Annotated in this window: 95 protein-coding genes, 1 pseudogene and 2 riboswitches (2 of these 98 cut by a window edge); of the genes and pseudogenes, 40 read left to right on the top strand and 56 right to left on the bottom strand. The window is 61.4% G+C overall.

Annotation, left to right across the window (positions count from 1 at the left end; genetic code table 11):
• A protein-coding gene (locus NDJ82_RS11730) for a hypothetical protein (protein ID WP_099582787.1) crosses the window boundary here: on the bottom strand, positions 1–215 show its 5' portion. Its footprint begins 22 nt before the window's first position; only the first 215 of its 237 coding nucleotides appear in the window; its start codon is at positions 213–215; its stop codon lies beyond the left edge, outside the window.
• 228 nt (positions 216–443) lie between these two features.
• Here NDJ82_RS11730 and NDJ82_RS11725 point away from each other — a divergent pair, with 228 nt between their 5' ends.
• Positions 444–1,001: an NADPH-dependent FMN reductase gene (locus NDJ82_RS11725; protein WP_250925503.1), complete on the top strand. Its 558-nt coding sequence runs from the start codon at positions 444–446 to the stop codon at positions 999–1,001.
• Between the two features lie 241 nt (positions 1,002–1,242).
• On the opposite strand, the gene poxB is transcribed toward NDJ82_RS11725, so the two are convergent.
• Together poxB and NDJ82_RS11715 are read right to left on the bottom strand one after the other, a co-directional pair.
• Positions 1,243–2,967 carry a ubiquinone-dependent pyruvate dehydrogenase gene (poxB, locus tag NDJ82_RS11720; protein WP_099582789.1) on the bottom strand — a complete coding sequence of 575 codons (1,725 nt, stop codon included), beginning with the start codon at positions 2,965–2,967 and terminating at the stop codon, positions 1,243–1,245.
• Positions 2,968–3,044: 77 nt separating this feature from the next.
• Positions 3,045–4,277, bottom strand: a complete 1,233-nt coding sequence (locus tag NDJ82_RS11715; protein ID WP_250925502.1) for an NADH:flavin oxidoreductase/NADH oxidase family protein — start codon at positions 4,275–4,277, stop codon at positions 3,045–3,047.
• Between the two features lie 71 nt (positions 4,278–4,348).
• On the opposite strand from NDJ82_RS11715, the gene NDJ82_RS11710 reads away from it, so the two are divergent.
• Positions 4,349–4,753 carry a MerR family transcriptional regulator gene (locus NDJ82_RS11710; RefSeq protein WP_099582791.1) on the top strand — a complete coding sequence of 135 codons (405 nt, stop codon included), beginning with the start codon at positions 4,349–4,351 and terminating at the stop codon, positions 4,751–4,753.
• A gap of 40 nt (positions 4,754–4,793) precedes the next feature.
• Here NDJ82_RS11710 and NDJ82_RS11705 read toward each other — a convergent pair whose 3' ends face one another.
• Both NDJ82_RS11705 and NDJ82_RS11700 read right to left on the bottom strand, forming a co-directional pair.
• Positions 4,794–5,288, bottom strand: coding sequence for a DUF934 domain-containing protein (locus NDJ82_RS11705; RefSeq protein ID WP_003235539.1), 495 nt, complete (start codon positions 5,286–5,288; stop codon positions 4,794–4,796).
• The gene (locus tag NDJ82_RS11700; protein ID WP_099582792.1) at positions 5,272–6,930 is read right to left on the bottom strand and encodes a nitrite/sulfite reductase; all 1,659 of its coding nucleotides are present in this window, start codon (positions 6,928–6,930) and stop codon (positions 5,272–5,274) included. The genes NDJ82_RS11705 and NDJ82_RS11700 overlap by 17 nt, the downstream gene beginning before the upstream one ends.
• A 422-nt stretch (positions 6,931–7,352) precedes the next feature.
• Here NDJ82_RS11700 and NDJ82_RS11695 point away from each other — a divergent pair, with 422 nt between their 5' ends.
• A complete protein-coding gene (locus NDJ82_RS11695) occupies positions 7,353–8,420 on the top strand; it encodes an ABC transporter substrate-binding protein (protein WP_158876171.1) in 1,068 nt (355 codons plus the stop codon).
• Here NDJ82_RS11695 and NDJ82_RS11690 read toward each other — a convergent pair.
• On the bottom strand, positions 8,417–8,632 hold the full coding sequence (locus tag NDJ82_RS11690) for a DUF2970 domain-containing protein (protein ID WP_158876169.1): 216 nt from the start codon (positions 8,630–8,632) through the stop codon (positions 8,417–8,419). The two genes, NDJ82_RS11695 and NDJ82_RS11690, sit on opposite strands and share 4 nt — an antisense overlap.
• A gap of 132 nt (positions 8,633–8,764) precedes the next feature.
• Here NDJ82_RS11690 and NDJ82_RS11685 point away from each other — a divergent pair, with 132 nt between their 5' ends.
• Positions 8,765–15,919, top strand: coding sequence for an NEL-type E3 ubiquitin ligase domain-containing protein (locus NDJ82_RS11685; protein ID WP_250925501.1), 7,155 nt, complete (start codon positions 8,765–8,767; stop codon positions 15,917–15,919).
• A gap of 49 nt (positions 15,920–15,968) precedes the next feature.
• Here the strand turns inward: NDJ82_RS11685 and metH are convergent, their stop codons facing one another.
• On the bottom strand, positions 15,969–19,679 hold the full coding sequence (gene metH / locus NDJ82_RS11680; RefSeq protein ID WP_099582796.1) for a methionine synthase: 3,711 nt from the start codon (positions 19,677–19,679) through the stop codon (positions 15,969–15,971).
• 165 nt (positions 19,680–19,844) lie between these two features.
• Between metH and NDJ82_RS11675 the strand changes: the two genes are divergently transcribed.
• Together NDJ82_RS11675 and nfuA are read left to right on the top strand one after the other, a co-directional pair.
• Positions 19,845–22,136, top strand: a complete 2,292-nt coding sequence (locus NDJ82_RS11675) for a fatty acid cis/trans isomerase (protein WP_250925500.1) — start codon at positions 19,845–19,847, stop codon at positions 22,134–22,136.
• Between the two features lie 222 nt (positions 22,137–22,358).
• The gene (gene nfuA / locus NDJ82_RS11670; RefSeq protein WP_032887092.1) at positions 22,359–22,943 is read left to right on the top strand and encodes a Fe-S biogenesis protein NfuA; all 585 of its coding nucleotides are present in this window, start codon (positions 22,359–22,361) and stop codon (positions 22,941–22,943) included.
• A gap of 186 nt (positions 22,944–23,129) precedes the next feature.
• Here nfuA and cobM read toward each other — a convergent pair whose 3' ends face one another.
• From cobM to NDJ82_RS11650, 4 genes are all read right to left on the bottom strand, one after another.
• Positions 23,130–23,876: a precorrin-4 C(11)-methyltransferase gene (gene cobM, locus NDJ82_RS11665; protein WP_191947867.1), complete on the bottom strand. Its 747-nt coding sequence runs from the start codon at positions 23,874–23,876 to the stop codon at positions 23,130–23,132.
• Between the two features lie 69 nt (positions 23,877–23,945).
• Positions 23,946–24,338: a cobalamin biosynthesis protein gene (locus NDJ82_RS11660; RefSeq protein ID WP_099585259.1), complete on the bottom strand. Its 393-nt coding sequence runs from the start codon at positions 24,336–24,338 to the stop codon at positions 23,946–23,948.
• Positions 24,335–25,039 (bottom strand): CbtA family protein, encoded by a 705-nt coding sequence (locus NDJ82_RS11655; protein WP_191947868.1) that lies wholly within the window; start codon positions 25,037–25,039, stop codon positions 24,335–24,337. The genes NDJ82_RS11660 and NDJ82_RS11655 overlap by 4 nt, the downstream gene beginning before the upstream one ends.
• 11 nt (positions 25,040–25,050) lie before the next feature.
• Positions 25,051–25,239 carry a CbtB domain-containing protein gene (locus NDJ82_RS11650; RefSeq protein ID WP_099585257.1) on the bottom strand — a complete coding sequence of 63 codons (189 nt, stop codon included), beginning with the start codon at positions 25,237–25,239 and terminating at the stop codon, positions 25,051–25,053.
• Between the two features lie 96 nt (positions 25,240–25,335).
• Positions 25,336–25,541, bottom strand: a riboswitch (cobalamin riboswitch).
• 42 nt (positions 25,542–25,583) lie between these two features.
• A riboswitch (cobalamin riboswitch) is annotated at positions 25,584–25,784 on the top strand.
• A gap of 93 nt (positions 25,785–25,877) precedes the next feature.
• Between NDJ82_RS11650 and cobW the strand changes: the two genes are divergently transcribed.
• From cobW to NDJ82_RS11630, 4 genes are read left to right on the top strand one after another with little or no spacing between them, the layout of a single operon-like run.
• Entirely contained in the window at positions 25,878–26,939 is a 1,062-nt protein-coding gene (gene cobW / locus NDJ82_RS11645; RefSeq protein WP_112194997.1) for a cobalamin biosynthesis protein CobW, read from the top strand.
• 3 nt (positions 26,940–26,942) lie between these two features.
• Positions 26,943–30,704 carry a cobaltochelatase subunit CobN gene (cobN, locus tag NDJ82_RS11640; protein WP_250925499.1) on the top strand — a complete coding sequence of 1,254 codons (3,762 nt, stop codon included), beginning with the start codon at positions 26,943–26,945 and terminating at the stop codon, positions 30,702–30,704.
• Positions 30,704–31,702, top strand: coding sequence for a magnesium chelatase ATPase subunit I (locus tag NDJ82_RS11635; protein ID WP_250925498.1), 999 nt, complete (start codon positions 30,704–30,706; stop codon positions 31,700–31,702). The genes cobN and NDJ82_RS11635 overlap by 1 nt, the downstream gene beginning before the upstream one ends.
• A 53-nt stretch (positions 31,703–31,755) precedes the next feature.
• Positions 31,756–32,358 (top strand): vWA domain-containing protein, encoded by a 603-nt coding sequence (locus NDJ82_RS11630; RefSeq protein WP_250925541.1) that lies wholly within the window; start codon positions 31,756–31,758, stop codon positions 32,356–32,358.
• Between the two features lie 107 nt (positions 32,359–32,465).
• Here the strand turns inward: NDJ82_RS11630 and NDJ82_RS11625 are convergent, their stop codons facing one another.
• Positions 32,466–33,416: a DUF1853 family protein gene (locus NDJ82_RS11625; RefSeq protein ID WP_191959452.1), complete on the bottom strand. Its 951-nt coding sequence runs from the start codon at positions 33,414–33,416 to the stop codon at positions 32,466–32,468.
• Between the two features lie 146 nt (positions 33,417–33,562).
• Between NDJ82_RS11625 and NDJ82_RS11620 the strand changes: the two genes are divergently transcribed.
• The 12 genes from NDJ82_RS11620 (at position 33,563) to NDJ82_RS11565 (ending at position 45,086) form a co-directional block, all read left to right on the top strand.
• Positions 33,563–34,453 carry an NAD(+) kinase gene (locus tag NDJ82_RS11620; protein WP_032887076.1) on the top strand — a complete coding sequence of 297 codons (891 nt, stop codon included), beginning with the start codon at positions 33,563–33,565 and terminating at the stop codon, positions 34,451–34,453.
• Positions 34,450–35,424, top strand: a complete 975-nt coding sequence (locus tag NDJ82_RS11615) for a metallophosphoesterase (RefSeq protein WP_371926525.1) — start codon at positions 34,450–34,452, stop codon at positions 35,422–35,424. The genes NDJ82_RS11620 and NDJ82_RS11615 overlap by 4 nt, the downstream gene beginning before the upstream one ends.
• A 38-nt stretch (positions 35,425–35,462) precedes the next feature.
• A complete protein-coding gene (locus NDJ82_RS11610) occupies positions 35,463–36,812 on the top strand; it encodes an ATP-binding protein (RefSeq protein WP_099585250.1) in 1,350 nt (449 codons plus the stop codon).
• Positions 36,812–37,297 (top strand): hypothetical protein, encoded by a 486-nt coding sequence (locus NDJ82_RS11605; protein ID WP_112195007.1) that lies wholly within the window; start codon positions 36,812–36,814, stop codon positions 37,295–37,297. The genes NDJ82_RS11610 and NDJ82_RS11605 overlap by 1 nt, the downstream gene beginning before the upstream one ends.
• Entirely contained in the window at positions 37,297–38,220 is a 924-nt protein-coding gene (locus tag NDJ82_RS11600; protein WP_250925497.1) for a tetratricopeptide repeat protein, read from the top strand. Before NDJ82_RS11605 ends, NDJ82_RS11600 begins: the two co-directional genes overlap by 1 nt.
• Before the next feature lie 62 nt (positions 38,221–38,282).
• Positions 38,283–38,543, top strand: a complete 261-nt coding sequence (locus NDJ82_RS11595) for a YeaC family protein (RefSeq protein ID WP_099585265.1) — start codon at positions 38,283–38,285, stop codon at positions 38,541–38,543.
• The gene (locus tag NDJ82_RS11590; RefSeq protein ID WP_099585247.1) at positions 38,540–39,370 is read left to right on the top strand and encodes a DUF2797 domain-containing protein; all 831 of its coding nucleotides are present in this window, start codon (positions 38,540–38,542) and stop codon (positions 39,368–39,370) included. Before NDJ82_RS11595 ends, NDJ82_RS11590 begins: the two co-directional genes overlap by 4 nt.
• 13 nt (positions 39,371–39,383) lie before the next feature.
• Positions 39,384–42,041, top strand: a complete 2,658-nt coding sequence (gene pepN, locus NDJ82_RS11585; RefSeq protein WP_250925496.1) for an aminopeptidase N — start codon at positions 39,384–39,386, stop codon at positions 42,039–42,041.
• Between the two features lie 159 nt (positions 42,042–42,200).
• On the top strand, positions 42,201–42,917 hold the full coding sequence (locus tag NDJ82_RS11580) for a helix-turn-helix transcriptional regulator (RefSeq protein ID WP_099585245.1): 717 nt from the start codon (positions 42,201–42,203) through the stop codon (positions 42,915–42,917).
• A 52-nt stretch (positions 42,918–42,969) separates the two neighbouring features.
• A complete protein-coding gene (locus NDJ82_RS11575) occupies positions 42,970–43,305 on the top strand; it encodes a nuclear transport factor 2 family protein (RefSeq protein ID WP_099585244.1) in 336 nt (111 codons plus the stop codon).
• A 15-nt stretch (positions 43,306–43,320) separates the two neighbouring features.
• Positions 43,321–44,433, top strand: a complete 1,113-nt coding sequence (gene zapE / locus NDJ82_RS11570; protein ID WP_250925495.1) for a cell division protein ZapE — start codon at positions 43,321–43,323, stop codon at positions 44,431–44,433.
• 158 nt (positions 44,434–44,591) lie between these two features.
• Complete coding sequence (locus NDJ82_RS11565) at positions 44,592–45,086, top strand: GNAT family N-acetyltransferase (protein ID WP_250925494.1); 495 nt, start codon at positions 44,592–44,594, stop codon at positions 45,084–45,086.
• A gap of 98 nt (positions 45,087–45,184) precedes the next feature.
• On the opposite strand, the gene NDJ82_RS11560 is transcribed toward NDJ82_RS11565, so the two are convergent.
• The 4 genes from NDJ82_RS11560 to NDJ82_RS11545 all read right to left on the bottom strand — a co-directional run bounded on the left by NDJ82_RS11560 (position 45,185) and on the right by NDJ82_RS11545 (position 49,979).
• On the bottom strand, positions 45,185–45,394 hold the full coding sequence (locus NDJ82_RS11560) for a hypothetical protein (protein WP_250925493.1): 210 nt from the start codon (positions 45,392–45,394) through the stop codon (positions 45,185–45,187).
• A gap of 145 nt (positions 45,395–45,539) precedes the next feature.
• Positions 45,540–47,768 carry a TonB-dependent siderophore receptor gene (locus tag NDJ82_RS11555; protein ID WP_250925492.1) on the bottom strand — a complete coding sequence of 743 codons (2,229 nt, stop codon included), beginning with the start codon at positions 47,766–47,768 and terminating at the stop codon, positions 45,540–45,542.
• A 113-nt stretch (positions 47,769–47,881) separates the two neighbouring features.
• Positions 47,882–49,639, bottom strand: coding sequence for a phosphoethanolamine transferase CptA (locus tag NDJ82_RS11550; RefSeq protein WP_250925491.1), 1,758 nt, complete (start codon positions 49,637–49,639; stop codon positions 47,882–47,884).
• A gap of 160 nt (positions 49,640–49,799) precedes the next feature.
• Positions 49,800–49,979: a DUF6026 family protein gene (locus tag NDJ82_RS11545; protein WP_256592840.1), complete on the bottom strand. Its 180-nt coding sequence runs from the start codon at positions 49,977–49,979 to the stop codon at positions 49,800–49,802.
• 271 nt (positions 49,980–50,250) lie between these two features.
• Here NDJ82_RS11545 and gnd point away from each other — a divergent pair, with 271 nt between their 5' ends.
• Genes gnd through NDJ82_RS11530 form a run of 3 tightly spaced genes read left to right on the top strand, consistent with a single transcriptional unit; the run spans position 50,251 to position 53,575 of the window.
• Positions 50,251–51,234 (top strand): phosphogluconate dehydrogenase (NAD(+)-dependent, decarboxylating), encoded by a 984-nt coding sequence (gene gnd, locus NDJ82_RS11540; RefSeq protein WP_191959445.1) that lies wholly within the window; start codon positions 50,251–50,253, stop codon positions 51,232–51,234.
• Positions 51,231–52,754 (top strand): glucose-6-phosphate dehydrogenase, encoded by a 1,524-nt coding sequence (zwf, locus tag NDJ82_RS11535; protein WP_099585237.1) that lies wholly within the window; start codon positions 51,231–51,233, stop codon positions 52,752–52,754. The genes gnd and zwf overlap by 4 nt, the downstream gene beginning before the upstream one ends.
• Positions 52,751–53,575, top strand: a complete 825-nt coding sequence (locus tag NDJ82_RS11530; protein WP_250925490.1) for an HAD family hydrolase — start codon at positions 52,751–52,753, stop codon at positions 53,573–53,575. Before zwf ends, NDJ82_RS11530 begins: the two co-directional genes overlap by 4 nt.
• 69 nt (positions 53,576–53,644) lie before the next feature.
• Here NDJ82_RS11530 and NDJ82_RS11525 read toward each other — a convergent pair whose 3' ends face one another.
• On the bottom strand, positions 53,645–53,905 hold the full coding sequence (locus tag NDJ82_RS11525; RefSeq protein WP_250925489.1) for a hypothetical protein: 261 nt from the start codon (positions 53,903–53,905) through the stop codon (positions 53,645–53,647).
• A gap of 356 nt (positions 53,906–54,261) precedes the next feature.
• On the opposite strand from NDJ82_RS11525, the gene NDJ82_RS11520 reads away from it, so the two are divergent.
• Positions 54,262–55,584, top strand: coding sequence for a sigma-54 dependent transcriptional regulator (locus NDJ82_RS11520; protein ID WP_099585234.1), 1,323 nt, complete (start codon positions 54,262–54,264; stop codon positions 55,582–55,584).
• A gap of 757 nt (positions 55,585–56,341) precedes the next feature.
• Here NDJ82_RS11520 and fapF read toward each other — a convergent pair.
• The 8 genes from fapF to NDJ82_RS11480 form a co-directional block, all read right to left on the bottom strand.
• Positions 56,342–57,646 carry a fibril amyloid transporter FapF gene (fapF, locus tag NDJ82_RS11515; protein WP_158878708.1) on the bottom strand — a complete coding sequence of 435 codons (1,305 nt, stop codon included), beginning with the start codon at positions 57,644–57,646 and terminating at the stop codon, positions 56,342–56,344.
• Between the two features lie 49 nt (positions 57,647–57,695).
• Entirely contained in the window at positions 57,696–58,439 is a 744-nt protein-coding gene (fapE, locus tag NDJ82_RS11510; RefSeq protein WP_099585232.1) for a fibril amyloid subunit FapE, read from the bottom strand.
• 38 nt (positions 58,440–58,477) lie between these two features.
• Entirely contained in the window at positions 58,478–59,158 is a 681-nt protein-coding gene (gene fapD / locus NDJ82_RS11505; protein ID WP_099585231.1) for a fibril amyloid maturation endopeptidase FapD, read from the bottom strand.
• 63 nt (positions 59,159–59,221) lie between these two features.
• Positions 59,222–59,968, bottom strand: a complete 747-nt coding sequence (fapC, locus tag NDJ82_RS11500; RefSeq protein ID WP_099585230.1) for an amyloid-like fimbrin subunit FapC — start codon at positions 59,966–59,968, stop codon at positions 59,222–59,224.
• 67 nt (positions 59,969–60,035) lie between these two features.
• Entirely contained in the window at positions 60,036–60,584 is a 549-nt protein-coding gene (gene fapB, locus NDJ82_RS11495) for a fibril amyloid subunit FapB (protein ID WP_191947883.1), read from the bottom strand.
• Positions 60,584–61,033 (bottom strand): fibril amyloid chaperone protein FapA, encoded by a 450-nt coding sequence (gene fapA, locus NDJ82_RS11490; protein ID WP_099585228.1) that lies wholly within the window; start codon positions 61,031–61,033, stop codon positions 60,584–60,586. The genes fapB and fapA overlap by 1 nt, the downstream gene beginning before the upstream one ends.
• 325 nt (positions 61,034–61,358) lie before the next feature.
• A complete protein-coding gene (locus tag NDJ82_RS11485) occupies positions 61,359–62,354 on the bottom strand; it encodes a FecR family protein (RefSeq protein ID WP_250925488.1) in 996 nt (331 codons plus the stop codon).
• Between the two features lie 133 nt (positions 62,355–62,487).
• Positions 62,488–67,626: a dermonecrotic toxin domain-containing protein gene (locus NDJ82_RS11480; protein WP_250925487.1), complete on the bottom strand. Its 5,139-nt coding sequence runs from the start codon at positions 67,624–67,626 to the stop codon at positions 62,488–62,490.
• Positions 67,627–67,805: 179 nt separating this feature from the next.
• Between NDJ82_RS11480 and NDJ82_RS11475 the strand changes: the two genes are divergently transcribed.
• Positions 67,806–68,843, top strand: coding sequence for an Ldh family oxidoreductase (locus tag NDJ82_RS11475; RefSeq protein ID WP_191947886.1), 1,038 nt, complete (start codon positions 67,806–67,808; stop codon positions 68,841–68,843).
• 118 nt (positions 68,844–68,961) lie between these two features.
• Here NDJ82_RS11475 and NDJ82_RS11470 read toward each other — a convergent pair whose 3' ends face one another.
• On the bottom strand, positions 68,962–69,282 hold the full coding sequence (locus NDJ82_RS11470; RefSeq protein ID WP_099585224.1) for an ElaB/YgaM/YqjD family protein: 321 nt from the start codon (positions 69,280–69,282) through the stop codon (positions 68,962–68,964).
• A gap of 163 nt (positions 69,283–69,445) precedes the next feature.
• Here NDJ82_RS11470 and NDJ82_RS11465 point away from each other — a divergent pair, with 163 nt between their 5' ends.
• A complete protein-coding gene (locus NDJ82_RS11465; protein ID WP_099585223.1) occupies positions 69,446–69,700 on the top strand; it encodes a hypothetical protein in 255 nt (84 codons plus the stop codon).
• Here the strand turns inward: NDJ82_RS11465 and NDJ82_RS11460 are convergent.
• Positions 69,672–70,592, bottom strand: a complete 921-nt coding sequence (locus NDJ82_RS11460) for a LysR family transcriptional regulator (protein WP_158878704.1) — start codon at positions 70,590–70,592, stop codon at positions 69,672–69,674. The genes NDJ82_RS11465 and NDJ82_RS11460 overlap by 29 nt on opposite strands.
• 91 nt (positions 70,593–70,683) lie before the next feature.
• On the opposite strand from NDJ82_RS11460, the gene NDJ82_RS11455 reads away from it, so the two are divergent.
• Positions 70,684–71,610 carry a carbon-nitrogen hydrolase family protein gene (locus NDJ82_RS11455; protein ID WP_099585221.1) on the top strand — a complete coding sequence of 309 codons (927 nt, stop codon included), beginning with the start codon at positions 70,684–70,686 and terminating at the stop codon, positions 71,608–71,610.
• Positions 71,611–71,890: 280 nt separating this feature from the next.
• Here NDJ82_RS11455 and NDJ82_RS11450 read toward each other — a convergent pair whose 3' ends face one another.
• Together NDJ82_RS11450 and NDJ82_RS11445 are read right to left on the bottom strand one after the other, a co-directional pair.
• Positions 71,891–72,352, bottom strand: a complete 462-nt coding sequence (locus tag NDJ82_RS11450) for an LEA/WHy family protein (protein WP_112195039.1) — start codon at positions 72,350–72,352, stop codon at positions 71,891–71,893.
• Between the two features lie 12 nt (positions 72,353–72,364).
• Positions 72,365–73,792: a nucleobase:cation symporter-2 family protein gene (locus NDJ82_RS11445; protein WP_112195041.1), complete on the bottom strand. Its 1,428-nt coding sequence runs from the start codon at positions 73,790–73,792 to the stop codon at positions 72,365–72,367.
• A 232-nt stretch (positions 73,793–74,024) separates the two neighbouring features.
• Between NDJ82_RS11445 and NDJ82_RS11440 the strand changes: the two genes are divergently transcribed.
• The gene (locus NDJ82_RS11440) at positions 74,025–75,650 is read left to right on the top strand and encodes a methyl-accepting chemotaxis protein (protein WP_250925486.1); all 1,626 of its coding nucleotides are present in this window, start codon (positions 74,025–74,027) and stop codon (positions 75,648–75,650) included.
• 90 nt (positions 75,651–75,740) lie between these two features.
• Here the strand turns inward: NDJ82_RS11440 and NDJ82_RS11435 are convergent, their stop codons facing one another.
• The 10 genes from NDJ82_RS11435 to NDJ82_RS11390 form a co-directional block, all read right to left on the bottom strand.
• Positions 75,741–76,718: an NAD(P)-dependent oxidoreductase gene (locus NDJ82_RS11435; RefSeq protein ID WP_191959436.1), complete on the bottom strand. Its 978-nt coding sequence runs from the start codon at positions 76,716–76,718 to the stop codon at positions 75,741–75,743.
• Positions 76,715–78,007 (bottom strand): MFS transporter, encoded by a 1,293-nt coding sequence (locus NDJ82_RS11430; RefSeq protein ID WP_250925485.1) that lies wholly within the window; start codon positions 78,005–78,007, stop codon positions 76,715–76,717. Before NDJ82_RS11430 ends, NDJ82_RS11435 begins: the two co-directional genes overlap by 4 nt.
• 45 nt (positions 78,008–78,052) lie before the next feature.
• Positions 78,053–78,994, bottom strand: a complete 942-nt coding sequence (locus NDJ82_RS11425; RefSeq protein WP_112195047.1) for a sugar kinase — start codon at positions 78,992–78,994, stop codon at positions 78,053–78,055.
• Complete coding sequence (locus tag NDJ82_RS11420) at positions 78,987–79,769, bottom strand: sugar phosphate isomerase/epimerase family protein (RefSeq protein WP_250925484.1); 783 nt, start codon at positions 79,767–79,769, stop codon at positions 78,987–78,989. The genes NDJ82_RS11425 and NDJ82_RS11420 overlap by 8 nt, the downstream gene beginning before the upstream one ends.
• A 182-nt stretch (positions 79,770–79,951) precedes the next feature.
• Positions 79,952–80,971, bottom strand: coding sequence for a LacI family DNA-binding transcriptional regulator (locus NDJ82_RS11415; protein ID WP_352230437.1), 1,020 nt, complete (start codon positions 80,969–80,971; stop codon positions 79,952–79,954).
• Positions 80,972–81,078: 107 nt separating this feature from the next.
• The gene (locus NDJ82_RS11410) at positions 81,079–81,654 is read right to left on the bottom strand and encodes a LysE family translocator (RefSeq protein ID WP_158878977.1); all 576 of its coding nucleotides are present in this window, start codon (positions 81,652–81,654) and stop codon (positions 81,079–81,081) included.
• Between the two features lie 40 nt (positions 81,655–81,694).
• Positions 81,695–82,549 carry an AraC family transcriptional regulator gene (locus NDJ82_RS11405; protein WP_158878978.1) on the bottom strand — a complete coding sequence of 285 codons (855 nt, stop codon included), beginning with the start codon at positions 82,547–82,549 and terminating at the stop codon, positions 81,695–81,697.
• Positions 82,550–82,620: 71 nt separating this feature from the next.
• Complete coding sequence (locus NDJ82_RS11400; RefSeq protein ID WP_250925482.1) at positions 82,621–83,262, bottom strand: DUF1345 domain-containing protein; 642 nt, start codon at positions 83,260–83,262, stop codon at positions 82,621–82,623.
• A gap of 136 nt (positions 83,263–83,398) precedes the next feature.
• Complete coding sequence (locus NDJ82_RS11395) at positions 83,399–86,500, bottom strand: multidrug efflux RND transporter permease subunit (RefSeq protein WP_250925481.1); 3,102 nt, start codon at positions 86,498–86,500, stop codon at positions 83,399–83,401.
• A gap of 13 nt (positions 86,501–86,513) precedes the next feature.
• On the bottom strand, positions 86,514–87,671 hold the full coding sequence (locus tag NDJ82_RS11390) for an efflux RND transporter periplasmic adaptor subunit (protein ID WP_099585206.1): 1,158 nt from the start codon (positions 87,669–87,671) through the stop codon (positions 86,514–86,516).
• 177 nt (positions 87,672–87,848) lie between these two features.
• Between NDJ82_RS11390 and NDJ82_RS11385 the strand changes: the two genes are divergently transcribed.
• Both NDJ82_RS11385 and NDJ82_RS11380 read left to right on the top strand, forming a co-directional pair.
• Positions 87,849–88,550: a response regulator gene (locus NDJ82_RS11385; protein WP_099585205.1), complete on the top strand. Its 702-nt coding sequence runs from the start codon at positions 87,849–87,851 to the stop codon at positions 88,548–88,550.
• A 3-nt stretch (positions 88,551–88,553) separates the two neighbouring features.
• Positions 88,554–89,855, top strand: coding sequence for an ATP-binding protein (locus NDJ82_RS11380; RefSeq protein ID WP_099585204.1), 1,302 nt, complete (start codon positions 88,554–88,556; stop codon positions 89,853–89,855).
• On the opposite strand, the gene NDJ82_RS11375 is transcribed toward NDJ82_RS11380, so the two are convergent.
• The 3 genes from NDJ82_RS11375 to NDJ82_RS11365 all read right to left on the bottom strand — a co-directional run bounded on the left by NDJ82_RS11375 (position 89,856) and on the right by NDJ82_RS11365 (position 91,635).
• Positions 89,856–90,530 (bottom strand): anti-sigma factor, encoded by a 675-nt coding sequence (locus NDJ82_RS11375; RefSeq protein WP_250925480.1) that lies wholly within the window; start codon positions 90,528–90,530, stop codon positions 89,856–89,858.
• A complete protein-coding gene (locus NDJ82_RS11370) occupies positions 90,527–91,051 on the bottom strand; it encodes a sigma-70 family RNA polymerase sigma factor (RefSeq protein ID WP_099585202.1) in 525 nt (174 codons plus the stop codon). Before NDJ82_RS11370 ends, NDJ82_RS11375 begins: the two co-directional genes overlap by 4 nt.
• A 62-nt stretch (positions 91,052–91,113) precedes the next feature.
• Positions 91,114–91,635, bottom strand: coding sequence for a DUF3455 domain-containing protein (locus tag NDJ82_RS11365; RefSeq protein ID WP_158878983.1), 522 nt, complete (start codon positions 91,633–91,635; stop codon positions 91,114–91,116).
• A 194-nt stretch (positions 91,636–91,829) separates the two neighbouring features.
• On the opposite strand from NDJ82_RS11365, the gene NDJ82_RS11360 reads away from it, so the two are divergent.
• Positions 91,830–92,615: a sulfite exporter TauE/SafE family protein gene (locus tag NDJ82_RS11360; RefSeq protein ID WP_099585200.1), complete on the top strand. Its 786-nt coding sequence runs from the start codon at positions 91,830–91,832 to the stop codon at positions 92,613–92,615.
• Positions 92,616–92,643: 28 nt separating this feature from the next.
• On the opposite strand, the gene NDJ82_RS11355 is transcribed toward NDJ82_RS11360, so the two are convergent.
• Positions 92,644–93,882, bottom strand: a complete 1,239-nt coding sequence (locus tag NDJ82_RS11355; RefSeq protein ID WP_191947902.1) for an acyl-CoA dehydrogenase family protein — start codon at positions 93,880–93,882, stop codon at positions 92,644–92,646.
• 266 nt (positions 93,883–94,148) lie between these two features.
• On the opposite strand from NDJ82_RS11355, the gene sfnG reads away from it, so the two are divergent.
• Positions 94,149–95,234: a dimethylsulfone monooxygenase SfnG gene (sfnG, locus tag NDJ82_RS11350; protein WP_112195068.1), complete on the top strand. Its 1,086-nt coding sequence runs from the start codon at positions 94,149–94,151 to the stop codon at positions 95,232–95,234.
• 13 nt (positions 95,235–95,247) lie between these two features.
• Here the strand turns inward: sfnG and map are convergent, their stop codons facing one another.
• Together map and NDJ82_RS11340 are read right to left on the bottom strand one after the other, a co-directional pair.
• Positions 95,248–96,003, bottom strand: coding sequence for a type I methionyl aminopeptidase (gene map / locus NDJ82_RS11345; RefSeq protein WP_112195070.1), 756 nt, complete (start codon positions 96,001–96,003; stop codon positions 95,248–95,250).
• Positions 96,003–96,203, bottom strand: coding sequence for a ParD-like family protein (locus NDJ82_RS11340; protein WP_099585196.1), 201 nt, complete (start codon positions 96,201–96,203; stop codon positions 96,003–96,005). Before NDJ82_RS11340 ends, map begins: the two co-directional genes overlap by 1 nt.
• A gap of 272 nt (positions 96,204–96,475) precedes the next feature.
• On the opposite strand from NDJ82_RS11340, the gene ilvA reads away from it, so the two are divergent.
• Both ilvA and NDJ82_RS11330 read left to right on the top strand, forming a co-directional pair.
• Positions 96,476–97,507: a threonine ammonia-lyase, biosynthetic gene (ilvA, locus tag NDJ82_RS11335; protein WP_250925479.1), complete on the top strand. Its 1,032-nt coding sequence runs from the start codon at positions 96,476–96,478 to the stop codon at positions 97,505–97,507.
• Between the two features lie 218 nt (positions 97,508–97,725).
• On the top strand, positions 97,726–97,995 hold the full coding sequence (locus tag NDJ82_RS11330; protein ID WP_112195074.1) for a DUF1652 domain-containing protein: 270 nt from the start codon (positions 97,726–97,728) through the stop codon (positions 97,993–97,995).
• Here the strand turns inward: NDJ82_RS11330 and NDJ82_RS11325 are convergent.
• From NDJ82_RS11325 to NDJ82_RS11275, 11 genes and pseudogenes are all read right to left on the bottom strand, one after another.
• Positions 97,992–98,390 carry a hypothetical protein gene (locus NDJ82_RS11325; protein WP_112195076.1) on the bottom strand — a complete coding sequence of 133 codons (399 nt, stop codon included), beginning with the start codon at positions 98,388–98,390 and terminating at the stop codon, positions 97,992–97,994. The genes NDJ82_RS11330 and NDJ82_RS11325 overlap by 4 nt on opposite strands.
• A gap of 78 nt (positions 98,391–98,468) precedes the next feature.
• Positions 98,469–98,549 (bottom strand): annotated as a pseudogene (locus NDJ82_RS11320) (DUF2790 domain-containing protein); the annotation flags it as partial.
• A gap of 15 nt (positions 98,550–98,564) precedes the next feature.
• A complete protein-coding gene (locus NDJ82_RS11315; RefSeq protein ID WP_250925478.1) occupies positions 98,565–99,503 on the bottom strand; it encodes a carbohydrate kinase family protein in 939 nt (312 codons plus the stop codon).
• A 12-nt stretch (positions 99,504–99,515) separates the two neighbouring features.
• The gene (gene xylB / locus NDJ82_RS11310; protein WP_250925477.1) at positions 99,516–100,997 is read right to left on the bottom strand and encodes a xylulokinase; all 1,482 of its coding nucleotides are present in this window, start codon (positions 100,995–100,997) and stop codon (positions 99,516–99,518) included.
• Positions 100,998–101,062: 65 nt separating this feature from the next.
• The gene (locus tag NDJ82_RS11305) at positions 101,063–102,544 is read right to left on the bottom strand and encodes a mannitol dehydrogenase family protein (RefSeq protein ID WP_250925476.1); all 1,482 of its coding nucleotides are present in this window, start codon (positions 102,542–102,544) and stop codon (positions 101,063–101,065) included.
• Between the two features lie 18 nt (positions 102,545–102,562).
• A complete protein-coding gene (locus tag NDJ82_RS11300) occupies positions 102,563–103,666 on the bottom strand; it encodes an ABC transporter ATP-binding protein (RefSeq protein ID WP_158878991.1) in 1,104 nt (367 codons plus the stop codon).
• A gap of 23 nt (positions 103,667–103,689) precedes the next feature.
• Positions 103,690–104,520 carry a carbohydrate ABC transporter permease gene (locus tag NDJ82_RS11295; RefSeq protein ID WP_017848429.1) on the bottom strand — a complete coding sequence of 277 codons (831 nt, stop codon included), beginning with the start codon at positions 104,518–104,520 and terminating at the stop codon, positions 103,690–103,692.
• A 10-nt stretch (positions 104,521–104,530) separates the two neighbouring features.
• Entirely contained in the window at positions 104,531–105,421 is an 891-nt protein-coding gene (locus NDJ82_RS11290; protein ID WP_099585188.1) for a carbohydrate ABC transporter permease, read from the bottom strand.
• A gap of 88 nt (positions 105,422–105,509) precedes the next feature.
• Positions 105,510–106,793, bottom strand: coding sequence for an ABC transporter substrate-binding protein (locus NDJ82_RS11285; RefSeq protein WP_502941235.1), 1,284 nt, complete (start codon positions 106,791–106,793; stop codon positions 105,510–105,512).
• Between the two features lie 218 nt (positions 106,794–107,011).
• Complete coding sequence (locus tag NDJ82_RS11280; RefSeq protein WP_250925474.1) at positions 107,012–107,917, bottom strand: AraC family transcriptional regulator; 906 nt, start codon at positions 107,915–107,917, stop codon at positions 107,012–107,014.
• Positions 107,918–107,989: 72 nt separating this feature from the next.
• Positions 107,990–109,279 (bottom strand): glycosyltransferase, encoded by a 1,290-nt coding sequence (locus NDJ82_RS11275; protein ID WP_250925473.1) that lies wholly within the window; start codon positions 109,277–109,279, stop codon positions 107,990–107,992.
• A 158-nt stretch (positions 109,280–109,437) separates the two neighbouring features.
• On the opposite strand from NDJ82_RS11275, the gene tpx reads away from it, so the two are divergent.
• The 4 genes from tpx to NDJ82_RS11255 all read left to right on the top strand — a co-directional run.
• Positions 109,438–109,938 (top strand): thiol peroxidase, encoded by a 501-nt coding sequence (tpx, locus tag NDJ82_RS11270; protein ID WP_250925472.1) that lies wholly within the window; start codon positions 109,438–109,440, stop codon positions 109,936–109,938.
• A gap of 231 nt (positions 109,939–110,169) precedes the next feature.
• The gene (locus NDJ82_RS11265) at positions 110,170–111,468 is read left to right on the top strand and encodes an MdtA/MuxA family multidrug efflux RND transporter periplasmic adaptor subunit (protein WP_158878994.1); all 1,299 of its coding nucleotides are present in this window, start codon (positions 110,170–110,172) and stop codon (positions 111,466–111,468) included.
• Positions 111,465–114,566, top strand: coding sequence for an MdtB/MuxB family multidrug efflux RND transporter permease subunit (locus NDJ82_RS11260; RefSeq protein WP_250925471.1), 3,102 nt, complete (start codon positions 111,465–111,467; stop codon positions 114,564–114,566). Before NDJ82_RS11265 ends, NDJ82_RS11260 begins: the two co-directional genes overlap by 4 nt.
• Positions 114,563–115,085 carry the 5' portion of an efflux RND transporter permease subunit gene (locus NDJ82_RS11255; protein WP_191959425.1) on the top strand. The gene runs 2,585 nt beyond the window's last position, so the window shows 523 of its 3,108 coding nt (coding positions 1–523); it begins with the start codon at positions 114,563–114,565; its stop codon lies beyond the right edge, outside the window. The genes NDJ82_RS11260 and NDJ82_RS11255 overlap by 4 nt, the downstream gene beginning before the upstream one ends.

The raw sequence follows: 115,085 nt of genomic DNA, 5'->3' as shown, positions 1-115,085 counted from the left end.
GATTCGCGGACAATAATGATGCCCGACTGGATCAGTTTGAACTCATCGCCTTCCAGTTTTTCTACACGGTCGCCAATGGCCAGCTTGTAGGTCGTGGTGGGCGTCGAGCCAGCCAAGTCGGCTTGCGCCGGGTTGGATTCCTGGAACTCATGCACGGAATACACGCGGCCTTCCGCGTCTCTGGCATGGAACTGTCCGACAAGTACTGCTGCCATCTGTTTAGAACCTCTGGAGATAAACACTCGATTTACGGTTCTGTAGACCGCCATAAAGAGAGGTAGTTTGCCTACACAAAAAAAATACTATTCATTGAGGTTTTCAGACACTTCCTACGCAGCAGCGTGCGACGCAAACGCCTGGAGGAATCTCAAAACATTCTGGTGAACCCGTCGTGAAGTCTCTATAACTACAAGCTCCATTAGTCAGACATCGGGAAAACCTCCATGAGCAAGGTCTACACGATTGCCGTCCTGGTTGGCAGCTTGAGAAAACAGTCGATCAACCGCAAGGTCGCGTTGGCATTGGCCGAACTGGCTCCGGCCAATCTGAAGTTGAGCATTGTCGAAATCGGCGATCTGCCGCTCTACAACGAAGACATCGACACTGATTCACCGCCGGCAGCCTACAGTACTTTCCGCAAACAGGTGAGTTCATCCGACGCGGTGCTGTTCGTGACACCGGAATACAACCGCTCGGTGCCGGCCCCATTAAAGAATGCGATTGACGTGGGTTCCCGCCCTTATGGAAAAAGCGCCTGGAGCGGCAAACCGGGAGCGATCATCAGCGTGTCGCCGGGCGCCATTGGCGGCTTTGGCGCCAACCACCATCTGCGCCAGTCCCTGGTGTTCCTGGATGTGTGGTGCATGCAGCAGCCGGAAGCCTACCTGGGTGGGGCGGGCAGTGTGTTTGATGAGTCGGGCAAGGTGTCAGAAAAGACCAAGCCGTTTTTGCAGACCTTCATTGATGCCTACGCACAATGGGTAGAAAAACAGGCTGCATAGGCATCTACGCAAGTTGCACAGGATAATGCGTAGCAACAGCCGAGTACCCCCGCCGTTCTGTAGCAGCTGCCGAGCGCAAGCGAGGCTGCGTTGGGCGCCCCGCAGATCGCGGGGTGTCAACGCGTCCGTCACGCAGCCTCGCCAAGGCTCGACAGCTGCTACGGGGGGGGGGGCGCAACGGGCGCTTGCCCGGTGAGGGTGAAGACGGTCTCTACGAACCAAAACGTGCGCTCTGTTCAGATCAGCGCAGCCAGTTAGTCCGCGCCAATTCGATCACCTCATCGCCACGCCCACTCATCACCGCCTTGAGCATATACAGGCTGAACCCCTTGGCCTGTTCCAGCTTGATGCTCGGCGGCATCACCAGTTCCTGAGTGGCGGTTACCACATCCACCAGCACCGGGCCATCGTGGGCCAGGGCGCGGCGCAGGGCGGGTTCCAGATCTGCGGATTGCTCCACGCGAATGCCGAGAATTCCCATGGCGTTGGACATCGCCGCGAAATCCGGATTCTTCAGCTCGGTGCCCGTGTCCAGATAACCCGCGGCCTTCATCTCCATGGCGACAAATCCCAGTGACGAGTTATCAAATACGATGACTTTGACCGGCAACTTCAGCTGCGCCAGCGAGATGAAATCCCCCATCAGCATGGCGAAACCGCCGTCGCCGGACATGGAAATCACTTGCCGACCCGCAAATGCGGCCTGCGCGCCAATCGCCTGGGGCATCGCGTTGGCCATGGAGCCATGGTTGAACGAGCCGATCAGGCGGCGCTTGCCGTTCATCTTCAGGTAGCGCGCCGCCCAGACCGTGGGTGAGCCGACATCGGCGGTAAAGATCGCGTCATCGTCTGCCAGCTCACTGAGCAGTCGCGCAACGTATTGCGGATGGATCGGTCGATTGGCCTTGGACGGTTGCGCAAGGTCGTCCAGCCCCTGGCGGGCTTTTACGTAATGCTTCAACGAGGTCTCAAGGAAGCTGCGATCCGTCTTGCGGGTCAAGCGCGGCAGCAGGGCATCGATGGTTTCGCTGACATCCGCGGCGATACCCAGGTCCAAGGTAGCGCGACGGCCCAGTGCCTGCGGATTGCGGTCGACCTGGATGATTTTTGCATCGGTGGGGTAGAACTGGCGATACGGGAAGTCGGTGCCGAGCATGATCAGCGTGTCGCAGTCGAGCATGGCGTGGTAACCGGAGCTGAAACCGATCAGGCCGGTCATGCCCACATCAAACGGGTTATCCCATTCCACATGTTCCTTGCCGCGCAGGGCGTGCACCACCGGCGCCCCCAGCATGTCCGCCAGGGCCACCACTTGCGCATGGGCGCCTGCACAGCCGCTGCCACACAGCAGCGTGACTTTTTCACTGCGCGAGAGGATCTCGCTCAATTGCAGCAGATCGGCCTCTGCCGGCAAGGTGCGTGGCGCGTGCAGGGCCGGCCACGGCTTGAGGGTGTCTTCGACTTCCAGCAGCGACACATCCCCCGGAATCACCACCACCGCCACGCCGCGATTGAGGATCGCCGAGCGCATGGCGCGATGCAGCACCTGGGGCATCTGCGCGGGGTTGGTGACCAGCTCTATAAAGTGGCTGCACTCCTTGAACAGTTCCTGGGGATGGGTCTCCTGGAAGTAGTTCAGGCCGATTTCCGAGGACGGAATCTGTGCGGCAATCGCCAGCACCGGTACATGGTTGCGATGGCAGTCGAACAGACCATTGATCAAGTGCAGATTTCCCGGCCCGCAACTGCCGGCGCACACCGACAACTCGCCGGTGGCGGCGGCCTCTGCGCCGGCGGCAAAGGCGGCGACTTCTTCGTGGCGCACGTGCATCCACTCGATACTGTCCATGGTGCGCAGCGCATCGGTGAGACCGTTGAGGCTGTCGCCGGTCAGGCCCCAGATGCGCTTGATGCCCGCCTGTTCAAGGGTGGTCGCCAGTTGCTGGGCCAGGTTGATTTTCGCCATGAAGCACTCCAATCGTCAGTGAGGTTAAAAGCTGCTGATCAATAGGGGACAGTTCGATCACGACGAATGCTCCTTCTTTAATGTGAAGATTGCGTCATGGCAGCGCGGTATTGCCGTGTGCGGCGGGCGATAAACCATTGGTCACACGCCAGTGCCAACCAGGGCATCACCTTGGGGTTGGGCCGCCGACCACGGCTGAGGCGGCGCATCTGGTTGCGCACCACGGCGAGCGTGGCGAGCGAGGCCAGGGGCTTGCGCTTCCAGTCGATCGGCTTGAGTTGCGGGTTGAGGTCGCGACCTTCGCGCCAGTGTTTGATCAGTTGCGGTTCCAGCGTCAGGGCGGTGGCGATACCGGCCATGGCGATGCCGCTGTCCAGCACTTGCTGCACGATAGGCAGGCGGCGAATGCCCCCGGTGACCATCACGGGCATGCTGGCGACGCTGGCCATTTGGGCGGCAAATTCAAGGAAGTACGCTTCACGGGCGAGCGTGCGACCGTCCCGTGCTTCGCCTTGCATGGCGGGCGCTTCATAGCTGCCGCCGGACAGTTCCAGCAGGTCGATGGGTAATGGGTTGAGCATTTCCACCACTGCCCGCGCATCGGTTTCGTCAAAGCCGCCGCGCTGGAAATCCGCAGAATTGAGTTTGACCGCCACGCAAAACGACGGGCTGACGCTGGCGCGCACGGCGTGAATCACTTCCAGCAGCAGGCGCGCACGGTTTTCCAGCGAGCCGCCCCAGCGGTCAGTGCGGTGGTTGCTCAAGGGCGAGAGAAACTGACTCAGCAGATAGCCGTGGGCGCCGTGGATCTGCACGCCGGTAAAGCCGGCTTTCTCGGCCAGGCGTGCGCTGGTGGCGAAGCGCTGGATCACGTCCTGGATATCGTCTTCGCTCATGGCTTTGGGCTTGGCGAACATCTTGGAAAAACTGCCCAGGTCGAGGGCAATGGCGGACGGCGCCAACGCTTGCTGGCCGAGATTGGCCATGGTCTGGCGCCCTGGATGGCTGAGCTGCACCCAGAAGTGCACGCCCTTGTTGCGCGCCACATCGGCCCATTCGCGAAAGCTGTCCAGGTGTTGCTCGTTTTCCAGGGCCACGCCGCCGGGGCCGGTCATGGCGTGGCGGTCGATCATCACATTGCCGGTCAACAGCAGGCCGGGTTCGCCGTCTGCCCAGGCCTTGTACAACTGCTTCAATTCGCGGGACGGCGCCTGGTTGATATCGGCCATGTTTTCTTCCATCGCCGCCTTGGCGATGCGGTTGGCGATGACTTGGCCGTTGGGCAGTTGCAAGGCTTCAAAAGGTGACATGCGTTGACTCCTGAGTAGGGGAGGCCTCAGGCTAAGCTTAAAGTTAACTTTAATGTCAAGCAGGCGTTGTGATGAATATTGGTGAGCTGGCAAAACAGAGCGGCCTGGCGGCTTCGCGCATCCGCTTTTACGAGAGTGAAGGCTTGATCAGTCAGGTGGGACGCCAAGCCAATGGCTATCGGCGCTATTCAGAAGACGCGTTGCAAACCTTGCAGTTGATCCAGAGCGCGCAACAGGCCGGGTTTACCTTGCAGGAACTCAAGGCGTTGATGCCCGCGCCGGGGGAGCACAAGCGCGACGAGCTCATCCTGGCCTTGGAGAGCAAGGTGGCGCAGATCGAAGTGATGCAGGCGCAACTGGTCCACAGCAAAGCCCAGTTGCTGGGAGTGATTGAGGCCGTACGTGCGCAGCCGGAAGGCGTCCCATGCTCCATGGGACAGAAACAGGTGCTGGCGTCGATCAAACTTCAGCCATGAAAAAGCCCTGGCATGCCAGGGCTTTTTCATGTCCGCAAACTTACCGGCGACGAAACAGCGGCAGCGGCTCATCCGTTGCAGCCTGGTACGTCACCGAGAAGTCCTTGAGGCTTTCCAGCGCTTCGTACGGGTCTTTGTCTGCGCGCAGGGCGAAGGCATCGAACCCGCAGCGGCGCAGGTAGAACAACTGGTCGCGCAGCACGTCGCCAATCGCCCGCAGCTCGCCCTTGTAACCGTAGCGGTCACGCAGCAGGCGGGCGTTGGAGTAGTTGCGACCGTCGGTGAAGGCCGGGAAATTCAGCGCGATGACCTGGAAGTGTTCCACGTCGGCGCCGATCTCTTCGGCTTCTTCATCGGCGTCCAGCCACACACCCAGGCCGCCGTCGCGGGCCTTGAGGGCGTGGCCGTGTTCGCGCCACAGCGCCAACGGCACGATCAGGTCGTCGCAGTTGGAGATGCCGTCGAAGCTTGCGTCCTTGGGCAGCAGGTGCCAGGTTTCGTCGAGGACTTCGTTGTTCTTAATGATTCGCTGCATAGACGCGCTCCTTGAACAGGTCAATGCCGATGCGCTGGTAGGTGTCGATGAAACGCTCATCTTCGGTGCGCTGTTCGATGTACACATCGATCAGTTTGCCGATCACCTCGGGCATGGCTTCCTGGGCGAAGGACGGGCCGAGGATCTTGCCCAGGCTCGCATCGCGGCTGGCGCTGCCACCCAGGGACACTTGGTAGAATTCTTCGCCTTTCTTGTCCACGCCCAGGATGCCGATGTGGCCGACGTGGTGGTGACCACAGGCGTTCATGCAACCGGAAATGTTCAGGTCCAGCTCGCCGATGTCGAACAGGTAGTCCAGGTCGTCGAAACGGCGCTGGATCGATTCGGCAATCGGGATCGACTTGGCGTTGGCCAGGGAGCAGAAGTCGCCACCCGGGCAGCAGATGATGTCGGTCAAAAGGCCGATGTTCGGCGTGGCGAAACCGCCTTCGCGCAGCTCGCCCCACAGGGTGAACAGTTGGCTCTGCTCAACGTCCGCAAGGATGATGTTCTGCTCGTGAGAGGTACGCAGTTGGCCGAAGCTGTAGCGGTCAGCCAGGTCGGCGACGGCGTCCAGCTGCTTGTCGGTGATGTCGCCCGGTGCAACACCGGTCGGTTTCAGCGACAGGGTCACCGCCACATAGCCCGGCTTTTTGTGCGCCAGGGTGTTGCGGCCACGCCAGCGGGCAAAGCCTGGATGCTGGCGTTCCAGCTCGGCGATTTCGGCGTCCTGGTTGGCCAGGGCCTTGTACTCGGGATCGACGAAATGCTTGGCAACGCGATGCACTTCGGCTTCGGTCAGGGTGGTCTGGCCGCCGCGCAGGTGTTCCATCTCGGCGTCGACTTTCTGGGCGAACACCTCGGGGGTCAGCGCCTTGACCAGGATCTTGATCCGGGCCTTGTACTTGTTGTCACGACGGCCGTAGCGGTTGTAGACCCGCAGGATGGCGTCGAGGTAGCTCAACAGATCCTGCCATGGCAGGAACTCGTTGATGAATGCACCCACCACCGGCGTACGGCCCAGGCCGCCACCGACCAGCACACGGAAGCCCAACTCGCCAGCGGCGTTGTACACCGGCTCCAGGCCGATGTCGTGGACTTCGATGGCTGCGCGGTCCGAGGTCGAGCCGTTGACGGCGATCTTGAACTTGCGCGGCAGGTAGGCGAATTCCGGGTGGAAGGTGGTCCATTGACGGATGATTTCACACCATGGGCGAGGGTCGATCAGTTCGTCGGCAGCAACGCCGGCGAATTGGTCGGTGGTCACGTTGCGCAGGCAGTTACCGCTGGTCTGAATGGCGTGCATCTGCACGGTGGCCAGTTCAGCCAGGATGTCCGGCACATCTTCCAGGGCCGGCCAGTTGAACTGCACGTTCTGGCGGGTACTGATGTGGGCATAGCCTTTGTCGAAGTCGCGGGCAATCCTGGCCATCATGCGCATCTGGCGTGAAGTCAGTTGGCCGTAGGGCACGGCCACCCGCAGCATCGGCGCAAAGCGCTGAACATAAAGGCCATTTTGCAGGCGCAGAGGGCGGAACTCTTCTTCGCTCAGTTCACCTGCTAAGTAGCGTCGGGTCTGATCACGGAACTGCTTGACGCGGTCCTCGATGATGCGCTGATCGTATTCGTCGTATACGTACATATAGGTCCTGTTCTCGGCAAATCTGCGCGCACGGCCGCGCACTCCCAACGGAGCCGGCGCACGATACCAGTTTGCGTTTATGCGCAAAAGTGATGTTTGGGTATATGGAAATAACCAAAATGACTAATGAGAACGGTTATCGGGATATCCACATTTGTCATGCGGGCAATCGTCGACTTTACTGTGAGCGAGTCTTAGTGCAATCACCTATAAAACCGACAAGAGGCGATGCGATGAGCAATCCGACAAAAGCCCGTAAACCCGACAGTACCGTGGATGCCTGGGCCATTCTGTTCTTGATCATTCTGGTGGTGGGAACCGCCGTTTTCTGGGTCAGCCACCAATAAAGGACGTTGATTGAGCCTCGATTGGTTTAGGCATTGCCACTATCATGGCGGCCTAATTTCGAGGCTCAAGCGTCCATGTTGAAGGTGTTGATTACGTGTGTCTGGTTGCTGGGATCGACGTACGGGGCGATGGCCCATGCCACGTCGGTGGTGTTTCTCAATCCGGGCATGTCGACCGAAACCTTCTGGGTCAGCTACACGCAATTCATGCAGGCCGCCGCCAAGGACCTCGGCCTGGATTTGCGTGTGCGTTATGGCGAGCGCGATGTTGCCAACACGCTGCTTCAGGCGCGTGAGGTGCTGCAAGGCAGCCAGCGTCCGGATTACCTGGTGCTGGTCAATGAGCAGTACGTCGCCCCGCAGATCCTGCGCATGGCCGAGGGCAGTGGCGTCAAGCTGCTGATGGTGAACAGCGCACTGACCGTCGATCAAGAGCAACTGTTGGGCACCCGCAGTGGTATCCGTTTGATCGGCAGCCTGGTCGCTGACGATGAAGAGGCGGGCTACCTGATGCTGCGTGACCTGTTGCGCCAGCACGGGCCGGTTGCGCCGGGCCAATCCCTCGACCTGTTGGCCTTTTCCGGCGCCAAGACCACCCCGGGAGCGCAGTTGCGCGAGCGGGGCCTGCGTCGAGCACTGGCCGAGCATCCCGAGGCGCGCCTGCGCCAGTTGGTCTACGGCGAGTGGAACCGCGAGCGCGCCTTCGAGCAAGCGACGCAACTGTTCAAGCGCTACCCGCAGACGGCGCTGGTGTGGTCGGCCAACGATCAGATGGCCCTGGGCGCCATGCAGGCGTTGCAGGCCAGTGGGCGGTTACCGGGTAAGGACGTGCTGTTCAGTGCGGTCAACAGTTCACCCGAGATCCTGCAGGCGCGCCTGGACGGTCGCTTGTCGAGCCTGGTCGCCGGGCATTTCACCGTAGGCGGGTGGGCCATGGTGCTGATCAATGATGATGCCAAGGGCGTGGATATCAGCGCCCACGGTGGGCGCGACCGCCAGTTGGCGTTGTTCCAATTGATCGACATTCCCCAGGCGCGGCGCTTGTTGGGGCACACGGCACCGGTGAATTTTCGTGCGCTGTCCGCCCAGGGCAAGTCAGCATCCTACCGTTACCCGTTCAGCCTGCAGTTGCTGCTGCGCTAGGCAGCGGCCAGGTGCAGCACCAGCTTGACGATGCCAAACAAGGTCAGCGCAAACACGGCTGTGAACACAATCCCCAGGACCACGAAGTGGCTGGGTTTGCCGTGGGTGAAGTCGCGCGCGCGGTTCTTGCCGCTTTGCACGCCAATGGCCGCAGCCATGACGCTCTGCAGCATCTGCCATAAGGTCGGCGGTTTATTGTCCGGGGTGTCCATGAAGCCTCCGCAGGTCGGGTGGTATCGGCGCGGTGCCACCCACAGGATAGTTCAGGAAACGTCATAGCTAAGTACTTCGGATGCGCCCGCGCGCGGTGATCAACTGGTCTCTTCATTATCAGGAGAGTCAGTATGTCGGTAGTTCCCCAGACAAACGTGCCTGCACGGGCGGCAGGCGCATCCGCGAGCATTCATGCCAAGTCATTGATAGCAGCTGTCCCACCGTGGCTGATCGATGCCACACCGCAGCGTCGTGAGGCACTCAGTAAAGCCGATACAACGCTGGCGCAGGCGTATTGGCGCGCAACCCCACAGCGGCGTCAGCGAGTGCACGATTGCGTACTTGAGAGCTTCACCGAACAATCGGTGCTGGATAAGACGATGTCAGCCTTGCAGGGCATCGAGACGTTCGGCCGACCGTTACTGGTAAAGGCACTCAAGGATCAGTACGGCGTTGAGCTTGCCGGCGGGCTGTCCACCTGGATAAGTCTCAGAAAGTCGCTGCAAGTGAGCTATCTGAATATCGAAGCGCGCACCTATGATTATTTGAAGCTTGAGCTGTTTCAGGCCGCGCTCCACAACTTCGAGGCGAGCGAGTGTGAAGAGGGTTTTTTTCATTCGTCCTCCGGCTTCAGATGGCAAACAGGATCGCTTTCTGAGCCGCTGTTACCGGTGCGCCTGGGGGGGCTGAAAGTCCATCAATTTCTGACACTGTGCCGGCAGTTGAATATTGGCGGGCAGTATCAGGCCTATCTCAAGCGGTTTTTTCACCCCACCGAGGCTTCTGTCGAGGCCACCCTGAGGTTGCAATTCGCCCTCAGCCAAAAGGCCGCGATGCGGGCCGCCGCCGAATTGGCTTTGTTGCAGCAGGATATCGACGACGATGTCTACGCCATGCTGCTTCGCGTCATCGAAGGCGAGCGCTCACCCCGTATCGGGGCGCAAACCGTGCTGGTTCGCGACGTTGGCCTGATGAATCTGCGAATCACCGGCTGCGTGATGTTTCAGGTCATGGCGGGTGAGAAGGTTGATTACCCCATTCTCTACATACCCCATGACCCGTACCACCCGCTGAAGCGCTATCGCGATTACGACCACATGCTTGCGACGTTGAACGACCGGTTTATCACGCCAGGCGCCCCCACACAGCGGGTGACAGGCCCCACGGCTTACCAGCGTTTTTTCAGTCAGTTCGTGAGCCATGCCGATTGGCCGCGTTACTTCAGTGAGTTCACGCAGGATGCCGCAGACGCGACTTTTCGCGAGAAAATCGGTTCCACGTTTCCCGGCATAGGCGATATGTATGAGTTGGTCAGTCGCATGACGCCTTTTCGACTCAAAAATTTCCCACCCTTGCCTCGATCTCCCCAGGTGCCAAACCCGGCGCCCTATCTGGCACCCGCAGCCCTGGTGTTCAAGGACAGTCCGGCGGGCGCTGACGCCATTGATCTTTGGACGTATCTCTACAATCAAAACCGAGACAAGGTTGTGTCGGACGCCGCCAGTTATGCCGTCCCCACCGCGGACGTCGATGCCAGGGTGCGTCAGCGAAAACTGGCGATGTTTCTCAATGTGGGGGTGTTCGTACTGGGTTTCGTTGCCGGGTTCGTGCCTGTGTTGGGTGCAATCATGCTGGGGGTCATGGTCGCACAGCTGTTGTACGAGACGTTCGAGGCGGTGTCAGAGTGGAGTGAAGGCGATCGCAAAGCGGCCAAGGTGCACCTGATCGACCTGGCAGAAAACCTCGCCTTGATCGGGGTGACGGCCGGCGTGGGTAAGGCCCTGAGCAGACCAAGGGTCGAACCGGTCATTGAAGGCACGGTAAGGGTCAGCCTGCCTGACGGTAAGGCGCGTCTGTGGAAGCCTGACCTGGTTCCCTACAGGAGCGACGTGGTGTTTGATTCAGCAGTCCGGCCTGATGCGACGGGTCAGTACATGCGTGGAGGCAAGACTTACATCCGTATTGATGGATCATTCTACGAAACGAGCTTTGACGCCGATCTGCGCAAATGGCGAATCAGGCATCCGCAAGACGACACCGCTTACCAGCCAATCCTTGAGCATAACGGCGAAGGTGCATGGCGACATATTCATGAGTATCCGCTGTCGTGGGAGCGCCTGAAGCTGCTGCGTCGCCTGGGGCATTGCGCGGAGGGTTTTTCTGATGAAACCCTGAGCGCCGTGGGTGAAATAAGCGGTGTCAGCGACGACCAGTTGCGAAAAGTGCACATGGACGGCTTGCCTGTGCCGGCGGTGCTGGCCGATACCCTGGAGGATTTCAAGGTCGACCAGCAGGTTGATGAGCTGATCGGCCAGATTCGTCGGGGAACACCGAGGGACGCTGGCTATGAGTACGCGTTGGGTCTCGTGGTCGAAATGCCAGGCTGGCCGCAGGCAAAGGTATTGGAGGTGTTTGCAGGTTCTGAACCCGTGGGGCACCCGCGTGTCGATGTCGGCAAGACGCCCATCGAGCAACTGGTGGGTAGCACTGGCCCGCTAGGCGAGGACGCGGCTAACTGCGCGTTGGGCCAATTGGGCAGCCGTTTCGAACCGGTTACCCCGCTGATCGATGAGTGGTCTGGTGCCCCTTTGAAAGAGCCACTTCAGGTCCAGGAAACGAGGATTTTCAGCGGGCGCTCCGTGCGCCATGGTCGGCCTCTTTCACCGGGCGCTAACCAGGCCACTCTCAAAATCAGTATTGACGATGTATTCCAAGGCAAGCTCGCATCGACTGTCTTGGCTGGCCTGAGCGAAGACGAAGCCGCCCAGCTGTTGGGCAGCGAGTCAACCTGGGGTGGGGCCACCAGAACGCAGGTCTTCAATGAGAGGCTTGCAGACGTGGCGCTGCAAAGACAGCAGGCCTTGTTCAGCGCTCTGTTGCGCGCAAGAAACCCGCACCACGCCGCCACCGGTTCGCTGCACCGGCGGTTCCCCTCGTTGTCAAGACGAGCGCACGCGCAACTGCTCGACCTGGATATCGGCAACGCCGCAGAGCGCCTTGATCTCGCCGCGCGTACCGCTGCGCAACAGGGGCGCCTTGGACGGGCACTCAGCGGGCTGCATCGGGACAGGCTAGCCGGCGTCGACAGCGACTGGCTGGCCCTGCATACCCTTGCGCGCCTGCCAGGGTGGCCTGAGGGGCTGCGCCTGGAAATACGCGAAGGTCATATCAACGGACCATTGAAGGCCGGCATAGGCGAAGAAAGCGCGGCAATGCGCAGATACCTGATCAAGATCGACGAGCGTTTTCAAGCCGTTGACGCGGCCGGCAAGGCGCTGAATGAATTGCCCCCCCATGGTCGTAACTTCTATGCGTCAATCATGCATGCCTTGCCGGACGAAACCCGTCAAGCGCTGGCGCTGCCGTCGACCAGCCAGGGCGCCGATTTACAACAGGCGTTGGCCGCGTATGCCAGGTCGCACCGAGACGTTGTGGCCAATCAAGTGTTCAAGCTGCGTATCCCGAGGTCAAAGCCCACATGGCGTCTGCCGAGCGGGCGTTTGGGCTATGAGTTGTCGGGCAGGAGCAAGGCTTTTTTCCTGAGTGAACAGTTGATTCGTCAGTTACGCAGTGTCTATCCGAATATCCCTGAAGAGGAGGCTGAGGCATTTTTGTGGTCTCGAAGGCGCGACGGTGAAAGCGATGCGCAGGTTTCGCAGATGCTTTCCTCGCGTCAACGCGAACTGGCGGCATTACAGCTCAGGCTCGCGCAATGGGCCGGGCAGGATGGTTATCGCTCACGTGTTGCCAACGATGTGATCGGCTGTTGGCGCCAGGGCCTGGACCGGGATCGCGCGCCCAGTGCGGTTCTGAACATTCGCGGGGCGCAGCCGCTGCCGACGCTGGAGGCAGACTTTTCCCATGTGCGTACAGCGTCGTTATCAGGCGCCAGATTGCTTGCCGAGGGGAGCGAGGCTTTGCACCGGTTGTTACCCCGTTTACAGCGTCTTGAACTCTACGTTAACCCCATGGACCTGGACGCGGTGGCCGCTCGGTTGCCAAGCCTGCCCGGTATTACCGAACTGTTGATTCAAGGGCCTTCACTCACGTATTCCAGTGAGGCGTTGCAGGCTATCAACCGAATGGCGGGGCTGGAGCAGCTGGTTCTCGGGGGGGCTCTTCAAACGCTGGACGTCAGCGAGTTGACATCATTGCGTCGCTTGACCGTGTCGGGGGCCCTGGGGGCTTGGCCGCGTGGCGTCACTGCGCTTGAGCACCTTGAGTCCCTCGATCTCTCGGGTACCCGATTGCATTCGGTGCCGCCTGAGATGTTCAGCGGGCATGAGCGCGTGTGGCGCGGTTTGCAGATGAATTGGGCAGGGTTTGAATCCCAGGACTTCAAAGCAGTGTTTGATCACTTGCAGGGCAACCCCGCCCATCTGATGGATGAGGCCCGGCTGGTGCGGGACTATTGCGAGGGGGTGCTGAGAGGCCTCTGGAACGGTGATCCGGTTTTTGTTTCGAGTGCCATGGCCGAATTCAGCGAGCAGGGGTTGTCGCCGCCGATGCGTGTGGCGCGTGTGAACACGGTCCGTGAAGAATATCAGCGACTGGCCGCAGAGCTTGAACAATGGCGGCAGCAAGATGCGTCCCGGGATATGGCCGCCGAAAAGCTGCTGGAGTGTTGGCGTGCGGGTTTAGCGCAGCGCTTTATCACCCCTGGTCAGCCCGGCCATTTCGAGGGCGATGCGCCGGCAGGCTCGCGGCTCGATCTGTCAGGAAGTCGGCTGGGTGCTTTGCCGCCGTTGCCGACGGCCGGTTTTGCCCATGTTCGCGACCTGAACTTGAGCGGTGCAGGTGCCCCCCTCGAAGCCATCAACCCGTGGCTCGACCATTTTACCGGGCTCCAGGCCGTCAGCCTTGCAGGGAACAACCTGACGGAACTGCCGTCGACACTCACTCGATTTGAAACCCTCAGACAGTTGGACCTTTCGCGCAACAGGTTGGTCATTACTGCGTCCACACAAGCCCGGTTGAACACGTTCCCGCAGCTTTCATCCTTGCAATTGCAGTACAACCCAATCGGCAGTCTGGATGCGCGCAGTCTCGAACAACTGCGTAGCCTGGACCTGAGTCACAGTGCAATTAACGCCTGGCCGCAAGGCTGGCAACACCTGGAACGTCTGGACCTGAGCCACAGTGCGGTGACCGCTATCCCCGAGGCGGCCTTGGAGGGGCATGATCCCTTGCTGCTCGGCACCAGCCTGCGGGGCTGCCGCCTTACCACTCAAGCACGTGCGCAAGCGCGGTTGTTTGCGCGACGCTACACCCAGGATCACCCAATGGACACGTTGGAAAACCCATTGGGCATACCCCACGACCTGCTGTTTCAGGGATTGACCGGAGGCGACCCTGAGTATTTTCCGGATGACCTTCACCAGCGTCCCGAGTGGCTCACTGCGCTGCCCGGTATCTCAGACCCCGCGCGTGTCAGGCCAACCCCAGCCGAGCGGCTGCAACGTCTGAACCCTTCGCTGGACGACGCCCAGGCGCAGGCATGGAGGGATGAGTTGGGTGTCAGCGGTCACGACGCGTTTAAGGTCGAGGCCAAATTGGTCGAGTGGGAGAGGCAATACGACGAGTGGGTATCGCTGTTGAATCAGTGGATCGGTGCTGAGGATTATCAGAGTGAAAGCGGGATCAGTGCGCTGGACCGGCGCAGGGCGGCGGATCGATTGCTGCAGGGTTGGCGTTTCACGTTGCGGGCAGAACCCTCGGCGTTTGTGCCAGAGAGCGCTCAACAATTGAGCTTGTCGGGCCTGACGTTGGGGGATCTACCTGCCGTGCCGGCTTATTTCGCGCATGTAAACGAGCTTGACCTGAGCGGCGTCGCCCTGACGGCAGAGGGCTCCAGCGGGTTTCTGCGCAGTTTCGCCCATGTAAAAAACTTGACGCTCAGTCATAACGCGCTGCCCGTCTTGCCGAACGTGCTCAACGAATTTCATTGGTTAAGCCGGCTGGACTTCAGCGGTAACCGACTGCGTAACTCGATCGTATTACAGCCGCTCCTGGGCAATATGCCTGAACTGGCATGGTTGGACCTGAGCGGCAATATCCTTAGACGGGTGGATGCCACGGGCTTGAACAGGCTTGAAACACTGAACCTGCAGCACAACCTCCTGGAGGATTGGCCGAGCGCTGTGCTTGAGCTGCCACGGCTGCGTCAGATGGACCTGGGCAACAACTGGATCGAGACTATCCCTGCCGCCGCCCTGGAGCCGCGGCATCAACAATTGATGGCCGGCACCACGCTCTCGGGAAATGAGCTTGGGCTGCATGAGCTTGAAGATTTACGCACCTATCTGCTCCAGACCGGCAATGGCCTGGGGTATTCCGCCCAGGAGCTGGAAGGCCTTATCAACCCCTCTCGTTCGACCAGTGAAGCCGAGTTTTCCGGGGCGGAGCACGTCTTTCAAAATCACCCGGACATTGAGCCTGTGCACGTCCAGAAAAACCGTTGGTTTGCCACGCTGGAGGCTGACTCCCCCAGGCATGCCGCGTGGGATGTACTCGTGGCTGAAGAGGGCAGCGCGGACTTTTTCTTTGTGCTTTCCCGGTTGGCGGACACCGTAGACTTTCTTCAGTTTCCTGCCGAGTTGAGGCGGCGAGTATGGGCGGTGCTGGACGCGATGGGCGATAGTCTGCAACTGAGGCGGTACATATTCGCCAGGGCGACGGCCCTTATACCGGGTGCTACGTGCGGTGACGGTCGAATCCTGATTTTCAACGAGCTTGAAATGAGCGTCCTGGAGTTCGATGCGCTTAGAGAGTCTGAGCTGGCGCAAGACGGCGCTGCGCTGCTGGCACTGGCCAGGAGCATGATCCGTCTGGAGGCGGTGGAGGACATTGCCCGGGCCGCTATCGAGCGCAGCCCGCATATCGATCCCGCCGAAGTACGGCTGGCTTACCGTATCGGCCTTGCCGAGCGTCTACAGTTGCCCAGGCAGCCCTCGGGCATGTTGTATGCCGACCTGGCACAGGTCAGCCAGGCCGATATCGACGATGCCTACGTTGATGTCCTGGCACGTGAACGCGAACCAGGTTTCGATGAAAAACTGATCACCCGTGAATATTGGCTTAATTACTTGAAAAACAAATACGCCGACGAGTTCTCGGCGCTGGCCCACGCGCTGGATAAGCAGATTGATGCACTTGAGGAGCGTTTTCCGGAGGTAGGCCCAGCGTATTTGAAGGAGTACGCAGAACTGGGTGCCAGGCGCAGCGAGCAACAAACCGCGCTGGCTATCCGGCTGACGCGGCAGGAGCGAGAGCGACTCCAGCGTTAGTGGTCGGGCCGATGCAGGCGTTCGATAACGCCTGCATCGGCTGCGGGCCTTAGTTGTCGTAACCCAGGTTTGGCGCCAGCCAGCGTTCGGTCACGGCCAGGTCCTGGCCCTTGCGTGCGGTGTAGCTGGTCACCTGGTCCTTGTCGACCTTGCCCACGGCAAAGTACTGCGCCTGCGGGTGGGCGAAGTACCAGCCGCTGACCGCCGCCGCCGGGAACATCGCGTAGTGCTCGGTGAGGAACACGCCGCTGCGCCCGGCCTGCATCTCGCGGGCTTCAGGGTCCAGCAGTTGGAACAACTGGGCTTTCTCGGTGTGATCCGGGCACGCCGGGTAGCCTGGGGCAGGGCGGATACCGCTGTACTGCTCCTTGATCAGCGCTTCGTTATCCAGCTGTTCGTCCTTGGCGTAACCCCAGTGTTCTTTACGTACCTGCTGGTGCAGCCACTCGGCACAGGCCTCGGCCAGGCGGTCGGCCAGGGCCTTGACCATGATCGAGTTGTAGTCGTCGCCCGCGTCCTGGTAGGCCTTGGCCACCTCTTCGGCGCCGATGCCGGCGGTGGTGATAAAGCCGCCGATGTAGTCGGTCACGCCGCTGTCCTTGGGCGCGACGAAGTCGGCCAGGGAGAAGTTCGGCTTGCCGTCGGTCTTGATGATCTGCTGGCGCAGGTGGTGCAGTTTGGCAATCGGCTGGCCATCTTCGCCGTAGACTTCGAGGTCATCGTCCTGCACCTGGTTGGTCGGCCAGAAACCGAATACTGCACGGGCGCTGATGAGTTTTTCGTCGATCAGCTTCTTGAGCATTTCCTGGGCATCGGCGTACAGCGCGGTGGCGGCTTCACCCACCACTTCATCGGTAAGGATGCGTGGGAACTTGCCGGCCAGGTCCCAGGAGATAAAGAACGGGGTCCAGTCGATGTACTCGGCCAACACGTTGAGGTCGATATTGTCCAGCACCCTGGAGCCGGTGAAGGTCGGCTTGACCGGCGTGTAGCTGCTCCAGTCGAACTGCGGCTTCTTGGCGATTGCCACCGGGTAGCTCAGACGCTCGGTGCGCGCACTGCGGTTGGAGGTGCGCTCACGTACATCGATGTATTCCAGGCGAGTCTTCTCGACGAAGCCGGCCTTCAATTCCTTGGACAGCAACTGCGTAGCCACGCCCACCGCACGGGAGGCGTCGGTGACGTAGATCACCGCGTCGTTGCTGTACTTGGGCTCGATCTTCACCGCTGTGTGCGCCTTGGACGTCGTCGCACCGCCGATCATCAGCGGCAGGTGGAAGTCCTGGCGCTGCATCTCGCGGGCCACATGCACCATCTCGTCCAGGGACGGGGTGATCAGGCCGGACAGCCCGATGATGTCGCACTTCTGTTCCTTGGCCACCTGCAGGATTTTCTCGGCCGGCACCATCACGCCGAGGTCGACGATGTCATAGCCGTTGCAACCGAGCACCACGCCGACAATGTTCTTGCCGATGTCATGCACGTCGCCCTTGACCGTGGCCATCAGGATCTTGCCCTTGGCTTCGGGCTTGTCGCCTTTTTCCAGCTCGATGAACGGAATCAAGTGGGCCACGGCCTGCTTCATCACACGGGCGGACTTGACCACTTGGGGCAGGAACATTTTGCCCGCGCCGAACAGGTCGCCGACGATGTTCATGCCGGACATCAGCGGGCCTTCGATCACTTCGATCGGGCGTGCGAACGACTGTCGGGATTCTTCCGTATCTTCAACAATGTGCGTGGTGATGCCCTTGACCAGCGCATGTTCCAGGCGCTTGTTCACCGGCCAGCCGCGCCATTCCTCGGTCTCGGCTTCTTTGACGCTGCCGTCGCCCTTGTACTTGTCGGCGATGGCGAGGAGAGCGTCGGTGCCTTCCGGGGTGCGGTTGAGCACCACGTCTTCCACGGCGTCACGCAGCTCGGCCGGGATCTGGTCGTAGATCTCCAGCTGGCCGGCGTTGACGATGCCCATGGTCAGGCCGTTGCGAATTGCATACAGCAGGAACACCGAGTGGATCGCCTCGCGCACCGGGTTGTTGCCACGGAACGAGAACGACACGTTGGACACGCCGCCGGAGGTCAGCGCGTACGGCAGCTCGTCGCGGATGTAGGCGCAGGCGTTGATAAAGTCGACGGCGTAGTTGTTGTGCTCTTCGATACCGGTGGCGACCGCGAAGATGTTCGGGTCGAAGATGATGTCTTCCGGCGGGAAGCCGACTTCATTGACCAGGATGTCGTAGGAGCGCTTGCAGATTTCTTTCTTGCGCGCCTCGGTGTCGGCCTGGCCGGCTTCGTCGAACGCCATTACCACCACGGCGGCACCGTAGCGCTTGCACAGCTTGGCGTGATGAATGAACTGCTCGACGCCTTCCTTCATGCTGATGGAGTTGACGATGCCCTTGCCCTGGATGCACTTGAGACCGGCTTCGATCACTTCCCACTTGGAGGAGTCGATCATGATCGGTACGCGGGAGATGTCCGGCTCGCCGGCAATCAGATTGAGGAAGGTCACCATGGCCTTCTTCGAATCGAGCATGCCCTCGTCCATGTTGATGTCGATCACCTGGGCACCGGCTTCCACCTGTTGCAGGGCGACTTCCAGGGCTTCGGTGTAGTTGTCTTCGCGGATCAGACGGGCAAAACGCGCGGAACCGGTGATGTTGGTACGCTCGCCGACGTTGACGAACAGCGAGCTGCGATCAATCGTGAACGGCTCCAGACCCGACAGGCGACAGGCCTTGGGAATGTCCGGGATCGGGCGCGGCGCGTAACCGGCCACGGCCTTGGCGATGGCTTCGATATGGCCCGGTGTGGTGCCGCAGCAACCGCCGACGATGTTGAGAAAGCCGCTCTGAGCGAACTCTTCGATGACCTTGGCGGTTTCCGATGGCAGCTCGTCGTACTCGCCGAATTCGTTGGGCAGGCCGGCGTTGGGGTGCGCCGACACATGGGTGTTGGCCTTGTTGGACAACTCTTCCAGGTACGGGCGCAGCTCGCTGGCGCCGAGGGCGCAATTGAGGCCCACGGAAATCGGCTTGGCATGGGCGACCGAGTTCCAGAATGCTTCGGTGGTCTGGCCCGAGAGGGTACGGCCAGAAGCGTCGGTGATGGTGCCGGAGATCATGATCGGCAATTCGATATCCAGCGCTTCAAACACGCCCTGCACGGCGAAGATCGCGGCCTTGGCGTTGAGGGTGTCGAAGATGGTCTCGATCAGGATCAGGTCGGCGCCGCCTTCGATCAGGCCTTTGGTAGCCTCGGTGTAGTTTTCCACCAGTTCATCGAAGGTGACGTTGCGGTAGCCGGGGTTGTTCACATCGGGCGACAGCGAGCAGGTGCGGCTGGTCGGGCCCAGGACGCCGGCAACGAAGCGTGGCTTGTCCGGGTTCTCGGCGGTCTTGGCATCGGCGATCCTGCGCGCCAGGCGTGCACCTTCGACGTTCAGCTCGTAGGCCAGCTCTTCCATGCCGTAGTCGGCCATGGAAATGCGCGTGGCGTTGAAGGTGTTGGTTTCGAGGATATCGGCGCCGGCATCCAGGTAGGCCTTCTCGATCCCGCCGATCACGTCAGGGCGGGTAATCACCAACAGGTCATTGTTACCCTTGACGTCGCTTGGCCAGTCAGCGAAGCGTTTGCCACGGTAATCGTGCTCTTCCAGCTTATAGCTCTGGATCATCGTGCCCATGCCGCCGTCGAGGATCAGGATACGTTCCTTGAGGGCGTGGTGAAGGGCGTGCAGACGAGCGCTACGATCGGACATGGGACTACTCTGGTCAGGCATTACGGAGGGCATGGATCATAGCAAACCTGTGCGGATTTGCGGCATGTCAGGCTTTTGCATGAATATCGCTCATGTTGTGAGGGGCGATGGCCCGGTAGAATCATCGCAATTTTTCAGCGCATGCATTGAATCGGGACCGGATACATGTCACTTCGTCTTATCGTCAGCGCCGCCCTGGCCTTGATCGCCAGTACCGCGCAGGCAGCAGGTCCCGCCCCGGCGATTTCCTACACCCGCGACATTCAACCGATTTTCACCGAGAAGTGCGTGGCCTGCCATGCCTGCTACGACTCCGCCTGCCAGCTCAACCTGGGCAGCGCCGAGGGCGCGGCGCGGGGCGCGAGCAAGATGCCGGTGTATGACGGCGAACGCAGCCAGGCCGCGCCGACCACCCGTTTGTTTTACGACGCATTTGGCAAGCAGGCCTGGCAGCAGAAGGGCTTCTATTCGGTGCTGGACGCCCAAGGCAGCCAGGCCGCGCTGATGGCGCGCATGCTGGAACTGGGGCATAACGCGCCTTTGCAACCCAATGCCAAGTTGCCCGATGACATTGTGTTGGGCCTGAACCGCGAAAACATGTGCGCCACCCCCGGCGAGTTCAATGCCTATGCCGGCGCCCATCCCAGAGAAGGCATGCCCCTGGCGGTCACGGGCCTCACCGACCAGCAATACCAGACGCTGCAACGCTGGCTCGCGTCCGGCGCGCCGATTGATCAGCAGGGCCTGGCGCCGAGTGCCAACGAAGCCTTGCAGCTTCTACAGTGGGAAAACCTGCTCAACCAGCCCGGCGCCCGTGAGAGCCTGGTGGCCCGCTGGTTGTTCGAACACTTGTTCCTGGCCCATATCTATTTCGAGAACGGCGAGCCAGGGCATTACTTCCAGTGGGTGCGCTCGCGTACGCCGAGTGGGCAGCCCATCGACCTGATCAACACCCGTCGCCCCAATGACGACCCAGGCACGCGTGTCTACTACCGTCTGTGGCCGGTGCAGGGCGTGATTGTGCACAAGACTCACATCACCTATCCGTTCAGCGCTGCAAAAATGGCGCGCATCAAAGACCTGTTCTACAGCGGCAACTGGCAGGTCAACGCCTTGCCGGGTTATGGCCCGGGCCGCCGCGCCAATCCGTTCGACACCTTCGAGGCGATCCCGGCCAAGGCGCGCTATCAGTTCATGCTGGATAACGCCGAGTACTTTGTACGCACCTTTATTCGCGGGCCGGTGTGCCGTGGGCAGATCGCCACGGACGTGATCCGCGACAACTTCTGGACCCTGTTCCAGGACCCGGACCACGACCTGTACATCACCGATGCGCGGTACCGCGGCCAGGCCACGCCGCTGCTGGCCATGCCGGGGCAGAACGACGACGTGGGCAGTGTGCTGAGCCTGTGGTTGGCCTATCGCGACAAGCGCAACAGGTACGAAGCGCTGCGCCGGGACAGTTATGCCGATTTGCCGCCGCCGAGTTGGTCGAGCCTGTGGGCGGGCAATGACAACGCGTTGCTGAGCATCTTTCGCCACTTCGACAGTGCATCGGTCAACAAAGGCCTGATTGGCGAAGTGCCGCAGACGATGTGGCTGTTCGACTATCCGTTATTGGAGCGCACCTATTATCAGTTGGCGGTGAATTTCGATGTGTTCGGCAACGTCTCGCACCAGGCCCAGACTCGGTTGTACTTCGATTTGATCCGTAACGGTGCAGAGCAGAACTTCCTGCGCTTGATGCCGGCGGACGCTCGTGAAGGCTTTATGGATGATTGGTATCAGAACAGCGGCAAGATCAAGCTGTGGCTGGATTACGAAGCGATTGATGACGATAAACCTACAGGCTTGCACTTGAATGAACAGGACCCCAAGCGGGACTTCGCCAACCAGTTGATTGCCCGTTACGGTGATCTGAATGCCAGCCCGGACCCGATTAATCGGTGTTCTGGCGCGTATTGTTCGCGTGACGGGATTGACCCGGCCTTGCAGGATGCTGAGCAGGCGCTTAGCCGGTTGACGTCGCGTCCGGCGGCGGGGCTCAAGGTGATTGATCAGTTGCCTGAGGCGACGATGCTGCGGGTTGAGACTGCCAGCGGGCAGCGTGTGGTCTATAGCCTGCTGCGCAACCGTGCCCACAGTAATGTGGCGTTTTTGCTGGGCGAGGCGTATCGCTATCAGCCGGGGCTGGATACCTTGACCCTTTATCCGGGGGTGCTCAGTAGCTATCCGAATTTCATCTTCAATATTCCGGCAGGGGACGTGCCGGCGTTTGTGGCGCAGATGGAGCAGGCCAAGGACGCCCAGCAGTTTGAGAGGATCGTTGATCGTTGGGGGGTACGCCGGAGCCATCCGTTGTTTTGGCAGTATTTCCACGATTTGTCGGAGTATGTTCGGGAGACTACGCCGGTTGAGGCGGGGGTCCTGGATATGAATCGGTATGAGAATTTGTGAGTGGTGGGTTGCGGGGGGGCGCTCTCAGATCAAAAGCAAGCGCGCGGCGGCCTTAGAGCAGACCGGGTTGTTAAGTCGAGCCCCCTCCCACATGTTGATCTCCATATATCAGGTAGGTGTCACACCACCCCCACACCAACCCCTAACCCGACAAAAACACTGGGACTTTGTACCTCCGTAATAATTTGGCGTAAACTCCGGGCAAGCCTGTGAGGAGTTTCCATGACTGCCATAACCATTACCGACGCCGCCCACGATTACCTGGCTGACCTGCTGTCCAAGCAGAACACCCCAGGTATCGGCATCCGCGTCTTTATCACCCAGCCCGGCACCCAGTACGCCGAGACCTGCATTGCCTATTGCAAGCCTGGTGAAGAGAAACCTGAAGACACCGCCCTGGGGCTCAAAAGCTTCACCGCGTACATCGACCACTTCAGCGAAGCTTTCCTGGACGATGCCGTAGTCGACTATGCCACCGACCGTATGGGCGGCCAGTTGACCATCAAGGCGCCCAACGCCAAGGTGCCGAGCGTCAACGCCGACAGCCCGGTCAACGAGCGCATCAACTACTACCTGCAAACCGAGATCAACCCAGGGCTCGCCAGCCACGGCGGTCAGGTCAGCCTGATCGACGTCGTTGATGACGGTATCGCGGTGCTCAAGTTCGGCGGCGGTTGCCAAGGCTGCGGCCAGGCGGACGTGACCCTGCGTGAAGGCATCGAGCGTACCCTGCTGGAGCGCGTCCCGGAGCTCAAGGGCGTACGTGACGTGACCGACCACACGCAGAAAGAAAACGCCTACTACTGACTAAGGCGTTCACTGCGAACAAAAAAAACGGCGCCCCGTGAGCGCCGTTTTTTTTGCTTAAAATTCATTGCTTTACGCAATACATCTAACAAAGAAGATCAACTGTGGGAGGGGGCTTGCCCCCGATAGGGTCATATCAGCCGCCACCTAAGCAAGCTGGTACGCCGCCATTTGTGAGGTAAAAACTCATGGCCGATAAAGGTGCGCATGCCCCGCCCGATACAGCGACGATTCACTGAAACTGTCACTCGCCAACACCCGTCCCACCACAATCAGCGCCGTACGCCGAAAACCCTTGGCCTCGACCTTTCCGGCAATGTCACTGAGCGTGCCCACCACCCAATCCTGATCCGGCCACGTGGCCCGGTGCACCACGGCAATCGGGCAATCAGCGCCATAGTGCGGCAGCAGTTCTGCGACGATTTTCTCCAGATGGTTGACCCCCAGATGAATCGCCATGGTTGTCCCATGCCGCGCCAGACTGTCGAAGTCCTCGCCGGCCGGCATGCTGGTTTTATCGGCATAGCGGGTCAGGATCACGCTTTGGGCGATGTCCGGCAGGGTCAGTTCGGTCTCCAGCAGCGCGGCGCAGGCCGCTACGGCGGTGACGCCAGGGATGATCTGGAATGGGATGCCCAGTTCACGCAAATGACGGATTTGCTCGCCGATTGCGCCGTAGAGGCTCGGATCACCGGAGTGCACGCGCGCGACGTCCTGGCCTTTGGCGTGGGCAGTCTTGATCAGGTCGATGATTTGCTCCAGGTGCAGTTCGGCGCTGTTCACCACCTGTTCTGCCTGATGCCCCTCCAGGACCGCAGCGGGCACCAGCGAACCGGCGTAAATGATCACCGGGCAACTACGGATCAGCCGCTGGCCTTTGACGGTGATCAATTCCGGGTCGCCGGGGCCTGCGCCGATGAAGTAGACGGTCATTGGGGAGTTCCTGTCAAAAACGGGCGAGCATGAAGATTGCTCATGATCGGGGAGGGCGATTATCGGGGTTTAACCGGCGCAGGCCAACGCAAAGGTGGCTTGGGCGGTTTTTTTGCGGGTGATCAGCAACCGGGCAGGCGCGCCGCAGAGCTGTTCCGCAAGGGCCAGGGCGGCGCTTTCGGCGATGCCGTAACAGCCCGTATGGGCGAACGCGACGGCGGACTTGTGGCTGAGTCGATCTGCATAAGCGGCCAGTTGCTCGGCGCTGAAGCATTGCAAAGGCAGATTCAACTGCCGCGCCAGCGCCAGCAAGCCTGGCTCGTCCTGTTTGCGGTCGATGCTGGCCAGTGCGGTGATGCTGTGGCGATCAATCCCGCCCTCCGCGAGGGCGGTATCCAACAGCGCCAGCAGGGCGTGAGCCGCACAACCGCGCTGGCAACCCAGGCCGACCACGTAGGTCATGCCGAGTATTGATCGTCGCGGTTGCGGCGGAACAGCCACGCGCTGATCAGGCCCAGGGCCAGCCAGAACGCCACGTTGGTCAGTTGCGAGGCGATTTTGAACTGCGCTTCCAGGGCTTGCGGCGCGAGCATCGCATGCACTTCCGGTTGCGGCGCGCCGATCACGTGCGGTACCGCAAGGATGGCAGCGCCGAGCACTTTGAGCAGCCAGTTGCGGCCGAACACGATGAGCGCAATCCCGGCAGCGGTGGAGGCCGCAGTGCCGATCCACCACGTCTGGCGCAGCGCCAGATCAGCGGCTGCCGTGCCCGGCAACTCGGGCGGCAGGCCCATCGTCGGTGCAAGCACAAAGGTCGCGTAACCGGCCAAACCCCACAGCAGGCCTTGTGCCGTGCGGGTGGGCGCACGCAAGGTGTAGAGGCCGGCCAGCATCAGCGCGAAACCGACCGCTACCACCAGGTTGCCACCCGTAGTGGACAGCACGCGCTGCCAGCCGTCTTCCGGCTCCCAGGCTTCGGCATCGTGGGTGTGGGCAGCAGCGCCGGCGGCGTGTTCGTGCACCACTTCGGTGGCTGCAGGGGCTTTTTCAAAGGTTTCCGCCTGCAATATCAGCGGGGCGACCCAAAAGCTTTGCAGCAGGGTCAGCAGCAGGGCGGCCAGCAAGCCGGTGAACCCTGCGGTTTGCGCAATACGCTTGATCATGTCGGCAGGTCTCAGTGGCACGGGAACGCGGCGCTGTGGCGAGTATCGTGGGCAGCGTTGTGCACCGCCTCGATATGCGAGAAACCGGCGAAATACACCAGGCACGCGCCCAGGATCGACGCACCGATAGCGGCGGTCAGGCGTTGGCTCAGGGTAGAAGTGCTGCTGGAGGAGTGCGAAGTGCTGCTGATGATCGACATGGCGCGTCCCTTTCAGGTGTCTGGGTGAAACGAGCGCATGAAAACCCCGCGAGCCAGGCACGCAGGGTTCCGAACAGCGCCCGCCCACCGCGGGTTTGTTATCTGATTTTTCGGGCCGGTCTCCGGGCTTGCGAGGGACACTGGGTCTATAAAGCATCGCCTTCCCATGCCGTACTGGCACAGTGGATCTGACGCTTCACTCGCTTACCGTTGCGGGGGCAGCACCGGACTGGTCATGGCGTGCATGATTTACCGGTTTCCCGTTTCACCCCGTGAGGGGCACCCGAAACAAGATGTGTAGGAGAGCATGGGCGGGGGACGGTAGTCAAATGCGGCAAGCCCCTGTAGCCTTGCACCTTCGAGGTTCTTCGGCCCAGGCCGAAGCTAAGAAGGGAACGCGGTTCAAGCCGCGGCTGCCCCCGCAACTGTGAAGGGTTCATCCGACTGCCACGCCACTGCCATCAACGGCGGGAAGGCGCAGCCGGCGCCGGTCTCGCGACCCGCAAGCCCCAAGCCAGGAGACCTGCCTCGCAACCGATTTTCCAATTCAACCGGGCGGGGTGATCCGGTGACGAAATCCGCTTCTGCGCCGTGCCGCAGGGCCTATCGTCCCGTATGCCCGCCCCCAAGGGCATCCGATGAAAACACTGGCCAAACTTCCCGTCACCATCGTTACCGGCTTCCTCGGCTCGGGCAAAACCACCTTGCTGCGCCATATGCTCGACAACGCCCAGGGCCGTCGCATCGCCGTGATCGTCAATGAGTTCGGCGAGCTGGGTATTGATGGTGAAATCCTCAAGCAGTGCTCCATTGGTTGCACCGAAGAAGAAGCCAACGGCCGTGTCTACGAACTGGCCAACGGCTGCCTGTGCTGCACCGTGCAGGAAGAATTCTTCCCGGTGATGCGCGAATTGGTCGCCCGTCGCGGCGACCTTGACCATATCCTTATCGAAACCTCGGGCCTGGCCCTGCCAAAACCACTGGTACAAGCCTTCCAGTGGCCGGAAATCCGCAGCGCCTGCACGGTAGACGCGGTGATTACCGTGGTCGACAGCCCTGCCGTGGCCGCTGGCACCTTCGCTGCGTTCCCCGATCAAGTGGACGCCCAGCGCAAGCTCGACCCGAACCTGGACCACGAGTCGCCGCTGCACGAGCTGTTCGCCGACCAACTGGCCAGCGCCGACCTGGTGATCCTCAACAAGTCCGATCTGATCAGCCCGCAAGACCTGGCCCGTGTGCGCCTGGAAGTCGCCGAAGAGCTGCCGCCAGCCGTGAAGATCATCGAAGCCAGCAGCGGTCGCGTACCCCTGGACGTGCTGATTGGCCTGGGTGCTGGGTCCGAAGAGCACATCGACGGTCGTCACAGCCATCACGATCACCACCACGAAGGTGAAGACGACCACGATCACGATGCGTTCGACTCCATCTCCATCGACCTGCCTCAAGCCGACGAAGCGCTGCTGCTCGACGCCTTGACCCAACTGGTGGTGCAGCACGGCATCCTGCGCGTCAAAGGCTTCGCCGCGATCCCGAACAAACCGATGCGCCTGCTGATCCAGGGCGTGGGTACCCGTTTCGACAAACACTTCGACCGCGCCTGGACGGCCGATGAAGCCCGCATTACGCGCCTGGTGCTGATCGGCCAGGACCTCGACGCGGCCGGCCTCGAAGCGCAATTGCGCGCCGCGCTCAGCGTTTAACCCATGCACCTGCTCAGGACTCAGCCCGGTGGTTTCGTCGCGGACGACAATATTGCCGACCTTGGCCAAACGCCCGCCGAGCTGGTGATCCTGTGCAGCGGTGATTCCAGCCTGGCATTGTTGGCCGAAGCGGCCCAGCAGTTGCCTGACGACTATCCCAGCCTGCGTCTGGCCAACCCGATGCAAGTGCAGAACCATGCCTCGGTCGACCTGTATGTCGATGAGGTGCTGCGCCACGCCAAGGTCATCCTGATTTCCCTGCACGGGGGCATCGGTTATTGGCGCTATGGCATCGAACGCTTGGTGGAGTTGGCCGAGCGCGGCGTGCAGCTGATCCTGGTGCCGGGAGATGATCGCCCGGATCCGGAGCTCAGCGGCCTCAGTACCGTCGGCGTCGAGGTTCGGGATCGCCTGTGGCAGTTTCTGCGTCAGGGCGGGCTGGCCAATGCGCTGGATTTCTATCGCTGCCTGGCCAGTGGCTATCTGGACCGCGATTACCCGTGGGCCGAACCGCAAACCCTGGCGCGCACGGCGATCTATCACCCCCATAAAGCCAATGCCCGGCTCGACGACTGGCAGGCGGATTGGCACGCCGAGCAACCTGTCGCGGCCGTGCTGTTCTACCGCTCGCACTTGCAGGCGGCCAATACCGGTTTTATCGACGTGTTCTGCCAGCACTTGCAGGCGGCGGGCCTCAATCCGTTGCCGATGGCGGTGGCTAGCCTGAAAGAGCCCGGCTGCCTCGCGGCGGTCGAGGACTGGTTGGATGAAGCGCAGGCCTCGGTGATTCTGAATACCACCGGTTTTGCCCAATCCAGCCCCGAAGCCCCGCATTTGCGCCCGTTTCGCCGCAATATCCCGGTGATCCAGGCGATTTGCGCCCAGGACAACCAGCCCGGCTGGGAGGCCAGCGAACAAGGCCTTGGCCCGCGTGATCTGGCGATGCACATTGCCTTGCCGGAGCTGGACGGCCGCATTATCAGCCGGCCGATCAGCTTCAAGGACCTGGCCTGGCGCAGCGAACGCAGCCAGTCGGATGTGGTGTGCTACCGCGCAGCACCCGAGCGCATGGATTTTGTCGCTGAGTTGGCGCGGCGCTGGGTCGAACTGGCGCGAGTGCCGAATGGGGATAAACGCATCGCGCTGATCCTGGCCAACTACCCGACCCGCGACGGCCGTATCGGCAATGGCGTCGGGCTGGATACCCCTGCGGCGGCGCTGAATATCCTGCTTGCGTTGCAGGCTGAAGGTTACCCGGTGCCGACGGCCCTGCCGGAAAGCGGCACCGCCTTGATCCACGAGTTGCTGGGCGGCGTCACTAACGACCTGGACAGCCTCGACCTGCGCCCGTGCCATCAAAGCCTCGGCCTGGATGACTACGAGGCGATGTTCAAGCGCCTGCCTGCTGCCAATCAACAGGCCGTGCTGGAGCGCTGGGGCACGCCCCACAACGATCCGATGTTCCGTGACGGCCGTCTGATGGTTGCCGGTCTACGCCTGGGCCTGACGTTCGTCGGCATCCAGCCGGCACGGGGTTACCAGGTGGACGCGAGTGCGGTGTACCACGACCCGGACCTGGTGCCACCCCACGGCTACCTGGCGTTCTATTTCTGGTTGCGCCACACCTATGGCGCCCATGGCGTGATCCATGTGGGCAAGCACGGCAACCTGGAATGGCTGCCGGGCAAGGGCGTGGGCCTGTCGGAAAATTGCTGGCCTGATGCGTTGCTGGGGCCGCTGCCGAATATCTACCCATTTATCGTCAACGACCCCGGTGAAGGCGCACAAGCCAAGCGCCGTACCCAGGCGGTGATCATCGATCACCTGATGCCACCGCTGACCCGCGCCGAAACCTACGGCCCGCTACGTAACCTGGAGTTGTTGGCGGACGAATATTACGAAGCCCAACTGCTCGATCCACGCCGTGCCCGCGAGCTGCAAAAAGACATTCTCAAGCTGGTGCGTGAAGCCTGCATCGACCAGGAACTTGAACTGGATGGCGACGCCGATGCGGCGGTCTGGTTGCCACGCCTGGACACCTACCTGTGTGACTTGAAGGAATCGCAGATTCGCGACGGCCTGCATATCTTCGGCGAGTCGCCCCAAGGCCGCTTGCGCATCGACACCTTGCTGGCGTTGCTGCGCATCCCCCGTGGTGATGGCCGTGGCCCGCAATCGAGCCTGTTGCGCGTGCTGGCCAAGGCGTTTGAGCTGGGTTTCGACCCACTGGACTGTGCCCTGGCCGAACCGTGGACTGGACGCCGCCCGGCGGTGTTGCAGAGCATCGACGCGCAGCTATGGCGCACCGCCGGTGACACCCGCGAGCGCCTGGAACTCTACGCGGCGCGACTGATCGATCAGGCGCTGGAAGGCCCGCTTGAGCAGTTGGAAGAACCTGGTTGGGAAGACGTGAAAGCGGTTATCGAAAGCCTGCGTATTGTCGTAGCGCCACGCCTGGATGCCTGCGGTCCGGCGGAAATGCGCGGTTTGCTGGATGCCCTCAGCGGCCGCTTCGTACCGGCGGGGCCGAGTGGCGCGCCGAGTCGGGGTCGCCTGGATGTACTGCCCACCGGGCGCAACTTCTTCACCGTCGATGTGCGCAACCTGCCCACCACCACGGCGTGGCGCATCGGCTTCCAGTCGGCCAGCCTGATACTGGAGCGGCATCTGCAGGACCACGGCGATCATTTGCGCCAGTTGGGTCTCTCGGTATGGGGCACCGCCACCATGCGCACCGGCGGTGATGATATCGCCCAGGCCATGGCGCTGATGGGCGTGCGCCCAGTGTGGGCCACGGGCAGCCAGCGGGTGGACGACTTCGAGATCCTGCCGGTCAGCCTCTTGGACCGCCCGCGTGTGGACGTAACACTGCGGGTGTCCGGGTTCTTCCGCGATGCGTTTGCCAACCTGATCCGCCTGTTCGATGCGGCGGTTCAAGCGGTCGCGGCCCTCGACGAGCCCGACGACATGAACCCGCTGGCGGCCAAGGTGCGCAGTGAGCGCGCCGCGTTGCTGGCGTCTGGCCTGGACGCAGAAACCGCCGCCAGGCAAGCCGGCTGGCGGATCTTCGGCGCCAAGCCCGGTGCCTACGGCGCGGGCGTGCAGGGCGCGATTGATGGTCGCCTGTGGCAAAGCCGCGAGGACCTTGCCGAGGTTTACCTCAACTGGGGCGGCTACGCCTATGGCGGCGCCGACGAAGGCACCGCTGCCCGCGAGCAGTTCGCCCAGCGCCTGAGCCAGGTGCAGGCCGTGCTGCAAAACCAGGACAACCGTGAGCACGACCTGCTCGACTCCAACGATTACTACCAATTCCAAGGCGGCATGCTCGCTGCCGTGGAAACCCTGAGCGGCGACAAGGCTGCCAGCTATCACGGCGATCACAGCCAACCGGACTTGCCGAAGATCCGCACCTTGAAAGAGGAGCTGAACCGAGTGATCCGTTCTCGCGCCGCCAACCCCAAGTGGATCGACGGCGTGAAGCGTCACGGCTATAAAGGTGCGTTTGAAATGGCCGCGACGGTGGACAATCTGTTCGCTTTCGACGCCACCACGTCACTGATCGACGACCATCAATACGCCTTGCTCGCCGACGCCTACCTGCTCGACCCCGACACTCGAGACTTTGTGCAGCAGCACAACCCCGCAGCGCTGCGCGACATGACCGAGCGCATGCTGGAGGCCCAGCAGCGTGGCCTGTGGCAAGAACCGGGGGCGTACCGCGAGGCGTTGGAAAACCTGTTGCTGGATATAGAAGAAGACAGCTGATGACTGATACCCCCCATTTCCCGCTGTCCGCCGTGGTCGGCGCCGACGCCTTGAAATTGGCGCTGTGCCTGACTGCCATCGACCCGAAGATCGGTGGCGTGCTGATCGAAGGCCCGCGTGGCATGGCCAAGTCCACTTTGGCCCGTGGTCTGGCGGACCTGCTCGCCAGCGGCCAGTTTGTGACGTTGCCGCTGGGTGCGACCGAGGAGCGCCTGGTCGGCACCCTGGACCTGGACGCTGCGCTGGGCGAGGGCCGTGCGCAGTTTTCCGCCGGCGTATTGGCCAAGGCCGACGGCGGCGTGCTGTATGTCGATGAAGTCAACTTACTGGCCGACCACTTGGTCGACCTGCTGTTGGACGTGGCCGCCAGCGGCACCAACTTGATCGAGCGTGACGGCATCTCCCATCGGCATTCGGCGCGCTTTGTGCTCATCGGCACGATGAACCCGGAGGAGGGTGAGTTGCGTCCGCAGTTGCTCGACCGTTTCGGTTTTAACGTGGCCTTGAGCGGGCAGACATTGCCGGCCGAACGTGGCCAGATCATCCGCCGTCGCCTGGATTTCGACAGTGACCCTGTTGCGTTCTGCGCCCAGTGGGCCGAACCCCAGGCAGCCTTGCGCGAGCGCTGCACCCAGGCGCGGGCGCGGCTCGACAGCATTGCGCTGGATGATCGGGCCCTGGCGCAGATCACCGAGCGTTGTTTTGCCGCCGGCGTGGATGGCTTGCGCGCCGACCTGGTCTGGCTGCGCGGTGCCCGGGCGCATGCGGCGTGGCGCGGTGCCCAGGCGATTGCCGAAGAAGATATCGACGCGGTGGCCGAGTTTGCCTTGCGTCATCGGCGCCAGGCACAGTCTCCGCCGGCCGGTCCGCCGCCTGAAGGCCAGTCGCCCAGGTCCAGCGAGACCTCCGCCGGCCAAGGCCAGTGGGGCGATATGCCCGCGCCGCCGCTGCCCACCGGTGCACGTCGCGAAGTGCCCACCTGGCCAAAAAAGCCTTAGGCATTCGTCCCCGACCTGACGCGGGGGCGGATGCCCGGCCCAAGGCGGGGCGACTGGACAGGGGCAGGCAAGGCAGGGCACGCAGCGCGCAACAGGGCGCGATCAACTGGCCGGGCACCTTGCTCGGTGGTCGGCCGCAATCCCGTGAGGATCTGCTGTTTCACCTGCGCAGCCGTTCGGCCCAGGAGCTGTGGCTGGTGATTGTCGATGCATCGGCCTCCACTCGGCGCCACCACGCGTTGAGCGATGCCAAGGGCTTGCTGGCCCAGCTGTTTGATGACGCGTACCGGCAACGGGCACGCATGGCCTTGCTGACCGCCAGCGGGCAATCGCCCAAATGGCAGGTGCAGGGCTTGAAGGCGGCGAAGAGTATGGCGGGTTGGCTGGAGCGACTTGGCGCGGGTGGCGGCACGCCGTTGCTGGCGGCACTGACCGAGGCCGGGCACTGGTTGCAGGCGCGGCGCAGGCGTTATCCGGCTGAACAGCAGAAACTGCTGGTGATTACCGATGGCCGGCTCAAGGACATCGCCGGGCTACCTTTGTTGGAATGTTCAGGGTTGCTGGTGGATATCGAACGTGGGCCGATCCGATTGGGTAGGGCTCAGGCGCTGGCGGCTGGGTTGCAGTTGGATTATCGGCATATCGATAGGGTGTAGTGCTGGTGGCGCCGCCATCGGGGGCAAGCCCCCTCCCACAGGTTGAAATGCATTTCAAAGGTGGGAGGGGGCTTGCCCCCGATGAGGCCATCACCTACACCTCAGATCTATCCGCCAGCCCCCGGCACATTCGGCCAAAGATCCGCAACCAGGAACAACCGCTCCGCTTCCTCCCAGTCCTCACCGTTCTGCACCATCCGCACCAACAACTGCGCCGGCGCCATTGGATCAAGTGCGGTCAGCCAATGCTGCATCCGCTCCTCGCTCCACACGTCATCCGCCAGGTAGTGCGCCGGCGCCAGCCAGGCATGCCGGGGCAGGGGTTGCCAGCGCCCGGGTGCGCTGGCGCTGGCAAACGCCTGCCAATCCCGTTGATGCAACCAGCGTCCACGCAAATGCTGCGGATGGGCGCCGTCCGGTGATTCGGCCAGGCCGGGCCAGGGATAGAGCAAATACCCGCCGAGCCACAAATGCGCGTCGAACTGCTGTATATCCAGCGCCGCCAAGACTTCGCGGCTTTCTGGTCGCGCCGAAATCGGCAGCTGATGCTGGGCCAGATGTGCCAACTTGCGGTCCAGCCGGTCATGGCAACCCGGCCCCAGCCACTGCGCCGTGTCCTGGCCATTTCCGTTCTGCGGCCCCAGATACAGCTTGATCGCCAGTTCCAGGTGGTGCACGCCATCACGATCGCGCAGCAGCATGTCCAGCTCACCCAAGGTATGCCCCGCGCGGCGGATCGGCAGGTTGGCGGCCAGCAGTTCCACCCCCGGCGCGTGCTGCACGGCAAATTGCCACAGTCGCTCGTAGTACAGGCCCAGGCGGCGAGTGCGGGCCAGGCTCAGCCAATGTCGCAAAGCCCGGCTGTCCTGATCCAGTTGCCGCAGCCAATGCTCCAGGCGGTCGGGCGCCTGCACCCAGTCGCTGCCGGCCAACGGATGGCGCTGCGGCCAGGGCGTCTGCGCGAGCATCGGCGGGGCGAGCACCACCCACGCCAGGTCGCGCACCTCAGGGTGACGCAATTGGCGGGGCAGGGTATGCAGGTCGGGGAATACAGTCATGGTCCGAGCATAGCCTTTTAAGCCGGGGCTGGGCGTGTGAGAACCATTGTCATCAAGGCGTAGCGGTGACAAAGGATTTTGTCTGTGGCGGCCTTTCGCCCATAATCGTTTCTTTTTTGCCACACCCCACATCCCGCAGGAGCCCCATGGAGCACTTTCGCAATATCGGCATTATCGGTCGCCTGGGCAGTACCCAGGTGTTGGACACCGTCCGCCGGCTGAAAAAATTCCTGCTGGATCGCCACCTGCACGTGATCCTCGAAGACACCATCGCCGAGATCCTCCCCGGCCACGGCTTGCAGACCTCGTCGCGCAAGATGCTCGGCGAAGTGTGCGACATGGTCATCGTGGTCGGCGGCGACGGCAGCCTGCTCGGCGCCGCCCGTGCACTGGCGCGGCATAACGTGCCGGTGCTGGGGATCAACCGGGGCAGCCTGGGGTTTCTCACCGATATCCGCCCGGATGAGCTGGAAGTCGAAGTGGCCAAGGTGCTCGACGGCCATTACCTGGTGGAAAACCGCTTCCTGCTGCAAGCCGAAGTGCGTCGCCACGGCGAAGCCATCGGCCAGGGGGATGCCCTCAACGATGTGGTGCTGCACCCCGGCAAGTCCACGCGGATGATCGAGTTCGAGCTGTACATCGACGGCCAGTTCGTGTGCAGCCAGAAGGCCGACGGCCTGATCGTCGCCACGCCCACCGGTTCCACGGCCTACGCGCTGTCGGCCGGCGGGCCGATCATGCATCCCAAGCTGGATGCCATTGTGATCGTGCCGATGTATCCCCATATGTTGTCGAGCCGGCCGATTGTGGTCGATGGCAACAGTGAGCTGAAAATCGTGGTGTCCAAAGACATGCAAATCTACCCGCAGGTGTCCTGTGACGGGCAGAACCACTTCACCTGCGCCCCCGGTGACACCATCACCGTGAGCAAAAAGGCGCAGAAGCTGCGGTTGATCCACCCGCTGGATCACAACTATTACGAAGTGTGCCGCACCAAGCTGGGCTGGGGCAGCCGCTTGGGGGGTGGAGGCGACTGATGCTCGATCCCGCGCGTAGCTACGACCTGATTGGTGACGTGCACGGTTGCGCTCATACCCTTGAGCACTTGCTCGACCAGATGGGTTACCACAAGCAGGGCGGCACCTGGCGTCATCCGTCGCGCATGGCGGTGTTCCTCGGCGATATCATCGACCGTGGCCCCCGCATCCGCGAGGCGCTGCATATCGTCCACGACATGGCCGAGGCAGGCCAGGCGCTGTGCATCATGGGCAACCACGAGTTCAACGCCCTGGGCTGGACCACACCGGCACCGCCGGGCAGTGGCAAGCAGTTCGTGCGTGAGCACAACCCACGGCATGCGCGGTTGATCCACGAGACCCTGACCCAGTTCGAACACCACCCGGCCGATTGGCACGACTTTCTCGGCTGGTTCTACGACATGCCGCTGTTCGTCGACGCCGGGCGTTTCCGCGTGGTGCATGCGTGCTGGGACGACGGCTTTATCGCGCCGCTGCGTGCGACCTTTCCGGACGGCTGCATCGACCAGCATTTCCTGCAGGCCGCCGCCGTGCCCGGCAGTTTTGCCTGCAACGCCTTCGATCGCCTGCTGCGCGGCACCGACATGCGCCTGCCCGATGGCCTGACGCTGACCGGTGGCGACGGCCTGACGCGCTCGTTCTTCCGCACCAAGTTCTGGGAAGACGACCCGAAGACCTACGGCGACATCGTGTTCCAGCCCGACGCACTGCCCGAGCCGGTGGCGCGCACGCCGCTGTCCTCCACCGAAAAAAATTCACTGCTGCGTTATGGCGTCGACGAACCGTTGCTGTTCGTCGGCCACTACTGGCGCAGCGGCAAACCAGCGCCGATCCGCGACAACCTTGCCTGCCTGGACTACAGCGCGGTGCTGTACGGCAAGCTGGTGGCGTATCGCCTGGACCAGGAAACCCGCCTCGACCCGCGCAAGTTCGTGTGGGTCGATGTCGAGCGGCCGCAGGTGCTGAAATGAGCCCCTGCGCGACGCACATGCACTTTTGAGGAACCTCCATGGATGATTCGACGTTCGACCAACTGGAGGCCGCGCTGTCCGCTGCCCCCGGTAACGTCGCGCTGCTGACCCTGCTGCTCGGCGCCAGCCTTGAGCGTGGCGAGCACGAGCGCGGGCTCAAGCTGTTGCCTGCCGATCTGGAACACTTGCAAGACGCCTCTGCCTTGAAACTGGCGGCGGCCCAGTTGTTGCTGGCTGACGGCCAGGCGCAAAGAGCGCTGCCCCTGATTGAAGGTGACGATCCCGCAGCGCGTCTGCTCAAGGCGCGCGTGCTGGCGGCTTTGGAGCGCCTCAAGGAAGCCCAGGTGGAATACCGCGCAGCGGTGGACGCCAACCCGGCCCTGGAAGACATGGCGCTGTGGCGCCGCTTGAATGTGTCGGTGGTGGATTTTCCGGGGGCCGAAGGCCGCCCGCGCTTGCGGGTGATCTCCAATGACGACACCGACCAGAGCGAAGTGGTGCGCCTGCTGGTGCCGGAAAACGAAACCCTGACCTTCGACGACATTGGCGGCCTGGATGAGCTGAAAAAGACCATCCACAAGAAGATCATCCTGCCGTACCAGAAGCCGGGATTGTTCCAGCGCTTTCGCAAGAAAGTCGGCGGCGGCGTGCTGCTGTACGGCCCGCCGGGTTGCGGCAAGACCATGCTGGCCCGCGCCACGGCCGGGGAGTGCAAGGCGACGTTTTTCAACGTGGCGATTTCCGACGTGCTGGACATGTACATCGGCGAGTCCGAGCGCAAGTTGCATGCGCTGTTCGAACAAGCGCGGGCCCAGGCGCCGGCGGTGATGTTTTTCGACGAGGTGGAAGCCCTGGGCGGTAAACGCTCCAACACCCGCGAGTCCACGTCGTCCAAGCTGGTCAGTCAGTTCCTCTCCGAGATGGACGGCTTTACCAACGACAACCACGGCGTGCTGATCCTGGCCGCGACCAACGTACCGTGGTCGGTGGATTCGGCGTTCCGTCGCCCCGGTCGTTTTGACCGCGTGCTGTTTGTGCCGCCACCGGATCGCCCCGCGCGGGAAAGCATGCTCAAGTCGATGATGAAAGGCCGACCGATGGCCGACGATATCGACTTCGCCTTTCTCGCCAAGAATACTTCGGGCTTCTCCGGCGCCGACCTCAGTGAACTGGTGGAAACCGCCGCCGATGAGGCGATTGAAGCGTCCATCGAGAGTGGCGCCGAGCAGTCCATCTGCGACCGGCATTTCAAGGCAGCCTTGAAAGACGTGCGCGCCACCACCCTGGAATGGCTGACCACCGCGCGCAACTACGCGCGCTACGCCAACGAAGGCAACCAGTACGACGAAGTGCTGGCGTTCCTCGACAAACACGGGAAGGGCCGCTGATGGCGCAGTACGGTGGTTATCGCATCGAAGATGAACCGCGTCCGGGGGCCTTGGCCAAGTTTGCCGTTTCGCCCTTCTGGCCGCTGCTGGGCCTGATGCTGGGCGGCGCCTGGCTGGGCTTGCCTTGGTTCGTGTTCAACTCGATTGCGGTCGGCAGCCCGACGCGGGTGCGCGAGTGGATACTTGCCGGCGTGGCGCTGGTGGGCAGTATCGTGATCGGTTTTGCATTGCTGCAACTGGTGGGCGCCGGTTATATCCAGACCCCGGCCGAGATTCAGTACGCCTTGCTGGTGCTGGTGGTGTGGAAACTCACCATCGGCTACCTGCTGTACATGCAGCAAAACGCGACCATTGAGATTTACCAGTATTACGGCGGCGAGTTGAACCGCTTTGGTCTGCCCTTGGCGTTGATTGGTGGCTTCGTGCTTAAAGGCATGGTCGTCAAATGGCTGCCGTACACCCTGTGGTATCTGGTGGTGAGCTGATGAATACCGACTATCTGCTGCAACTGGCTTACCAACGCCTGCAAGCCGACCACAACGACGGCGCCATTGATGCCCTGCGCCAATTGCTCGCCAGCGATCCGCATTCGGCCGAGGCCCATGCCTTGCTGGCGATCTGCTTGATGAACATGCGCCGGGTGCATGCCGCTAAGCGCGAAGTGCAGTTGGCGCTGGTTTGCGACGCGCAATTGCCGTTGGCTCACTATGCCGCCGCCCAAGTGGCGATTGCCCAGCGCAAATTCAAGCTGGCCCAGGAGCATGTGAACCAGCTGTTGGACATGGAGCCGCTCAACCCGGTCAACTACCGCTGCCTGGCCGACCTGTATCAACTCACCGGCCGCCTGGCGCAGAGCCGCGAGCCGTTGGAAAAGGCCCTGGAACTCGGCCCGGACGATCCGGCGAACCTGGTGGCCATGGCGCAGTTCCATCGCGCCATCGCCCATTGGGACCAGGCCTATCAGTTTGCCCGCCAGGCGTTGCAGGCCGATCCATCGAACGCCGCCGCCGTGGTGGTGCTCGGCCACCTGTTGCTGCGTGAAGGCGACCTCAACGGCGCCCGCGAGCATGCGATCTGGGCCCTGCAGGAAAACCCCAGCAACGTCTCCGCGCTGCATTTGCTCACGGCCGTCAAGGCGCGCAGCAATGTGTTTCTCGGCACGTGGTGGCGCTTCAACAGCTGGATGAACGAGCGCAGCGCCACCGGCGCCATTGTTCTGCTGCTGCTGATGTTTGTGGTCTACCGTGTAGTGGTCATTACCCTCACGGCCCAGGGCTATCCGCAGGCGGCCGAGATGATCAATTGGCTGTGGCTGGCCTTTGCCGCGTATACCTTTGCCGCGCCGCAGATTTTCCGGCGCTTGCTCGACAAGGAGCTTGTCCAGGTCAAGCTCTCCAAGGATTTTTGACGGGCCAGGTCCCGTCGCCCATGCACTCGCTGAACCAGCGACCGTTACCAGAGGTTGTCTACATGTCGTCTTTTGTTGAAATGATCGAAAACATCACCCCGGACATCTACGAGAGCCTCAAGCTCGCCGTGGAAATCGGCAAGTGGTCCGATGGCCGCAAGCTCACCGCCGAGCAGCGTGAGCTGTCCCTGCAAGCGATGATCGCCTGGGAGCTCCAGAACCTGCCGGAAGAACAGCGCACGGGCTACATGGGCCCGCAGGAATGTGCGTCCAAATCCGAGCCGGTGGCGAACATTCTGTTCAAGTCGGATGCGATCCATTGATTGAAATTGGTCGCGGTGCAGTCAGCAAAATGTCGGCGCAACTCGGTGAGCCGACCGTTCAATATGCGTTTCGCCTGGGCGACACCGAGGTGCCGGTCAATCCATTGATCGGTACTCACATTCGCCTGGAGTACCTCGGTGCCATCCATTGCAGCCATTGCGGCCGCAAGACCAAGACCAGCTTCAGCCAGGGGTATTGCTACCCGTGCATGACCAAGCTGGCCCAGTGTGACCTGTGCATCATGAGCCCCGAGCGTTGCCATTACGACGCCGGCACCTGCCGTGATCCAGGCTGGGGCGAGCAGTTTTGCATGACTGATCATGTGGTCTACCTGGCCAACTCGTCGGGCATCAAGGTCGGCATCACCCGCGCTACCCAACTGCCCACGCGCTGGCTGGACCAGGGTGCGAGCCAGGCGTTGCCGATCATGCGTGTGGCCACGCGCCAGCAGTCCGGCTTCGTCGAGGACGTGCTGCGCAGCCAGGTGGCCGACAAGACCAACTGGCGTGCGTTGCTCAAGGGGGACGCGGCGAAGGTGGACCTCAAGCACGTGCGCGATGAGCTGTTCGCCTCCTGCGCCGAGGGCCTGGAAAACTTGCAGGAACGCTTTGGCCTGCAAGCCATCCAACCAGTGACCGACATCGAGCCGATTGAGATTCGCTACCCGGTGGAGCAGTATCCGGCCAAGATCGTCAGCTTCAACCTGGACAAGAATCCGATTGCCGAAGGCACGCTGCTGGGGATCAAGGGCCAATACCTGATCTTCGACACCGGCGTTATCAATATTCGCAAGTACACGGCCTATCAGCTCGCCGTGCATCAGTAGAAGGATGCCACCCATGCGCACCGAACAACCGAAGATGATTTACCTGAAGGACTATCAGGCGCCGGACTACCTGATCGACGAGACGCACCTGACCTTCGAGTTGTTCGAGGACCACAGCCTGGTCCACGCGCAACTGGTGATGCGCCGTAACCCCGAGCGTGGCGCTGGCTTGCCGCCGTTGGTACTCGATGGCCAACAGTTGGAGCTGTTGAGCGTTAACCTGGCCGACCAGGAGTTGACTGGCGCTGACTACCAGTTGACTGACAGCCACCTGACCGTGCACCCCAAGAGCGACACGTTCACCCTCGACACCACGGTCAAGATCCACCCGGAAACCAACACCGCCCTGGAAGGCCTGTACAAATCCAGCGGCATGTTCTGCACCCAGTGCGAGGCCGAAGGTTTCCGCAAGATCACCTATTATCTCGACCGCCCGGACGTGATGAGCACATTCACCACCACGGTGATCGCCGAGCAGCACAGCTACCCGGTGCTGCTGTCCAACGGCAACCCGATTGCCAGCGGCCCCGGTGAAGACGGCCGCCACTGGGCGACCTGGGAAGACCCGTTCAAGAAGCCGGCCTATCTGTTTGCCCTGGTGGCCGGGGATTTGTGGTGCGTCGAAGACAGCTTCACCACCATGACCCAGCGCGAAGTGGCGCTGCGCATCTACGTCGAGCCAGAAAACATCGACAAGTGCCAGCACGCCATGACCAGCCTGAAAAAATCCATGCGCTGGGACGAAGAAACCTACGGCCGCGAGTACGACCTCGATATCTTCATGATCGTCGCGGTGAACGACTTCAACATGGGCGCCATGGAGAACAAGGGCCTTAATATCTTCAACTCCAGCGCCGTGCTGGCCCGCGCCGAAACCGCCACCGACGCCGCGCACCAGCGCGTCGAGGCCATCGTCGCCCACGAATACTTCCACAACTGGTCGGGCAACCGCGTGACCTGCCGCGACTGGTTCCAGCTGTCGCTCAAGGAAGGCTTTACCGTGTTCCGCGATTCGGGCTTCTCGGCCGACATGAACTCGGCCACGGTCAAGCGCATCCAGGACGTGGCGTACCTGCGGACCCACCAGTTCGCCGAAGACGCCGGCCCGATGGCCCACGCGGTGCGCCCGGACAGCTTTATCGAGATATCCAACTTCTACACCCTGACCGTGTACGAAAAGGGCTCGGAAGTGGTCGGCATGATCCACACCTTGCTCGGTGCCGAAGGCTTCCGTAAAGGCAGCGACCTGTATTTTCAGCGCCACGACGGCCAGGCCGTGACCTGCGACGATTTCATCAAGGCCATGGAAGACGCCAACGGCGCTGACCTGAGCCAGTTCAAACGCTGGTACAGCCAGGCCGGTACGCCACGTCTGGCGGTAAGCGAGTCCTACGACGCGGCGGCCAAGACCTACAGCCTGACCTTCCGCCAGAGCTGCCCGGCCACCCCGGACAAGGTCGAGAAACTGCCGTTCGTGATTCCGGTCGAGCTGGGCTTGCTGGACGGGCAGGGCGCCGGCATCGCCTTGCGCCTCGCCGGTGAGGCGGCGGCGGGTGCCACGTCCCGCGTGATGTCGGTAACAGAAGCCGAGCAGACCTTCACCTTTGTCGACATCGCAGAACAGCCGCTGCCATCGCTGCTGCGCGGCTTCTCGGCGCCGGTGAAACTGAGCTTCCCGTACAACCGCGATCAGCTGATGTTCCTGATGCAGCACGACAGCGACGGCTTCAACCGCTGGGATGCCGGCCAGCAACTGTCGGTGCAGGTGTTGCAGGAACTGATTGGCCAGCATCAGGCGGGCCAGGCGTTGAAGATGGATCAGCGCCTGATCGACGCGCTGCGCACGGTACTGAGCGACGAAAGCCTGGACCAGGCCATGGTCGCGGAGATGCTCTCGTTGCCGGGCGAAGCCTACCTGACGGAAATCAGCGAAGTGGCCGATGTGGATGCAATCCACGCCGCCCGCGAATTTGCGCGCAAGCAACTGGCCGAACATTTGTTCGAAGGGCTGTGGTTGCGTTATCAGGCCAATCGCGAGCTGTCCAAGCAAACCCCTTATGTGGCCGCGGCCGAGCACTTTGCCCGGCGCGCCTTGCAGAACATCGCGTTGTCGTACCTGATGCTCAGCGGCAAGCCTGAGGTGTTGGCGGCGACCCTGGAGCAGTTCGACAGCAGCGACAACATGACCGAGCGCCTGACCGCGCTGGCAGTGCTGGTGAACTCGCCGTTCGAGGCGGAAAAAGCCCAGGCGTTGGCGGTGTTTGCCGAGAACTTCAAGGACAACCCGTTGGTCATGGATCAGTGGTTCAGCGTGCAGGCCGGCAGCACCCTGCCGGGCGGGCTGGCGCGGGTGCAGGCGTTGATGGAGCACCCCGCATTTACGCTCAAGAACCCCAACAAGGTGCGTGCCCTGATCGGCGCCTTCGCTGGGCAGAACCTGATCAACTTCCATGCGGCGGATGGCTCCGGCTACCGCTTCCTGGCGGACCTGGTGATCCAGCTGAATGGCTTCAACCCGCAGATCGCGTCGCGCCAATTGGCGCCGTTGACCCGCTGGCGCAAATACGACAGCGCGCGGCAGGCGCTGATGAAGGCCGAGCTGGAGCGCATTCGTGGCTCGGGCGAGCTGTCGAGCGATGTGTTTGAGGTGGTCAGCAAGAGCCTTGCATAACAGGCAATGAACAACCTGTGGCGAGGGGGCAAGCTTCCTCGCCACACGTGTCCTTCCTCAACTGATTGGTACTCATCTGATCAGTCCTTTTCCTGCTGACATTTACTGACAGTAGGCTCTGCTAAGCTGCGGCACTTTTCCTTTTTCGGCGGGATCAATGTGTCGCGTACCACTCGTCTACTGACCTTGTTGCAGGCCCTGCGGGGCAAGAAACGTCCGGTGACCGCTGCTGTGCTGGCGGCGCAGTTGGAAGTGTCCGAACGCACGTTGTACCGCGATATCGCCGAGTTGACGGCCCTTGGCGCCCCCATCTTCGGTGAGGCCGGTGTCGGGTATGTGCTGCGCAGCGGGCTGTTTCTACCGCCCTTGATGCTCAACGCCGAGGAGACGGAGGCGGTGGTGCTGGGCTTGCGTTATGTGGATCAGCGTGGGGATGAGGTGTTGAGTCGGGCGGCAGCCAATGCGCTGGCCAAGATTGCCGATGTGCTCGACCCCGCCGCCCAGGAAGCCTTGCGCAACCCGACGCTGCTGCCTGGACCGCCAGGCTTCGGCTACCCGGAAAACCGCGTGCCCCTGAACGTGTTTCGTGAGGCTATCCGCAACCAGGCCAAGCTGCATATCGACTACGCCGATGCCAGCCAGACCCAGAGCCAGCGGCTGGTCTGGCCGCTGGCCCTGGGTTTTCTCAATGAAGCACGCGTGATTGTGGCTTGGTGTGAATTGCGCGGCGCTTACCGCACCTTTCGTACCGACCGTGTGGCGAGCGCTCAAGCCCAAGGTGAAAGGTATCCGGGGCGGCGCAGTGATTGGCTGAGGGCCTGGCGTACGCTGATGGAGCAGAATGAGTCTGCACCGTTCACTCCTGACAAAAGCTGACACAGCCCTGGCTTAGCATGGCGCCATAAATCACCAAAAAAGGAGCTGTATCATGCCCCAGTCTCAGTTGGCCCCGGCCATCCAGGCCTATATTGCGGCGACCAATACCCGCGACACCTCAGCGGTTGCCCAGTGGTTCGCCGACGATGCGAATGTGTTCGATGAGGGCGAGCACCAGGTCGGCCCCGCCGCGATTGCGCGCTGGATGGAGGACACTGCACGGCGTTACCAGCCGCGGGTCGAGGTGCTGAATGTGCAACACCGCACCGGTAAAGTGCTGGTGAGCAACGTGGTCTCCGGCAATTTCCCCGGCAGCCCGCTGGAGTTGCGCTACACCTTCCGCCTTAACGAGCAGGGCAAGATTTCACGGCTGGATATCTCGCTGTAGGTCATAATCGCGGGCATGACTTTCGACTCGCCCCTCGCTGCCTATCAACACGCCATCGCCCAACATGGCTTCGTCGCCGACGACGCCCAGCGCCGGGCGGTGGATGCCCTGCAAGCCTGTCATGACGCCCTGCACCAAGGCCGCTCGCCGATCAACGGCGTGTACCTGTGGGGGCCCGTCGGGCGCGGCAAGACCTGGCTGATGGACCAGTTCTACCAGAGCCTGCGGGTGCCGGCGCGGCGGCAGCACTTTCATCACTTCATGGGTTGGGTGCATCAGCGCTCATTCCAGCTGACGGGCACCGCCGATCCTTTGCAGGCCCTGGCGCGGGAACTGAGCCAGGCAGTGCGTGTGCTGTGCTTTGACGAGTTGTTCGTCAATGACATTGGCGACGCGATCATCCTGGGTCGGTTGTTCCAGGTGATGTTCGAGGAGGGTGTGGTGATGGTCTGCACCTCCAATCAGCCGCCCGACCTCCTGTATGCCGAGGGTTTCAACCGCGACCGGTTTTTGCCGGGTATCGCAGCCATCAAGCAACATATGCGGGTCGTAGCGGTCGACGGCGTTGAGGACCACCGCCTGCATCCGGGTGTCGGCCTGCAGCGCTATTGGGTCAATCAACCCGAGGCGCTGGCGAATGTGTTCGGGCAACTGGCGCAGGGGCAGAGGGTGAGCCACGAGCCGGTCGTGGTCGGCCACCGCAGCATCGTGACGGTGCGCTCCAGTGACAGCGTGCTGTGGTGTCGTTATGCCGACCTGTGCGAGCAACCCTTGGCCGCGATGGACTTCATGCTGCTGTGTGATCGCTTCAAGGCAATCTTGCTCGGCGACGTGCCTGACCTGAGTGCGCAGCAGCGCCCTGGCCGGATCGCCCGAGGCACCGAAGACGGCGCGGAGCGGGTAGTGGCGGGTGATCGCGAATTGCCGCAGTTGTCCGTGCATGATGACAGCGTACGCCGGTTTATCGCCCTGGTGGACGAGTGCTACGACCGCAAGGTGCCCCTGTTCATTGAGGCACGCGTGCCGCTGGAGCGCCTCTATACCGAGGGCTACCTGGCGTTTCCCTTCCGCCGTACCCTCAGTCGCCTGCAGGAAATGCAGCTGGAACGTTTCGGCGCGGCGTTGTAAGACCCGGCAAGGCTTGCCTGGCGCTGTTTCCCGCGCATACCGTGCGCACTTCAGGCAGATATTTGTAGTTAATCTCCTTCATCTACCGCCGACTCCGCGCTTACAATCGTGCCCCTCAAAGGGAGCCGGTTCCCTTGTTGTCGTGATCGAGGAAGGCAATGGAAACCCCAGATATCCTGGTGCTGCAAGCCAGCTACACCAACCCCGTGCACGCTGAAGCCATAGGCCACGTGCTGAACCACTACGCCGAAGACCCGATGGGCGGTGGCCATGGCCTGCCCGCTGACCTGTTGGAGCAACTGCCGGCAGAACTGGCAAAACGCCCGCACGCCTTCAGTGTTCTCGCGTTTGTCGGCGGTGTGCCGGCAGGGCTGGTGAATTGTTTTGAGGGGTTCTCCACCTTTGCCTGCCGGCCACTGGTCAATATTCATGACGTGGCGGTGATGAATGATTTTCGCGGCCTGGGCCTGAGTCAGAAAATGCTGCAGAAGGTCGAGGAAATTGCCCGCCAGCGTGGCTGCTGCAAAATCACGCTTGAGGTGCTTGAGGGTAATGCTGTCGCCCAGTCAGCGTATCGAAAGTTCGGTTTTGATGATTCGAAGTTTGATGAAGCCCATGGCCGCATGTTGTTCTGGAACAAACCGCTTCAATAAATAACAGGCAAAAAAAGGGCGCCATTAAATGGCGCCCAATAAACCATTGGCCAATGGAGCGGAATGGCCATGGGTGTTGCGGATTAACTAAACATTAATTAACTCTTCGGTTGTTCCTGATCGGTGGTGCTGGTCTTTGACGTCTTGCCGTCGGCGGAAGCGGTCTGTTCATTTGTGCCGTGAACGCTCTCCTGGGTGAAGGTGAAGTTGTTGTAGTACTCCTTCATCCGCTCGGAGCCATCCTCTGCAAACGCGGCGGCGGAGGCCAGGGTCATCAGGCTGGCAAGCATCAAGGTCGAGAGTTTCATCGGGGTATTCTCATTAAGTGTGATCGTTTTATCCGTTCTGTCCTTGAGCAGATTCTTGGGGCGATTGTGGAGTGATCTTATTAAGTGGGAATTAACCCGAGCAATATCCGAAGTTAACGATTTGGTTAACTTCGGATGGTGGGCTTTAAAGTTTCCAGTCCAGCGCGAGGGTAATGGAGCGTGGATCACCCCAGTACACGCCGTTATAGAAGCCGACACGCTCGTAATATTTTTTATCAAACAAATTGTTGACGTTAAGCGACGCTGAAACGTGGTCGTCGAACTGATAGCGGGACATCAGGTTGACCACGGTGTAGGCCTGCTGCGTAATTTTTGCCCGGGTGGTGATCATGTCGCCGTCGCTGTCGCGCTCACCGGTCGGTCGATTGCTGAAGTCGTAGATATCGCTCTGCCAGTTCACTGCGCCGCCCACGGTCAGGTTGCGCCATGCGCCCGGCATCCGGTAAGCGCTGGACACCTTCAGCAGGTTCAGCGGTTGCCCGGTGTTGTTGCGTTTGCCAGAGCCGTTCACTGAATGGGTGTAGGTGTAGCCGGCCGTGAGGTTCCAGTCGGGCATGACTTCCCCGGACGCTTCCAGTTCGAAGCCGTTCACCTTGTTGCCTTTGCCGCCTGACTTGTAGTACTCCTCGCCGGTCGCTGGGTTGCGTGGGACGGTGTAGTCGCGCTCGGCAACGTTGTCCTGGGTGCTCCAGAAATACGCTGCCGCCAGGTTCAGGCGCTCTTGCAGCACGCTGCCCTTGATGCCGACCTCATAGTTGCTGCCCACCACCGGCTCAAGGTATTTCTTGTTGGCGTCCTTGAGGCTTTGGGGTTTGAAAATATCGGTATAGCTGGCGTAGACGGTGTACTCCGGCGAGATGTCGTACAGCAGCCCGGCGTAGGGAGTCCACATGTCATTGTGGGTCTGACTGGTTTTGCCGGCGGCGGTCAGTTGGTCGTTGTCATCGTATTCAGGAGCGGCGCTTTTCAGTTCCCAACTGCCATAGCGGCTGCCCAGCACCGCATGCAGGCGGTCGGTGAGGCTCAGTCGCGTGGCCAGGTAGCCGGCCTTCTGTTGCTTGCTGCTGTGTTCGCCTTTGAGGTCGGTGACGGTGTCGCCGAACTTGGCGATCGCACCCATGTATTTCCAGTCTTCAATGCTGTAGTAACCAGCGGGGATGTTGTCGCGCATAAACGGCGAACTATCGCGTTGCGCGGCCTCGCCATAGCCCATCATCAGCGCGTGTTCGCGGCCCAGTAATTGATAGCTGCCGGCCAGGTTGAGGTCGATGGCCTCCATGCGCGAAGTGCCGCGCATGTGGCTCGCCCAGGCGGCCATGCCGCTGCGGTCGTCGTTGGGGAAGCCTGAGCCGCCGTAGTAGACCTTGCCATCTGTGTCGCTCTGGCGATGGGTGTAGGCGGCCTTGATATGCCAATCGCCGCCCAGGCGATGGTCAAGGGTGGCGAAGGTAGTCTTGTCCGTCAGCGGCCAGGAACTCCAGTGCGCCGCCATATTGGTGGAGCGCGACAGCCCGGCCTTGCCGCCCTGGCTGTTCCAATAGGGCACGGTGCCCCAGGAAGTGCCCTGGACTTGTTTGTTCTGGTAATCGAAACCTACGGCCAGCACGGTGTCGTCTGACAGATCGCCTTCAAGAATGCCGTAGCCGACCGCCCGCTGCAGACCATAGTTGTCACGGAAGGATTGGCTGTCGCGGTAAGCCAGCACCGTGCGCCCGCGCAACTTGCCGTCGAACGCCAGCGGGCCGCCCACGTCCACGTAGCTGTAGTAGTTGTCATGGCTACCTGCGCTGATGCCGGTTTTCGCCTGCCATTGGGCGGTGGGGCGTTTGCGCACCATATTGATGGTGGCCGAAGGGTCGCCGGCACCTGTGGTCAAGCCCGTAGCGCCGCGCACGACCTCGATATGGTCGTAGATGATGGTGTCGGCGTCAGACTTCATGTAACCGAAGGTGTTGAGCATCCCGTCAACCTGATAATTGGTGATGCCATAACCCCGGGCCGAATAGGACACACGGTCAGAGTCATTGTGCTGCACGTTGATACCGGTGGTCTGGCGCAGCACGTCGGTCAAGGTATTGAGATTGAAATCATCCATCTGCTGGCGCGTGATCACCGAGATCGATTGCGGGGTTTCCTTGACGGACAGGTTGAGGCGGGTGGCGGTGCTCATCGAACCGGTGGTGTAGGCCCCGGTGTGTTCGGTGGTGGCGCCGAGGCCATCGGCAGTGACCCGGGTGGCGCCGAGTTCGAGCGGGGTCTGTTCGGGGGCTGTTTCAGCCAGCAGCTCCGGACTCAATGCGGCGCTGCACAGGCCAAGCGTGAAGGTCAGGGAACGGGTAAAGGGCGCGAACATCGCGGAAGACTCCTTGTCGTCTTTGCGGCCACCCGGAAAGGGAAGGCCTTGGCTCAAAGACGAAAGGAGGGGAGGAACTTTAGGCTTAAACGAGAATGATTGTTATCTTTCTGTTACAAGCCCGGCGCTTCCTGAAGCACCACATCGGTCGGGTCAACCTTCTTCGGCTTGATCAGGCTGAAGTCGATCAAGGCTTTCTGCTGGCGCATATACGGATTGCCGATCAGCTGTGGGCGCGGTTTGAAGCTGTCGCTCACCAGGCTTTTGCTGCGGTCCAGTTCATTGAAGCTCAGCCCGGCCAGGTCGGCCCAGGTGTGAATCAGCTGTGAGCTGGTGTACGGGCGTTGCAGGTCGCTTGCGAAACTCCAGTCGTGGGTTTCGCGCCATTTTGGCGAGGCGTAGGCCATGAAGGGAATGGTGTACATCGGCGCAGTCGGTTTGCCTTCGTTACGTCCCAGCGTGGCGTGGCCCGCGGAGTCGAATACGTCTTCGCCGTGGTCCGACAGGTACAGCAGGAAACCGTTTGGATCGGTCTTGGCGTAATCCTTGATCAGGCTCGACACCACGAAGTCGTTGTACAGCACCGCATTGTCGTAGCTGTTGTAGGTGGGCAATTGATCATCGCTGATACCCGCCGGCACGCCTTGGCGATCAGTGAACGTGTCGAAGGTCGGCGGGTAGCGGTACTGGTAGCTCATGTGGGTGCCAAGCAGGTGCACCACGATGAACTTGCGTTCGGCCGGATCGGCCAGGGCCTTGGAGAAGGGCGCAAGGACGTCGCCGTCGTACTGGCGGGCGTTCTGGTTACGGTTGTTGTTCAGGTAGACCTGTTCGTCGGCCTGCTCGGAAAAGGTCGTGAGCATTGTGTTGCGCTTGGTCATGGTCTGCTGGTTGGTGATCCAGTAGGTCTTGTAGCCGGCTTGTTTCATCACGCTGACAATCGACGGCGTTTTCAGGTACAGGTCCGGGCTCTCCTCGTCGGCAAACGTCAGCACCTGTTGCAGCGCTTCGATGGTATAGGGGCGCGGGGTGATGACGTTGTCGAACACGGCCAATTGGTCGCGCAGCTTGTCCAGTTCCGGCGTGGTGTTGCGCGGGTAGCCATAAAGACTCATGCGCTGGCGGTTGGTGGACTCGCCGATGACCAGCACCAGGGTCGAGGGCTGGCCGGCCATGGTGTCCTTGAGATTGGTCAGGGGCGGGATCTGGCTGGCGCTGTCGAGCATGCCTTGCATGTTGTCGAGTTGTTCGGTGTAGCGCCGATAGGCAACGATCATCTGCCAAGGCACGGCAGGCTCGATGCGCGATTCGAAGCGGTCGATGGCGTCGTCCATCGTGTCGCTGCGGGCGATCTGTTTGACCAGCGGGTAACCGATAATGGCCACCAGGATCGCAGTTGCCGCCACCAGGGCCTGGCCGCGTGGCAGGTACACGGGGCGCACTCGGGTCCACAGGAAAATCGCCACGGCGGTATGGGCAATAAAGGCCAGCACGATCCACCAGGCGAAGTACTGGGTGGCGTACTCGCCCGCTTCAGAGATGTTCGATTCGAACATGATGAAGATGACGCTTTGGGAGAATTCCTGCTGGTAAATGAAGAAATAGCCCAGGCTGGCCATGGAGCAGGCCCACAGCACCACGCCGATCAGGGCGGCAAGCAAGCGCGTACGGCGGGGGAAAACGAGCAGGGGGGCAAGCCACAGTGCGCTCATGAAGAACGCTTGGCGAAAACCACTGAAGCCGGACGTGCCGCTGAGTTGAATCAGCAGCTGGGTGATACCGGAGAAGTACCAGAAAAACAGGAATAACCAGCCAAGACCGGCCCAATCAAAGCCTTTCGCAGACTTAGTGCTGCGTTCGAACAGTGCCATCCAGCGCTCCAACCCGGTAATTTTTCAGTCGCGCGCAGGGCTGCGCGCAACGGAGGCCACCCTTGCATGGGATGGCCCTTGGGGGCGGGAGTATCGGGAGGTGCGTGTGAAAACTTTGTGAGATTTTTGTAGCCGTTATCTTACAAAGTGATGACGGGGCTCAGCAGAGCGCAGGTTGCGCGCCGGAAGGCTGGTCCAGTTGGGCTTGAATGATATGAGCACGCAGGCGCATGACCTCGTGCTGCAACTGGTCGCGTTCGTCTTTCAACTGGCGCAGTTCATCGCGACGGAGCGTGACGTAGAGGGTCTGGGGAGGACGGGTCATCTGTGCAGTGCTCATTGCTTACCTCGCAAATAGCCGGTGTGTCGCGGTGTGCCAGAACGCTTGAGTCGAGGTTCTCGGCATCAGTCGGAAGCAATTCTGAATTCTTTTTCAGCGCAATGGAACTTTTTTATTTTTGGCGGTCGTGTGACTTTTGCTGGCGTGATGGTGAAACGATGGCAACTTTTTCTCATGAAACTACATGGATCTGCCCCTGACTAACCCTCATTAGCCTCATTGCGCTATAAACTATGTCACACATTTATTTAGTAGTTAGGAGCATCAGCACATGCAACTGGGGATTATCGGACTAGGCCGCATGGGCGGGAATATTGCACGGCGCCTGATGCTCAATGGGCATTCCACCGTTGTTTTCGACCGTAACGAAGCATTTGTCAAAGGCTTGAGCGAGGAGGGCGCCACGGGCGTCGCCGACTTGAAAGCCCTGGTTGCCGGGCTGCAAAAGCCTCGCGCCGTGTGGGTGATGTTGCCGGCAGGCGACCCCACTGAAAACACCATCAATGAACTCAGTGAGCTGCTCGAAGACGGTGACGTGATCATTGATGGCGGCAACACCAACTATAAGGATGACGTTCGTCGCGGCAAGGCACTGGCGCAAAAGGGCCTGCACTACGTTGACGTCGGCACCTCCGGCGGCGTCTGGGGCCTGGAGCGCGGCTACTGCATGATGATCGGTGGCGACACCGAAACCGTACAGCGCCTCGACCCGATCTTCGCCGCCCTGGCGCCGGGCCTGGGCAGCATCCCGCGCACCAAGGACCGTTCCGCCAGTGCCGACAAGCGCGCCGAGCAGGGTTACATCCACGCCGGCCCAGCGGGTTCCGGGCATTTCGTCAAGATGATCCACAACGGCATCGAGTACGGGATGATGCAGGCCTTCGCCGAAGGTTTTGACATCCTCAAGACCAAAAACTCGGACAACCTGCCCGAAGACCAGCGTTTCGACCTCAACGTGGCCGATATCGCCGAAGTCTGGCGCCGTGGCAGTGTGGTCTCGTCCTGGCTGCTCGACCTGACCGCCGACGCTCTGGCCACCGACCCGAAACTCGACGGCTACTCCGGTTCCGTTGCCGACAGCGGCGAAGGCCGCTGGACCATCGAAGCCGCCATGGAACAAGCCGTGCCGGTACCGGTGCTGTCCACCTCGTTGTTTGCGCGGTTCCGTTCGCGCCAGCAGAGCACTTACGGTGACAAGATGCTGTCTGCCATGCGCTTCGGCTTTGGTGGTCACGTGGAGACTTCCAAAAAATGACCGCTAACGGCAAGAAACCCAAGGCCGAACCCGCTCCACCGACCACCTTGTTTCTGTTTGGCGCCCATGGCGACCTGGTCAAGCGCCTGCTCATGCCGGCGCTGTACAACCTCAGTCGTGATGGCCTGCTGGGTGATGGCTTGCGCATCGTGGGTGTTGATCACAACGCTATCAGCGATGCCGACTTCGCCAAGAAGCTGGAGGATTTCATTCGCACCGAGGCCGCAAGCAAGGTCAAGGGCAATGCGGACAATGCGTTGGACCCGGACTTGTGGGCGCAGTTGGCCAAAGGTATCAGCTACGTCGAGGGTGATTTCCTCGACGACAGCACCTACGCCGACATCGGCAAGAAGATCGCCGACAGCGGCACCGGCAATGCGGTGTTCTACCTGGCCACCGCGCCGCGCTTCTTCAGTGAAGTGGTGCAGCGCCTGGGCAGTGCCGGATTGTTGACGGAGACTGACGACAGCTTCCGACGTGTGGTGATCGAAAAGCCGTTTGGCTCCGACCTCGCCACCGCCGAAGCACTGAACGCCAGCCTGCTCAAGGTGATGAGCGAGAAGCAGATCTACCGCATCGACCATTATCTGGGTAAGGAAACCGTACAGAACATCTTGATCAGCCGTTTTTCCAATGTGCTGTTCGAGGCGTTCTGGAACAACCATTACATTGATCATGTACAAATCACCGCCGCCGAAACCGTTGGCGTGGAAACCCGAGGCAACTTCTTCGAAAAAACCGGCACCCTGCGCGACATGGTGCCCAACCACCTGTTCCAGCTGCTGGCGATGGTGGCCATGGAGCCGCCAGCGGCCTTTGGCGCCGACGCGGTGCGCGGTGAAAAGGCCAAGGTGATCGGTGCGGTACGGCCGTGGTCCCTGGAAGATGCACGGGCCAACTCGGTGCGCGGGCAGTACACAGCGGGCGAAATCGGCGGCAAGCAGATGCCGGGCTACCGCGAAGAAGCCAACGTCGCGCCCGACAGCAGCACCGAGACGTTCGTTGCCCTCAAAGTGATGATCGACAACTGGCGCTGGGTCGGCGTGCCGTTCTATCTGCGAACCGGCAAGCGCATGAGCGTGCGTGACACAGAAATCGTGATCTGCTTCAAACCGGCGCCGTATGCGCAGTTTCGCGACACCGAGGTCGATGAACTCAAGCCCACCTACCTGAAAATCCAGATCCAGCCCAATGAAGGCATGTGGTTCGACCTGCTGGCGAAAAAGCCTGGGCCGACCTTGGATATGGCCAATATCCAATTGGGTTTTGCCTACAAGGACTTCTTCGCGATGCAGCCGTCGACCGGGTACGAAACCCTGATCTACGACTGCATGACGGGTGATCAGACCTTGTTCCAGCGGGCCGACAATATCGAGAACGGCTGGCGTGCGGTACAGCCATTCCTCGATGCGTGGAAGGAAGATGATGGGATCCAGGCTTACAAGGCCGGTGAGGATGGTCCTGCGGCGGCAGATGCGTTGCTGGCCCGCGATGGTCGTACGTGGCATAGCCTCGGATGAGTGATGCGGCGATTCATTCCATCCGTTTTATCCTCAGCGACGTGGACGGCACGTTGCTGCACCCGGATCACAGTCTTAGCCAGCGCACGTTTGATGCGGTCAGTGCGTTGCGCGAGGCCGGGGTGTTTTTCAGCCTGGCCAGCGGTCGACCACCCAAAGCCATGCTGCACCTGATCGAGACCTTCGGGATCGATGTGCCGGTGGCCGGTTTTAATGGCGGCACCTTGATCAACCCGGATGGCAGCATTCTGGTTGCCCACCACCTGCCGGCCGAGGCGGCGCTGGTGACCTTGGCGATGTTCTCGGCCGAGCCGGACGTGGAAGCGTGGGTATTTGCCGACGGTGACTGGCTGCGGCGCGGCCTGGCGGGACCGGTGGAACCGCGAGAAACCCGTGGCCTGGGGTATGGGCCGGTAGAGGTGGAGAGTTTCGAGCCTTATTTGGATCGGATCGACAAGATCGTCGCCGCGAGTAACAACACACAGTTACTGGTGGAACTGGAAGCGCGTTTACAGCCCAAGGTGCAAGGCCTGGCGCAAGTATCGCGTTCGCAACCGATTTATCTGGATGTGACGGCCATGCTGGCCAATAAAGGTGAGGCCTTGAAGACCCTGGCGGCGCACCTTGGGGTGCCGCTGGAGCAGACGGCGGCCATCGGTGATGGGGGTAATGACCCGGCGATGTTTCATGTGGCCGGACTATCGATTGCCATGGGGCAGGCGGAAGAAACCGTCAAGCGCCAGGCCAATGTGGTCACCGGCAGTAATATCGATGACGGCGCTGCAGAGGCAATCGAGCGGTTTATTCTCGCTGCGCAATAAAAGTGTCTTAACTTAAATCAGCCAACTTCCGATCAGTGTTTTGCAGTGATCGGAAGTTGGCGTAGCGACTTACTTCGGCATGGCCCACGACTGCAACTGGTAGCCATCTTTGTCGAGTTCGGCGCGGGCCTGCAACAGCAAGTCTTCCAATTGCTCCGGGTCGCTGTAGGTGTTCGACGACAATTGTTTGCTGCCGATACGGGTATTGGTACGGTCGACGACGCTCAGGCTCAGGGCGCCATTGCCATCGTGCCAGGCCACGCACTGAAATGGCTGGAAAGCACGGTCTGCGATCAAAAGAGCTTCGTTGATGCGGAGCGGGGCGTTCATGTGGGTCTCTCTCTAAATGCCCATTCAAGTGAGTACCGGCGGTTGGGCTGACCGTGCGGCGGGTTACTTGTACTGATGCACGATGACGGGGTACGGGTCACATGTTAGAGCAACAAATTTCAACCTTTCCTGATTAACGTCATGTAAGCAGCTGTTTTGAAAGCTGAATGAAGGTTTTAGCGTTACATAACTTTTTTGCCGAAACCCGCAGATGCTGGCTTTTTGCTCGCACTTATAGCGAAACGGTACAAGGCCTGTGTCAAGATTTTGCTAGTGTTAGCGCTGGACGTCACAAGCTATTGTTTATAAATAACTTTGTCGCCACTAACCAACAATTTTGACGCCAAGGAATAGTCATGGTTGTTACACCTGCGCAACGCCGCTTGCTCGTGGTCGATCCGTGTGATGACTGCCATGGGCTATTGCCCGGTTTGCGCACCGCCGGTTGGGAGGTGGACAGCTGTGCGTTGGAGGCGGTAGGCGACCGGTCTTGTGACGTGGGTTTGCTGCGCTTGCAGCCCTATCACCTGGAACGTCCGGAAGCGGTCAAGGAGCTGATTAGCCGCAGCGGCACCGAGTGGATCGCAGTGCTTAGCCAGGACGTCCTGCGCTTGCAGAATGTCGGTGATTTTGTCTGTGAATGGTTTTTTGACTTTCATACCTTGCCGTTTGACGTGTCTCGGGTCCAAGTCACCTTGGGGCGTGCATTCGGCATGGCGCGCTTGCGCGGCAAGGGCAACACCCCGGTGGATGAGGGGCATGAACTGCTCGGTGACAGCCGACCGATTCGTGAGTTGCGCAAACTCCTGTCCAAACTGGCGCCCACCGAATCCCCGGTATTGATCCGGGGCGACAGTGGCACCGGCAAGGAACTGGTGGCCAAGACCCTGCATCGCCAGTCCCAGCGCCATGCCAAGCCCTTTGTCGCGATCAACTGCGGCGCGATCCCGGAACACCTGATCCAATCCGAATTGTTCGGCCATGAAAAAGGCGCGTTCACCGGCGCCCATCAGCGCAAGGTCGGTCGCATCGAAGCGGCGAACGGCGGCACCTTGTTCCTTGATGAAATCGGCGATCTACCCATGGAACTGCAAGCCAACCTGCTGCGGTTTCTCCAGGAAAAACAGGTCGAGCGCGTCGGCGGCAGCCAACCCATCCCCGTGGACGTGCGGGTGTTGGCCGCGACCCACGTCGACCTTGAGGCCGCCGTGGCCCAGGGCCGCTTCCGTGAAGACTTGTACTACCGACTCAACGTGTTGCAAGTCATCACCGCGCCGCTGCGCGAGCGCCATGGCGACGTCGCGATGCTCGCCAACCACTTCGCGCGCTTTTACAGCCAGGAAACCGGCCGTCGCCCACGCAGTTTCAGCGAAGACGCGCTGGTCGCCATGGGCAAGCACCCGTGGCCTGGCAACGTGCGTGAATTGGCCAACCGCGTGCGCCGTGGCCTGGTACTCGCCGAAGGGCGGCAGATCGAAGCCGTTGATCTGGGATTGATCAGCGAACAGGCAATTTCGCCACCCCTGTCTACACTGGAAGACTACAAGCACCGCGCCGAACGCCAGGCGCTGTGCGATGTGCTCAACCGGCACAGCGACAACCTGAGCGTCGCGGCCCGCGTCCTGGGAATTTCCCGGCCAACGTTCTACCGGTTGCTGCACAAACACCAGATCCGCTAGGGCGGGTAAACCGAAAAGCCCCGCAACGACCCTTATCGTTGCGGGGCTTTTCCTTTTTGTTGCGCTGCTGCGCTGGCGCTGGCGCTGCTCTGGCTGAGGCCTTTGCTCTTGATTTGGCTCTTGATTTGGCTCTTGATCTTGATCTCAGGCGCCCCGTCAAACACGCTGGCCGAACGCAGGCTTGAATCCGTGGGTAACCCGGCAGGACGCCGGGTTAGCCGCACTGGGCCATGGATGGCCCATTGCGGCGGCCCACGGATTCAAGCCGGAGTGAGGGCACACCGAGCCTAGGCGAGGTGCCGAGTGTTGGGGCAAGAGCCCTTTGGTTACTTTGGGGCTTTTCCAAAGTGACCCGCTGTAAGAGCGGAACCAATAGCGGCCGTTACCGCAGCAACGGATATGTACTCCGACAAAACCGCTATGAGTACATATCCATTGCTGCGGTAACGGCGACCTGGGGTTCCGCCCTTACGGCGGGTCACTTTTGGAAAAGAGCCCCAAAAGTAACCAAAAGGGCTCTTGCCCCACCACTCGGCACCTCGCCCAGGCTCGGTGTGCCCGTAATCCGACATTGATTTGGGGGGCCGCCGCCACGCGCCATCCATGGCGCAGGGCGGCTAAACCGGCATCCCTGCCGGTTTACCCCCCAAATCAATATCGGATTCCGGCCAGCGTGGTTAACGGGGCGCTTAAGATCAAGATCAAGATCAAGATCTAAAGCAAGATCAAGAGCGGCTCAACAGATTCCTCAAATGCCCTAGAAGTAATACGGAAACTTCAGGCTAAACGTAAAGTCCGGCGCATCATCCGTCATCCCAATCGCCAGGTTCGGCACGATGGTCAAATTATCCGACGCCGCAATCGTCATCCCCACGTTGAAGTACCCTGCGTTCGCATCACTGGATACCACCGACTGCCAGTCCCCGCCATTGGGCTTGAGCCGACTCTTGCGTTGCACCAGGTCCGACACCGAGAACGACATACTCATCTTCTCGTTGAGGGCAAAGGCCACGCCGACGCCAAATTGGAAGCTGTCGCCCAGGCTGACCTTGCCGCCGACCTTCTGGTTGACGTCACTGCTGATGTCATCAAACGAATCTTCGAAGTTGTGGGTGTAGGACAGCGAGCCGAACAACACCGCCGGGTCGAAGGTCTTGACCAGCGAGATCCCCGGCGTGACCGACCAGACGCCGTTGCCCGTAGGCAGGCTTTCCGGCACGAACAGGTTGTCGTTGCCGGGTGTATTGACCAGCTTGATACCAAACGGCTCTTTACCCGTAGGCGCCTTGACCCGCACCGACACCACGGCGTCTGGCAGGTTGGGGGTTTCGTCGAGGAATTTGTACGCCACACCGAAGTTGACGTCGCCGATGGTCGGGTCGCGCGTAACCGAGGCTTCCGAGGTCGCGGTGCCGTTGTTGCCGGCGCCGGCTGACTGGTAGGTGGAGTCGCGGTACACCACGGGGACGTTCACGTCGAACTGCCAGCGGTTATCGAGGTTGTAGCGCCCGGTCAGGTCCAGGGTCCAGTTGTCGGACTTGATCCGGTCCAGGTTGATGTTGCCGAGGAAAATCGAGTCCAACGCCAGGAAGCCGTTAAGGGTCAATTGGCGAGCGTCATATCGGGCATAGGTAATGCCGGTTTCAAAGCTGAACTTGCCATTGCCAAAAAAGCCGCTGGCTTCGTTATAGAGGTTGCTCACACTTTGCGCAGGTGCCGAGTCGTCCTTGAGGGACTGGCCATAGGAGCTGCCGCCGCCGCCCGCGCCGCCGGACGCTGCTGCGGCGCCCGTACCTGCGACGGTGGCGCCGCTGGCTTTCTGAAAGTCTGCCGGGGATTTGGCCAGGCGTTTGGGCGCCGGTGCCGCCGGCTGATCTTCGACCTGGCGTACCCGTTGTTCCAGGACCGCCAAGGCTTTTTGCTGAACGTCATACCGCTGCTTGAGTTCCAGAAGCTCCTGTTTGAGCGTTTCGATATCGGCATCTGGCGCGGCATACAGAACGGATGCAGGCAAGAGCGTACTTAAACAGACTACCGCGCGGAGCGATAACGATCGATGCATGAAGTAAGCCGTCCTTTTCCAATGCGTAAGTGACGAGGGTCAGCGTAGTTCAATAACCGAGGGTACGTAGGCCTTTGAGTTGGTCCAGATTGCAGTTCAGCGCGCCGTTGTTCAAACCGTTGTTGTTCATCACCACATTGAGCTGGGTCATGTTGTTGACGAAGTTGGTGTTGCCGGTCAAAACCGTGCCTTGCAGCACCGTGCCGCTGCCGATCTGCTGCACACTGTTGCCCTGGTTATGGTTGGCCTGGATCGCCATCTGCAGGCCGCCGTTGTTGGCCGACACACTGACCCGGCCTGCTGCGCTGTCCCCGGTCACCGTGCCACCGGCAACCAACACTTGCCCCGATTGCACGATGTTGGAAGGTGCAAAGCCATTCTCGACGGTGATGCCCACGTTGTTGTAGGCGGTGTTGCCATCGCCCGCGGTGCGCACGCTCTGGGTGACGCCTTGGCCACTGCCCAGGCCGGCGCCGCCTGTGACCGTGCCAGTACCGGTGTTCGGGTTGGTACCGTTGCCGGTCGAGCCGGTGGTCTGTACGTAGAATTGTGGGGTGATGGTCGACGAGTCGACCTGCATGTTGGCCTTGCCGGTGATGGTGTCACCCACGGCGTTGGTCCAGGTGCTGCTCATGACAATGCCGAAGCTGATGATTCGCCCCGGCATCACGTAACGGCCGCGCAGGTCGGCCATTTCCGAATCCTTGAGTTCGATGGGTTTGAACCCCGATGAAGCATAAGCGGGCATTGAGGCTGCCAGACACATGACCGTCAGCCAACGGGAAGTGTTCATCTTCTGCTCCTGGAGCATCCTGCCCCTTATTGCGCTTCTTAGAAGAAGTCGCTCTGGATAAAACCGAAATCCATCAGCTCGGCATCGCCTACGGGCCTGAACTCATTCAACTGGTTCTTGGCGGTCAGCGGGGTAGGCGGGTCGAGCAAGACATTGGCCTTGTCGTAACCCTCGCCCAGCACGGCAAACACGATGCCATTCCAGCCCTTGACGAAATCGTCGTGCGAGTAGCGTTTATGGCCCAGTACCGGGTCGCCTATGTAGACCCAGTTCTTGTCGGCGCGCTGCATCACCACGAAGTGCTTGTAGCCGCGAATTTCCAGCAGTACCACCACAGGGATTTTGACGGTGACCAAGGTGTCGGCCCCAATCTTGTAGCCCCGGGCACGCATGCCGATGCTTTCGAGGTAGCGCTTCATGTCCAGCATGGAAAAGCCCTGGGTACGCACCAGGTCCTGGTCAGCAGTGACCAGCATGCCTTTGATGATGTGATCTTCGTCGACGTCCAGCCAATAGGCCTGGCGCAGGATGGTGGCGAGTGCCGCAGCACCGCAGCTGAAATCGGTTTTCTGTTCCACCAGGTTGGCGAAGCGGCGTTCGCGGATACTCTCGACCTTCTTGAAGATCACTGCACCGCCAGGCATGGCTGAGATAGCCATGGTGCCTGCCCACGCAGGGCCGGTGAGTAACATCAGGAGGGTGAGGGTCGCGAGGCGCATGATCGACTGACCTGTTGGACACTGGAATAAAAAAAGGGGCCTTGTTGCCAAGGCCCCGTTGGATCAGAAGCGCACGCCGCTGGCGCAGACAGTGCAACCTTGACCGATCGACAGGCTGTTGCTGCCTTGGTTGCCGGCACCGGATTGCAGGTTCACACCCACGTTGCCGGAGTTGCGGTTAACCGAGTTGTCGAGGCTGGAGTTGTTGGACACGTATTGGGCCTTGCCGCCATGGCCATAGCCGTGGCTGGTTGCAGCGGTGTTGAGGTAGCTGTTGCCGAGCGAGTTTTGCTCGGTGTTGGCGGCTGCAGCGATGTTTTTGCCGTCAGCAGTGGTGATTGCCAGGTTGTTTTTACCCTGGTTGCCTTGACCGGCCTGACCGTTGTAACCCACGTTGCCGGAGTTACCGTTAACCGAGTTGTCCAGAGAGGCGTTGTTTTGGGTGCCTTTGTTGCTGTAGGTGTTCAGCAAGCTGTTTTGATTCACATCGACGACCGCGAATACGGTTGCAAAGTCGCCTTTGGCACTGGAGATCGCGCCGGAGTTGTCTGCCTGGTTACCACTGCCCGACTGGACGTTAACACCGGTATTACCGCTGTTGCTGTTTACCGAGCCATCGGCAGAAGCGTTGTTTTCGGTGTTGGTGTCGTCAAACCGGTTGCCCGCGCTGTTTTGCACGTCGGTCACGACAGAGGCAACCACGCCGGTTGGTTGAGGCGCAGGGTGCCAGCCACCACCTGCTTGAGCAGCAGCAGCCATGAGTGCGGCGAGAGCGAAAACCATTGGTTTCAGAGCCATTTGAGGTTTCATGGTGTTTCTCCTTGCTTCTAATTAGTTGGTTAAGTGTTGGTACGGTCTGACTAGTGCTACCAAGCAGTTACTTGATAGTGATGCCTAGGGTGTTAGCCACTCGGTTCCCCACCCCGGCACTCTGGTTCACCTGAATCACTCCTCGGCTGCCTGTGAAGGCCTGGTCGCTGGTGGCGACTTGGCGGCTGCCAGTGGTGGGGGTGAGCCCTGAGTCGGTCAACTGCGTCGTGTTCTGTTGCAACAGGACGCTGTCATCGATGCTTTGCGGGCCAGGGTTGATGCTGATCCGCACGGCGTTGATTGATTGGTTATTGGCCCCGGCCGACTGGTTGATACCCAGTACACCGTTGCCGCTGGTGAAAGAGGTGCCCTGGATCGCCGCTTTGGCATTCAGGGACCGGTCGACGCTGCCGTCCAGGCGCTGGAGGTTGACGTTGGTGGCCTGGCCACCGAGCGCAATGGCGCGGCTGTTGGACATTTGTTGCTGATTACCCGCCGCCTGGTTGATCGACACCACGCCTTCGTAGTGTTGGCCGCTGTTGTTGATCACCGCGGTGTCGTCGGCGAAGGCCGGGGCGCTGGCCAGCAGGGCGAGCACGAGCAGGGAACGGTTCATTATTTGCCCCCCATCATGCTGCCGATGTTGTTCAGCGGCGCCATGCCGCGCTGGATCGAATCACTGATCTGCCCACCCATGCTGCTGCCCGCACCGTGGCCGGCGGCAGAGCCAGCCCCCAGGGTGGACATGCTGTTTTGCGTGGCATGCAGGCCAGTCAGCGTGTTGTTCGTCGGGATAGCGCCGACGATGCTGGAGCCGCTGCTGATCCCGCCGATATCCATATCACTGAGCTCGCCAGTGGCATTGATGATGTCGCGGCTGGGATTGGCGTTGGCGGTGGTGGGGTAGGGGTCTTTACCGAAGGCGGCGCGGCCGTACATATGAGCCTGCACGTTGCGCCCTGTCACGATCACGCCGTCACCTGCAAAGCTGGGAACACTGATGCCGACGCTGAGTACACAGCTGATCAGCAGTACGTTCATCGAACCTTGAGTGAGTGTGATCACGGCGGCATTCCTTATTCTTCGCGCTGACCCTAAACAGCGCTGTAAGGGATAGAGCAGAAGCCGTGCCGCTTTTTATATTGCGTTGTTTTTCAATGGGTTGAAGTTATTCGAGGGCAAAGTGATGTCAGTGCTGTTTCAGGGCTGATACACCTGCGGCCAAGGCACGCGCGCGCGGCCGTACCACAAACGATTCACCCAGCTGTATCAGCGGTGAAACACTGCACATGACAAATCGATGAATCCGCCCAGTACGGGCGATGCAGAGCAGGCGTGTGTTTCAAAAATGGACACAGCAGGCGCGAAAAAGCCAAGTGGTGGCTAAGGCTCAGCCTTTGGGGGATTGACGCGGGATGGAGTTGAGCACGGGGTTGCCATCCTGGTTCTGGGTCAGGTAGACCGGCAAAACCTTGGGCAGGGACGGGATGAGGTTGTGAACCTCATTGATGTTGTAGATGCCGCCGATACGAATTGCCCCGGTGCTGGCGTCCGCCAGCATCACCGGTTTGTTCAGGTAGCGGTTGATCAATGGCAACGCATCGGCCAGGGCCAGGTTGTCGAGGATCAGCTTGCCCTGGCGCCAGGCCAGGGCGGTGTCGTTTGGATTGATCGTCGTTACCCGGGGCGTGGCATCGCCGTGTTGATAGCTGGCCTGCATGCCCGGCGTCAGGGGAACGCTGCCGTGCTGCTGGTCGCTGGCAATCTGTACCGAGCCTTCGAGCAGCATCACGCGCACCTGATCGCCATACTTCCAGACGTTGAACTGGGTGCCCGTCACCTGCACCTGGCCTTCGCCAGCACGCACGATAAACGGATGGGCGCTGTCATGGGTGACCTTGAAAAATGCCTCGCCTTTTTTCAGCGTGACCCGACGCTGGTCTTTGTAATTGCTGTAGACCAGATCGGTGCCCAGGTTCAACTCCACCTGGCTGCCGTCTCCCAGCGTCACCTGGCGTAAACCATTGCTGGCTTCGAAACGTTCGTAGGCGCTGGGCAGCCAACCCGCTTCCCAACCGGTGAACGCGGCCAGGGGCAGTGCGCCCAGGCAGATCGCAGCGGCTACGGCGTAAGTACGCAGTCGACTGCGAGGTTTGAACGGCACCACGCAGGCGATAGGTTCGGTGCGAGGCAGGTGGTCGGCGACGTCCCAGATTTCCAGCATCGCCGCGTATTCAAACGCGTGCAGCGGGTGGCTATCGTGCCAGTGCGAAAAAGCCTGACGCTCCGCCGGGGTGCAATCACCCGCGTGCAGACGCATGCACCAATGCGCGGCGGCCTCGGTGATGGCGTCATATTCGGCTTCTGAAAGGGACTTTTCGCTCATTAACTCATCCTGATTTCCCACATTCTAACCCCCAGGGTGGACGGCGAGAACAGCCATCATGGCGATTGCACATCAATTGGAAGCCATTCTCGTTTGGGCGTGCCCGAAAATGTTCGTATGACCCCCACGCCGCTCAGGCGCCTTCATCCAGTACACGCCCCAGTTCAGTGATCATGCAGGTCACGGAATCGGCGTTGGCCAGGATGGTGTCTATGCGCTTGTCGCTGTTGCTCATGAAGACTGTGCGGGCATCTTCAAGGGTTCTGCATCCGGTGCTGCTCAGCACTTTTTTCTTGTTGTCGCTGCTGAAGTCCTGCCACTCCTGGGTAAAGGCGTCCCAGGTCCGAAAGAGCATCGAGATGGGGGTCGAAAGGGACAGCGCGTTTTCACGCAAGTCGGTCAAGTCGGTCTTCATGGCGCTGGACCCGCTGATGTTGACGTTTATCAGGTCCGGGAACGGTCGCATGCTGTCCAGGTAAGCCAAGTCTTCGGTCAAGGACTTGATGTGGGTTATCTCGTGAATCAGCGTGGTTGCCCGTGCATGGGCCGAGAGGTTGAACGGCGTGGTCAAGCGGTTCTGGTAGATGTCCATGGGCGGGTCGAAGAAACGGTCCAGCAGGTAGATTTTGTGGTCCGCGTCATCGGGCAGTACAAAGGCAAAGTTGGTATGGCGGTCGAGGCGATGGGTGCCGCTGACAAACCGCATGGAGTCGGGGCCTATGAGCGTGTGGTTAGTCAACTCATCAAGTACCTCGTCGACCCGCCGCTCGACTCTCTGCAACTGTTCGGACGTCAGCGTGACAATGCCGAACAACTCACTGAAAAAACGCCCGAGCCGGCTGCCGGGAGCGCGCAGCGTCGCGAAGTGGAGGAGATTGCGTTTGGCGGTGACGGCATAATACGTCGCGACATTGAGCGCCTCATTAATGCACTGCGCTTTCCAACTGGATAACGCAGCGATCGCCCGTATGCCCACTGCTTCAATATTGATGGCCTCTCGTACCGCCATGCGGTTGAAAAAGTTGTATGAGTAGCGACTCAGGGTTTTGCCGTAGCGCGGGTGGTGGCGGTCGAGGTCCAGCGTCCACTCACCCTGCGCATTGGACTGTACGTAGGGACCCTGTTGCTCGGCCTGGCTCAGGCACCAGTGCTCACCGGCTTTTTTCACCGGATAGACTTTTCCCGCCAACGGCACGAAGTGGCGGGTGTTGGTTTTGTCCGTGTAAACGTGGGTCTGCGCGCTTTTTTCCAGGTCAACCAGTGCTACGTCACGCGCTTCAAACGCGTTCAGTTGTGTACGCCCCGGCGCCGTCAGACCCAGCTCGGCCAGGCTGGTCGCCGCCGGGGGGCGTTGCTCCAGGGTGGTGCTTTCCTGGGCAGGCGAGGCCGGCGGGAAGAGCGCATCCAGCCCCTTGCGCAACGAGGCCAACTCGGCCACCCCGCCGACAAAGGTTCTGAGCGCGTTTTGCCATCGGTGCTGCTGCAGGTTTTCTGCGGAGGCAAGGAACAGTTTGTAGCTGCGCCACACCACCATTGGGTAGGCCAGTTTACCCGGCAGAAATTGCAGGCTGTTGTGGATCCCTTTGGTCAGCAGGCTGGTAACCGCATCCCACTGGGTCTTGCCCGACGGGGTGAACTGGCGATCGAGCATCTGCAACAGCTGCTCGATGTTGTCTTTGAACAGTTGCTCAAGCAGGTTGCCCGTGATCGGGGACGCGCCCAGATGGATGTCCGAAGGCTTGCGGCCCCAGCGTTGGCGCAGCAAATTGCGATACGTGGCTTGATGCGGCGCCTGCAACTGGCCGACGACCCACTCCTGCAGGGCTCCAGGGCTGGTGAACTCATTGAGGAGCGCGGCTTCATTGGCGTACTCCTTCAATAAATGTGTGGCGCTGCAAGGCGCATACAGGACCGACGGACCTGAAGCACCGGCTTCAGGACCGATCAGGTAGCAGCCCAGCGCCTTGGCCTTTGCTGCGCCAGCGGTGGCGATCAATTCCAGGGGGCGAATGATTGCCGTCACACCCCTCACGGCGGCGCGTGCCACGCCATCGGGCATATCAAAGACTTGCGCGATGAAGTTCCAGGCCGATGCGGACAGTCGCTCGTCCAGTTTCAGTTGGTGGGCGTATTGCAGGATTTGCCACGGCAGCTGCCGGCAGAACAAGTGCCGGCGTTTGCGGGTGTCCTCGCTCTGGCCTTTGAGGTGAGTGGTCAGCTGTTGTTGAAAATGGCTTTTCAGGTCGAGCTGTCGAACCAATTGCTCTATGGCGTTGCCATCGAGTGTGTCGGGCAGTGGCATTGCGGTGCGCGATCGTAGCCGGATTTCGTCGGCGCGCAGTTCAGGCAAGTGCTTTAGGGCGAAGTCCGTCAGGCTCAGCGCGTTGCCGTCAAGGCCGATACGGCCGGCGATCAGTATGTTGTCAGGGTTGACCAATTGCCCTGGGAACCGCGTAGCCAACAGAGTCGAGAGGCTGCTCACCGCGTGTTCGCGCATAGGCGTGATGCTGTGAAGGTAGTCGCGCTCGTCCAGCGCGGCGAGGCGGTACTGTTCGAGCAGTTCGGCCTGCAGAATTTGCTCGTCGGGCCGGGCGAGGCCCAGCCAGACCGGCAATTCCTGCTGGCGGATCATAGCGCGTGCCATGCTGATCGCCCTGGGGAGGTTGGACGGCGGTGCTCGGCGGATCAGCGCGTCCATACACTCCTGAAAGCGTTTTGCGCCCAGATTCATCAAAAGCAGATGGTCAATTTCGTCCCGTACCAGATCACTGTAGGTCTGTTGGCGATTGTTCAGCACATGATCATCAATACGTTGCAGCGGCCCGAGCCGATAGGTTTGATGGGGTAGCCGCCTGGACACCGCCAGGTTCTCTATCAGGTACAAACGGTTCAGAGGATCCTGCAAACGTTGTTCCAGCGCATCGCGCAAGGCCCTGATCGACGCAAAGGCCTCAAAACCGTAACGCGGCGTCCACAGCAATGCGGCCCCGGAATGAACGGGGTCCAGGCCGCCACGTTCGGTCAGTACAAAACAATTGGCCAGGGGTTGGGGCTGAAGAGTGGCACCCAGGTTCAGGGTCAGGCCAAAGGCATCCGGCAGAAAACCGTTCAGCCCATGGCGGTGCTGGCGGCTGCGCAAACTGTCAGGGTTGAGCACGCTGGCCAGCAGGGCAAGATTGCCCGGTGACAAGCTCTTGTACAGCCGGCTCAGTTCAGCCTCGCCGCTCAAGCCCTGTAACATCGCGTAGCTAAGGTGCGCCTGGTTGTTTTCCAGCAGCTGGTGCGGTAATTGGCGAAGGTCGTGCTGGGTGAACGTCTTCATGGCCTGATCAATCACAGCATTGAAGCTATCGACCGTCAGGTTGTTCAGTTTGTTGGCGCTGCCTTCGCGGCGGGGGCCGTAGAACCAGGTGTGGGGGGAACTCTTTAGGGCGGAGGCTTTGTGTGCCACGCGTTTGATGAAGTGCGCGACCATACTGGTAGAGGTCTGCGGCAATCGTAACTCACGCTCCTGCGCCGCTGTGGCGTAGGTGTTGATGTAGACCTCGGCGGGTTTGAGGTCCAAGTGCTTTTTGGTCAACACGACCTCCAGCGCGTGGGCCGCAAGCTCGCTCAGTGTTATGTAATGCTTGCGCTTCAAGGCCATTGCGTCCTCGATGGACAGCAAGGTCTGCAGTTTGCGTTTGGCCTGCTCCGCCCGCACGGTGGTGGGGCGGCCATTGCCCAGGTTGACGGGGTGCACCGTCCAGCGCCCACCGGCATCCTGCTCCAGCAAGCGACTGTCGAGCATGGTGCGCACATCCAGTGCATGGTCGAGCAGCGCCGCCAGGTCAATGTCGCTGGCGCTGCGTCGATAGAGCCCCAGCGCATGTTCCAGGTTACTTAGCTGCTTGGCGACGATGCCGTCGAGCATGTCCTGGAATACGTTACCGGCGATAGGCTGTCCGGTGACCTGGATCTGGTTCATGCCAATAAACAGACTGCGTTCGTCCAGCGACAGGAAGTTGAGCAGTTCGTCCTCATGCCCCGCGGCCTTGAGCATGGCCAGCAGCGTGGCGTTGAGATCGTCGAGGTCCTTGAGGACCTGCAGGCCGCGGGTTTGGGTATAGAGATACGCGTGAGAGTTGCTGATCATCAGCGTACTGGCCAGCTCGACATAGTGGTGATAGGGCGCGTGAACCTGCACCTTTTCTATGCGCAGGTGGCGGGCAGATTCGGTCCTGGCGGCCTGGTTCGGGAGGAGCACGGCTCGCAGCGATTGGCTTTCCTCAGTGGACAGGATCTCGTCCTGGTGCTTGAACAGCAGGTCGGCGCGAAATTTTTCACTCATCACCTCGGCAAACAGCTTCAGGCGTGAATTGCCCGCGTTGATATCTTCGTTCCAATAGGTTTGCAGCAGGCTGCCGAGTAACTTCGCGAGAATACCGCTGGTTTGTTCGACCACTCTGTCCCAGCGTTGCTGGTCCTGGATCAGTTGCTTCTGGGTAAAAGCGCGGGTGTCATGCTTGGAGTTGAAAAACGTGTGGGTTTGATCCGTTGGCCAGGCTTGATTGACATAGAACCGCAACAGCACGTCGCGCAGAGGGTCTGAGGCGACCCAGCGGCTGTTCTCCCCGGCCGAGGCGAGGCTGAAGAAGTTTACCCGGGTATCCGCCTGGTTCAGACCTGGAAAATAGGACCGCGCCATGATGCCGAGCAAGGTGTCGAGCATGCTGTGCAGGTTGGGCAGTTTGCGCAACTCGTCGAGCATCCACGCGACGTTTTTCTGTTGCGCGGCCAGGATGGCCTGCTCCTGGTCGTGCATCACCGCGCCCAGGATGACTTCAGCGGTCACGGCAGGGCGTGCCGTCACCGGCAGTAGATCACGCTCGCTGATCGCCAGAAACCGCAGCAAATCGACGCGCTGCTCGGGTTGCGTGAGGCGCTCCTGCAATTCACTGAGCAGGAAGGCGCGGCTCTCGAACAGCTCCAGGCCGCCATAAGGGGTGTAGAGCACGGCTTTGTTATCGTCAGGGGTCGGGCTCATCATAAATGCGCCGGCCAGAGCAATGGCGGATTGCCCCGTGGGGTTGAGCAACAAGCGTTCCACCCGCATCGGGTAGCTGTGCATGGCCGGGTTCTGGCGTGCAGCGTCGTTGGCGCCGTACAGCGTGAACAGCCAATCGAGGTCCTTGACGGTAAGCCCCAGCGCGCGCTCACGCTGCGTGGGGGTTTTGCGCCTTACCGGACGCAGGAATTCATCGAGAAAGTACGGCGGGGTGATGTGCGCCATGGTACGCGTCTCCAACGTGGCGGGTAGTAAGCCCTCAAGGTAGGGGCTGCCACAGAGTGCTTGGCGGTACATAACTGGGTGGGTTCGCAAGCAGCCGTTGACAGCAGGCACGGCAGGCGTTGTTTAATCGACGGTCTGGATTGTTGTTGTCTCTTCCAATTATAAAATCGGAGCTACAGATGTCTGCCCAGTCCCCGATAGTTGAACATGCCACTGCCTTGATTGAGTTCAACGACCTGGTGGGGTTGTTGCACGCGGTGTTTATCAAGCACGGCACCTCACCCGAGGTTGCAGCGATCCTGGCGCACAATTGCGCCAGCGCCGAGCGAGACGGCGCCCATAGCCACGGGGTCTTCCGCATCCCTGGTTACCTCAGCACCCTGGCCAGCGGTTGGGTCAACGGCAAGGCTGTGCCTGTGGTCACTGACGTGGCGTCCGGCTTTGTGCGCGTCGATGCGTGCAATGGGTTTGCCCAGCCAGCCCTGGCGGCGGCGCGAGGGCTGCTGGTCGAGAAGGCGCGCAGTGCCGGCATCGCATTGATGGCGATCCATAACTCCCACCACTTCGCGGCCCTGTGGCCAGACGTCGAACCCTTCGCCGAAGAGGGCTTGGTGGCGCTGAGTGTGGTCAACAGCATGACCTGCGTGGTGCCCCATGGCGCCGACCGGCCGTTGTTCGGCACCAACCCCATCGCCTTTGCCGCGCCGCGTGCCGACGGTGCCCCGATTGTGTTCGACCTGGCCACCAGCGCCATTGCCCACGGCGACGTGCAGATCGCCGCGCGCAAAGGCGAGCGCTTACCGCCGGGCATGGGCGTCGACAGCCTCGGCCAACCCACCACCGACCCTAAAGCCGTGCTTGAAGGCGGCGCGTTGCTACCGTTTGGCGGCCACAAAGGCTCGGCATTGTCGATGATGGTCGAGCTGCTGGCGGCGGCGTTGACTGGCGGCAACTTCTCCTTTGAATTCAATTGGGCTGATCATCCGGGGGCGCGTACGCCGTGGACCGGGCAGTTGCTGATCGTGATCGACCCGAGCAAAACCGCGGGGCAGAATTTTGCCGAGCGCAGCCAGGAACTGGTGCGGCAGATGCATGCGGCGGGGTTGCGACGGTTGCCCGGTGATCGACGTCATCGCACACGGGCGAGGTCGTTGGAGGCGGGAATTGAGCTACAGGCTCAGGACTTGGCGCAATTGCAGGCGTTGGTGATGGACTGAGCAGAGGCTGTCAGGCTGCGTTGGCGGCCCCGCAGATCGCGGGGTGTCAATACGTCCGCCACGCAGCCTCGCCAAGGCTCGACAGCTGCTACTCGAACCTGATGCGTATCGGGCTCGATCAGTTACGACGACCCAGCAACAGGCCCACTACCAAGCCAAAGCCTGCGGAAATCGCCACGGTCTGCCACGGGTGGCCACCGATGTAGGTCTCCGTGGCATCCACCACCGGCTTGCTGCGCTCGCGCACGCTGGACACCGAGTCCAAGGCTTGCTTGAGTTTGATTGCGACCTGCTCGCGCAGGGTTTCGCCTTCTTCGCCCACCAGGGCAGCGCTGCTTTTGAGCAATTTGTCCGACTCTTCGATCAGCGCGGTGAGTTCGCTGAAGGCTTGATCCTTGATTTGGTCTTCGACGGCTTGGGCAGCAGTTTTGCGGGCCATTGGGTGACTCCTTGCGAGTGAATGTGACAGTGAACAATGGAGTATCGCGTGATGGCAAAAGTTGCAGTTTTTTTGCCGTGGCGTGCTCTTGAGCAAAATCTGAATCAGGAAATTTCGACCTACAGTGTAAGATGTCGCCTATTTGTGCAGCAGGTAATTCAACATGAGCTTCAATCTCGCCAACAAGACCCTCGCCGAACGCGCCGAGCTGGAAGATGAAAAGTCCCGCCTCTACGACCTGTGGCAAACCAACCTGGGCAAGGCCAAGGGCGAAGCGGCGCGGTTGTTTGGCGAGCGTGCCAAGCGCAAGGGCAAGTGGGCCGAGTGGGTTCGCGCAGAGCTTGATGGCATGTCGCCGCCGGAGTTTTCCGGCATGGTGCGCAGCGAAGTCAACAAGTTGATGGCGGCGGCGAAGTAAAGCTGGCGGCAATCGCTTCGCGTACTTTGAGCTGCATCGGATCCAACTGGGCCTGGGTGCGCCAGCCCAGTTCCACCGGGTAACGCGGCAGTGCCAGCGGGCAGGGCAATACGCGCAAGCCGGTCATCTCGGCAATCGCCTGTGCCGCATGCCCCGGAATGGTTGCCACCGCGTGGCCGCCCTTGAGCAAAAACGGCAGCGCGGCAAAGTGGCTGGTCGACGCACACACTTGGCGACTCAGCCCTTGCGCTGCCAACCCCTCATCGGTGATGCCGATAAACCCGCCGGACGACACCAGCACATGCTCGCGGGCGACGAACTCGTCCAGGCTGATGCTCACCTGTTGCGGCGCGAGACTGTTGGGGTCCACCAGACAGCGGTAATCACCTTCTGCCAACACCTGCCGACTCAAGCGGTTCTGCGCAAACCCGCCGGCGGTAACTGCCAGGTCGAGTGTGCGGTCGAGCAGGGCGTCAGCGACGATCTGGCTGTGGGTCTGACGAAAAATCACACGCAGTTTCGGTAAACGTCGGGCGATCTCCTGCATCAAGCGGCGGCCGTAGGCAATTTCAAAGTCGTCGGACAGCCCCAGTACCACGGAGCGCCCCTGATAATGCGGATTGTCCGGGTTGACCATGGCCAGGCTTTGCCGGCAGCGCTCCAGCGCCTCACTGATCACCGGCTTCAATTGGTTGGCCCGCAGCGTCGGCGCCAGGCCTCGGCCAGTGCGCACGAACAACGGGTCGCCGTAGACCTCGCGCAAACGGCGCAAGCCCGCGCTGATGGCCGATTGCGTAACACCCAGGCGCAACGCTGCGCGGCTCGCGCTGGATTCGTCATGCAGGGCTTCGAAGGTTTTCAGCAGGTTCAAGTCGACCTGGGCGATATTCATTTGGCTCATATCATTCAGTGCTGAGGTGGGCTTTATTCATGATCACGGCTGGCCGGAGAATGGGCAACCCCCCTTCTTCGGAGTGATCGTGATGCCTGTTTCCACTGTAGCGGCTTTGCAAATTGGCTCATTGCCGGGCGGCAAGGCCCAAACCCTTGAGCAAATCCTCGGCTACGAGGACGAGATCACCCGCAGCGGCGCGCAACTGGTGGTCATGCCCGAGGCGCTGCTCGGCGGTTATCCCAAAGGCGAAGGCTTCGGCACGCAACTGGGCTACCGCCTGCCCGAGGGGCGCGAAGCCTTTGCCCGTTACTTTGCCAACGCCATTGATGTGCCTGGCGTCGAGACCGAGGCGCTGGCCGGCCTGTCGGCGCGCACCGGGGCCAGCTTGGTGCTTGGCGTGATCGAGCGCAGTGGCAGCACGTTGTACTGCACCGTGTTGTACATCGAGCCAACGGGCGGCCTGGTGGCCAAGCACCGCAAACTGATGCCCACCGGCACTGAGCGCCTGATCTGGGGCAAGGGCGATGGCTCGACCTTGCCGGTGATCGACACGGCAGTCGGGCGGATCGGCGGCGCCGTGTGCTGGGAAAACATGATGCCGCTGCTGCGCACGGCGATGTACGCCAAGGGCGTGGAGGTGTGGTGCGCGCCAACGGTGGACGAACGCGACATGTGGCAAGTGAGCATGCGCCACGTGGCCCACGAAGGACGCTGTTTTGTGGTGAGCGCGTGCCAGGTGCAGGCATCGCCCCACACGCTGGGGCTGGAGGTTGCCAACTGGCCAGCAGACCGCCCGTTGATTGCGGGCGGCAGTGTGATTGTCGGCCCCATGGGCGATATTCTCGCCGGGCCATTACTGGGTGGCGCGGGGCTGTTGACGGCGCAGATCGATACCGATGACCTGGTGAAGGCGCGGTATGACTATGACGTGGTGGGGCACTATGCCCGCCCGGATGTGTTTGAGCTGACGGTAGATGAACGCGCCAAGCCAGGCGTGCGCTATATCACCGATTGAAACCGGGTCGACATGTGGGATGGCGCTTGCCCCAATGCCGGTCAGTTAAGAGATAAAAAGGCAAAAAGTAACCTGTGGTGAGCGGGCTTGTCCCGCGCTGGGCTGCGAAGCAGCCCCATCAAAGCCACCGCGTTTTTTCAAAAAAACCAAGTTGCCTGGTTTTGGGGCTGCTTCGCAGCCCAGCGCGGGGCAAGCCCGCTCACCACAACAGCCTCGTTCGCTAAGGTTATGTTTTCACCAAATGTGTAGATACCCATGCCCCGATAGCGGAACTCCATGTTTACCAAGTGGCAGTGTTGGGCAGGTCCAGGGTACCGCGATCCACAAACCGCATCGTGCCAAACAACCCGCCCGCGAGTTTGCCGCGCAGTACATAAGGCAAATTGTTCAAGCTCTGGGTTTGGCTCAAGCCCAGGGTTTGGCGCAACACAGAGAACGCCGAAACGCTGACCGGTACCCTCAGCACCGTCTCCGAAAAGCGTGGAATGCTGCCGGCCTGATCGCTCACGCCGGAGGCTAACGGTCGGCCATTGACCTCCAGGTCCAGGGCCACGCCGTTGTAGTCGATCGCTGTTTCATTGGGGTTTTGCACCCGCAGTTTCACCACGAAGCGCACTTCCAGTTCCTGGCTTTGCAGGGGCTCGATGCCCACCACGGTGATGTTGACCGGGTCGCGGTTGGGGAACAGCGCGCAGGCGCTCAAGGTCAGCAGCAACAGTGATAGAACCATGAGCTTGCGCATACAAAGGTGCTCCTATTTCGTGACGTCCGGGTCCTGCATCACTTTGAGGGTAGAGGACTCCGGATCAAATTCATCTTCTTGCAGTGCTATGAACTCTTCCGGCAGGAAAATGTTCAGCAGGATGGCACAGAACGCGCCCACGGTAATCGGCGACTCGAAGATGTTGTGCAGGGCCTTGGGCAGGTCACGCAGCACTTCCGGCACGGCGGCGACGCCCAGGCCCATGCCGAGGGAGATGGCCACGATCAGCACATTGCGCCGGTGCAGCCCGGCTTCGGCGAGGATCTTGATGCCGGCCACGGCCACCGTGCCGAACATGATCAGGGTCGCGCCCCCCAGCACCGGCTTGGGCATCAGTTGCAGCACCGCACCGATCATCGGGAACAGCCCCAGCAGCACCAGCAAACCCGCGATGAAGTACGCCACGTAGCGGCTGGCCACGCCGGTCAGCTGGATCACGCCGTTGTTCTGGGCGAAGGTCACCATCGGCAGGCTGTTGAACGTGGCGGCCATCGCCGAGTTGAGGCCGTCGGCCAGCAGGCCGGACTTGATGCGCTTGATATACAGCGGGCCTTTGACTGGCTGCTGGGAAATCATCGAATTGGCGGTCAGGTCACCGGCCGCTTCCAACGGCGAAATCAGGAAGATCACCGCTACCGGGATAAACGCCACCCAGTCGAACGAGAAACCGTACTTGAACGGCACCGGCACGCTGATCAAAGGCACGTGGGGCAGGGCGGCCAGGTCGACGCGGCCCATCCACCACGCCACCACAAAACCCAGGGTCAGGCCGATCACGATCGAACCCAGGCGCAGGAACGGGTTGTTGAAGCGGTTGAGCACCACGATGGTCACCAGCACCAGTGCCGCCAGGCCCATATTGCTTGCGGCCCCCAGGTCGCTGGCGCCAAAGCCGCCCGCCATGTCGGTGACCGCCACCTTGATCAGCGACAAGCCCATCAAGGTAATGATGGTGCCGGTCACCACCGGGGTGATCAGCTTGCGCAGCTTGCCGATGAACTGGCTCAGCACCACCTCGATAAACGCCGCAAAAAAGCAGATGCCAAAGATCGTCGAGAGGATTTCGTCGGTGCCGCCGCCACGGGCCTTGACCATGAAGCCCGCACTGAGGATCACGCTGATAAACGAAAAACTGGTGCCTTGCAGGCACAGCAGCCCCGAACCTATCGGGCCGAACTTACGCGCCTGTACAAAGGTGCCGAGCCCCGACACAAACAGTGCCATGCTCACCAGGTACGGCACTTCGCTTTCCAGCCCGAGCACACCCCCGACGATCAGGGTCGGGGTGATGATGCCGACAAAACTCGCCAAGACATGCTGCAACGCGGCAAAGATCGCCGCAGTGAAGTGCGGGCGATCTTCCAGGCCGTAGATCAGGTCGGATTTATAGCGCGGGCGGGGGGCTTGAGCGTCAGACAAAATGCGGGCTCGGGTCAGAAAATGGAGGCGCAGGATGCCAGAAACGGTCGATCGTCAGAAGTGTAAAAAAATATTTATGAGTGCCCTGCGTAAAACCCTGCACTCAGCCGATAACGTGTATAGGCCCACCGATCAATAACAACAGTGTGCCGAGGTCTGAGCGGTGCGTTGACGCCGGCGGATCGTTTCGCGGCAAGGATGCGCGCAAACACTACTCCAGAGAGTCTCGTCTATGTCCCTCCGTCATCTGAATATCGCCCCTCGTGCTTCTCTCGGTTTCGCGTTCATCGCGTTGTTAGTGGTTGTTCTTGGCGTGTTTGCGGTCAACCGCATGACGCTGATCCGCGAGGCGTCGGTGGCCATGAGCGCCAACCAGCTACCCAGCGTGACGTACTTGGGCACGATCACGGAAAACGTGCTGCGCATGCGCATCCTGTCGTTTCGCGTACTGGTCAATCGCGATCCTGCCGCGTTGCAGGAAGCTGAAACCCGCATCGGCGTGCTGACCGACAAGGTCAAGACAGCCCAGGCCGGTTACGCCACGTTGCCTGCCGGGCCGGAAGAGGCGGCGTTGTACAAGACGTTTGGCGCCACCTTGGACAACTACTTAAAGGCCCAGGCCGACATGCTTACCCTGTCCAGACAAGGCAAAGTCGATGAGATGCGTGCGCTGATCAACAGCCGCATCAAGGACGGCACCGACCAGATGGGCGAGCAACTGAACAAATTGATCGCTATCAATGCCGCCGATGCCAAGGCAGCGGACGCTGAAGCCGGGCACGGCTACGACAGCGCGATCACCGGCGTAATCGTAGTCTCGGTCGCCGCCGCCTTGCTCACGGTGTTGCTGGCCTGGCTGCTGACCCGCAGCATCGTCACGCCGTTGCGCAAAGCCGTGGCCGTCGCCGAAACCATCGCCGCCGGCAACCTCAGCACCGCCATCGCAGACGACGGCAAAGACGAACCGGCCCGTTTGATCGGCGCCCTGGCTGCCATGCAGGCCAACCTGCGTCAGACCATCCAGCACATCGCCGGCTCGGCCACGCAACTGGCGTCCGCCGCCGAGGAACTCAGTGCGGTCACCGAAGAAGCCTCCAAAGGCTTGCAGCAACAGAACAATGAAATCGATCAGGCCGCCACCGCCGTCAACGAGATGACCGCAGCGGTGGAAGAAGTGGCGCGCAACGCCGTGTCCACTTCCGAGGCGTCCAGCCAGTCCAACCAGGCTGCACGCGAAGGTCGCGACCGGGTGGTGGAAACCGTTGGCGCGATCCAGACCATGACCCAGGACGTGCAGAACACCGCCGCGATGATCGAAGGCCTGGCCACCCAGGGCCGCGATATCGGCAAGGTGCTTGACGTGATCCGTGCGATCGCCGAGCAGACCAACCTGCTGGCGCTCAACGCCGCCATTGAAGCGGCCCGTGCCGGTGAAGCGGGGCGCGGTTTCGCGGTGGTGGCGGATGAGGTGCGCGCCCTGGCCCATCGCACCGCACAGTCGACCCAGGAGATCGAAAAAATGGTCGCCGGCATCCAGAACGGCACCGGCGAAGCCGTGCAATCCATGCAGCAAAGCAATCAGCGCACCCAGAACACCCTGGAAATGGCGCGCGCCGCCGGTGTGGCGCTGGAGCAGATCACCCAGTCCATCAGCTTGATCAACGAGCGCAACCTGGTCATCGCCAGCGCCTCGGAAGAACAGGCCCAGGTGTCCCGCGAGGTTGACCGCAATCTGGTGAATATCCGCGACCTGGCCACCCAGTCGGCGGCGGGTGCCAACCAGACCAGCGCGGCCAGCCATGAGCTGTCGCGCCTGGCGGTGGATTTGAATGGGATGGTGGCCAGGTTTGTAATTTGATTCACTTTGCAATGCAATCCAACTGTGGGAGGGGGCAAGTCGAATCGTCGCACCGCCCCTCCCACATTTGGTTTTGTGTTGTGTCAGGGGTTATTGCTTCCAGGACCCTGGATTCACCAGGTTTTTCGGCTTTTCCCCTGCCAGCGCCGCCAGCAGATTATCCACCGCACACTTGGCCATCGCCTCCCTTGTCTCATGAGTCGCCGAGCCGATATGCGGCGTTGCCACCACATTGTTCAAGCGCAGCAACGGTGAGGCGTGATTCAGCGGCTCCTTCTCAAACACATCCAATCCAGCTGCCCGAATCGTGCGTTGCTGCAACGCCTCGACCAGCGCCGCCTCATCCACCACCTTGCCCCGCGAGATATTGATAAAGATCGTCTCGGGGCCCATCAGTGCAAATTCCTCTGCGCCAATCAGTTTTTCGGTTTCTGCCGTGAGCGGCAACGTCAGGCAGACGAAATCGGCTTCTTTGAGCAACGCCTGCAAGCTGCGGTACTGCGCGCCAAAGCGCTGTTCCACCTGCGGCTTGGGCGAATGGCTGTGGTAGATCACCGGCATGCCAAAGCCAAAATGCCCGCGCTGGGCCAGGGCTTCGCCGATGCGGCCCATGCCGATGATGCCCAGGGTCTTGCCGTGCACATCGCTGCCAAAGTGCGCAGGGCCGATGTTCTTGTTCCATTGGCCGGCGCGCACCATATCGGCCAGTTCCACCACGCGCCGGGCGGTGGCGAGGATCAGCGCAAAGCCCGTGTCGGCGGTGGTTTCGGTGAGCACGTCCGGGGTGTTGCTGAGGAGGATGCCGCGCTGGGTCAGGTAGTCGATGTCGTAGTTGTCGACTCCGACCGACACGCTGGCCACGGCCTCCAGGTGCGGCGCGAGGTCCAGCAATCCGGCGTCCAGGCGCAGGCTGGCGCCCAGCAGGCCATGGGCGGCCGGCAGGGCGTCGCGCAACTTGGCCAGGCCGGTGTCATCCAGGGCTTCGATCAGCGTGACCTCGGCGTGTTCATGCAGGCGGGCCATCAGCGGCGCGGAGAGTTTCTTGTACAACACGACAGACTTTTTCATGAGGTCTTTACCTTCAACTCCAGAGTGGGTGCCGGCGAGCGGTCGCTGGCACCGGGCTTGAGGAAAATCGTCAGCACCACCGACAGCATCAACGCACCGCTCATCAGCAGGTACGAAGCGCCGGGCGAACCGGTGCTGCTATTGAGATAACCCACCAGGTACGAGCCGCCGAACGAACCGAGCGCGCCCATGCTGTTGATCAGTGCCATGGCGCCACCGGCGACGTTGGCCGGCAGGATTTCCGGGACGATGGCGAAAAACGGTCCGTAAGGCGCATACATGCAGGCCCCGGCAATCACCAGCAGGGTGTAGGACCACCAGAAGTGTTCGGCGCCGAGCACGTAGGAGGCGTAGAACGCGATGGACGCGATCAACAGCGGCGGCCACACAAAGCGTTTACGTTTTTGCAGCTTGTCCGAGCCCCAACTCACCACCAGCATGCCGATCACCGCCGCCAGGTAGGGCAGCGCCGACAGCCAGCCGGCCTCGACCATGTCCATCTGCAAACCGGCTTTGAGGATCGACGGCAGCCACAGCACAAAGCCATACACGCCGATGCTCCAGCAGAAGAACTGCAACGCCAGGATGATCACCTTGGGCGAGCGGAACGCTTCGGCGTAATTCTTCACGGCCTTGATGCCGACCTGTTCGGCGGCGAGGGCGGTTTCCAGGCTGTGCTTTTCGCTGTCGCTCAGCCACTTGGCATCCTTGGGCCGCTCATCGGCCAGCTTCCACCAGATAAACGCCCACAACACGGCTGGCAGGCCTTCGATGATAAACATCCAGCGCCAGCTGAAATGCTGCACCAGGTAGCCCGACACCACCGACATCCACAGCATGGTCACCGGGTTACCGAGGATCAGGAAGGTGTTGGCCCGCGAGCGTTCCGCACGGGTGAACCAGTGGCACAGGTACACCAGCATCGCTGGCATCACCGCGGCTTCGACCACGCCGAGCATGAAGCGAATGACGATCAGCATGTAGGCGTTGGACACCACGCCGGTCAGTGTGGCCAAACCGCCCCACAGGATCAGGCTGACGAAAATCAGCTTTTTGACACTGCGCTTCTGCGCGTAGATCGCCCCCGGCACCTGGAAGAAAAAGTAGCCGAGGAAAAACAGTGCACCCAGCAATGACGACATACCGGGGGTGATCATCAGGTCTTCGGCCATCCCGGAGGCGGCGGCAAAGCTATAGTTGGCGCGGTCCAGGTAGGCCAGGCTGTAGGTGATAAAAACGATGGGCATGATGTACCACCAACGGCGGGTGGCGAGTTTCACGGTTTCCATGGGGTTGCTCCTGAGCTTGTTGTAGTTGTGGCAACAGGGTGTGGGTCACGCAACGGATCGGGTGGGTAGTTCAGCGCGGGTCGGCAGGCCTTCCATATCGCCACGGCTTTGCACGGCGCGGCTGCCGATCCAGTTGCCGCGTTGCACCGCCTCGGGGAAGCTGAGGTTTTCCAGCAGGGCGCTGATCATGCCCACGGCAAAGCCGTCGCCGGCACCGACGGTGTCCACCACCTTGTCCACGCGCACGGCGGCGACAAAGCCTTGGTCCAGATGGGTACGGAAGTAGGCGCCGTCCGGGCCGAGCTTGATGGCCACGGCTTCGGCGCCCTGGTCCAGGTAGAACGCGGCGATATCGGCCGGGTCGTCGAAACCGGTCAGCAGGCGGCCTTCACTCAAGCCCGGCAATACCCAATCGGCCAGGCCGGCGAGGGCGTTGACCTGGCGGATCATCTGCGCTTGGCTGGCCCACAGCGACGGCCGCAAGTTCGGGTCGAACGACACACTGCGCCCGGCTTTGCGCATCTGGGTCATCAACTCGACCGACAGTTCGCGAGTGGCCTCGGACAGCGCGGGAGGAATCCCGGTGGCGTGCAGATGGCGGGCTTGCAGCAGCGCCGGGCTGATGGCCGCGATGGACAAATGGCTGGCGGCGGAGCCTTTGCGGAAGTACTCCACCTGCGGATCGGCGCCGGCTTCTTCACGGGACTTGAACTGAAAACCGGTGGGGTGCAGCGGGTCGACGGCCACGTGCTGGCAATCCAGACCTTCCTTTTGCAGGGTGTCGACCACAAAGCGGCCGAGCGAATCGCTGCCCACCCGACTCAGCCACGCCACATTAAAGCCCAGCCGCGACAGGCCAATGGCGACATTGCTGTCGGCCCCGGCAATACGCTTGTGAAACTGGCTGACCTGGGCCAGATCGCCGGGCTGCTCGGCGACCAGCATCGCCATGGTTTCACCAAACGAGAGGATATCGATCTCAGACATGGGCATGCTCCGCAGTGGGTTGGCCTAGGACGGCGAGGGCGGCGACCTGCTGCGCGGTCACATCGATCAGGTCATCGCCTTGCAGTGGAAATTCCACCGCCCGTGTAATGCCTTGAGTCATGTGCTTGAGCAGTTGTTCCCACAGATGCAGGTCGGTGGCGCCGGGCGGCAGCGCCACCAGCTTGCCGTCCGGGCGACGGGCCACGGCCTTGCAGTGCAGGTAGTCCACATGCCGCCCCAACAGGCGTGCGGCGGTCAGGGCAGATTGGTCCTGCCACTGCCAGTTGCCGATATCGAAGGTCATCTTCACCGGCAGGCCCAGGCGCTCGACCTCGGTAAAGAACCGTTGCATCGGCTCGATGCGCCCGCCGTGCAGGGTCTGGTCGTTTTCCACCAACAGCTGGACCGGGTGGCGATTGAGCAGGGGGTGCAGGCTTTCCAGGTCGTTGGTGTCGGTGAAGTAACCGAGGGAGACTTTCAGCCAGCGCGCGCCGAAGGCCTGGGCGCGGTCCAGGGTTGCGCTCAGTTCGGCGTTGGGCTGGGCGCGTCCGGCCACCCATAATTCCAGGGGCGATGAGAACACCGCTTCCAGGCCTTGGGCGGCAGCGGCTTCGGCCAGTTCGGTGGGCTGCTCGGCGGTCAGCAGCTCTTCGCGCCATTCGATGCGCCGGGCACCGGCGGCTGCCAGCAGGTCGACAAAACTCAGCTGGCCCTGCTGGCGGACCAAGTCCGCGCCGTAGCTGGAAAGGCTGATGGAGACGGGGTATTTATGCATTGTTGTGTACCTCTGAAACCGGTTTCATTTTTCGACGTGATAAAAATTCAATCAACCTTGACGCGCCCGCAAGTTTCGCCCCGTAGCAACTGTCGAGCGCAAGCGAGGCTGCGTTTAGGCGCCCCGCAGATCGCGGCGTGTCAATACGTCCGCTACGCAGCCTCGCCAAGGCTCGACAGCTGCTACGGGGAGGGGCACAGGGTTGAGCCTCTGATGATCAGTTGTGGCAGAAAATCCAGGGTGCGTGTTGGCGCATCGTCACCGCGCAAACGCTTGAGCAGGCAGTCGAACGCGCTGGCGCCAATCGCCTCGGTCGGCTGGGCGAGGGCGGTGATGCCGTTGCCCACTAACGGATACCAATCCAGGTCATCCAGGGCGATCAGGCCCACGTCGTCGAACAGGTTGCAGCCCAACGCCTTGAGCGCGCGGGTGCAGGCCAGTGTGGCGACGCCGTTGGCACAGAACACCGCCTTGGGACCGGTTTTAGTGAGAAAGGCCTGCAGGCCGGTTTCAAGGTGGCCATCCAGTTCCAGCACCACGCCAGTCAGCGATGGGCGCCGGGCAATCTCGGCCTTGAAGCTGTCCAGGCGTTCTACCCGTGAGCTGGTGCCGTCGGCGGATTCGCTCACCAGCAATAGCTGGCGATAACCCTGTTGTTCCAGATGCTCCACCGCCATGCGCACCGCTGCCGGGTTGTCCAGCCCGACCAAGTCGCTGTGCAGCGGCTCGACTTTGCGGTCCACCAGCACCAGCGGCATTTCTCGTTGCAGTTCCAGCAGTTGTTCAAGGTGATGGCCGAGGGTGTTCACGATCAGCCCTTCGATGTTGTAAGAGCGCAGTGCGGCCAGGTGCTGGCGCTCTTGCTCGTCGTCGCGGTCGGTGTTGCACACCACCAGGCTGTAGCCGTGCTGGCGGCAGGCGGTTTCGACGCCGTGCATCACGGCAATGGAATAGGGGTTGCGGATATCGGCCACCAGCATGCCGATCAAGCGCGTGCGCCCACGTTTCAAACCACGGGCCATCTGGTTGGGGCGGTAGCCGAGTTGCTCGATGGCCTGTTCGATGCGCAGGGCGATGGCGTCGGAGAGCAGGGCGCGGTCGTCGCCGATAAAACGCGACACGCTGGCCTTGGACACGCCCGCACGTTCGGCCACATCAAGCATGGTGACGCGGCTGCGCTGGGCGGCAGAAAAATTGTTCACGGTCATAGACCTTCTTTTTTATTGGAATGACTGAAACCGGTTTCAGGAAACCATCAAAGTAGGAAAGTCGTCAAGGAGTTGTAGGACAAAGTCGGATGACTGGTGCGTCAAACCACCACACCCAGCCAAGTTGCACCCAACAGCAGCAAAGCCATTGCACGGTTGAAACGCTGCATGGCCTTGGCCGAACGAAGCACTCGCGCAGACCCGGCGCCCAGCAGTGCCCAAGCGCCCAGGCACGGCAGCGCGATCAAGAAAAACACCAGGGACAGCGCCGCCACCTGTGTGCCGTTAACGGCAAAGACACTGACCACCGCCAGCGCCATCATCCAGGTCTTGGGGTTGATCAATTGCAGGCTGGCAGCCCCGAACAAGCCCAGCGGCTTTTGTACTGATTCCGTCTCGACGGCCTGGGGGGGCGCGCTGAAAATCTGCCAGGCCAGGTAGGTCAGCCAGGCAACGCCGACCCATTGCATGGCGGCCTGTACCTTGGGCAGTTGCACCAGCGATTGGCCCACGCCGGACCCCACCAGCCAGACGATTCCGGCCGCACCCGCGCAGGCGCCGAAGATGATCGGCAGGGCGGCTTTGAAACCGTAACGGGCACTGTTGCTCAGCACCAGGATATTGGTCGGGCCGGGGGTAATGGACGCAACAAAGGCAAACAACATAAACGGCAGCATGGCGGCGTGACTCCGGTAAACCAATCGATGGAGTCGATCTTCACAAGCCGGGGCGTTCGCTGTCTGGAAGGTTTGTGCAGCGCTTGCGGTACGCCGCCGGAGTCAGGCCATAGGCGCGCACAAACCAGCGGCCCATGTGGCTTTGATCGGCAAAGCCCAAGGCAATCGCCACGTCGGCCGGTTGCTCGCCCTTGGCCAACAAATGCCGGGCGCGGGCCAGGCGCAGTTGCACCAGATAGGCATGGGGCGGCAAACCGAAGGCGTTCTTGAACGCACGGGTCAAGCGGAAGCGGTCGACGCCGCAGGCCACGGCCAGTTCGTCCATGCCTGTATCCTGATGCAGATAGGCATGCAGGTATTCCCGGGCTTTATGGGCCACCAGCGGCAGGCGCGGATCGTCGCGGTAGCGGGTGCGCCAGTACAGTTGGTCGGTCAGGCGTTCCAGCAATTGGTCCATGGCCCGTTGCCGCACGATGCGCAACTCGCCGCTGTGCAGGGTGCGAAAGGCCTGGCTGGTGGCCAACGCCAGGCGCGGGTCATCGGTCAATGTTCGAGTGAAGCTCAGTTGGCTGTTGAGCGGCGCTTCTTCGAACACCGCGCTCACTTCCCGCGCCAGCCACTGCGGGTCGAGGTACAGCATGTGGTAGGTGAAGCCGTCCGGCGTGGGGGCATCGCCGTCATGCAGTTCGCCGGGTTCTACGAGGAATACCTGGCCCGGCACGCTGTGATGGCGGGCGCGGCGGCAGTTGAATTGCTGCACGCCCTGTTCGGTCACGCCGATCAGGTAGCTGTCGTGCCAGTGCGGGTCGTAGGCGTGGCCTTCAAAATGCGCGCGCAGGGTCTCGATGCCGGTGTCGGCATCCTGGGACAGGTCGATCCAATTGTGCGCGCTCATACAACACCGAACGTAATAGGTGAGCTTATTAATGCGTGCCGCTTCATGACGGTCTAGAAGGTTTGTGCAGCCTAGCTGAACAGCCCGGCCGCGATATTGATCGAGAAACCCAATATCGCGGTATTGAACAGGAACCCGATCAACGATTGCCCCAGCACCACCTTGCGCATGCTGCGGGTGGCCACACCCACATCCGAGGTCTGCACCGCGACGCCGATGGTGAACGAGAAGTACAGGAAGTCCCAATAATTGGGGGTCAGCAACCCTTCGGCAAAACGCAACGCCGGCTCCTTGCCGTCCCAGGTGTAATACAGCCGGGCGTAGTGCACGCTGAAAATCACCCCGATCAGCAACCACGAACCGATCACCGTCAGCCCGGTGAAACCGTAGTGCAGCAGGCGTTCGCCGGTCGCCAGGTCCTTGCTGCCGACCAGTTCAAAGGTGATGGTGGCCAGGCTGGCGATGGCGGCGATGCAGACCATGAACAACACCAGGCCGGCGTTTTCGTCTTCGATCTCGGCAATGCGTTTGACGTCTGGCGCCTTGGCGCGGATGGTCAGCCAGAGCATCAGCACCAGGTAGGTCCAGACCCCGGCGTTCCAGCCGATGAGGATTTTGCTGGCGATTGTTTCGGCAGGTACCAGAATGCCCACGGCAAGGCCGAGCACGGCGGCGCTGGAGAGGCGAGGGTGGGTGCGGGCGAGGAAGGGCATGGGAGCTCACAGCTGACAGTGGGTCAACTGACTGTACCTCATCATGTGGGAGGGGGCTTGCCCCGATAGCAGTAGGTCAGTGAAAGGTATTTCAACTGATACACCGCCATCGGGGGCAAGCCCCCCTCCACATGTTTTAACCCGGGTTACCGGAAGATTTCTTCACCAGCTTCATGACCACCACAAAAAACACCGGCACAAACACCACCGCCAGTGTCGCGGTGATCATCCCGCCAATCACCCCGGTACCAATCGCCTGCTGGCTCGCGGAACTGGCCCCGGTGGCAATCGCCAACGGCACCACGCCGAGGATGAACGCCAGTGAGGTCATGATGATCGGGCGCAACCTGAGCCGCGCGGCTTTCAGGGTCGCGTCGATCAGATCTTCACCTTGGTCATACAAGTCCTTGGCGAATTCGATGATCAGAATCGCGTTCTTCGCCGACAGGCCAATGATGGTTATCAAGCCGACTTTGAAGAACACATCGTTGGGCATGCCACGCAAGGTCACGGCCAGGACTGCGCCGAGCACGCCGAGCGGGACCACCAGCAACACCGAGGTCGGGATCGACCAGCTTTCGTACAGCGCCGCCAGGCACAGGAACACGATCAGCAGCGACAGGCCCAGCAGGATCGGCGCCTGAGCGCCGGACAAGCGTTCCTGCAACGACAACCCGGTCCATTCCTGACCCAGGCCCGCCGGCAGTTGACTGACCAGGCGCTGGATTTCTTCCATCGCCTCGCCGGTGCTGTGCCCCGGCGCCGCTTCACCGCTGATGGCAATCGCCGGGTAGCCGTTATAGCGCGTCAACTGCGCCGGGCCCTGGGTCCATTTGGCCTCGACAAAGGCCGACAGCGGCACCATTTTCCCGGCGTTGTTACGTACGTTGATTTTCATCAAGTCCGCCACCTGGCTGCGCTGGTCGCCTTCGGCCTGCACCACCACGCGCTGCATGCGGCCCTGGTTGGGGAAGTCGTTGACGTAGGCAGAGCCAATCGCCGAGGACAGCACATTGCCCACATCCGCAAACGACACGCCCAGGGCGTTGGCTTGCTTGCGGTCCACTTCCAACTGCACTTGCGGCGCTTCGGCCAGGGCGCTTTCACGCACGTTGGCCAGGATCGGGCTGTTTCCGGCGGCCGCCAGCAACTCGGTGCGCGCCGCCATCAACGCGGCATGGCCGACGCCACCACGGTCCTGCAAACGGAACTCAAAACCACTGGATGTGCCCAGGCCATCCACCGGCGGTGGCAGCACGGCGTAGGCAATCGCGTCTTTCAGCTCGCTGAACGCCATGTTGGCGCGGTCGGCGATGGACGCGGCGGAGTCTTCATTGCTGCGTTCGGACCAATCCTTCAAGGTGGTAAACGCCAACGCCGCGTTCTGCCCCGAACCGGAGAAGCTGAAGCCCATGATCATGGTGGTATCGCCCACGCCCGGTTCGCCGGCGTTATGCGCTTCGATCTGCTCCGCCACCTGCACCGTGCGGTTTTTACTCGCGCCCGGTGGCAACTGGATATCGGTGATGGTGTAGCCCTGGTCTTCCACCGGCAGGAACGAGGCGGGCAGGCGCATGAACATCAGCCCCAGGCCCACCAGCAGCACCAGATAGATCAGTAGGTAACGGCCGCTGCGCTTGAGGGCGTAGGCAACCCAACCTTCATAGCGGTCGGTGAGCTGCTCGAAGCGCTTATTGAACCAGCCGAAAAAGCCGCCCTTGGCATGGTGCTCGCCCTTGGCAATCGGCTTGAGTAGGGTGGCGCACAAGGCCGGGGTCAAGGTCAGGGCAAGGAAGGCCGAGAACAGGATCGAGGTGGCCATCGACAGCGAGAACTGCTGGTAGATCACCCCCACCGAGCCCGCCATGAACGCCATCGGCAGGAACACCGCCACCAGCACCAGGGTAATCCCGACGATGGCGCCGGTGATCTGGCCCATGGCTTTCTTGGTTGCGTCCTTGGGCGACAGGCCCTCGGTGACCATGATCCGCTCGACGTTCTCTACCACCACAATCGCATCGTCCACCAGGATGCCGATGGCCAGCACCATGCCGAACATGGTCAGCACGTTGATCGAGAAACCCAGCAACAGCATGGTGGCAAACGTGCCCATCAGCGCAATCGGCACCACCAGGGTGGGGATCAGCGTGTAGCGCACGTTCTGCAGGAACAGGAACATCACCGCAAACACCAGCGCCATGGCCTCCAGCAAGGTGTACACCACCTTGGTGATCGAGACTTTGACGAAGGGCGAGGTGTCGTACGGGATCTTGTATTCCACATTGGCCGGGAAGTAGCGCGACAGCTCATCCATCTTCGCCCGCACCAGGGTCGCGGTGTTCAGCGCGTTGGCGCCGGGTGCCAGTTGCACGCTGACGGCGGTGGAGGGCTTGCCGTTCAGGCGCGTGGAGAACTGGTATTCCTGGCTGCCGATTTCCACCCGCGCCACGTCGCCGACGCGCACAGTGGAGCCGTCCGGATTGGCCTTGAGCACGATGTCGGCGAATTCCGCCGGGGTTGAAAGCTGGCCCTTGACCAGGATCGCGGCGGTGATTTCCTGGGTCTTGGTGCCCGGCAGGTCACCAATGCTACCGGCGGAAACCTGGGCGTTCTGCGCGCTGATGGCAGTGTTCACGTCAGCCGGCGTCAGGTTGAAGCCGATCAGCTTCTGCGGGTCGATCCAGATGCGCATGGCCCGTTCGGCGCCGTAGAGCTGCGCCTTGCCCACGCCGTCCAGGCGCTTGAGTTCGTTCATCACGTTGCGCGCCAGGTAATCGCTGAGCGCCACGTCATCGAGCTTGCCGTCACTGGAGGTCAGGGTCACCAGCAGCAGGAAGCCGGCGGAGACTTTCTCCACCTGCAAGCCTTGCTGTGTCACCGCCTGGGGCAGTCGGGGTTCCACGGCCTTGAGCCGGTTCTGCACATCGACCTGGGCCATTTCCGGGTCGGTGCCGGGCTGGAACGTCGCGGTGATGGTGGCCGAACCAAGGCTGCTCTGGGATTCGAAATACAGCAAGTGATCGGCGCCGTTGAGCTCCTGCTCGATCAGGCTGACCACGCTTTCATCCAGTGTCTGGGCCGAAGCGCCGGGGTACACCGCGTAGATCTCGACTTTCGGCGGCGCGACGTTAGGGTACTGGGCCACCGGCAATTGCGGGATGGCCAGCACGCCGGCCAGCAGGATAAACAGGGCGACCACCCAGGCGAAAATCGGGCGATCAATAAAGAACTGCGGCATGGTCGAATAATCCTTATTGGCCCAAAGCCTGGGCAGGTGTCGTCGGGCTGTCGTCTACCTGGACTTTTTCACCGGGCCGCGCGTGTTGCACACCTTCGACGACGATGCGATCACCGGGTTTGAGGCCGCTGCTGACGATCCAGCGGTCGTCGATCACCGCACCCAGTTCCACCGGTTGCTGGCTGACGGTCTGCTCGGCATCCAACAGCAACACCATCGGGATACCGGCACTGTCGCGGGTGATGGCGCGTTGCGGCACGCTGATGCCTTGCTTATCGACCGCTTGCTCCAGGCGCACCCGCACAAAGCTGCCGGGCAACAGGTCGAGGTCCGGGTTGGGGAACTCGCTGCGCAGGATGATCTGCCCGGTGCCGGGGTCGACGCTGATGTCGGAGAACAGCAATTTGCCCGGCAGCGGGTAGAGGCTGCCGTCGTCCTGGATCAGCGTGGCCTTGGCCTGGTCCTGGCCGACCTGCTTCAAGCTGCCGGCGCGAAAGGCGCGGCGCAGGTCATTCAACTCGCGGGTCGATTGGGTCAGGTCGGCGTGGATCGGGTCCAGTTGCTGGATGATCGCCAGGGGCGTGGCTTCGTTCTGGCCGACCAGCGCGCCTTCGGTCACCAGGGCGCGGCCGATGCGCCCGGAAATCGGCGCGGTCACAGTGGCGTAGCCCAGGTTCAATTTGGCGCGTTCGACGGCGGCGTTGTTGGCGGCGACTTCGGCGTTGGTCTGGCGCACCGCCGCGCGGGCATTGTCGTAGTCCTGGCCGCTGATGGCGTTGCCTTCCACCAACTGGCTGTAGCGCTGCTCTTGCAGGCGCGCCTGGAACGCATTGGCTTGCGCCTTGCTCAGGTTGGCCTGGGCGCTGTCGAGATCGGCCTTGAAGGGCGCCGGGTCGATGCGAAACAGCACGTCGCCCTGTTTGACGTCGTGGCCTTCCTTGAACACCCGTTGCATCACCACACCGGCTACCCGCGCACGCACTTCGGCAATCCGCGGCGCGGCGATGCGTCCGCTCAGTTCGCTGGTGATGGACAGGGGCTTGGCTTGCAGGGTTTCGATACGCACCTTGGCCAGGGGCATTTCTGGCGCCTCGGCGGCGGAGTTGCCACACGCGCCCAGCGCCAGGGTGAGGGCCAACAGGCAAAACGGCGCCAACAGATTCTTCGACATGCTCTTATCCCAATAGTGACTGGCGCATCCTAAGGTCACCTGCGCCGTGGTGCTGTGAAGCTGTGTAGGTGGTGTGTGAAGAAATGTAAGGTACTGCACATCATCCCAATGGGGACGTATATCCTTACAAAATCTCGCAATTCCAAAGATCCCCCACTGTATTCATGGAACACCTTCATGCCCGACATCCTCCTGGTGGAAGACGACGCCGCACTTTCCGAGCTGATTGCCAGCTACCTGGAGCGCAATGGCTATCACGTCAGCGTGCTCAGCCGTGGCGACCTCGTTCGGGAACGCGCACGCCTCAACCCGCCGGACCTGGTGATCCTTGACCTGATGCTGCCGGGCCTCGATGGCCTGCAAGTGTGCCGTCTGCTGCGTGCCGATTCGGCCGGCCTGCCGATCCTGATGCTCACCGCCCGCGACGACAGCCATGACCAGGTGCTGGGCCTGGAAATGGGTGCCGACGACTACGTGACCAAACCCTGCGAGCCACGTGTGCTGCTGGCTCGCGTGCGTACCTTGTTGCGCCGCAGCAGTTTGTCCGAGCCCCAGGTGGCCAACGACCAGATCCTCATGGGCAACCTGTGCATTGATCTGTCGGAGCGTACGGTGGTGTGGCGCGAGCAGCCGGTGGAGCTGTCCAGCGGCGAATACAACCTGCTGGTGGTGCTGGCCCGGCATGCCGGTGAAGTGCTCAGCCGCGACCAGATCCTGCAACGCCTGCGCGGCATCGAGTTCAATGGCACCGACCGCTCGGTGGACGTGGCCATCTCCAAGCTGCGCCGCAAGTTCGACGATCACGCCGGCGAGGCGCGCAAGATCAAGACCGTGTGGGGCAAGGGTTATCTGTTCAGCCGTTCCGAGTGGGAATGCTGAGCCATGTTTCGTGTGCTGCTGCGCCTCTACCTGATCACCATCGTCACCTACAGCGCGGCGATGTACCTGATTCCCAAACTGGTCATCCAGCTGTTCGAACACCGTTACCTGGATTACAACGTCGAGCAGTCCCGTGGCCAGCAAACCCTGATCGTCAGGCAGTACCAACGGGCGCCGGTGGAGCGTTGGTCCCAGGTGACCGAGCAACTGGGCCGCGACTTTGCACCGCTCAAAGTGCAACTGCTGCTGCGCCAGGACGCCAGCTACACCCCGCAGGAAGCAGCGCTGCTGGAGCAGGGCAAACCGGTGATTCGCCTGGGGGAGTGGGGCTGGATGGAAGAAATCAGCTCGCCGCTCAACCAGCAGTTCGTGGTCAAGCTGACCGTCCCGCCAGACCCGCTGGACATGAACCTGCTGTACTGGTCGATGAATGTGCTGATCGGTGCGGCGTTGCTCGCGTGCCTGCTGTTCTGGCTGCGCCCGCACTGGCGCGATCTGGAACGCCTGAAAAGCACCGCCGCCCAATTGGGCAAGGGCAACCTGGCCGAGCGCACCCGTATCCCGCCCAGCTCCAACATCGGCAGCCTGGCGGCGGTGTTCGACACCATGGCCGACGACATCGAACACCTGCTCAACCAGCAGCGGGATTTGCTCAACGCCGTCTCCCACGAACTGCGCACGCCGTTGACGCGCCTGGATTTCGGCCTGGCGCTGGCGCTGTCCGAAGACTTGCCCGAGGCCAGCCGCGAGCGCCTGCACGGCCTGGTGGCGCATATCCGTGAGCTGGATGAACTGGTGCTGGAGTTGCTCTCCTACAGCCGCCTGCAAAACCCGGCGCAACTGCCGGAGCGGGTGGACGTAGTGCTTGATGAATTTATCGACAGCGTGCTGGGCAGCGTCGACGACGAGTTGGAAAACCCCGAGATCGTCATCGACGTGGTGCTCGACTGCGCCGTCGAGCGCTTCAGCCTCGATCCACGCCTGACGGCCCGCGCCTTGCAAAACCTGTTGCGCAACGCCACGCGCTACTGCGACAAACGCATCCAGGTGGGGGTCAAGGTGTGTCCCAAGGGGTGTGAAATCTGGGTGGACGACGATGGCATCGGCATCCCGTTGGACCAGCGCGAGCGCATCTTCGAACCGTTCTACCGCCTCGACCGCAGCCGCGACCGCAGCACCGGCGGCTTCGGCCTGGGCCTGGCCATCAGCCGCCGCGCCCTGGAAGCCCAGGGCGGTACCTTGACGGCCCAGACATCGCCGTTGGGCGGCGCACGGTTTCGCGTGTGGCTGCCGTGCGTCGGTTGATCAGAGCACCTTGACCGCACGGCCGATGGCCTGGATCGGCCCGGTGGGTTTGCCGGTCGGCGAGCCGCGCGGGTCTTCCAGGGTCAGCTCGAACAATTGGTTGGGCGACAGCGGCGGGAGCCGGTCCAGCGGCACCGACAGCGTTTGACCCGGCTTGACCAGCCCCAGTGATACCGGACCTTGCCAGCCATCGCCCTTGGTCCAGAACTGCAGGGCCTTGTCCGCCGGAACCTCCATCACACCCAATGGAATCAGCTGGATGTTCTGGTCATTGCTGGCCTGGATCACCCAACCCGGTGCCTGGCTTTGCGGTGCCACCAGCACCACCACAAAGGCCGGATCCGCGATGGGCGGGCGGGTCAGCAATAACGCCGCCAGCACCACACTCGCCGCCAAGCCGGCAGCGGCCAGGCCACGCCACAACGCCAGCAGGTTCCACCAGGGGACGCGGGCGTCCGGGCTGGCGGTGTGGCGTTCGATACGCCGCCATAACTGTGCTGAAGGCAACACCGGTTCGGCCAACGCAGTCAGGGGCAGCAGGCGCTGTTCCCAGGCATCCACCGCCGCACGCAACTCGGCATCGTGGGGCAGGCGTTGCTCCACCTCGGCCCGTTGTTCGGCGGGCAGGGTGCCCAGCACGTATTCGCTGGCCAATTCGTCCAAGGGGTTGTTCATGCCATGCACTCCCGCAGCGCGGCGAGGCTACGTTTGATCCAGGCTTTGACGGTCCCCAGCGGGGTATCCAGCCTCGATGCGATTTCGCTGTGGGAATAGCCGTCGACATACGCATGCAGGATGCAGGTGCGACGGGCCGGGTCGAGCTGCTCCAGGCAGGTGTGGATCTGCCCGGAACGCGCGGAAAATTCAAACGTGTCAGTGGGCGCTGCGACCTGTTCGTGTTCGTCGCCCAGCGGCACCTCACGGTAATGATTGCGCACCAGATTAAGGGCCAGGTGACGGGTCACGCTGAATACCCAACCCCGCGCCGAACCACGGCTGGGGTCGAAACTGCCAGCGCCGCGCCAGATCCTGATAAACGCGTCATGCACGATATCCTCGGCCAGCGCCCGATCACGCACGATACGCAGGGCTACGCCGAGCAAATGGCTGCTGTCCTGCTCATACAGTCGGCGCAGGGCGCGTTGGTCGCCACGGGCACAGGCCAGCAGACAGGCTTCGTAATCAAACACGCGCATCCCTCAAATGGCTGAACCCCTGTGGCGAGCGTGCCCGCCACAGGCAGCGTAGCGCAGTTTGCTCAGTTGGCCGCCCAGAAGATGTAGTCGGCCTGGTACTTCACCACTTCCTGCTTACCCTTGTTGGCGGCTGTGCACTCGCTGCTCGGCGCCACGCCGCCTTTCAGGGCGACACGCTGGATGTAACTCACGCCACTCATCGCGCCTTTGCCTTCGGCCGGGTTGGCCTTGACCAGTTGATACGGCAGGTTGCCCGGGCTCGATGGCGCCACGGCCAGTTGCGTACCGGTGATTTTCGAACCGTCCTTGGCTTGCCAGGTGGCAGGTGGGCCGAAGTAAGTGCCGACTGGCTTGCCGCTGCGATCATTGAGCACGGCCTTGGGGCCGACGAAGGTCCATTCGGTCTGGCCCGCAGCGTTGGCTTTATCACGGCACTCGTAGGTGATTTCGCCGACGCCGGTGGTTTCCATCGCCACTTTATGACCGTCCGGCACCTTGATGCTGTCGGGCAGGCCGGCCTGGGCAAAGGCGGCAGGGCTGGCCACGAGCAAACCGGTGAGGCAGAGCAGGGCTTTAGCGTTCATGGGTGTTTCTCCATTAGATGAAACAGCAGGGTTGCTGCAAGGACTACCCATGGGCACGCCAACTGGATGCAGGGCTCGGCAAAAAAAACTGCATCAGGCGAAAAAGATCTAAAGTCAGATCATATTGGTATAAGTCGTTATAAGAAAAATCGCTATCCTGCCGCCAGAAATTTATAAGGCCGCGGGTAGCTGTAATGGAAGTGGGTAACTTTGGTTTCGTAATTGCCGGCCTGATCGTGGGTTTTATCGTGGGCATGACCGGTGTCGGCGGGGGCTCGTTGATGACCCCGATCCTGTTGTGGTTCGGCATCAACCCGGCCACGGCCGTGGGTACTGACCTGCTGTACGCCGCCATCACCAAGTCCGGTGGCGTGCTGGTCCACAGCAAGAACAAGAACATCGACTGGACCATCACCGGCTGGCTGACCCTGGGCAGCGTGCCTGCGGTGCTGCTGACCCTGTGGTTCCTCGCCAGCTTGCACACTGACCCGACGGCGATGAACGCGGTGATCAAGCAAGCCCTCGGCGTGGTGCTGCTGCTGACGGCCCTGGCGATCCTGTTCAAGAAAACCCTGTTGGCCTTTGCCCAGCGCCATGCGGGCGACAGCTATCACATGAACCCGCGCAATCTCAACGCGCTGACGGTGCTTACCGGCGCCATCCTCGGCACCATGGTCGCCCTGACCTCCATCGGCGCCGGCGCACTCGGCACCGTGGCGTTGTTTATCCTGTACCCGTTCCTGGCCACCCGCCGTCTGGTCGGCACCGAAATCGCCCACGCCGTGCCCCTGACCCTGGTGGCGGGCCTGGGCCATGCGGGCATGGGCAATATGGACTGGCACCTGTTGGGTTTTCTGCTGATGGGCTCACTGCCGGGCATTTATGTGGGCAGCCACATGACCGGCAAGATCCCGGACGGCGTGCTGCGCCCGTGCCTGGCGATCATGTTGATGGCGGTCGGGTACAAACTGGCCTTCTAGGCTATAGGCACTCCAAGTGTGCCAGGCCTCAGTGCTTTGCCGGGCCGTTGCCGATCTGCCATACGAACGGCGGCTCAGTTCCATTGATCACCCAGTCCCCCACAATCCGCGCCTTGTAGATCACCGGGTTGTGCGACGACACCGTCCGCGCATTGCGCCAGTGCCGATCAAGGGCCTTGCCCTGGCGCACATCCGACGCCCCCAGCGCATTGAACAGCTCGCTGGTCGCGCGCTGGATCAACTGCGACACCACCACCTGCGCCGTCGCCGATTCAATCTCGGCCGCCACATTGGCTTCGCGCTCCACCGCATCATCACCGCCAAACCGTGCCACGTAGGCCTGTTGTGCCGGTAACGTCGCCCTCAAGGCACTGGCTTGCGCGGCATACACCAGCGCCGCCACTTCGCCGACTACCTGTTGAATCTGTGCGTCCTGGCTCACATGGGGCGCATTGCCATGGCTGTAGATGCGCTTTCGGCTACGCACTTGATGGGCCACGTCGCGCAGGGCCGCACGGCCGATACCGGCCAGGCTGGCCAGCAGCACCAACTGGTAGAACGCGGTCTGGTATTTGAAGCGGGTGGCGAAGTCGATGACGTTGTCGGCCTCGACCTCGGCGTCGGTAAAGCGCGAAGTGCCGCTGCCAGTGGTGCGCTGGCCGAAGCCGTCCCAATCGTCGCTGTGCACCACGCCCGGCTGGCGTGCGCGGGTGGCGGCGATCACGTCGGCGCCGGTGTCGCTGCGCTGGGCGTACACGTCGATCCAGTCAGAGAAGATGCTGCCGGTGCTGTAGAACTTTTCACCGTTGAGTTTCCACTTGTCGCCGTCGGGGCTGACCTGGGTGACCACCTCCCCGATGGCCACGTTGCCGATTTCGGTCCAGGCGCAGCCGACGATGTCGCCGTCGACAAACCGCTTGAACCACAGGTCGCGCCCGGCGCTCGGCGGCGCATTCAGGCGGTCTTCGGCAAAGGCGAAATGCCCGCGCAGCGCCTGCGGCACGTTGGAGTCGGCTTCGGCCAGTTCGATCAACAGTTCAAACAACTGGGGCAGGGACGCACCGCCGCCGCCGTATTCCACCGGGACGCGCACCGCGCCAAAGCCGGCCTCCTTGAGCCATTGGATCGGCTCATGGGGCAGGGTGCGGCTGAGTTCGCGCTGCACCGCACCGTCGGCAATGCGCTGGAAGATCGGGCGAAAACGCGCGGCCAGGGTGGGGTAATCGACGCCGATGGACAGCGGGTTGATGACGTGATGTTCAGTCATGGGCAAGGCTCCGGGGCAGTGGTCAATGCAGGGGGGATTGCACACTCCGTGCCGGGTGCGTGGCCCAATGTTTACGGGGGATTTGCCTGGGTCACTGTTGCGCCAGCAACAGCAATCCGACAAACCGGCGCAATCCCTGACATTTGCCTGCCCGCCCGCCATGGCCTGATTTTTGGCCGCAACCCTCATGGTGTGGGCGTTTGCGTCTGGCTGGCACGCTTGCTGCTCAAGCCCTGTTACATCCCTTTTGCACGAGGTACCGTTCGATGAGTCAGCAAGCCGTGAAATTTGCCTATTGGGTGCCCAACGTCAGCGGTGGGCTGGTGGTCAGCAAGATTGAACAACGCACCGACTGGGGCATCGACTACAACCGCAAACTGGCGCAACTGGCCGAAGCTGCCGGATTTGAGTATGGCCTCACCCAGATCCGTTTCACCGCCGGCTACGGCGCCGAGAACCAGCATGAATCCGTGGCGTTCAGCCATGCGCTGCTGGCGGCCACCACCACGCTCAAGGTCATCGCGGCGATCCTGCCTGGCCCGTGGCAGCCGGCGCTGGCGGCCAAGCAACTGGCGACCATCGACCAACTCACCAATGGCCGCATCGCGGTGAATATCGTCAGCGGCTGGTTCAAGGGGGAATTCCAGGCCATCGGCGAACACTGGCTGGAGCACGATGAGCGCTATCGCCGCTCCGAAGAATTTATCCGCGCCCTCAAAGGCATCTGGACCCAGGACGACTTCACCTTCAAGGGCGATTTCTATCGCTTCAATAACTACACCCTCAAGCCCAAGCCACTGGGCCAGCCGGAAGTGTTCCAGGGCGGCAGTTCACGGGCGGCGCGGGACATGGCGGCACGAGTCTCCGACTGGTACTTCACCAACGGCAACACCCCGGAAGGGATCAAGGCCCAGGTCGATGACATTCGCGCCAAGGCGGCGGCGAATAACCATTCGGTCAAGGTCGGCGTCAACGCATTTGTGATCGCCCGCGACACCGAAGAAGAAGCCCGCGCTGTGCTCGCCGAGATTATCAACAAGGCGGACCCGGAAGCGGTCAATGCGTTTGGCGATGCGGCCAGGCAGGCGGGCAAGGCTTCACCGGAAGGCGAGGGCAACTGGGCCAAGTCCAGCTTTGAAGACCTGGTGCAGTACAACGACGGCTTCAAGACCAACCTGATCGGCACCCCGCAGCAGATCGCCGAGCGCATCATTGCACTCAAGGCCGTGGGGGTGGATCTGGTGCTGGCGGGGTTCCTGCACTTCCAGGAAGAAGTGGAGTACTTCGGCAAGCGCGTGTTGCCGCTGGTGCGTGAGCTGGAAGCCAAGCAGGGGATCAGGGAAGTGGCCTGAGCCCAGGCCAGGCTCAGGCGCCTGGCTGCAAGGTCAACACCTCGAACCCGTCCGCCGTCACCGCCACGGTGTGTTCCCACTGCGCCGACAGGCTGTTGTCCTTGGTAACCACCGTCCAGCCATCCTTGAGGCTGCGTGTCTTGGCGCCGCCCTGGTTGAGCATCGGCTCGATGGTAAACACCATGCCTTCGCGCAGCTCCAGACCGGTGCCGGGGCGGCCGAAATGCAGGATTTGCGGTTCCTCATGCATCTGCTTGCCGATGCCATGACCACAGTATTCACGCACCACGCTGTAGCCGTTGGCCTGGGCGTGGCTCTGGATCGCGTGGCCAATATCACCCAGGCGGGCGCCGGGCTTGACCTGGCGGATGCCGGCCCACATCGCTTCGAAGGTCATCTCCACCAGGCGCCGGGCCTTGGGGGCAACGGTGCCGATCATGTACATCTTGCTGGAATCGGCGATGTAGCCGCCTTTTTCCAGGGTGATGTCGATATTGATGATGTCGCCGTCCTTGAGGATCTCCTTGGCGCTGGGCATGCCATGGCACACCACCTCGTTGATCGAGGTGTTGATCGAGAACGGGTAATCGTATTGCCCCAGGCTGGCGGGACGGGCTTTGAGGTCGTTACGGATGAAGGCTTCGACGGCGGCGTCCAGCTCCAGGGTGGAGCGGCCGGCGGCGACAAAACCGTCGAGCATGCTGAACACCTGGGCCAGCAGGCGCCCGGCTTCGCGCATCACGGCCAGTTGGGCGGTGGTCTTGATCATCAGCTGCGCCCCCGGATCAGGTCGGGTTTGTCGAGCAACAATCTGTTAATCAGCTCGTTGTAGGGCAGGCTGGGGTTGAGTTCGGCGAGCAGGCCGATCTTGATCCAGAACTCGGCCTGAGCGTTGATGGAACGGTCCATCGTCGCGCTGGCCAGGCGCAGTTGTTCGTGCAGTTGGTCGGTGATCTTGACGATGCCCATGGGGTTCACTGTTTAAGTTGGATATACAAAGCGTATACGTTTCGTATGTCCGGCGTAAACCCCACGGGCTAAATGGCGCTGGGTCATTGACTTGCACGGCAACGCCCGGTTAATTTCGTGACATGACATTTCAAGCCTTCCGCAGCCAGCCAAGCATTATTACCGCCATTCCTCATTTGGCGGGATAGCACACGGCTGCACCCAAACCCGCCTTAGAGGCGGGTTTTGTTTTTCCGTCTCCAGGGCCATCCAAAAAAAGCCAGGAGACACCGATGAGCGCATCAACCCCAAGGGCTAGCCAAGACACCGCACTGCTTGAGCACTACGTGAAAAAGATCCTCGCCGCGCCCGTCTACGACCTGGCGGTGCGCACGCCGTTGCAGGCGGCGCCGGCGTTATCGGCGTTGCTCGGCAACACGGTGCTGCTCAAGCGTGAAGACTTGCAGCCGACCTTTTCCTTCAAGATCCGCGGTGCCTACAACAAGTTGGTGCAGCTCACCGACGAGCAAAAGGCGCGTGGCGTAGTGACGGCCTCGGCAGGCAATCACGCTCAGGGCGTGGCGCTGGCGGCGCGGGAGCTGGGGATCAAGGCGCGTATCGTCATGCCCTGCAGCACGCCGGAGTTGAAGGTCTTGGGTGTGCGCTCCCGAGGCGCCGAAGCGGTGCTGCATGGCGAGAGTTTCCCGTTCGCCCTGGCCCATGCGCTGCAACTGGCCGAGACCTCGGGCTGTACTTTCGTTTCGCCGTTCGATGACCCGGACGTGATCGCCGGCCAGGGCACCGTGGCCATGGAACTCCTGCGCCAGCAACAGGGCCCGCTGGACGCGATCTTCGTGCCGGTGGGCGGTGGCGGCCTGATCGCCGGCATCGCCGCCTACGTCAAATACCTGCGGCCGGAGGTGCGCATCATCGGGGTCGAGCCGGAAGGCTCCAGTTGCCTGCTGGCCGCCTTGCGCGCCGGTGAACGCGTGGTGCTGCCCAGCGTGGACGGGTTTGCCGACGGCACCGCAGTGGCGCAGATCGGCGCCTACGGGTTTGAAATCTGCCGCGATTGGGTGGACGAGGTCATCACTGTGAGCAACGACCAGCTATGCAGCGCGATCAAGCTGATCTACGACGATACCCGCGCCATCACCGAACCCTCCGGCGCACTGGCGGTGGCGGGCATTCGCAAGTACGTCCTGGAGCATGGTGTGCGTGCCCAGACCCTGGTGGCGGTGAATTCCGGGGCGAATATCAACTTTGATAGTTTGCGACATGTTGCTGAAAGGGTCACAGCGTACGCACACGAACTGCAGAGTTAAACGTTTAATCGTGGCTGTTCGCCGATGATATAAACGCTTCGGGCGAGGCCCGGTTTAAGTTATATAAACTTGTACCGTTCTTATGAGGAATTGTTACTACACGCGCGCATTTTGTTGAGTACGCTGAGTGGATGAAGGCGTCTTCCAAGGCTGGCAAGCGCCTGCATGACACATAACAAAACACTCTGTTGGCAGTCTCAAAAAAGGAGAGGTTAGCCATGCTTTCGGAACTAGAGCTACGCAGCATTATTGAAGGAAGTTTCCTGCCCAAACGGTGCGAATGCACCAAAGCCGAAGATGCTTCGCTGACGATCAAGGTCTACGACGACCGCGACCGTGACCGGGTGGATTTGGAAGTCAAAGGCATCAACGCAGACAAACTCGACAGCAGTCGAGCGATTTGCAACCTGATCACCGGGTTGCGTGAAGACCTCAAACATACCCATGCACCCGCCCTCAAGAGAGCGGGAGGTCGAGCCTATTACTAGGCAGACGCCTGAGAATGAACCACCGAAGACCTATGGGCCTGGACAAATGCCAGGCCCAGTACGGTTTCCGTTGCCACGGCCAGGAAAATCCCCGGTCCGGCATTGCCGCTGAACCACTCACACACGCCCAGCACAGCCAACACCAGGCAACCGATGGCAAAGCCACTGGTCATGGCGCGACGTGTGTCCGAGGGTGGCGCATGGCGGGCGCGGTAAAACATGATGCCGATGGCCAGGAACAGCGCGGCGCTGCGGCGGGCCACCAGGCCGGTGGCGTCGGACGATGTCACGCCCCACATGCCGAGCAGCAGCTCGGGGCGCAGCCCCCAGATAAGCGCGAGGGCGAAGCACAGCAGGGCGGTTGCGGTGGCGAGGGTACGAAAACTCAACGGCATGGCGATTCCTTTCGGCCTGGGGACAAGCCCGCCAGAATACGCCTATCTACGCGGTCTTGCTGTGTGACCGTGCAAGGCTCAATTCTGGAAGCTGCACGCATCGGACAGCTTGCGATAGCCCACGTCCTCGATTTTCCCGGCCTTGTCCACGAACTTGATCATGAAACCGGGCGTTCAGCCCAACTGCTGGCGATACGGCAAGTCCGGGCCGGTCTTGGTGCAGGTCAGGGCGGCTGCGCGAATCGCGAAGCCAAGCATGGCGTCGATCTGCGCCCGGGTGAGCTGTTGCAGACCGTCGACCGAATCCAACTGCTGCTCGGTCAGCCAGGCAATCAACGCCGCCTGGAAGGTATCGCCGGCGCCCACGGTGTCGGCCATCACCACCTTGACCGCCGGTTGCGACCACGTGCCATGCTGGCGGCTGAACACCGTGGCGCCGTCGCCGCCACGGGTGAGAAACACCAACTGGCACCGGTGCTGCAACCAGCCTTGCAGCACGCTTTCGGGGGATTGGTCGGGGTACAGCAGGTGCAAGTCCTCGTCGCTGACCTTGATCAGGTCGGCATGTTTGGCCAACTCCGCGACGCGGTCGCGCCATAACTGGATATCCGGTTGCGGGTTGAGGCGCACGTTGGGGTCGAGGCTGATCAGGCGCCGGCCGCTTTCGCGCCGGACCAGGGCCAGCAGGGTGTCGCCAATCGGCTGCACCACCAGGGAGAACGAGCCGATATGCAGCCCACGCACGTCATCACCCAGCACAGGCAGGTGCGCGACGTGCAGTTGCCGGTCGGCGCAGCCTTCGCCGCGAAAACTGTACTGCGGCGAGCCATTGGCGCCCACGGCGACCATTGCCAAGGTCGTCGGCGCGGCGAATTCCACCAGAAATTGCTGACTCACGCCTTCATCCTGGAGCACCTGCACCAAGCGACGGCCGAGGAAGTCAGTGGACACGCCGCCGAACAGCCCCGCCTCAATGCCCAGGCGGCGCAAGCCGACGGCGACATTGAACGGCGAACCGCCGGCAATCGACTTGTAGTTGACCTTCGACGCCAGCCCGCTGGCATCCTCTTCGCTGAAGAAATCAAACAGCGCTTCACCACACACCAGATACATAGTCGTTCGCTCTTAAAGGGTTGCCACTAGCTGTTGATAACGCTCGTACGCCTGTTGATAGGCGCGGACATTGGCCGCGACCGGCAGCGTACGGCTGGCCGGATCGACGCTCACGCATTTGTCGCACAGGCTGGCCAGGGATTCGCCGGACTGGCTCCACGCCGCCTGGATCGCCGCGCCCAGGGCGGCGGCTTCGCTTTGTTCGGTGCAGATCACTTCGGTGTTCATGATATCGGCGACCATCTGCCGCCACACCGGGCTTTTCGAGCCGCCGCCGATCAGGCGGATACTCTGGCTTTGCAGGCCGGTCTGACGCAGCAGGTCGAGGCCGTAACGCAGGCCGAAGGTGGTGCCTTCGACCACGGCGCGGCACAGGTTGGCGCGGGTCAGGTTGGTCATGGTCAGCCCGTGCAGGCTGCCGGTGGCGTGGGGCAGGGCAGGCACGCGCTCGCCGTTGAGGAACGGCAGCATGCTCACGCCGTCGGCGCCGATCGGTGCTTGCTCGACCAGGGCGTTGAAGGTGTTCAGGTCCAGCTCGAACAGCTCGCGCATCACCCCGGTGGCGTTGGTCAGGTTCATGGTGCAGATCAGCGGCAGCCAGCCGCCGCTGGATGAGCAGAAGGTCGCCACCGAGGCCTGTGGGCTCACGTTGGGCTGGTCCGAAAATGCGTAGACGGTTCCCGATGAACCCAGGCTCATGGTGATCACGCCAGGCGCGATATTACCGGTGCCGATGGCGCCCATCATGTTGTCGCCGCCGCCGCTGGCGACAATCGCATTGGGGTTGATGCCCAGGCGTTCGGCAATGGCCGGCAGAATCGTGCCGACGCTTTGATTGGCTTCAACCAATTGCGGCAGCGCCTTTTCAAGGCGTCCGCTCGGGTCGATGTGCCTGAGCAGCGCCACATCCCATTCGCGGCTGCGCACGTTGAAGTAGCCGGTGCCCGAGGCATCGCCGTATTCCGCGACGGCACGGCCGGTCAGCCAGTAATTGAGGTAGTCGTGGGGCAGCAGGACATGGGCGATTTGCTTGAAGATGTCCGGGTGCTGTTCGCGGGTCCAGAGCAGTTTGGACACGGTGTAGCCCGGCGCGATGGCCACGCCCAGGCGCTCCAGCGAGCCGCTTTCGCCGCCCAGGTGCTGCAACAGGCGCTCGTTTTCGGCGGCGGTTTCGGTGTCGCACCACAACTTGGCCGGGCGCAATACCTGGCCCTCGGCATCCAGCAAGACCAGGCCATGTTGCTGGCCGGAAACGCCGATGCCGAGGATGTCCTGGCCGTCCACGCCGGCCTGTTGCAGGGCGCGGTGAGTGGCTTCGGTAAAGGCGTCCAGCCATTCCTGGGTGTGCTGCTCGCGGCGGCCGTTGGCGCCGCTGATCAGCGTGTGCGCGGCGGCGCCGAGGCCCAGCACCTTGCCGCTGGAAGCGTCGAGGACGATGGCCTTGGTGCCCTGGGTGCCGCAGTCGATGCCGAGGAACAGGTTTTGCTGGGTCATGATGATTTGCTCAGCATTATTGTTGGAGTGTAAATGTGGGAGGGGGCTTGCCCCATCCCACATTTTTAGGCCGGTTTCTTCAGTAACAGCTTCAGCGTTTTAGTGACGCCGTTGTCACGCAAGCTCACAAAACACCGCTCGAACGCTGCCACAAACTCAGGCGAGTTGGGAATAGCCGTGCCGAAAATCTCTTCAACGCCCAGCAAGCGCTTGCTGATCAGCGCGTCATCGCTCACCAGATCCTGGAAAAACTCGGCACGTGGATCCGGGATCTTGTAGCTCACGCCGTTCTCATCCACGCCCTTCAAATACAAGGCCCAGGCGGCGACCACCAGTGCAGCGCGTTCAGTCTCGCGGCCGTCCGCGATCAGACGATTGATGGTCGGCACGGTGAACTTGGGAAATTTCGACGAACCATCCGAGCACACCCGCTCCAACTGGTCGGCAATCGCTTGGTTGGAAAAACGGTCGACCAAGGTCTGTTTGTATTCGGTCAGGTCAATTCCCGGCACCGGCGCGAGGTTCGGCGTGACGTCCAAGTCCATATAGGCGCGTATATAGGCCACAAACACCGGGTCGTTCATGGTCTCGTGCACAAACCGATAACCTTTGAGAAATCCCAGGTAAGTCAGGGCCAAATGACTGCCATTGAGCAGGCCGATCTTCATTTCTTCATAGGGCGTGACGTCATCGGTGAACTGCACGCCGACCTTTTCCCAGGCCGGGCGGCCGTTGACGAATTTGTCTTCCAGCACCCACTGCACAAAGGGTTCGCACACCACCGGCCAGGCATCGTCGATGCCGTGCTCGTCATGCAATTGCAGGCGGTGGGCGGTGCTGGTCATCGGCGTGATGCGGTCGACCATGGCGTTCGGGAAGGTTACGTTGGCCTTGATCCAGTCGTGCAGCTCGGCGTTGTGCAGGGCGGCGAAGGCCAGCAGCGCCTTGCGTGTGACGGCGCCGTTGTGGGGCAGGTTATCGCAGGACATTACAGTGAACGCCGGAATACCGGCGGCGCGGCGCTGGGTGAGGGCGGCGCAGATAAAGCCGAAGACGGTTTTGGGTGCGTTCGGGTGGGCCAAATCATGCTGGATCTGCGGCAGATGAGCCATGAACTCGCCGTTGCTGTCGTCGATGCAGTAGCCGCCTTCGGTGATGGTCAGGGAGACGATACGAATGGCGGGGTTGGCCAGTTTGTCGATCAGCGCCTGGGCGCCGTCTTCGGCCAGCAGCATGTCGCTGATGGCACCGATCACACGCACTTCGGTGTCGTCGGTGTCGCCCAGTTCATACAGGGTGAAGAGAAAATCCTGACTCGCCAGGTCGTCGCGGGCCTTGCGGTCTTCGGCCCGCAGGCCGACGCCGCAGATGCTCCAGTCCAGGCCTTCACCTGAGTTCATCAGCGCATCGGTGTAATACGCCTGATGCGCCCGGTGGAAACCGCCGACGCCGATATGGGCGATGCCCTGGCGGGTGTCGGCAATGGCGTAGGCCGGGATTTTCACCTGCCCAGCCAGTTGCGTGAGGTTCTGTTTATTCAGTTTCATAACGTAATACTCGCGAAATCAGGCGGCAGCGCGCAGTGGGCGGGCCACGGCCACGCCGTCGGTGTCGAACAGGTGGCAGTGCGCCGGGTCCAGGTGCAGGTGCAGGGTTTCGCCATACTGGCTGGCCATGTCGCCGCGGATGCGCAGGGTCAACGGCTCGCCGTTGGCGGTGTTGACGTGGCAGAACGTGTCGCTGCCCAGGCGCTCGCCCACATCGGCGGTGACGGTCAGGGTGGTTTGGCCAGGCGCTGCGATTTCCAGGTGTTCCGGACGAATGCCCAGGGTGATCGCGCTGCCGACGTTCAAGGTCGGGCCACTGAGCGGCAGGGTGATCAAGGTGCCGGCGTCCAGTTGCACTTCGCAGGCCTGGGACTCGACGCGGGTGACCTTGCCCTTGAGAAAGCCCATCTTCGGCGTGCCGAGAAAGCCCGCCACAAACAGGTTGGCCGGCTGGTGATACAGCTCCAGCGGCGAGCCGACCTGCTCGATACGGCCGCTGTTCAGCACCACCACTTTGTCGGCCAGGGTCATGGCCTCGACCTGGTCGTGGGTCACGTAGATCATGGTCGCCTGCAGTTCTTTGTGCAGGCGCGCCAGTTCCAGGCGCATCTGTACGCGCAGGGCGGCGTCGAGGTTGGACAGCGGTTCATCGAACAGGAAAATCTTCGGGTTGCGCACAATCGCGCGGCCAATCGCCACGCGCTGGCGCTGGCCGCCCGACAGTTGCTTGGGCTTGCGCTCCAGCAGCGGGCCCAGTTCCAGGATGCGCGCCGCCTCGCTGACTTTGCTTTCGACCAGCTTCTTGTCAACGCCGGCCAGGTCCAGGGCAAACGACATATTCTTGCGCACGCTCATATGCGGGTACAGCGCGTACGTCTGGAACACCATCGCCAGGTCGCGCTTGGCCGGGGTCACTTCAGTGATGTCGCGACCGTCGAGTTCGATGGTGCCTGCGCTGACTTCTTCCAGGCCGGCGATCAGGCGCAGCAGGGTGGACTTACCGCAGCCCGACGGGCCGACGAAGACCACGAACTCCTTGTCGTTCACTTCCAGGTCGATGCCTTTGATGATCGAGAAACCTTCGAAGCCTTTTTGCAGATTCTTGATTTTCAGGTTGGCCATGATGGGCCCTCCGCTAGAAATTATTATTTAACGGCGCCGAAGGACAAACCGCGTACCAGCTGTTTCTGGCTGATCCAGCCAAAGATCAGGATCGGCGCACAGGCGAGGGTCGAGACGGCGGACAATTTGGCCCAGAACAAGCCTTCGGGGCTGGAGTAGGAGGCGATCAGCGCGGTCAACGGCGCGGCGTTCGATGAGGTCAGGTTCAGCGACCAGAACGCCTCGTTCCAGCACAGGATCAGCGACAGCAACACCGTGGAGGCCAGGCCGCCCTTGGCAATCGGCAGCAGCACGCGGACCATTTCCTGCCACAGGGTGGCGCCGTCCAGGCGGGCGGCTTCGAGGATGTCCTTGGGGATGTCTTTGAAGTAGGTGTAGACCATCCACACCACAATCGGCAGGTTGATCAGGGTGTAGATGATGATCAGCGCGATGCGCGTATCCAGCAGGCCAAAACTCTTGGCCAGCAGGTAGATCGGCATCAGCACGCCCACCGGCGGCAGCATTTTGGTGGACAGCATCCACAGCAGCGTGCCCTTGGTGCGCTGGGTTTCGTAGAACGCCATGGAGTAGGCCGCTGGCACCGAGATCAGTAGGCAAAGAGCGGTGGCGCTGAAGGAAATCAGCACCGAGTTCCAGGCATAGCTGAAGTAGTTGCTGCGCTCGTTGATGTGCAGGTAGTTCTCCAGCGTCGGCGTGAAGATGAACTGCGGCGGCGTGGCGAACGCGTCGATTTCGGTCTTGAAGCTGGTCAGCACCATCCAGAAGATCGGGAAGAAGATCAGGATCGCGATGGCCCAGGCCAATGTGCCGAGCAACAGGCTCTGCAGGCGGCGGGATTGTTGAAGCGTCATGGCGCGGCCCTCAAGGCTTGTCAGTCAGGTTTTTGCCGATCATCCGCACCAGGATGATCGCCGCGATATTGGCGATGACCACGGCAATCAAGCCGCCGGCCGACGCCATGCCCACGTCGAACTGCACCAGCGCCTGGTTGTAGATTAGGTAGGCGAGGTTGGTCGAGGCGTAGCCGGGGCCGCCGTTGGTGGTGGTGAAGATTTCGGCGAACACCGAGAGCAAAAAGATCGTTTCGATCATCACCACCACGGCAATCGGGCGGGCCAGGTGGGGCAGGGTCAGGTGCCAGAAGATCGCGATGGCGCCGGCACCGTCCAGGCGTGCGGCTTCCTTTTGTTCCTGGTCGAGGGACTGCATGGCGGTCATCAGCAACAGGATCGCGAACGGCAGCCATTGCCACGACACAATGATGATGATCGACAGCAACGGATAGTGCGCCAGCCAGTCCACCGGCTCGGCGCCGAACAGCTTCCATACGGCGGCAAGCACCCCCGACACCGGGTGGAAAATCAGGTTCTTCCAGATCAGCGCACCGACGGTGGGCATGATGAAGAACGGCGAAATCAGCAGCACCCGCACCAGGCCGCGACCGAAGAACTCACTGGCCTCCAGCAAGGCACTGATCAACACGCCGAACACCACGCTGATCAACAGCACGCTGCCCACCAGCAACAGGGTATTGGTGGCGCCGGGCAGGAAGCCCGAGTCCGTAATGAAGTAGGTGAAGTTCTCCAGGCCCACGAATTGGTTTTCGCCGGGGTAGAGCAGGTTGTAGCGGATCAGCGAAAAGTACAGGGTCATGCCCAGGGGCACGATCATCCACAGCAGCAGCAAGGCCACCGAGGGGCTGACGAGAAACCAGCCAGGGTTGGCCAGGCGGTTTTTGGCGGGTGTATTCATGGGGATCAAGACCAGTCAGGTACATGCAAACGCGGTCAGTGTGGGAAGGGCAAGCCCCCTCCCACATTTGACTGTGGTGAGGCTCAGGTTACTTGGGGTAACCGGCGCGCTTCATTTCACGCTCGGTGGTGGTCTGCGCCGCAGTCAACGCCGCATCCACCGTTTGCTGGCCGGTCAACGCACCGGAGAAGAACTTGCCGACCTGCGTGCCAATCGCCTGGAATTCGGGAATGGTCACCAACTGGATACCGATATACGGCACCGGCTTGAGCGTCGGTTTGGTCGGGTCCGCGACTTTCAGCGATTCCAGGGTCACCTTGGCGAACGGCGCGGCTTTCATGTAGGCGTCGCTGTAGGTCGACTTGCGCGTACCTGGCGGTACGTTGGCCACGCCGTCGGTCTTGGCGACCAGTGCGCCATATTCCTTGGAGGTTGCCCAACTGGTGAACACTTTGGCGGCGTCCTTGGCCTTGGAGCTGGTCGGGATCGCCAGTGACCAGGAGTACAGCCAAGAAGTGCCTTTGTCGGTTTTTTCGTGTGGGGCGAAGGTGAAGTCAACGTTATCGGCCACCTTGCTCTGGGACTTGTCGGTGACAAACGAGCCGGCCACGCTGGCGTCGACCCAGATCGCGCACTTGCCGCTGTTGAACAGCGCCAGGTTTTCGTTGAAACCGTTACTGGACGCCCCCGGCGGGCCGGATTTCTTCATGTTGTCGACGTAGAAGTTCAGCGCGTCCTTCCACTCGGGGCCGTTGAATTCAGGCTGCCACTTCTCATCGAACCAGCGCGCGCCATAGCCGTTGGCCAGGGTGGTGATCAGCGCCATGTTCTCACCCCAACCGGCTTTGCCACGCAGGCACAGGCCGTATTGCTCTTTGGTTTTATCGGTGAGTTTGGCCGCGAATTCGCCGATCTGGGTCCAGGTCGGGTGTTCGGGCATGCTCAGCCCGGCGTCCTTGAACAGGTCGGTGCGGTAATAGGTGATCGAGCTTTCAGCGTAGAACGGCAAGGCGTACAGCGAGCCTTTGACGGACAAACCGTCACGCACCGAAGGGAACACGTCGTCGAGGTCGTAGGACGCCGGCAGATCCTTCATCGGCTCCAGCCAACCCTTGGCGCCCCAGAGTGCAGCTTCGTACATGCCGATGGTCAGCACGTCGAACTGTCCGCCTTGGGTGGCGATGTCAGTGGTCAGGCGTTGGCGCAGCACGTTTTCTTCGAGCACCACCCAGTTCAGCTTGATCTCGGGATGCTCGGCCTCGAAGGTCTTCGAGAGCTTTTGCATGCGGATCATGTCGCTGTTGTTGACGGTGGCAATGGTCAGGGTCTGCGCGCCAAAGCTGACGGCGCTGAGGGTCATGCAGGTAGTCATGCAAGAACAGGCAAGCAGAGTTTTTGCTGTGAACTTCATCGCGCACTCCATTTCCGCGCCCAGGGGGCTACAGAAGGACAGTTATTGTTGTTGTGTCTTCCTACGGGGAGTCAGGAAGAGTGTGCGTTGATTACAGCCTTCAAACGGGGTTGTGACAAATCCTTGGGCGCACTTGAACTGATACTTTTTTGCACTCGATCACACGGCCGTTGAACCCCTCAAGCCAGGTTCTGCTCCGTCAGCCGCTGCACCGCCAGGCGCCGGTAGTGGGAAGGGGTCATGCCCTTGAGTTGCTGAAAGCGCCGGTTGAAGTTGGAAATATTGTTGAACCCCGACTCAAAGCACACATCGGTGACGGCCTTATCGCCATCTGCCAGCAATTCGCAGGACTTGCTGATACGCAGCCGATTGACGAACTCGATAAACGTGCGCCCGGTGGCCTGTTTGAACACCCGCGAAAAGTACGTCGGCTTCATGCCCAGGTACTCAGCGACTTCCTCCAGCGGCAACTCGCGGGCGTAATGGGCAAAGATGTAGTCCACCGCCCGGTTGGTGCGGTCGATGCTGTGCTCGTCAGCCAGCTGTGGCGTGGTCACGCCGGACAGAAGCTGATAGTCCTCACACGCGCTGAGCACTTCCAGCAGGATAAAGAAGTGGCCCAGGCGTGCCATGCCCGGGGCGTCTTCGATGCGTTGCATCAGGGTCACGGCCTGGGCGATGGTCTTTTTGCAGCGGAACTCGATGCCGTACTGCGCCCGTTCCAGCAGCGGGGCAAGGGTCTTCAACTCGGTGAAGATATGGCTGCCGTTCTCCAGCAAGTCATCGGTGAAGTTCACCAGCATGTCGCGCTTGGGCACCACTTCGTCTTCCTCCACCTGGCTGATCCAGTTATGGGGCAGGTTGGGGCCGGTGAGGAACAGACTTTCAGGGTAGAAGTTGCCGATGTAGTCGCCGATAAACACCTTGCCGGAGCTGGCGACGATCAGGTGCAGTTCGTATTCCTTGTGGAAGTGCCAGCGCACCAGCGGGCAGGGGAAGCCGTGCTGGCGATAGATGATGGACAGACCGTTGTGGTCGTCCATCAGTTCGTAGGAAGGATCGGTGATGCGCGCTGCTCGGGTCATGCTGGCGTCGCTTTATTGTTGGTTGCGACCCGAATAATGCCCCCTTGTGCGCGACCCTGCCAGCGTCGGCGTTTAGAACGTGCGGTTTTTCGCCTCGATCCACTGGGACATGTACTGGGTACTTTTGTGGGCGTGATGGCGCAGCATGCTGCCGGTGAAGTTGTCGCGGCGATGAGCGGCGAGGTGACGGCGGCAATGCTCCAGGCACTCCACCAGCGCGGGGCCGTGGACGTTCTGGTCGTAGCGGCGGGCAATCAACTGGCGCCCGTCTTCCTGGGCCTGGGTCCAGCGCTCGCGGTCCTGGTACAAGGCCACCGCGGCGGCGGCCAGGGCCGGCGCGCTGGGTTCGATCATGCCCGGCCATGGCTGCTCATCACCCATGGCCTCGGCGCCGATGGGCGTGGTGATGTTCGGCGTGCCGCACAGCATCGCGTCCGCCAGCTTGCCCTTGATGCCCGCGCCAAAGCGCAGGGGGGCAAGGCAAATGCGTGCGGCGCGCATCACTTGCAGCGCATCTTCGGCCCAGTTCATCACATGAAAACCCTGGGCCGGGTTGTGCAGGGCGGTGGCCTTGGGCGGGGTGTAGGCGCCATAGATATGCAGTTGCGCGCCGGGTAACTGTTGTCGAATCAGCGGCCACAGGCTGTTCTTCATCCACAGCACGGCGTCCCAATTGGGCGCGTGGCGGAAGTTGCCGATGCTGAGGAAGTGCGCGCGGTCCTCAAAGGGAACGAAGGCTTCGGTGGCGGGCTCCAGCATCAGCGGGCACCAGTGGAACAGGGCGGCCGGCACCTTGAACTGCTCGGTCAGCAGGCGTATTTCCACATCGGAGATCATCAGGTTGATGTCGCAGCGGTAAATCGCTGCGATTTCGCGCTTGGCCACTTCGGAGCCGGCCATCAGCTGGAATTCTTCCTCCAGCGCGGGCGCAAACAGGGCGCTGAAGTCGTCGCTGTCGGGATGGGTCTTGAGGTGGTTCTTGAGCCGTTGCTGGCGTGCGTCGCGCAGGCTATGCAGGTCGCAGGTCTCCAGCACGCGCAAGGCGTCGGGGCAGTATTTTTCCACGCGCCAGCCGAACTGCTCTTCCATCATGAAACGGTCGAACAACACGATATCCGGGGCGAGTTGGCGGATAAAATCATCGAAACTGCTGTTATTGAGCTCGATGGCGCATTCGGCGATGCCCAGGGCGAGCAGGTCGGCCTTGTGTTCGCCGAGTGCGGCAGGGCTGCTGAAGGTAACCTCCCAACCTTGCGTAAGAAAAGTTTCCAGAATCTGCATCATGTGCCCGCCTGCGGCCGAGGAACGCGGCTCCGGCCAGACATAACCAATGACCAGAACTTTGGTGGCAGGAGGTTTCATCAACAACAGCTTCCTTAAAGGGCGGGCGAAAAGCGCGCAATTAAACCACAACCGGCACGCATGACAATTTGTGTCTGGCGGTAGGTCGCCACGGCACTTTGTGGTTAACTTCCGCCTCTTGAATTCGTTTAACCAAAACCCGCATAAGGATTCCGTTCATGGCTCAAGTCACCCTCAAAGGCAACCCGGTCCAGGTTGAAGGCGAATTGCCGAAAGTCGGCGCCAAAGCTGCAGACTTCACTCTGACCGCCGGCGACCTGTCGGACGCAAACCTGGAGTCCTTTGCCGGCAAGCGCAAAGTGCTGAACATCTTCCCAAGCGTCGATACCCCGACCTGCGCGACGTCGGTGCGCAAATTCAACGCCCAGGCCAATGATGTGAAAAACACCGTGGTGCTGTGCATTTCCACCGACCTGCCATTCGCCCAGGCACGCTTCTGCGGCTCCGAAGGCCTGGAAAACGTGAAAAACCTGTCGGATTTCCGCGATTCGGATTTCGCCGTTGATTACGGTGTGTCGATTGCCGACGGCCCGCTCAAAGGCCTGACCGCCCGCGCCGTCGTGGTGCTGGACGAAAACGACAATGTGCTGCACAGCGAACTGGTTGCTGAAATCGCTGAAGAACCCAACTACGAAGCAGCGCTGGCTGTTCTGAAGTAATTGTTCCAGCGCATGTCTGTCGTTTTGCAGTAACACCCGTGATACATGATTGCGGCCTGGCCTAGTCCAGGCCGTTTTCATTTGTGCTTCAGACGTTTAGGGAAATAGCCGACGGACTAAGCCCAGACGTTAAAAGTTGTAAGCCCAAGGTAAATAGCCGGTAAAGGCGCTTTTCTTAATGCGCCCCAGTGCTTATCTTTCAGCCTCCCAAAGAAGAAGCTCTCGCGCCCAATGGTTGATCACTCCATGCAATCCTCCCCCCGCAACTCCCGTCGTTGGCTGTTCGGCCTGCTCGTGCTGCTGGTTATCGCCGGTCTGTGCTGGAAATTCTGGCCCGGCGGCGCGGCCCAAAAAGACGCCCCGGCCGGGCACACCGGCAAAACCGGCATGGCGCGCCCCGGCTTCGGCGGTTCCACCGGCCCGGTGCCAGTGCGTGTGGCGCCGGCGGTGCTGGGAGAGTTTCCGGTGTACTACAAGGCCTTGGGCACCGTCACCGCGCTCAACACCATTAATGTACGCAGCCGGGTGGGCGGAGAGCTGGTGAAGATTGCCTTTGAAGAAGGGCAGATGGTCAAGGCCGGTGATCTGCTGGCCGAGATTGACCCGCGCAGCTATCAAAACGCCTTGCTCCAGGCCCAGGGCACGCTGATGCAGAACCAGGCCCAGCTGAAAAATGCCCAGGTCGATGTGGAGCGTTATCGTGGCCTGTACGCCCAGGACAGTATCGCCAAGCAGACCCTGGACACCGCCGAAGCGCTGGTTTTGCAATACCAGGGCACGGTCAAGACCAACCAGGGCGCGGTCGACGACGCCAAGCTCAACCTTGAATTCACCAGGATCCGTGCCCCGATCGCCGGTCGCGTCGGCTTGCGCCAGCTCGACGTTGGCAACCTGGTGGCCGCCAACGACACCACCGCCCTGGCCGTGATCACCCAGACCCAGCCGATCAGCGTGGCCTTCACCCTGCCGGAAAATACCCTGGAAACCGTGCTCGCCCGTTATCACGCCGGCAACAAGCTACCGGTGGAAGCCTGGGACCGTGGCGACGTCAAACAGCAGGCCATCGGCGTGTTGCAGAGCCTGGACAACCAGATCGACGTCACCACCGGCACCCTGAAATTCAAGGCGCGTTTCGATAACAAGGACAAGGCGCTGTTCCCCAACCAGTTCGTCAACGTGCACCTGCTGGCCGACACCCTGCACAACGTGGTGCTGGCGCCGTCTGCGGCGATCCAGTTCGGCAACAGCGGCACCTTCGTCTACAAGCTCGATGGCGATAAGAAGGTCAAGGTTCAGCCCCTGGTAGTCGGCGATACCGACGGTGAAAACACCGTGATCAAGGAAGGCCTGGTCGCCGGTGACCGTGTGGTGCTCGAAGGCACCGACCGCCTCAAGGAAGGCAGCGAAATCGAAGTGGTCAACGACAGCACCGAAGTCCCGACCACGCCGACTGAACACCTGCAAGGCAAACCCGCGGCGAAAGGGGAGACCGGCGCTGACGCCGGCAAGGCGCAAAAGGTCGGCGCATGAACCTGTCGCGGCTGTTTATCCTTCGCCCGGTCGCCACCACGCTGAGTATGCTGGCCATCGTCCTGGCCGGCATCATCGCGTACCGCTTGCTGCCGGTTTCGGCCTTGCCCCAGGTGGATTACCCGACCATCCGGGTGATGACCCTGTACCCCGGCGCCAGCCCCGACGTGATGACCAGCGCGGTGACTGCGCCCCTTGAGCGCCAGTTCGGGCAGATGCCCGGCCTGACCCAGATGGCGTCCACCAGCTCTGGCGGCGCGTCGGTACTGACCCTGCGTTTCAACCTCGACATCAATATGGACGTCGCCGAGCAACAGGTGCAGGCCGCGATCAACGCCGCCACCAACCTGCTGCCCAAGGATTTGCCGGCACCGCCGGTGTACAACAAGGTCAACCCGGCAGATACCCCGGTGCTGACCCTGGCCATCAGCTCCAAGACCATGCTGCTGCCCAAGCTCAATGACCTGGTCGACACGCGCATGGCGCAGAAAATCGCGCAGATCAGCGGCGTCGGCATGGTCAGCATCGCCGGCGGCCAGCGCCAGGCCGTGCGCATCAAGGTCAACCCCGAGGCCCTGGCGGCCAACGGCTTGAACCTGTCGGATGTGCGCACCTTGATCGCCGCGTCCAACGTCAACCAGCCCAAGGGTAACTTCGACGGGCCGACGCGGGTGTCGATGCTGGATGCCAATGATCAGTTGGTCTCGCCCCAGCAATACGCCGAACTGATCCTGGCCTACAACAATGGCGCGCCGTTGCGCCTTAAAGACGTCGCGCAAATCGTCGATGGCGCCGAAAACGAGCGTCTGGCCGCCTGGGCCAATGAAAACCAGGCGGTGCTGCTGAACATCCAGCGCCAGCCGGGCGCCAACGTCATCGAGGTGGTAGACCGCATCAAGGCGCTGCTGCCGAGCATCACCGACAACCTGCCGGCCGGCCTCGACGTTACTGTACTCACCGACCGCACCCAGACCATCCGCGCCTCGGTCAAGGACGTACAGCACGAATTGCTGATCGCCATCGCCCTGGTGGTGATGGTGACCTTCCTGTTCCTGCGCCGGGTCAGCGCGACAATTATTCCGTCCATCGCCGTGCCGTTGTCCCTGGTGGGCACCTTTGGCGTGATGTACCTGGCCGGGTTCTCGATCAATAACCTGACGCTGATGGCCTTGACCATTGCTACCGGCTTTGTGGTGGACGATGCCATCGTGATGCTGGAGAACATCTCCCGTTACATCGAGGAAGGCGAAACCCCAATGGCCGCCGCCCTCAAGGGCGCCAAACAGATTGGCTTCACCCTGATTTCCCTGACCCTGTCGCTGATCGCGGTGCTGATCCCGTTGCTGTTCATGGCCGACGTGGTGGGGCGCCTGTTCCGTGAATTTGCCATCACCCTGGCAGTGGCGATCCTGATTTCCCTGGTGGTGTCGCTGACCCTCACGCCGATGATGTGCGCGCGGTTGCTCAAGCGTGAGCCCAAGGAAGCAGAGCAGGGCCGTTTCTACAAGGCCAGCGGCGCCTGGATCGACTGGATGATCGAAGCCTATGGCCGCAAGTTGCAGTGGGTCCTCAAGCACCAGCCGTTGACCCTGCTGGTGGCCATCGCCACCCTGGGCCTCACCGTGGTGCTGTACCTGGTGGTGCCCAAAGGCTTCTTTCCGGTGCAGGACACCGGGGTGATCCAGGGCATTTCCGAGGCGCCGCAGTCGATTTCATTTGCTGCGATGAGCCAGCGCCAGCAGGCACTGGCCAAGATCATCCTGGCGGATCCGGCGGTGGAAAGCCTGTCGTCCTACATCGGTGTGGATGGCGATAACGCCACCCTCAACAGCGGCCGCCTGCTGATCAACCTCAAGGCCCACGGCCAGCGCGACTTGAGCGCAGCCCAGGTCATCGCCCGGCTGCAACCGGAAATCGACAAGTTGGTGGGTATCCGCCTGTTTATGCAGCCGGTGCAGGATCTGACCATCGAAGACCGCGTGAGCCGCACCCAGTACCAGTTCAGCATGTCCTCGCCGGATTCCGAGCTGCTGGCGCTGTGGAGTGACAAGCTGGTGCACGCCCTTGGCCAGTTGCCGCAACTCACCGACGTTGCCAGCGACCTGCAGGACAAAGGCTTGCAGGTGTACCTGGTGATCGACCGTGATGCGGCCTCGCGCCTGGGCGTCAGTGTGTCGACCATCACCGACGCGCTGTACGACGCCTTCGGCCAGCGCCAGATTTCCACGATCTACACCCAGGCCAGCCAGTACCGCGTGGTGTTGCAGGCCCAGTCCGGCGAAACCCTCGGCCCGGATGCGCTGAACCAGATCCATGTGAAAACCACCGATGGCGGCCAGGTGCGACTGTCGAGCCTGGCCCGTGTCGAGCAGCGTCAGGCGCAGTTGGCCATCGCCCATATCGGCCAGTTCCCGGCGGTAATGATGTCGTTCAACCTGGCCCCCGGCGTAGCGCTGGGCAAGGGCGTGGAGCTGATCAACCAGACCCAGAAGGACATCGGCATGCCGGTGGGCGTGCAGACCCAGTTCCAGGGCGCGGCCCAGGCGTTCGAAGCCTCGCTGTCGAGTACCTTGCTGCTGATCCTGGCGGCGGTGGTGACCATGTATATCGTGCTCGGCGTGCTCTACGAGAGCTATATCCACCCGATCACCATCCTGTCGACCTTGCCGTCGGCCGCGGTGGGCGCCTTGCTGGCCTTGCTGCTCAGTGGCAATGACCTGGGCATGATCGCGATCATCGGCATCATCTTGCTGATCGGTATCGTCAAGAAGAACGCGATCATGATGATCGACTTCGCCCTCGACGCCGAACGCAACCAGGGCCTTGACCCGCAGACCGCGATTTACCAGGCCGCGCTGTTGCGTTTCCGGCCGATCCTGATGACCACCCTCGCGGCGTTGTTCGGTGCGGTGCCGCTGATGCTGGCCACCGGCTCCGGCGCGGAATTGCGCCAGCCGCTGGGCCTGGTGATGGTCGGCGGCCTGCTGGTGAGCCAGGTGTTGACGCTGTTCACCACGCCGGTGATCTACTTGTACTTCGATCGCCTGGGGCGCCGCTGGCGCAAAGAGCCGCAACGCCTGGAGCCGGTCGAGCCATGAACCTGTCCGGACCTTTCATCCGCCGGCCGGTAGCGACCCTGCTGCTGAGCCTGGCGATCATGTTGCTGGGCGGGGTGAGTTTCAACCTGTTGCCGGTGTCGCCGCTGCCGCAGATCGACTTCCCGGTGATCGTGGTTTCGGCAAGCCTGCCGGGGGCCAGCCCTGAGGTGATGGCCTCGACCGTGGCCACACCGTTGGAGCGCTCCTTTGGTGCGATTGCCGGCATCACCACCATGAGCAGTTCGTCGAGCCAGGGCTCAACCCGGGTGATCCTGGCGTTCGACTCCGACCGTGATATCAACGGCGCGGCGCGGGAAGTGCAGGCGGCGATCAACGCCTCGCGCAACCTCTTGCCCAGCGGCATGCGCAGCATGCCCACCTACAAGAAGATCAACCCGTCCCAGGCGCCGATCATGGTGCTGTCGCTGACCTCGGACGTGTTGCAAAAGGGCCAGCTCTACGACCTGGCCTCGACCATCCTGTCCCAAAGCCTGTCCCAGGTGCCGGGCGTGGGCGAAG

This window comes from Pseudomonas sp. SR18 (assembly GCF_023701505.1).
GTDB lineage: Bacteria > Pseudomonadota > Gammaproteobacteria > Pseudomonadales > Pseudomonadaceae > Aquipseudomonas > Aquipseudomonas cyclaminis.
Note: the sequence above shows the minus strand (reverse complement) of the source record. Positions and strands in the feature narration are given on the sequence as shown.

What these genes read in the sequence shown, in the direction of transcription:
- NDJ82_RS11705 (WP_003235539.1), bottom strand. Translation starts at nt 5,288, where the DNA reads ATGCAGCGAATCATTAAGAACAACGAAGTCCTCGACGAAACCTGGCAC.
- zapE (WP_250925495.1), top strand. Translation starts at nt 43,321, where the DNA reads ATGACTTTCGACTCGCCCCTCGCTGCCTATCAACACGCCATCGCCCAA.
- fapF (WP_158878708.1), bottom strand. Translation starts at nt 57,646, where the DNA reads ATGCATCGATCGTTATCGCTCCGCGCGGTAGTCTGTTTAAGTACGCTC.
- fapC (WP_099585230.1), bottom strand. Translation starts at nt 59,968, where the DNA reads ATGAAACCTCAAATGGCTCTGAAACCAATGGTTTTCGCTCTCGCCGCA.
- NDJ82_RS11295 (WP_017848429.1), bottom strand. Translation starts at nt 104,520, where the DNA reads ATGACGCTTCAACAATCCCGCCGCCTGCAGAGCCTGTTGCTCGGCACA.
- NDJ82_RS11315 (WP_250925478.1), bottom strand. Translation starts at nt 99,503, where the DNA reads ATGTATCTGGTGTGTGGTGAAGCGCTGTTTGATTTCTTCAGCGAAGAG.
- NDJ82_RS11340 (WP_099585196.1), bottom strand. Translation starts at nt 96,203, where the DNA reads ATGGGCATCGTCAAGATCACCGACCAACTGCACGAACAACTGCGCCTG.
- NDJ82_RS11475 (WP_191947886.1), top strand. Translation starts at nt 67,806, where the DNA reads ATGTCTGCCCAGTCCCCGATAGTTGAACATGCCACTGCCTTGATTGAG.
- NDJ82_RS11260 (WP_250925471.1), top strand. Translation starts at nt 111,465, where the DNA reads ATGAACCTGTCGCGGCTGTTTATCCTTCGCCCGGTCGCCACCACGCTG.
- NDJ82_RS11330 (WP_112195074.1), top strand. Translation starts at nt 97,726, where the DNA reads ATGCTTTCGGAACTAGAGCTACGCAGCATTATTGAAGGAAGTTTCCTG.
- NDJ82_RS11435 (WP_191959436.1), bottom strand. Translation starts at nt 76,718, where the DNA reads ATGAAAAAGTCTGTCGTGTTGTACAAGAAACTCTCCGCGCCGCTGATG.
- poxB (WP_099582789.1), bottom strand. Translation starts at nt 2,967, where the DNA reads ATGGCGAAAATCAACCTGGCCCAGCAACTGGCGACCACCCTTGAACAG.
- NDJ82_RS11550 (WP_250925491.1), bottom strand. Translation starts at nt 49,639, where the DNA reads ATGGCACTGTTCGAACGCAGCACTAAGTCTGCGAAAGGCTTTGATTGG.
- NDJ82_RS11700 (WP_099582792.1), bottom strand. Translation starts at nt 6,930, where the DNA reads ATGTACGTATACGACGAATACGATCAGCGCATCATCGAGGACCGCGTC.
- pepN (WP_250925496.1), top strand. Translation starts at nt 39,384, where the DNA reads ATGCGCACCGAACAACCGAAGATGATTTACCTGAAGGACTATCAGGCG.
- zwf (WP_099585237.1), top strand. Translation starts at nt 51,231, where the DNA reads ATGACCGCTAACGGCAAGAAACCCAAGGCCGAACCCGCTCCACCGACC.
- NDJ82_RS11290 (WP_099585188.1), bottom strand. Translation starts at nt 105,421, where the DNA reads ATGAATACACCCGCCAAAAACCGCCTGGCCAACCCTGGCTGGTTTCTC.
- gnd (WP_191959445.1), top strand. Translation starts at nt 50,251, where the DNA reads ATGCAACTGGGGATTATCGGACTAGGCCGCATGGGCGGGAATATTGCA.
- NDJ82_RS11360 (WP_099585200.1), top strand. Translation starts at nt 91,830, where the DNA reads ATGGAAGTGGGTAACTTTGGTTTCGTAATTGCCGGCCTGATCGTGGGT.
- NDJ82_RS11410 (WP_158878977.1), bottom strand. Translation starts at nt 81,654, where the DNA reads ATGCTGCCGTTTATGTTGTTTGCCTTTGTTGCGTCCATTACCCCCGGC.
- NDJ82_RS11710 (WP_099582791.1), top strand. Translation starts at nt 4,349, where the DNA reads ATGAATATTGGTGAGCTGGCAAAACAGAGCGGCCTGGCGGCTTCGCGC.
- NDJ82_RS11440 (WP_250925486.1), top strand. Translation starts at nt 74,025, where the DNA reads ATGTCCCTCCGTCATCTGAATATCGCCCCTCGTGCTTCTCTCGGTTTC.
- NDJ82_RS11480 (WP_250925487.1), bottom strand. Translation starts at nt 67,626, where the DNA reads ATGGCGCACATCACCCCGCCGTACTTTCTCGATGAATTCCTGCGTCCG.
- tpx (WP_250925472.1), top strand. Translation starts at nt 109,438, where the DNA reads ATGGCTCAAGTCACCCTCAAAGGCAACCCGGTCCAGGTTGAAGGCGAA.
- NDJ82_RS11355 (WP_191947902.1), bottom strand. Translation starts at nt 93,882, where the DNA reads ATGACTGAACATCACGTCATCAACCCGCTGTCCATCGGCGTCGATTAC.
- NDJ82_RS11380 (WP_099585204.1), top strand. Translation starts at nt 88,554, where the DNA reads ATGTTTCGTGTGCTGCTGCGCCTCTACCTGATCACCATCGTCACCTAC.
- NDJ82_RS11620 (WP_032887076.1), top strand. Translation starts at nt 33,563, where the DNA reads ATGGAGCACTTTCGCAATATCGGCATTATCGGTCGCCTGGGCAGTACC.
- cobN (WP_250925499.1), top strand. Translation starts at nt 26,943, where the DNA reads ATGCACCTGCTCAGGACTCAGCCCGGTGGTTTCGTCGCGGACGACAAT.
- NDJ82_RS11650 (WP_099585257.1), bottom strand. Translation starts at nt 25,239, where the DNA reads ATGTCGATCATCAGCAGCACTTCGCACTCCTCCAGCAGCACTTCTACC.
- NDJ82_RS11530 (WP_250925490.1), top strand. Translation starts at nt 52,751, where the DNA reads ATGAGTGATGCGGCGATTCATTCCATCCGTTTTATCCTCAGCGACGTG.
- NDJ82_RS11370 (WP_099585202.1), bottom strand. Translation starts at nt 91,051, where the DNA reads ATGCGCGTGTTTGATTACGAAGCCTGTCTGCTGGCCTGTGCCCGTGGC.
- NDJ82_RS11405 (WP_158878978.1), bottom strand. Translation starts at nt 82,549, where the DNA reads ATGAGCGCGCACAATTGGATCGACCTGTCCCAGGATGCCGACACCGGC.
- NDJ82_RS11455 (WP_099585221.1), top strand. Translation starts at nt 70,684, where the DNA reads ATGCCTGTTTCCACTGTAGCGGCTTTGCAAATTGGCTCATTGCCGGGC.
- NDJ82_RS11400 (WP_250925482.1), bottom strand. Translation starts at nt 83,262, where the DNA reads ATGCCCTTCCTCGCCCGCACCCACCCTCGCCTCTCCAGCGCCGCCGTG.
- NDJ82_RS11470 (WP_099585224.1), bottom strand. Translation starts at nt 69,282, where the DNA reads ATGGCCCGCAAAACTGCTGCCCAAGCCGTCGAAGACCAAATCAAGGAT.
- sfnG (WP_112195068.1), top strand. Translation starts at nt 94,149, where the DNA reads ATGAGTCAGCAAGCCGTGAAATTTGCCTATTGGGTGCCCAACGTCAGC.
- NDJ82_RS11465 (WP_099585223.1), top strand. Translation starts at nt 69,446, where the DNA reads ATGAGCTTCAATCTCGCCAACAAGACCCTCGCCGAACGCGCCGAGCTG.
- NDJ82_RS11395 (WP_250925481.1), bottom strand. Translation starts at nt 86,500, where the DNA reads ATGCCGCAGTTCTTTATTGATCGCCCGATTTTCGCCTGGGTGGTCGCC.
- NDJ82_RS11690 (WP_158876169.1), bottom strand. Translation starts at nt 8,632, where the DNA reads ATGGACACCCCGGACAATAAACCGCCGACCTTATGGCAGATGCTGCAG.
- NDJ82_RS11430 (WP_250925485.1), bottom strand. Translation starts at nt 78,007, where the DNA reads ATGGAAACCGTGAAACTCGCCACCCGCCGTTGGTGGTACATCATGCCC.
- NDJ82_RS11610 (WP_099585250.1), top strand. Translation starts at nt 35,463, where the DNA reads ATGGATGATTCGACGTTCGACCAACTGGAGGCCGCGCTGTCCGCTGCC.
- NDJ82_RS11420 (WP_250925484.1), bottom strand. Translation starts at nt 79,769, where the DNA reads ATGCATAAATACCCCGTCTCCATCAGCCTTTCCAGCTACGGCGCGGAC.
- NDJ82_RS11625 (WP_191959452.1), bottom strand. Translation starts at nt 33,416, where the DNA reads ATGACTGTATTCCCCGACCTGCATACCCTGCCCCGCCAATTGCGTCAC.
- NDJ82_RS11560 (WP_250925493.1), bottom strand. Translation starts at nt 45,394, where the DNA reads ATGAAACTCTCGACCTTGATGCTTGCCAGCCTGATGACCCTGGCCTCC.
- NDJ82_RS11695 (WP_158876171.1), top strand. Translation starts at nt 7,353, where the DNA reads ATGTTGAAGGTGTTGATTACGTGTGTCTGGTTGCTGGGATCGACGTAC.
- NDJ82_RS11280 (WP_250925474.1), bottom strand. Translation starts at nt 107,917, where the DNA reads ATGACCCGAGCAGCGCGCATCACCGATCCTTCCTACGAACTGATGGAC.
- NDJ82_RS11565 (WP_250925494.1), top strand. Translation starts at nt 44,592, where the DNA reads ATGGAAACCCCAGATATCCTGGTGCTGCAAGCCAGCTACACCAACCCC.
- NDJ82_RS11595 (WP_099585265.1), top strand. Translation starts at nt 38,283, where the DNA reads ATGTCGTCTTTTGTTGAAATGATCGAAAACATCACCCCGGACATCTAC.
- NDJ82_RS11660 (WP_099585259.1), bottom strand. Translation starts at nt 24,338, where the DNA reads ATGACCTACGTGGTCGGCCTGGGTTGCCAGCGCGGTTGTGCGGCTCAC.
- NDJ82_RS11285 (WP_502941235.1), bottom strand. Translation starts at nt 106,793, where the DNA reads ATGACTACCTGCATGACCCTCAGCGCCGTCAGCTTTGGCGCGCAGACC.
- NDJ82_RS11675 (WP_250925500.1), top strand. Translation starts at nt 19,845, where the DNA reads ATGTCACTTCGTCTTATCGTCAGCGCCGCCCTGGCCTTGATCGCCAGT.
- NDJ82_RS11545 (WP_256592840.1), bottom strand. Translation starts at nt 49,979, where the DNA reads ATGAGCACTGCACAGATGACCCGTCCTCCCCAGACCCTCTACGTCACG.
- metH (WP_099582796.1), bottom strand. Translation starts at nt 19,679, where the DNA reads ATGTCCGATCGTAGCGCTCGTCTGCACGCCCTTCACCACGCCCTCAAG.
- NDJ82_RS11365 (WP_158878983.1), bottom strand. Translation starts at nt 91,635, where the DNA reads ATGAACGCTAAAGCCCTGCTCTGCCTCACCGGTTTGCTCGTGGCCAGC.
- NDJ82_RS11555 (WP_250925492.1), bottom strand. Translation starts at nt 47,768, where the DNA reads ATGTTCGCGCCCTTTACCCGTTCCCTGACCTTCACGCTTGGCCTGTGC.
- NDJ82_RS11390 (WP_099585206.1), bottom strand. Translation starts at nt 87,671, where the DNA reads ATGTCGAAGAATCTGTTGGCGCCGTTTTGCCTGTTGGCCCTCACCCTG.
- NDJ82_RS11300 (WP_158878991.1), bottom strand. Translation starts at nt 103,666, where the DNA reads ATGGCCAACCTGAAAATCAAGAATCTGCAAAAAGGCTTCGAAGGTTTC.
- fapD (WP_099585231.1), bottom strand. Translation starts at nt 59,158, where the DNA reads ATGCGCCTCGCGACCCTCACCCTCCTGATGTTACTCACCGGCCCTGCG.
- NDJ82_RS11325 (WP_112195076.1), bottom strand. Translation starts at nt 98,390, where the DNA reads ATGCCGTTGAGTTTTCGTACCCTCGCCACCGCAACCGCCCTGCTGTGC.
- NDJ82_RS11425 (WP_112195047.1), bottom strand. Translation starts at nt 78,994, where the DNA reads ATGTCTGAGATCGATATCCTCTCGTTTGGTGAAACCATGGCGATGCTG.
- NDJ82_RS11600 (WP_250925497.1), top strand. Translation starts at nt 37,297, where the DNA reads ATGAATACCGACTATCTGCTGCAACTGGCTTACCAACGCCTGCAAGCC.
- NDJ82_RS11275 (WP_250925473.1), bottom strand. Translation starts at nt 109,279, where the DNA reads ATGAAACCTCCTGCCACCAAAGTTCTGGTCATTGGTTATGTCTGGCCG.
- fapB (WP_191947883.1), bottom strand. Translation starts at nt 60,584, where the DNA reads ATGAACCGTTCCCTGCTCGTGCTCGCCCTGCTGGCCAGCGCCCCGGCC.
- NDJ82_RS11460 (WP_158878704.1), bottom strand. Translation starts at nt 70,592, where the DNA reads ATGAATATCGCCCAGGTCGACTTGAACCTGCTGAAAACCTTCGAAGCC.
- nfuA (WP_032887092.1), top strand. Translation starts at nt 22,359, where the DNA reads ATGACTGCCATAACCATTACCGACGCCGCCCACGATTACCTGGCTGAC.
- NDJ82_RS11485 (WP_250925488.1), bottom strand. Translation starts at nt 62,354, where the DNA reads ATGAGCGAAAAGTCCCTTTCAGAAGCCGAATATGACGCCATCACCGAG.
- NDJ82_RS11635 (WP_250925498.1), top strand. Translation starts at nt 30,704, where the DNA reads ATGACTGATACCCCCCATTTCCCGCTGTCCGCCGTGGTCGGCGCCGAC.
- map (WP_112195070.1), bottom strand. Translation starts at nt 96,003, where the DNA reads ATGATCAAGACCACCGCCCAACTGGCCGTGATGCGCGAAGCCGGGCGC.
- xylB (WP_250925477.1), bottom strand. Translation starts at nt 100,997, where the DNA reads ATGACCCAGCAAAACCTGTTCCTCGGCATCGACTGCGGCACCCAGGGC.
- NDJ82_RS11575 (WP_099585244.1), top strand. Translation starts at nt 42,970, where the DNA reads ATGCCCCAGTCTCAGTTGGCCCCGGCCATCCAGGCCTATATTGCGGCG.
- fapE (WP_099585232.1), bottom strand. Translation starts at nt 58,439, where the DNA reads ATGAACACTTCCCGTTGGCTGACGGTCATGTGTCTGGCAGCCTCAATG.
- cobW (WP_112194997.1), top strand. Translation starts at nt 25,878, where the DNA reads ATGAAAACACTGGCCAAACTTCCCGTCACCATCGTTACCGGCTTCCTC.
- cobM (WP_191947867.1), bottom strand. Translation starts at nt 23,876, where the DNA reads ATGACCGTCTACTTCATCGGCGCAGGCCCCGGCGACCCGGAATTGATC.
- NDJ82_RS11305 (WP_250925476.1), bottom strand. Translation starts at nt 102,544, where the DNA reads ATGAAACTGAATAAACAGAACCTCACGCAACTGGCTGGGCAGGTGAAA.
- NDJ82_RS11450 (WP_112195039.1), bottom strand. Translation starts at nt 72,352, where the DNA reads ATGCGCAAGCTCATGGTTCTATCACTGTTGCTGCTGACCTTGAGCGCC.
- NDJ82_RS11385 (WP_099585205.1), top strand. Translation starts at nt 87,849, where the DNA reads ATGCCCGACATCCTCCTGGTGGAAGACGACGCCGCACTTTCCGAGCTG.
- ilvA (WP_250925479.1), top strand. Translation starts at nt 96,476, where the DNA reads ATGAGCGCATCAACCCCAAGGGCTAGCCAAGACACCGCACTGCTTGAG.
- NDJ82_RS11655 (WP_191947868.1), bottom strand. Translation starts at nt 25,039, where the DNA reads ATGATCAAGCGTATTGCGCAAACCGCAGGGTTCACCGGCTTGCTGGCC.
- NDJ82_RS11265 (WP_158878994.1), top strand. Translation starts at nt 110,170, where the DNA reads ATGGTTGATCACTCCATGCAATCCTCCCCCCGCAACTCCCGTCGTTGG.
- NDJ82_RS11520 (WP_099585234.1), top strand. Translation starts at nt 54,262, where the DNA reads ATGGTTGTTACACCTGCGCAACGCCGCTTGCTCGTGGTCGATCCGTGT.
- NDJ82_RS11605 (WP_112195007.1), top strand. Translation starts at nt 36,812, where the DNA reads ATGGCGCAGTACGGTGGTTATCGCATCGAAGATGAACCGCGTCCGGGG.
- NDJ82_RS11375 (WP_250925480.1), bottom strand. Translation starts at nt 90,530, where the DNA reads ATGAACAACCCCTTGGACGAATTGGCCAGCGAATACGTGCTGGGCACC.
- NDJ82_RS11715 (WP_250925502.1), bottom strand. Translation starts at nt 4,277, where the DNA reads ATGTCACCTTTTGAAGCCTTGCAACTGCCCAACGGCCAAGTCATCGCC.
- NDJ82_RS11525 (WP_250925489.1), bottom strand. Translation starts at nt 53,905, where the DNA reads ATGAACGCCCCGCTCCGCATCAACGAAGCTCTTTTGATCGCAGACCGT.
- NDJ82_RS11725 (WP_250925503.1), top strand. Translation starts at nt 444, where the DNA reads ATGAGCAAGGTCTACACGATTGCCGTCCTGGTTGGCAGCTTGAGAAAA.
- NDJ82_RS11685 (WP_250925501.1), top strand. Translation starts at nt 8,765, where the DNA reads ATGTCGGTAGTTCCCCAGACAAACGTGCCTGCACGGGCGGCAGGCGCA.